Source organism: Desulfomonilia bacterium (assembly GCA_036567785.1).
GTDB lineage: Bacteria > Desulfobacterota > Desulfomonilia > UBA1062 > UBA1062 > DATCTV01.
The window spans coordinates 1-94161 of record DATCTV010000017.1; the positions used below are offsets into that span (position 1 = coordinate 1).

Here is a 94161-nt window from a genome sequence, read left to right on the forward strand (position 1 = left end):
AAGTGAAGGAATACCTGAACATATGCCCCGAATTCCTCTATATGTTCAACGGCCAGGACGCCAACAAGGACTTCCTCAGCAACGGTTACAGCAAGCTCGGTTATGAGGCCATAGGCGGTTTGACCATGATTCTGACGTTCTGATTATTGAATTGAATGGATTTTCTTTAAAATGTGGATGGGGCAAGTACACATATCCCATCCACATTTTTATGAAAGATTACCTCGAAAAGCTGAGCTGTCGGTGAGCGTCATAACGTGGAAAAAGTCTGCGCAATCTCGAGGCTCAATTTTCCAAGCGCGCTGCTCATGCCGGCCACGTAATCATTGTAATCAGACCCCTTCAGATCCTCGGAGATTATCGTTTTTTTAACGAGTAAGGTTTTTTTTGTGTCATTATCGATGATTATCCAGCCGGCCTTCAGCATTACGCTTTTGCCAAGTGTCCCATCAAACTGCTGGATATCGAGGATAAGCTGATATGAAGAATTGATCCTCCGGCCAAGCTCGTATGGGACAACAGTCATTGATGGGAGAAGAGTCGCCATGTTATCCGTCAGGGTTCTTACGAGGTTGTCATTCAGACTGCCCGCCCACCTGTCATATTCTGATATGATAACGGCGTTCTTACCTGATAATGTGGCAATCTGCGGCCTGTTAAGGACAACAGGGATGGTGATCGGGCCAACACTGATGGTTTTGTTCTGAAAAGATGGATTAAGAGTCTTGAGGTCTTCCGCCGAAGAGGGGCTGAGCCTGTAGAATCTTGACGGCTGTGAAAAACTGCAACCTTCAATGCTGTACAGAAAAATCATCAAAAGGATAAAAGAGAATTTCTTCATTTGCCTTCTCCTTTTATTTTCTCCTTACCTCTAAGGAGCGATTCAGGGTGACGCTCAAGATAATCAGCCAGGGATCTCATGGATGCGGCTATTTCACTGAATTCTCTTAAAGTGTCTTCGGCCTGATAGGACACCTCTGTATTTTCGGACATGAAACGGTTTATGGCGGCAAGGCTGTCGTCCACTTTTTTCAGTGTATCCTGGGCCTTTTCTATAGTCTGTCTTGCGTCCGATGCTATCTGACCGGGAGTTCCCTCCTCCATGGCAAGCGTCTTCTGGGCCTGGATCATTGTCTGCCTGGCTGCATCCGAAGTTTCTTTTACATTCTGAAGAAGCGGGATAATCTGCGAATCCATTTTCTGCAGAAGTTCATGCGCCGACTTGCCGGCAGCCATATATGAATGAAGTCCTTCTTTGGTTTCCGGAGAATTTATGAAATTTTCGATTCCTTCTATTGTTTTTATGAGCTTTTTCGCAGTCTCCTTCAGATTGAGGTCCTGGATCGCCTGGGTAAACAATTCAAGCTGTGTCGGTATTGTCGGGATCTCTTCGTAATCCTTGAGATACCTGTGATATACGGGTTTTATTTCAGGGAAGAAATCCAGAATGATTATTAGCTGAGATGTGACGATACTCTGGATTGTAAGCTGTGCCTTCAGGCCCTTTTTGATGAAAAATGAAATCTCATCAGGGGTTCCCATGATTGCCTTCATGGTGTCAAGACTCGTGATTGAATCCGGTTCCAGTTCGACAATAACGACACTGTGGAGCGCCTGATCATTTTTTGTATAAAAGAGTTTTATGTTTTTAACTGAACCCACCTGAACACCCTTGTAGTATACACCTGCTCCGGGGTTGAGCCCTCTGATTGACTCATCGAAATAGAGCGCATACGGATAAGTGCGTTTGAAAAATCTTCCCCCTGACAATATAATAACTGTTATAAGCATCAGGCTTATCGCACCCACAACAAAAAGTCCGATCAGTTTAAAGTTTGCCCGTTTGCTCATGATAATTCTCCTTTTATAAAGTGGCATTCATTGTATGTCTTCACACATCACCTCTGAAATGGACATGCTTTCGGCCCTGGTGAGGAAACTCCTCACGGTGAGATTTTTCGATTCCTTGAGCAGCTGTTTGGGGTCTCCCCTGGCAATCATGGTTTTCGTTGCCGCATCAAGAAATATCGAATTGGTTCCAATGGTGAAAATGCTCGATAGCTCATGCGTCACTACAACAATTGTCGTACCGAGGCTGTCTCTTATCTGCAGGATCAGTTCATCCAGCAGCCTTGAACTTATCGGGTCCAGTCCGGCGGAAGGTTCATCAAAGAACAGGATCTTCGGGTCGAGTGCCATTGCCCGGGCAAGTCCTGCGCGTTTTTTCATGCCGCCGCTGATTTCACTTGGATAATAATCTCCAAATCCCTTGAGCCCTACCATTGCAAGTTTGAGTGCGGCAATCTCGTATATTTCTCTTTTTGTAAGCCGCGTGAATTCCTCAAGCGGCAGTGCGATGTTTTCCGCAAGTGTCATTGAACTCCATAGCGCACTGCTCTGATAAAGAATTCCAAAGGATCTCATTATGCTTTCCTGTACATCAGGATCGCATTTATAAAAATCGATACCATCATAGTAGATATTTCCTATTTCAGGTTTCCTGAGGCCAATCATATATTTCAACAGAGTGCTTTTCCCGCATCCGCTGCCCCCCATTATGATAAATATATCGCCCCTGTTGATGGTAAAGTTCAGATTGCTTTGAAGTACATAATCTCCATATGCCATTGTGAGGTTTTCAACTCTTATATGTTCCGTTGAATTTTCAGTCTTCATTCTCATATCCCCAGAACCGCACATATATAAGTAATGAATGCGGTTGCAACGACTATACTCACAATACCGGTTACGACAGCCGAGGTTGTAGATTTGCCGACTGAGGCGGCACTCCTTTCGCAATGCAGACCCTTGTAGCACCCTGTTGTGGAAATAAGGAATCCGAACACGGTACTCATGATCAGTCCAATCCAGAGATCTTTGAACCGGATGGCGTTAACGGTCTGGTGGTAATATGATGCAAAACTGATATCAAACATCGTGGTTCCGACAATGAACCCGCCGAATATTCCGATGATATTAGCATAAAGTGATAAAAGCGGAATTGCTATCGTGAGCGCGATTACCCTCGGCAGAACAAGAAATTCAACAGGAGATATTCCCAGTGTTCTTAAGGCATCGATCTCCTCATTGGTCTCCATCGTACCCAGATGCGCTGCATATGACGCGCCTGTCCTGCCGGCCATTATTATGCCGGTCATTATTGCACCCATTGAACGGACAATCCCAATGCCTACCAGATTTGCAATGTATATCTGAGCCCCGAACAACTGCAGCTGAATTGATCCCACGAATGCAAGGATAAGGCCTATGAGCAGGCTTATGAGAGATACGATAGGCAGGGCATCTATGCTGCATTCCTGTATAATAACAAAAAAATCCCTTGCCCTGAAACGTGCCATGCCTGCAAAGAATCTGCCGAACGAAACGATCAGTTCCCCTGTGAAGATGAAGAAATCCCCGATAGAGCTCCAGAATCCATAGGACTTGTTTCCCAGCAATTCCAGAAAGGGAATCTTGATGCTGTCATGCCTTACGCCTGTTTTCTCGGGGACAGCCAATGCAAGCTTGATCAGACCTGCAATCTCAGGCGGCAGGTCGTTCTGATTGGATTTGATTCCCAGTTTGCGGGTATATTCAAGAATATCTATTATAAAGACTATCAGGGCGCTGTCCCAGTCTGTAATTCCTGACAATTCCAGTTTAATACCCGATACGGGTTTGTTCTCGTCGAAGAGTGTTTTGACAGCGGAGAAATCAGGGATCCCTGAAGCGCTCTTCCATTCACCAGATAGAGTCAGAATCAGAGTATTGTCAGCAAGCTTATTAATTTCATAATTGTTCTTCATATTCATTATAAACTAACATCGACCTTTTATTTCCGGAATATTAGTATCATTTCATGTCGATGACATAAGGTTTGGAAAACCGGCAGCAAACGAGCTTGAAGCATGTCAATCAGGAGTCGGCGAGAAGGGTTCATGGGACTTGTTTCAGGCTGTTTGAAATTATCTTCTGAAGTGTCACCTGCTTATAAACAGACGGCAATTTATTTTTAATTTTTCTTTGATAATGTCCGATTATAGCTACTATGAACTCAGTTTTTTGCTGACAGATGAACCAAGGACAAAGAGTCTCTCTGCCGGAGGTTTTTAGATGGAGCTGGTTTTACTTCTGATAGCTGTTCCATTGATATCGGCTATCCTTGCAGCTGTTGTCCGACTCCACTCAATAAGGAATATCATCATCAGGGCGTCCTTTGTTTTAATGAGTTTAATTTCCATATATTTACTAGTAACAATGCTTAAAAGTGATACGGTTTATTTTACTTTCAATTCGGATCTTATAAGCAAAACCATGTTTGTAATCGAGGCGGCAATCGCAGTTTTCATAATCTGTCTGGGGATTAAATACAGGAAATTTCTAGCCATTGTTTTTGTAACCATCCAGTTTTCTCTGTTGTCCTGGTATGAATATAAATTTTCTGGTCATTCGGATGACCTGCCGAGTTTTTTTATTGATAAGTTTTCAATCATAATGGCGCTTATAATAGGTATAATAGGCGGCCTGATATGTATCTATGCAATCGGATACATGAAAGATTATCATGCCCGTCATGCTGAAATCAAAGACAGACAGCCGGTATTCTTCTTCATCGTATACGTATTCCTTGCGGCAATGTTCGGAATAGTGTTTTTAAACAAACTGCCATGGCTCTTCTTCTGCTGGGAAATTACAACATTATGCTCATTCCTGCTTATCGGATACAGCAGGACCAGGGAGGCAACCGATAATGCATTCCTTGCGCTCACTATGAATCTTGCAGGAGGTGTTGCTTTTGCCCTTGCGATAATATGGCTGGCATCATCAGGAGTTGAGCCATGCCTCAGCGAGCTGATCAAATCTCCCAAAGGCACAGTAATGATACCGGTTGCGCTCATATGTTTTGCGGGCATGACGAAATCAGCCCAGCTGCCGTTTTCATCATGGCTTCTTGGAGCGATGGTTGCTCCAACCCCCACATCAGCGCTGCTCCATTCGAGTACAATGGTAAAGGCCGGTGTTTATATAATTATCAGACTGTGCCCTCAGTTAAACCATACCCTGACTGGCAGCATGCTGTCTTTGATAGGGGCTGTTACATTCCTTTTCGGGGCATTTATCGCCGTTTCGCAATCAAATGCCAAAAAGATACTGGCATGGTCAACGGTTTCAAACCTGGGGCTCATCGTGGCATGCGCCGGAATCGGCACATGGGAAACCGTATGGGCTGCTATTTTTCTAATAATATTCCATGCCGTTGCAAAGTCGCTCATGTTCCTTTGTGTCGGCACTGTTGAAAACCGGATCGGCAGCCGCGACCTTGAGGATATGGATAACATAATAGTCAGACTGCCGAAGCTCGCCGTGATGATGATAATCGGCATAAGCGGGATGTTCGTAGCCCCCTTCGGGATGCTTATCAGCAAGTGGGCGGCAATCAGAGCTTTTGTTGATGCTAACCGTATATTGAGTCCGATTCTTCTCATCATACTGGCATACGGAAGTGCCGTAACCGTTCTGTTCTGGTCAAAGTGGATCGGTAAAATGACATCTGCATATACTCACAGGACGGCAAGAGACCCGATGGAAGATGAGATTTCAGCAGATGAAAACTTCTCCCAGATGGTTCATGCCGTATTGACTGTATGCGTATGCATAATGTTTCCCCTCATCTCAACGGCTCTTGTCGAACCGTATATCATAAGCATATACGGACATTCATTTGACATAAACCGAAGCAATTTTGTCATAACCGGTATTATGGTCGCGCTAGTGATACTTCTGCCTGCCATCTCCGTTCCAAGACATAAGAGCCATTTCCGGTATGCAGCCCCTTATATGTCAGGACGGAATGAATATACGGGCAGAATATTTGACGGATCGATGGAGACGAAAAAACAGCTCGAACTCAGGAATTATTACCTCGGCAGGGTCTTCGGCGGGAAAAAAACAGAGAAGATAGGGACTGTTCTGGCGGCATGCCTGACAATCCTTCTGTTTGGAGTGAGCCTTATATGAAGCACTTCATTATAGCTGTTGCGTATGTCATTCTGGCTCCATTTATAGGAGGAATTCTGTTCGGGATTGACAGAAAGATAACGGCCAGGATGCAGAGACGGGTAGGGCCGCCGCTGCTACAGCCCTTTTATGATGTCCTCAAGCTCCTTATGAAAGACGTACAGGTTGTAAACAGGCTTCAGATCCCTGCCATCTTGTGCCACCTGGTATTTACGATTATAACCGGTTTCCTCTTTTTTGAAGGGAGCGATATCCTTCTGACAATGTTTGTTCTGACGCTCTCGGCAGTCTTTCTGATAATTGGCGCCTATTCTTCAAGCTCCCCTTTCAGCTTCCTGGGGGCAGAAAGGGAGCTGGTTTTAATGACTGCATATGAACCTATGGTACTGCTCACGCTTATCGGGATCTATAAGGTCGTGGGCAGTTTCAGCCTCTATGGCATCATCAGTACCGGCATTCCACTGATCATTTATCTTCCCGGAATTTTTATCGGTTTCGTATATATTTTCACGATGAAGCTGAGAAAATCGCCGTTTGACATATCAGCATCACACCATGCACATCAGGAAATTGTAAGGGGTCTTACCTCTGATTTCTCAGGACTGACTCTTGCCATGATTGAAATGGCCCACTGGTATGAAACGGTTTTCCTGCTTGGCCTCATATATGTATTTTTTGCATTCAATCCGTTAGCCGGGGTACTGATTGTAATCGCGTCTTATTTTCTGGAGATACTTGTTGACAACACATTTGCCCGGTTCAAATGGGACAAGATTCTTAATGAGGCGTGGTTGGTAGCCCTGATTCTGGGTGGCGGCAATATTGTCGCACTTTATGTAATTACAAGAGGTTAAGATGTCTTTTTTAACAAAATCACCATGGCTGCTTCATTATGACGGATCAAGCTGCAATGGATGCGATATAGAGGTTCTTGCCTGCCTTACGCCGTTATACGACATTGAAAGATTCGGCATCATCAACACCGGAAACCCTAAGCATGCAGATATTTTTCTTTTAACAGGATCGGTTAACTTTCAGAACATGGATATAATCAGAAACCTGTATTCTCAGATTCCCGACCCCAAGGTTGTTGTCGCTGTCGGCATATGTGCCTGTTCAGGCGGCATCTTTGCCGAGTGCTATAATGTTCTGGGAGGTGCCGACAAGGTGATACCGGTGGATGTGTATGTGCAGGGATGCGCGGCCAGACCTGAAGCGATAATAGATGGTGTGGTAAAGGCACTTGGCATCCTGGACAGGCGTTATAAGGATCTTAAAAAGATCAAGGTGGCTTCATGAGAGCTGATAAGAAAATCATCGAGATAGAAATCGGGAACTTGATTGGCAAGATCTGCAACATGAAAGAAGCAGATGCGCGTCTGGTGCAGATATGCTGCGTGAAGGAACCTTCAGGTCAGGGTCATTTCGAATTGCATTATACGTTTGACATCAGATATCAGCTGACGAGCTACAAGGTAACAATAGAAACGGAAACAGAAATCCCAAGCATAACAGGTATATATCCCTGCGCCTTTCTTTATGAAAATGAGATGCACGATCTTTACGGCATCAGAATAAAGGACATCAATATCGATTATAAAGGTACATTTTACAAACTGGCCAAGCCGAGACCTTTCAATCCGGAACCCGATAAACATAATGAAGCTACAGGTAAAACGGAGCGAGCAGATGGAAAACAAAGCTGATATAAAACGAACAACCATTCCATTCGGTCCGCAGCATCCTGTTCTGCCCGAGCCGATTCATTTCGATTTTGTTCTAGATGACGAGACGGTAATCGATATTGTTCCTTCTATCGGCTATATACATCGCGGTTTGGAGATGCTGGTTCAGAAAAGGGAATATACGGAATTTGTATATGTGGCGGAACGCATATGCGGGATTTGCAGCTTTATTCACGGGATGGGATATTGTGAGGCTATAGAAGAAATTATGAAAGTGGAAATTCCTCCCAGGGCAAAATATCTGAGGGTGATCTGGGGTGAACTTTCAAGGATTCACAGTCATCTGCTTTGGTTAGGGCTTGCAGCGGATGCATTCGGTTTTGAAAACCTTTTCATGCAGGCATGGCGCGCTCGTGAAACAATACTCGATATTGTTGAAGAGACGACAGGAGGACGCGTTATCTTCGGGGCATGCAAAATAGGCGGAGTGAGAAGGGATATTGATCCTGAAATGCTGAAAAGGATTGTCAACACTCTTGCCGGATTTGAAAAGGATATCAGGGGAATCTCGGATATCTTCCTTAATGACAGTTCCGTCAAACACAGGCTTTGCGGAATAGGTGTCCTCTCGAAGGAAGATGCCTGCTCAGCCGGAGCGGTCGGTCCCATGCTCCGTGCAAGCGGCGTTGAATTTGACTGCAGAAGGCTTGGTTATGATGCATACCCGGATATAGATTTTGAAATAATTACAGCCAGTGAAGGCGATTGCTATGCAAGATGCAAGGTTCGTATCGGTGAGATATTCCAGTCGTTAGGGATAATCAGGCAAGCAGCAGGAAAGATTCCTGCAGGGGAAATTTCGGTACAGGTAAAAGGCTCTCCTGATGGGGAGGCGTTTGTCAGATTCGAGCAGCCAAGGGGTGAAGTAGTCTATTTCGCAAAGGGAAACGGGACAAAATTTCTAAGCCGGTTCAGGGCGAGGACACCCACATTTGCAAATATACCTGCAATGATTAAGGTCATGAAAGGATGCAATTTTGCAGATGTTCCCAGCATCATACTAACGATAGACCCTTGCATCAGCTGTACAGAGAGGTAGAAGATGCCCTATTTCATAATGGCCGGCAGGACAATGAAGAACCTGTTCATGAAACCTTCGACAAGGCTCTATCCTTCCCGGAAGAGGCAGAGCTTTTCTGCAACGAGGGGCCATATTGATATTGACGGTGAAAAATGTATTTTCTGCGGGATATGCCAGAAGAAATGCCCTACAGGGGCCATATCTGTTGCACGCAAGGAAAAAACATGGGAAATCGAAAGGCTCAGGTGCATCGCCTGCGGCTGTTGTGTCGATGCTTGCCCGAAGAGCTGCCTTTCAATGAAGGGTTTATATTCATTACCTGTAACAGAGGCCGAGGTGGCCCAGACAAGATATGAAATAAATGGAGTTGAAACAGAAAAGACTGTTGAACCTGAAGCAGAAAAGAGTTGATGCTGTAAGGGAAGTATTCTTATGCGCATTAAATAAGAAAAAGGAAATTCCTTTTATAAAAGGAATTTCCTTTATTTCATTATCAATTCAAATTCGAATTTATTCAGCGGAGGTTGATTTCCTGCTTCTTTTTTTTGCAACAATGCCAGCGGCCAACATTCCAACTCCGATGAGTGTCATCGTGGCCGGCTCGGGAACCGGAGCCGGAGCTGGAGCCGGAGCAGCAGGATTGTATGTCAATTCGGCGTCTGCACCGTTAACGTAGAAGTCTGAAGCCAGAAGTCCGGTATTTTCAACCCTGACAACTATCTGGCCATTGATAAACCTTGCTGTAAATAATAAATCCATATCATCGATTTCCCTGCTCATAACTTCCTGGCCATTGATAAAGGCCCTTCCGTATTCAAGCCATATATCTCCATCATCTCTGAATTTGATTGTAAGTTTTCCGGTTAAAGGTGAGTCATCAGCAGGCGGATCAAATGTAAAAGTATGTGACCATTCGATAAAGTCGCCGCTGTTTTCAAGGTGATGAACATGGCCGCTGCCGTATGAAATCAGCTTGCCTGTTCCATTGCCCGTGGATATTGTATCGCCTGGATTATCTCCGAAACTGATACTGTTTTTGAGTGTGATTGGAGCTGCTAGAGCAGAACCGGCCATAATGAAAATCATTGCTGTCAATGCTGCAAACACTTTTTTCATTTAAAAAACCTCCGTTGTTTTTCGTATGATGAATTTAATCTAATAACTTACTAGCAACAGGCATGCCTGAATTTGAAAGATGATGGATTAAAAAAAATAATAGCATGTAACTATCGGTTATTGCTGAATTAGATGATTATGAAAAACAGCTTGAAGATCCGGATAGGAAGAATTTAATGAAAAAATATCAGATAAAATATGATGATTGCAGTGAAATATTTCACATTGATAGAAAAACATTCTCCACTTTATCTGTACTTTCTTTGTGTATGACACTGCTGATATTTAAAAATCACCTTACAATGAACATATATTCAATCTTGAAATCACCTTGCGGCAGACCTTCCATGCTGGATGTTATTGAGAGTACAATCTCTTTAGAATCAGTGGAATCCGGTGTCTTAAATTCAATCGGGTATGTCATGTTAAAGCCATGCCTGACTTTTAATGTGAACGTGTTTCCGGCAATCACATCACCTGTTGTTTTATCCGTGACAGACCATGTGATTGTCTGGGGTGTGTCAGCAATGAAAGAATCATTCGTGATCACAAGATTACGTTTAATTTTTTTTGAGGCAGGTAGAACAACCGGGCCGAATGTCCCGTCAGGGTTGGATTTTGTCCTGGTATAGTCATAATCGAAGACAGCAACAGGGTGGCATGATTCTTTAATGTTTTTTACCAGCATGTCTTTCTGTTCCTGAGTGTACAGCATATGGTAATAAAGTTCTGTCGGGTGCTCTTTTCCCTGCGGGTCAAAGAAGTGCCAGGCCCAGTTCATCTTATATGGCCGCATATCGGAAAAACCCAGTATTCTCATTGCGCGGATAGCCATGCCCTGCATTGCCTTTGCCTGGTCCGGCGTTTGTTTTGTCCAGTCACGGTGGCGTACAACCATTGTTTCGCCCACCCCGCATGGCACATCTTTAACCAGGAAAGGCCTGAAGTTGCATATCGCATCATCATACCACTCAATGTTGGGATCATCAGTAAACAGCAGCCCTGTGAGCGACGGGTAATGCCAGTTGACGGTCTCGGGTTTGAATCCGGAAAGCCTTAAAAGTCCGGAATCTCCATCCCAGTTGACCGGACGCGGTTCAGTGAATGTGCTGTCGGGTTTTTTTATGGTATCAGACTCTTTTGCCGGGTATTGCAGCTTGTATATCTGGCACAGTGTTAGATCGAGAATGTATAAAAACATCTCGTTTTCCAGAGACCACATAACAATCGAAGGATGATTTCTTTCAGCCCTGACCCATGCGTCAATCCAGGTGGCGCTGTTTTTCAAATATTCAAAATTAAACCAGGATAAAGGCGGTATGATATCAATGCGTGCATATACGGCAGTTTCTGATATGACGAGGATTCCAAGCTCGTCGCATAAATCATAGACAGATTCTTCAGGGGGCGCCTGATGAAAACGGATTGTATTGATATTCAGATCCTTTATTCTTCCAAGAGTATCCCGTGCGGTGTCGGCCGAGAAATATTTCAAAGCCCAGTACCTCGGACGTGATGCCTGATCATCGACATTATCGCCGATCAGATTCATGCGCATTCCATTGAGCATGAAATTGCCGTTTTCTATCCAGACCTCTCTGAAGCCGAAGCGGTCTTCCCTTAAATCGACAGGAATTCCTGTTTCGTCAATCAGAAGAGTGCGAAGCGTATAGAGATATGGATTAACCGGAGACCAGCATATCGGATCATTCCACTTTTCCACAACTGCAGTTTTTATGCTTGAGCGGGCAGGAACGATCACTTTTTGAGCTTTTGTCTCTATTGAGGTATCACCGTTGCGGTTTATCGCCCGGCTTATTACCCAGACGATCTTGTCAGTATCGAGTGTATTGGTTATCGTGTGTTCAAGGACAAGCTCTTTCTGCCTGGTGGAAGTGACTATAAACGTATCATCAATATAAACCGATGGCATGGTCTTAATAGCCACGGGTCTGTAAAGCCCTGTAATATCCGTATGGCTGTAGTATCCTGAAGGCCAGTTTGGGTGAGTCGTGCCGCCTTTCATCAATGCGGAACCGTCGGTCAGTTCAACCCTTAATCTGTTGATGCCCCTTTTTACAGCCCCGGAAACATCGAAAGAAACCTTCATATACGGACCAGTATGAGTTCCGCAATATATATCATTAAGATAAACATCGGCCTTGTGATGAATAGATTCGAATTCAATCTTTGTTACCGCTCCCGGCTCGGGAATATCGATATCTCTAAGATATGTACCTTTATGGATTTTTCTTTTTTCCCAGTTTACTCCTTCAATTATATCAAGCTGGTAATCAGGCGTACCGTCAAGATAACCCGGAAAGCTTTTGTATCCTTCCCATTTGGGATATGCCTCCCAGAATCCGGGCACGGTCACTTCACGCGGTTCATATCCTTCAGGGATGAATGTCCACGTGCCATTCAGACTGTTTTCCGATCTCAAAGCTTTACCGGGTTCCTGCCATTGGGGAGTGATGTAAGTTTTGGCATTGTTCAATCCGGAGTCAGTTTCATTCATTTCATCGGCAACCAAAGGGTCATAGCTGTTGCTGGAACAGGAGGCAAGGATAAGAACCGAAACTAGAAAACACAAAGATATTATATGGTATATTCTTGAAAAAATTACGTTCTTCATTTCTTCATTCTCCTCAAATTGTCATGGCATGTATGAATCTGATAAAATAAATAATAATATTTATTTAAAAATTGTCCACCTTGCAGTTGCAAATTTGATTGAATCCCTGCATACACCTTGCAGGGAGTTATATATGAAGGGTTTTCCTAAGTGGCTCGTAAAGACAAATTTTTTCCTGGCAGTGCCGATTGTAAATTTTGGCAAAAAAGCCGGAAGTATTCCTTTAATTGAAAAAATTGTTAACCTGTTTTTTATAAAACCTTTCAATCAGGTAACAGCCGTTCCTATAAAGCATGTAGATATAAATGAAAGTATAGCTGCGGGAAGCTCTGCGTTGCCGCTTGCCGTAATTGAAAGGCTTATTGAATATGCCTCGCATGTCATGGTTCTCGATGAATGCGTATGCAGATCATATTACAAGAGAGATCTTAATGATATCGGCTGTATGGTCCTTGGAAAGGCGGCCCTTGATATCCATCCTTCAAACGGTCGTATTGTAAGTGTGGCTGAGGCAAAGGCTCATATAAGAAAAGCAGCGGATGCAGGTCTTGTGGCAAATGTAGCACATGTGTGGATTGATCCTGTGGGTTTTGGCGTTACAAGCTTTAAAAATATGCTTTTCATATGTTTCTGCGGACATGATTCATGCCTTTATACGGATAATCTTGATAAAAGATGTTCGAACCTTGACAAGGCTTATAAAAGACTGGACGGTATTTTTGTTTCTATTGACGAATCGCTGTGCTCGGGTTGCGGAATATGCGCTGAAAAATGTTTTGTTTCCGCAATCCGGATGAAAAACTATAAAGCTGTCATAAGTGATGTATGCAAAGGATGCGGAAGGTGCATCGATGAATGCCCTGAAAAAGCGATACGTCTTGAAACGGGAGATTTCGACAATGTTTTCAATCAGCTATTAAAACGGGTATCGAGCCTTGCAAATATAAGATAGGGTTCATTAAAGCTATTTCTTCTCTGCGGTTTTTACCTTATTAAAGATGACTGACGATATCTCATTAAAATTTCGGGATACCATGTATCTACGAAGTTCAAAGGGGTCGGGGTTTGAACTCAACGGCAATTCCACAGGGCCCCAGACTATTGTGAACGCGTATTTATAGCCTGCTTCCTTGAGTATCTTTTTCGCAGAATCGTTTCTTACACCGTTCGGATATATGAAGACTTCAATATTACGGTCTAACTTTTCCTGGAGCATTTTCTTTGGCTTGTAGATTTCATTTGTGAATGCTTTCTTGTCGGTGTTGAAAAGCTTTTCATTTAATGGAAGATGGTAATAGCCGTGAGATGCAATATCATAACCTTGATCGGATAGCCTTTTCAGTTCTTCCCAGTTTAATGCATAATCCTTTTTGCCGATGAGGTTGGGATAGATGCCTAGCAGAGGTTTGATCCCCATCGGTTTGAAAACCTTTTCATCAGCCTCGATGATGCTGCGGTTCCCGTCATCGATAGTGATAAGGATATTTTTCTGTCCTTTTACAAGCCCTTTTTCGATCTGCGAGAATGTAACGAACCGGTAGCCGTTGTTTTTGAGGTGGACCAGCTGATTTCTGAGCTCGCTGGTGGATACATCCGTTGGGATTTTATCTTTTCCATGAAATGAATGGTAGCATAGAACAAAGACACTTCCGCTTTCTGCATTTTGAGCCCCATGGAGAATAGGGTTATTCAGTGATAAAAATAAGAATACAGTTAAAATAAACAGAGATATTTTGATTTTCATTACTGTGATAAATCATGGAATAGAAGTCCATGCAACAGGGATTATGTTAATATTTTCATTGTGTTTTATATTACCGGACATGTCAAAAAACATGCTTGCAATATGAATCATGATTCATTAGTATTACCGCTTATTATTGGGGAGTGGGCATTGATGGAAAATCCAAAGAAAGATAAATCGATTCTGCAGATGGCTGACCTTGTAACAATGGGTATGGCCATGGTGCTGTGTATTGTAATGGGGCTTGTTGTAGGAATATATCTTGACAAATGGATGCAGACCGAACCGATATTTACCTTGGTGTTCATATTCGGGGGAATTCTTGCAGGTTTCAGGATCATGTACAAGACTTATATGAAGTTTTTTGCCCAGGAAAAATCAAGGGAATCCCAAAATGATACAGACAATGACTAAGGAACCATCAATAAACAATGTTATATATCTTACCATTGCCGTTTGGCTTGGGATGTGTCTGTTGAGCCTTCCCATCGGCGGATGGGATTATGCTCTCGGTATATTTGTAGGCGGTGCAGTAGTATTTGTAAATTTCAACTGGATGCACTCCCAGGCCGTAGCCGCGGTTACCATGAGCAGGAAGAAAGCCAGTATATACATGGTAATCAAATATTTCTTAAGGCTCGGCGTGACGGCAGTAATCATATACGCATTGATGGTTTATACGAGAGTCAAGATTCCGGCTCTGCTTATTGGCATATCAACAGTCGTTATAAGCATATTTGCTTATATGGGCTTCTCGATAATATTCAACAGAGGGGAGTAGTATTATGGAACATGGTTTTCTATGGCTTAATTTTATCACCGGTCCTTTAACCGAGTTTTTCAACCATCTCTTCAATACCGCTGATCCGGCAACTTCCAGTTTCTTCAGGGACAGCAATAATTATAATCAGGTTGTTTATATGTGGCTCTACATGCTGTTTCTTACCCTGATGGGATTTCTTGCTACCAGAGCGATAAAAATGGTTCCCGGTGCGCTTCAGAATTTCATGGAAGTTGTTGTTGACGGCCTCAGAGGACTTCTAATTGATAATATGGGTCCTCATGGAATGATATTCTTCCCTCTTATTGCAACAATTGCAGTTTTCATATTCACTGCAAACATGGCGGGTATCATCCCCGGGTTCTTTTCTCCTACAGCTAATATGAATACGAATGCCGCAATGGCGCTTACGGTTTTTGTGCTGACGCATATTGTCGGGGTCCGTATACATGGCTTCAAGTACCTGAAACAGTTCATGGGGCCGGTATGGTGGATGGCGCCGATTATGATACCTATCGAACTTATCGGACACCTGGCGCGCCCTCTGTCCCTTACAATGCGTCTTTTCGGTAATATTGCAGGAGAGGACCTTGTCCTCGGCGTTCTTCTTCTGCTTGTACCATATGTCGTACCGTTGCCATTCCTTGCACTTATGATCTTTACTTCGGTGCTGCAGGCATTTGTATTTTCACTTCTTGCAATGATGTACATTAGCGGTGCAATGGAAGAAGCACATTAATTCTAAAATTGAAAAATATATCTGGGAGGAAAGGTTTATGAAAAAAGTTTTTCGTGTTGCAGGGTTGGTAGGGTTGTTTGTCTTGGCCGGAACATCAGTGGTTATGGCTGCTGGAACTGCAGCAAGCCCTGAAGCGATCAGCTTTTTCAGCTGGTGTGCAGTGGCCGCAAGTATCGGAATGGGAATAGCTTCTTTTGGAACCGGTATTGGCCAGGGGCTTGGCGTACGCGGTGCATGCGAAGGCGTGTCAAGAAATCCAGAAGCATCCGGCAGGATCATCACGGCGCTTGTTCTCGGTCTGGCCATGATGGAATCACTGGCTATTTATGCCCTTGTTATCGAGCTTATCCTTCTCTATGCTAACCCGTTCCTTAAGTATGTGATTGCTGCCTAAGATTAAGAAAAAGATTCAGAAACCATAAGGCATGCCGTCCTCTAGACGGCATGCCTTTTTTATTTCAATTATCCTTTGATTATCCCCATCGGTTTTAATTTTGCAATCTTTATGGCAACATCTGCACCGGTCATTGTATCCACAACCTTTGACACATCCTTGTAAGCATCAGGCATTTCCTCGACAACCGTGGCGCGAGATGCCGCGATAATGTGAACTCCTCTTAGTTTCAAGCCATCGACTACGGCCCTTTCATTTGCGTGTCTTTTTGCTTCGCTTCTTGACATCAGCCTGCCGGCTCCATGGCATGCGCTGAAGTAGGTATCTTCCGCTTTTTCAGATCCAACCAGTATATATGATTCTCTTCCCATATCGCCCGGTACAAGAACCGGTTGTCCTGTATTGATATATTTATACGGGAGCCTTCTGTCGCCGGGCAGCAAGGCCCTGGTTGCTCCTTTCCTGTGTATGCACACTTCGATCTCCCGCCCCCCGGATTTCACTTTTTCAATTTTAGCTATATTGTGGCAGCAGTCATAGAGCAGGTCCATGCCGAGTTTTTCAAAGCTTTTTGAGAAGATATTTTCGAAGCATTCTCTAATAAGAAATGTGATGATTTCTCTGTTTGCAAAGGCGAAGTTCGCCGCGGAGGCCATGGCGCCAAGATATTTTTTTGCCTCTGTTGAAAAAAGGGGAGCACATGCGAGCTGCCTGTCAGGAAGGGATATGCCTTCTCTTGCCGCAACGGCTATCATCTGATGTATGTAGTCGTCACATATCTGATGCCCGAGTCCCCTTGAGCCTGTATGAACCTGAACAACAACCTGTTTTTCAAAAAGTCCGAAAGCCCGGGCGACATCCTTGTCGAATATCTCATCAACGGTGTCGATTTCAATGAAATGATTGCCGGAACCCAGTGTCCCAAGTTCAGGAAGTCCTCTTTCAACTGCTTTTTTTGATACTGAATCCGGATCTGCACCTTTAATGCAGCCGTAATCTTCATGGCATTCGATGTCCTTTTCAGGAGCCATGCCCTGCCTGATCACCCAGGAAGAACCACTGACAAGGATTTGATTAAAATCCTGCAGGTTTATTTTTATTGCCTTGTTTTGTGATCCCACACCTGATGGCACGGTGATGAACAGTGAGGCAACAAGGCGTTCAATTACAGGGGAGACTTGTTCATGTGTCAGGTTTGTCTTTAAGCAGCGTATGCCGCAGTTAATGTCATATCCCACGCCTCCGGGAGATACGATTCCGTCATTCATTGAAAATGCCGCTACCCCTCCGATGGGGAAACCGTATCCCCAGTGAATGTCTGGCATTGCCATGGAAGGCCCCACAATACCCGGAAGGCATGCTACATTTGCGACCTGGTTTACGGCCTGATCGTTCAGCAGATAATTTTCAATATCACTGTTTGCATATATTATCCCATGGGTATGCATTTTCCCGTGCCTTTCAATTTTAAGCCGGAAAGGGTCGATGCGTGTGGTTCTTACGTCTTTCATGTCAGCTGTTATACATCAAAAATGATGGTTGTTTCGTAAACATCGGGGTTTTTGATTATGTTGAGGTTATGATACGTGGCCGCCTTGATGTTCTCTTTGAGCGGTTTGCCGCCGTGAGCGCCCCTCACGGATACCCTGATACCGGTCTTTGAAAGACTTGTTATTTCAAATCCTGAAACACGGAAATCCCTTGTCTGAATTTCAAAGATAAGTGCGTTGAGAAATAATACGAGCAGGTCTTCGTAATCATATCCATCAACATTTATCCTGACGGTCTTTTCTGATAAAGCCGTGTCTGCACCGATCTCGATTACAAGCGCCCTGGCTGCTTCAAGAAAAAGATCTGGCATATTCGTTCCGGTTATCTTCAAACCGATGTCAGCGGTATGGTCTATTACTGAATAGGGCATGAAACATTAATCGGTATTATATCAGATAAGTATTAAAGTTCTTTGATTATGATCCTCAATTCCTCAAGGGCTCTTCTCCTGTGGCTGATCCTGTTTTTTTCATCTTGAGGCATCTCGGCAAATGTCAGCCCGGATGAGGGTTCCAGAAAAACAGGGTCGTAACCGAAACCTCCTGTTCCTGAAGGAGAGTCTGTTATAATGCCATGGCACTCGCCGCTTGCGGTTATGATTCGCCCGTCTGTCAGGGCAAGTGCGAGGACACAGACAAATTTCGCCTTTCTGTCCTTTTTCCCTTCCATGAGACCAAGGAGCTTCATGATGTTTTTTGCATCTGTTGCACCGGCACCGGAAAACCTGGCCGAGATTACCCCCGGCATACCGCCTAGCGCGTCAACACACAGGCCTGAGTCGTCAGCAAGGACATTCATTCCGGATATGTCCCTTATGGCTGTGGCTTTTTTTATGGCGTTTTCTTCAAAGGTAAGGCCGTCTTCCAGGACATCTGATTTTATCCCTATCTCATCGGGGGAGACGATTGTCAGGTCATCATTCTCAAGGATTTCACGGATTTCTCTCAGCTTTCCTTTGTTGCCTGTTGCTGCAAGAATTTTCATTTGATAAGGATCAGTCCCTTACCTGAAGGCAGCGACCTGCTTTTCCATGAGTTCACGGATACCTTTTTCAGCGAGGTCGAGCATTTCGAGAAGGTCTTCTTTTGAAAAGGGCTGGCCTTCGGCTGTACCCTGTACCTCGATTAGCCTGCCTTTTCCTGTCATTATGACGTTCATATCAACTTCCGCCTTTGAGTCCTCATTATAATTGAGGTCCAGCATAGGTGTTCCTTCGAAAATTCCGACAGAAATGGCTGCCACCTGGTCGATCATGGGATTTCGCGATATCAGGCCCTGCTTCATCAAAGCCCTTACTGCATCATCAAGCGCAACCCATGCGCCGGTAATGGAGGCTGTCCTTGTCCCCCCGTCCGCCTGGAGGACGTCGCAGTCTATCCATATGGTCTTTTCACCGAGAAGTCTTGTATCTATGGCCGCCCTTAAGGACCTTCCGATTAGCCTCTGGATTTCATGAGTCCTTCCGCCTACTTTTCCCCGGGAAGATTCCCTTGTGCTTCTGGGGTTTGTTGAAGATGGAAGCATTCCATATTCGGCGGTAACCCATCCGGTTCCTGTATTTTTTATGTGAGGCGGGACCTTTTCTTCCATATTTGCGGCACAGATTACCTTCGTATCGCCCATCTCGATAAGGCATGAGCCCAGGGCATGCTTGCTGTAACCTCTTGTAATACTTACCTGTCTTATCTGATCGGGTTCCCTGCCATCATATCTTTTGGAGACCTTTGGAGTGGTTACGCCTTTGTTTTTAAGTATTTCTTCAATGGACGCCATATGCTTCCTGCCCCTTCGTTTGGTCTAAAGGTCATACTGTATAGATGCATGATGTGTCAACGGCAGATAGATTCTTGACACTTACAGGGTGCGCATGTAAACCCTTTATTCTGGAGGCTCGATTGAGATTTCTGAAATATTTATTATCCTTCATATTTGTTCTTGTCCTTTCGATACTGGCATTTTCTTCATTTCTTATATTTAATACCGCACTGCCCGATGAGGCCTGGCTGGTTAGCTCGGCAAGAGAAATGAGTCAGGGCTTCAGCCTTATTCCAAGGCTTGGCGGATACATACTCGGAAACCAGAACCCCCTTGTGATTATGATCTATTCTGTGGCAGGGGGAGATTTGTTTGTTTCCAGACTGGGGACGGCTGCGCTTGGAATTCTAATGGGCCTTACAGTCATGTTTTTTGCCGGATACATGTGGAACCTGAAAACCGGAGTAATCTCATCAATTTTGACCGTTACAAGCCTCGGCATTATCTCGATATTCGGAAAGGCAGACCCTTCAGCCCTGCCGGTTATGACATCCGTCATATCTTTCATGATTTTTTCGGTGGTTTATCTGAGAAATCTAAGCAGGATCATATACATACCCGCATATATACTGGCAGTTGTTTCAATAATAACAGGCGGGCCTGTTTATCTGTTTTTCTTTCTTGTATCGGGTGTCCTTCTCATCCTTCTCGACCTTTCACCCAAAGAGCTTCTGAAAACAAAACCCATCGCCGCAGGTATTCTCTTTGCCGGTGGTTTAATTGCCGTATGTGCAGTCTACTGGTTGGGAGGCGGATGGAATTATATGAAAGGTGCGCTCTCACAGGGAACAAACCTGGGTTTCTTCAATTCACTCTGGCTGGTTTTCAAGAACTGTCTTCCGTGGATATTTCTTCTTGTACCTGCCTGGATATATTCAGCAAGGCCGGCAGAATTCATTATGTGGAGAGACCTTCTGCCTGCAAAGATTGCATTTTCAGCATGCCTCGTCATTCTATGGCTGTCAGGCAGATGCCCGGAGAGCTTTTCCGTTCTTGCCGCACCTTTTGTATCAATTATGATTGGAAACTGGGTGTCCGGCGGTGGTAAGGCCTTCGAGAAGTCAGGTAAAACCGGTCTGGTTTCATTTGCTGCCACTGCAATCATGGTCTTATTAATCCCGGCCACTTACATCATGAAGTTTCCATTTGGATCGCTTCATCCCGGAATGTTCGATGCCGGAATCATGCTGGCTCTGGCGGTCTGCAGTTCGGTAATTTTTTATGCGGCTTTGAAAAAACGTTACAGTGTTGCCATTGTTCTTGTCGTTATCGCTGTTTCAGCCATGACATGGCTCAGCCCTTATTATGAAACAAGGCTGAACAACCCGTCGGTTATCCTGTCATATTGTGCGAATCATAAGCCACTTATGGTCTTTGATGACGACCTTGTAATGAGAGGAAATCTTTCGGCCGTCCGCCCCGGTGTGGTTGGAAGGTGCTTTGTCCCGGTAGGTGGTGAAGCCTACATAGCTGCATCGACAAAAGACGCGGAAAAACTCCTGAAGGATATCAGGAAAAGCATGTCGGCTGAACTCAAGGCGAGACTTGATCTTGACAGGGCATATCTTCTTATAAGGGTCTGGCCAAAAAGGCTCAGTTAGAATTCAGACTGTCAAGCCTTGATTTGATCCTGGCTCTGGCTTCTGGTTTTTTAAGCATGGGCAAAACGGAATTGTAGGCTCTGGCGGCAATATCTTTCCTTCCCAGGCTCGTTGCTATCTCGGCAATCGAAACCAGAAATTCCGGGCGGCCTCTGGAAACTGCATAACCCCTTTCAAGCAGCCTGTCTGATTCGGTTTTATTTCCCATCTTGTTTGCGGCAAAGGAAAGCCTGGCAAGAACAAGTCCTTCATGGCCGGAACTCTTGATATTATAGCCGGACTCGATAAGCGTCAGATAGATGTTGCATGAGGTCTTCCAGTCGCCTTTCTGCCAGAAGCAGTTGGCAAGACCCATTTTCGCCCTGTCCATATCAGGACTCAGCTTGAGTGCCTCTTTGTAGTTATGTATCGCGTTGTCGTACTGGCCCATAAGCATCTGTGCAAGCGCCAGATTGGAGATGGCAAGATAGTCGTAAGGCAGGTTCCTGATCGCATTGACGCAAAGCTGCTGGGCTGCCTCATATCTGCCCTGTCCTATATATATTACAGAAAGATTAACACTGGCCGAGTTGGAGTTGGGAAACCTGACAACCGTGTTTTCCCACAGCGTCTGTGAATTCCGCCATATGAAGGTCTGCCTGCAGGTCATATAAGAATATGCGGAAACTATCATGGCGAATATGACAAAGGCGGCAAGTGCGGGAAGGTTCGGTGATAGTTTTTTGAAGTTTAAACGCTTAAACCGAAGGGAGGCAAGAAGATATCCCAGCAGGACACACCAGCTGAGCGAGGACAGGAATGCGTACCTGTCGGCAAGGGTCTGTGAAATCGGGAATATATGTGATACCGGCAGGATGAAGATGTAGTACCAAGCGATGAATATGAAGGCGACAAATCCTTTTTTTATGAGAAAGAAGATGGCCGATGAAACAAGCACAAGGTTGAGAAAAACGAACATCCAGGCATGCCAGTCCCTGACAGACGTATGGAGCTTGATCGGATAATCCGCCACGAAATCAATGTTGAATGCGATGAGCCTTATATACTCGATGCATATCTGGGATACGGCCAGCATGTTTTTTGCGAACGTTCCGCCATGATATGGCTTTACACCGCCCGCAGAGTAAATCATCTTCATGAACCAGAAGGTGAACGGCAGTATGAACAGAAGGATGAGCGCAAAGAAAATGGCCCTTCTTTTCCAGAAGCCCCTTTCCGGGTTGTACATTTGAATGGCAATATCGACTGCGAGCATGGCTGCTGGCAGTGCGATGGCGGTCGGTTTTGAAAGGACTGCCAGTATTAGCGCAACGGCGCTTGCTGTAAAATATGCCGGATGGCCCCTTCTCGCCTTTACGAAAGCCCACATGCTTAGCATGGTAAATAATCCGAGCAGCGGCTCTTTCCTTGCATATAGCCATGCAACAGTTTCCACATGCACCGGATGAACAGCAAATAATATTGTTGAAAGGGCTGAGGCGAGGAAGGCCGTTTTATCATCCTTTCCCAACGCCGAAAGCAGTTCATATAAGAACATGAAAACAGCAAGACACATAAAAAAATAGAGCAGAATGCTGTGGATATGCATTGCCAGGACAGGGTCTGAAGGAAGGATCGAATAGTCGATTACATACGACAGGTCGCGTACGGGCTGCCATGTGCCTGTGTCTGTAATAGTGAAAATTCTTCTGATATTGTCCATGGAGGGCGCATAATTCTGCGGATTTTCGATCAGGACCGGGTCATCCCAGTTCGTAGGCTTATTGTAGATAATATTGAAATAGAGCCCGAAAACAAGAATGCCAAGCAGAATCATAAAAGAGGTTCTTCTATGCTTTATCCCCATTCTTTTTAACTTTAGCATGCTGTACAGCCGTAAACAACCCTGATATACTCGATAACCATTCGGAGGAATTATGTTCGTATCACTGCAGATGAAAGGCTATGCGGAAAAATCGTCATGGATCAGGAAGATGTTCGAAGAGGGCGTAAGGCTTAAGCAGGAATTCGGGACGAACAACGTCTTTGACTTCAGCCTCGGAAATCCTGACGTACCGCCCAGGGAAGAGGTGCTGGCCGTAATAGAGCGGCTTGCCAGAGAGATGAACCATGGCTACATGCACAACGCGGGATACCCTCAGGTGAGGCACTGTATTGCGGAATTCGTCCGCCGCGAATATGGGGTTAATGTTTCCGGCGACGATATTATCATGACCTGCGGCGCGGGCGGGGCGATGAATGTCGTGCTGCGTTCGATACTCAATCCCGGCGATGAGGTCATAACACTTGCCCCTTATTTCGTAGAATATGGTTTTTATGTGGAGAACTTCGGCGGCAGACTCGTCGTTGTAAAGTGCAGTGAAGATTTCATGCCGGATATAACAAATATAAGAAAGGCAATAACAGAAAAAACAAAGGCGATAATAATCAACTCCCCCAACAATCCTTCAGGAAGGGTGTATCCCCAGTCCGTACTCGACGGGTTCAAGGGCCTGCTTGATGGATTTCCCGGCATACTGCTCATATCGGACGAGCCCTACAGGCGCATTGTCTTTGATAACATAAAGCTTCCATCCGTGCTGGCTACCGTGCCTAATTCGGTGGTGGTGACCTCCGCTTCGAAAGACCTTTCCCTTCCCGGCCAGCGCATAGGTTATATAGCGGTCAATCCGGGAATTCCCGAAAGGAAGGAACTGATCGATACGTTCATCATGGCGAACAGGATCCTTGGTTTCGTGAATGCCCCGGCAATCATGCAGATGGTTATGGCGGAATGCATCGACATGAACATTCATGTGGAAAACTACCAGAAGAGAAGAGACCTTATTACCGGTGTAATGGATGATGCAGGCCTGACCTATGCAAGACCCGAAGGCGCATTCTACCTTTTCGTGAAGTCGCCCATAGAGGACGATGTGGAGTTCTGCAGGGCGCTTGCCGGTGAAAAGATACTGGCAGTCCCGGGCACGGGCTTCGGCTGGCCCGGGTATGTGCGCTTTGCTTACTGCACTTCCGAGAGCGCAATAACAGGCATGGCGCCTGGACTTTTGAATGTTGTCGACAGGCTGAGGGGTTAGGCTGAGAAATCGGTTCCAGACGCTTGTATCGTTATCCGGAACGGATTCATCCGTCTTCACAAATAATCATGGCTAAAGACATATCCAGTATTAAATTTCTGCTGAGGGCATTCAGTCACAGGAATTACCGTCTTTTCTTTGCCGGTCAGGGGCTTTCGCTCATAGGCACATGGATGCAGCAGATTGCCATGGGATGGCTTGTTTACCGCATAACGGATTCGACCTTTTATCTGGGGCTTATTGGTTTCACCGGACAGGTGCCGATATTTGTTTTTGCATCGCTGGCCGGGGTATATGCCGACAGGCATAACCGCCGCAATATCCTTATGATTACTCAGATCGTTTCCATGCTGCAATCTCTTGCACTTACAATACTGACTTTTACCGGTATGGTGGGTGTCTGGCATCTGATTGTGTTGAGTTCGGTACTGGGAATTGCAAACGCCTTCGACATGCCTGCAAGACAGTCGTTTGTAATCGACATAGTCGAGGAGAAGGAAGACCTTGGCAATGCCATTGCCTTTAATTCATTCATGTTCAACGGCGCCCGCCTGGTAGGACCTTCGATTGCCGGGATTGTCATTGCGTATGCAGGGGAGGGCATGTGCTTTCTTGTCAATACATTAAGCTTCATGACAATAATATTCGCACTTCTTGCCATGAAGCTGTCGTTCAAGGAGAAAACAGCCGGAGACAAAAGCATATTGAAAGGGCTTGTTGAAGGATATACCTACTCATTCAGGCATATACCGATCAGGAATATACTTCTTCATCTCTGTATTATGAGTTTCATCGGCATGCCCGCCACGGTTCTGATGCCTTATTTTGCACGTGACCAGCTTCACGGCGGGCCGGGCACGCTGGGTCTTCTCTCATCTTTTTCAGGCCTCGGCGCGCTTATCGGCGTTTTATACCTTGCATCAAGGAAGGACACCTCCGGATTGACCAGGCTTATAGCAATAACTTCGGCAATATTCGGGATAGGTCTGGTGGGGTTTTCCTTTTCTGCATCATATATTCTATCAATGACTCTGGTTTTTTTCATGGGCTTCGGGATGATAGTACAGATGGCCTCCTGCAACACCATCCTTCAGACGGTTGTTCAGGAGGAGATGAGGGGAAGGGTAATGAGTCTTTATGCAATGGCCATAGCAGGCATGGTGCCTTTCGGGAGTCTTATCGTGGGCATGCTCTCATCAAAGCTCGGTTCGCCGTATACGGTTCTTATCTGCGGTTTATCCTGTGTCGCTGCGTCTATCCTTTTTTCAATCAGGTCCGGGCGCAAAGAAATTCATCGATGAAGGACTCATTTCTTTTGCATCACCTTGACCGTAACCGTATCCCCTTTTGCATCATGGATAAGGAGAGTCTGATTTTCAGTGTTCCGTTCTACCCTTCCTGATGACGTATCAACCAGGTACCCGTATGGATACTGGAAGCGCGGGACATATATCTCGGTCGGAGCCTTTATTTTATCATCTGGCCTGAAAGTGAAGGTGAACATTTTTTTCTTCAGATTGAAATTCATTGATAAGGGCGTGCCGCCTGTCCTGACTGCATAAGGCCTGCAGAACCCGGCAATTGCCCTGCCTCCTGAATCTATGTCAGATGGGTTATCCTGCTGATCGCGAGAGAATATCGAATTGTCCTCCTCGTTCCAGTTGTCGCCGTGAAGGTTGTTGTTGTCAGCGGTATATGTCCAGATTGTAGCGCTTGTGAGGTTTTGATCCATGGCCTGATAATATGAATCAAGCGCCTGTATGTGTTTTTTGTAGTTGCCCGTCCTGTATGCCTTTCCGTCGTAGAGCTTGTACATCAACCCGAATTCGCCGATGAGCGTGGGAGCGCCTCTCAGATTCTTTCTGCTGAATCCCTTGATATGAGCTATCTGGTTGGCCATGGATCTGAGGGCTCTCTTTCTGCCGATTACCAGTTTCTCCGTGTAAACATCTCCGGTGTACCACGGACTGAACTTGTTGCGGTAGACCATGAGCACATCATACCAGTGGCTTGCATTCACAATATTTCCGGCGTCATCAGGTCCCATGTCAGGGAAATCCTTGCCGGGAACCGCCTCAATGAATATGAATGCTTCAGGGCTCACGCTCCTTATTTCACGGGCGAACCTGTTTACGAAAGGCTTGATGCAGTCGTTTACGAAGCTTACCTTCCTGCCTTTTATCGTGTTGAAATAATCAGGCTTCAGGATTTTAGGTTTGCCGTCAACAATATCCCAGACGCCGTGCTCTTTCCATACGCATTCAAAGCCGTCCTTCCAGAGCCGCTCACCATAAGGATTGACCATGACTCTGCCTATTTTCTTCGAGCCGGTTATGTGCATCCTGTACCTGTCAACCTCTTGAGGGATGCCGTAAGCAGCTGCCATGGACTGAAGCGGATTGGGTGCAGCCTCGCCGATAAAGCGCATGTCGCCAAGGCCTGAGAGGTCCTTGAACTCGATATATCCGCATTGCGGTTCGTTGAGGCTTCCGTATCCCACTATATTCGGCAGGTCTTTCAGCCTTTCAGCCAGATGTTTGATCGCATTTATATAATGGCTCTGGAGGAATTCCTGCACGTTGACGCCTTCCACCATACGTTTCGGCGCAAATGCTTTCCCGCCGAAAAAAAGCGTGAACATGGTGCATGTGCCGAACTTGTAGTTGTTTGTGTCCCATATCATGTGAGGGATAGGGTTGCCGTGGATGTTGTGAACGAAGGCGGCACCCGTCTCATGCATTTTCGTTATGTCCATGCCAAGCATTTCCATTGTCCATGCGGGCGCTCCGTCACCACCCGTCCAGCGGCTCCAAACATCCTGGTGGGGGTCGATGAAAACGTTTATCCCGTACCCCGCCGCCTTTTCGAGGACGGCCCTTACATAGTCGATGTATGCCTCGTCATATATTCCGGGCCCTGCATGCTCGATGGCCTCCCAGGTGACGATGAAACGCTCGAACGTGAGACCCCAGTGTTTCAATCGCGCGAAATGCTCATCCGCCTTGCTCAGAGGGAAAGGCCTTCCCACGAATGATACGTCCCTGTAGTCGTAAAAGCCTTCCTTCATCCACGTCCCGCCGGGCTTTACCGGGATCTTGCTGCTGCCGCCGAGATTCACTCCTCTAAGCAGGAGTGTGCGTCCTTCGTCGTCCTTGAACCATTCACCGTCAATCTTCAAAATGGATTCTCCGTAGGATATAAAACATCTTCCGGTAAATTATAGAAGATATCTTTGATGCCCAGCATCTTGAGCGCTTCAAATATGGCCTTGCCTGCTGGCGCCTGTACGACTGCGGTGTGGTGCGGGAAGCGTTTTTCGATGAGCACATGGCGGTAGAACCGGGCCATTTCCTTTATGGCTATAACTGCAATTGAACCGAAGGAAGGGGTGTCGTGATCTATTATCTTGCCCTGAGCGATATAGGCGTTCAACTTTGCGTCCGCGGTTCCCTGAAGTCTGAATATGGTGGCCTTGCCGGGCGTCATCCTGCCTTCCATCGTGCCGCGGGTGATGTCGGGTTCCTTGCCGTTTTCAATGAGGCGATGCATGATGAGCTGATATTTAAGCTCCGGGTTTACGAGGCAGACCGAGGGCGTATTGCCGCAATGGAATCCCATGAACAAGTCTGTCAATTTGTATTTTTTAAGCGCCGGGGATTTCTTGTGCATCTGTGCCGGGATGGTGTTGTTGATGTCAAGAAGAGTGGCCGGCATGAGGCCTGCACAGAGAGCGATATATTCGCTCAGGGCTCCATAGATGTCCACCTCGCAGCTGACCGGTATGCCCTGCGCCGCTAGACGAGAGTTTATGTAGCAGGGGACAAATCCGAAGAACCTCTCGAATGCGGGCCAGCACTTGTTTGCGAATACGCCGTATGAGCTTGCGCCCAGATTCCTGTCCATGAATTCGAGCAGTGCCGCCTCATATCTTGCCAGCTTCGGCAGCAGGTCAGGGTAGGGGAATGATGCAATTTCCTTTTTCATGGATGATTCTATTTTTTTTACCAGAGGGCTGTTCTTTGTGTCTTCGTATGCCTCAAGAAGGTCGAGTTCGCTGTTTTCCATGACCTCTATGCCGAGGTCGTAAAGCGGTTTGATCGGTGCGTTGCAGGCAAGGAAGTCCTGAGGCCTGGGACCGAATGTGAAAATTTTCAGATATTTAAGACCGAGCATTACTCTGGCGATGGGTATGAAATCTGCAATCATCCCGCTTACTTCAGAGGGGGTTCCGACAGGATATTCCGGGATATAAGGCCTCAGTCCTCTCAGTCCGAGATTATACGACGCGTTCAGCATTCCGCAGTATGCATCACCCCTGCCTCCCATAAGATCGCCGTCTTCGGCCGCCGCTACGAACATGACCGGGCCGTCGAAGCGCTGTGCGAGAAGGGTTTCAGGGCCTTCAGGGCCAAAGTTTCCGAGATAGACTATGAGGGCATTGACGCCAGATTCAATTAATTCGTCTTCGGCCTTGACTATGTCGTTTTCGGTCTCAACTATCGTGCCGATCTTCTTTATTTTAAGGCCTGACGCAGTGCAGTACTTATGAACCTCATCCCTGCGCCTCCTTGAGAGTTCAAGTGGAAAACAGTTTCTGCTCACAGCGACGATGCCAGGTACAACAATGGGTATGTTTTTCATTTGAAAAACCTCCTGCTGAAATTGTTTCAGACATTTATTTTCCCCATTGTCTTGGATGTCAAGAGAAAGGAACCATGAGAAAGGATAAAATATATTCATAAAGTAAGGGCGACAAGTTGCACATGGTTTCACTCTGGCATGGCGGAATTTGATGTACACATTTCGGAACTATGTGTCTAAGCAATAGAACCCTACATATCACACAACGATTTCTCGCCATTGACAAGACCATTAACCTGCTGATATTTTACCTTTTACCCTGCTGCGGATTCAAGGGAACCCGGTGAGATTCCGGGACGGGGCCCGCCGCTGTAAACGGGGACGGAAAGGCAAAATAAAACGCCACTGTTGATGTAAAACGAGTACATTTTGTTTTACAACAGGCCGTCAGAACAAAGCAGAACGCGGAGCGACGAAATCGAGGAATGAGGCGTACTTTTAGCGTACGCCGTAATGACGAGATGATGAGCGACAAAGTTATGCGCAGTTATCACGGCCTGTACTAATGGGAAGGCGATGCCTTAATGAACATTCCGGACGATCCGTAAGTCAGAAGACCTATCCGCAGGAATGAAAGGCTTTATCCGTCGTGCTCAGGATGATTGACCTTTTGGGGAAAGAAAAACCCCAATGAAGAAATTTGTTTTAACCATTTTTATATTGTTTGTCATTTTCGGAGCAGGTAAGCTCCGCGCCGATACGATTTATGTCATTTCAAATCCCGATAAGGAAGATACCGATGAAATTGCCGAAGAGCCTTCAGCCTTCGGCCAGTCCATAGATACTGAAAAACTTTCAGACAGGTATTCCACGACCGAAGATGTACTTGACCGGGCGGCAGGTGCGAATGTCCGCTCCATGGGAGGCCTCGGCAGCTATTCCAGCATTACCATGCGCGGGGCCGGGTCGAACCAGTGCCTCGTGCTGCTGGACGGACAGCGCCTCAACTCGCCTGCAGGAGGCGGGGTCGACCTTTCAAAGCTTCCCCTTTCTCAGGTCGAAAGGATAGACATAATACGGGGCAGCGATTCCGCGCTTTACGGCGAGAGCGCCATGGGCGGGATTGTTAACATCATCACAAAAGACTCTTCTGGAAAACCCCAGGCCGATGCTGCCCTGACCTACGGCTCTTATGAGACATGGGACGGCCGCGCCGGCGCCTCGGTCCCGGTTGGCGATCATCTGGGTATAAATGCAAATATCTCCGGCAGAAAATCCGACAGTGATTTCACCTACATCAACAACAACGGCACCGAATATGATGATTCCGACGATTTCGAGGATGTCAGGCGCAATAACGCCTTCAAGGAGTTTTCATGCATGGGAAAGGTAAATGCAAAAGGCGACATCTGGAAGGCGTCATTCTCAGGCGCAGGCAGCACATCGAGCAAACAGATTCCCGGCATTATAACCAACCCCACGCCGAATGCATGGCAGGATTTCCGGTTCAACAGCTTGAACCTCCTGGGAAGTATAAAGGCAGGAAAGCTGGACCTGGACCTTAATGCAGGAAGGGTATGGCAGCATGACAAATATAATGATCCTGACGCGCCTCTTTTTGCGGACACATTGAGCACGACATATCAGGGAAATCTCAGCGCTGCTTACCCGATAGGGCCTGTAAGGGTCAAGCCCGGGATTTCATATCTATATGAAAATATGGATGACAATATGGTCGGCGATAAGAACAGGACTACCGAATCGGGAATCCTGAGCGCCGAATACAGCCCCTGGCAGCTCGATTTGTATGCAAGTCTGCGCTATGACAACCCTTCTTCATTTTCAGGGGAATGGCTTTACCGCCTGGGCGCCGTTTGGAATGCCGCCGATTTTGTGAAACTGAAGGCCAATGCAGGGACCGGTTACAGGGTTCCCGGATTTTATGAGCTTTACTATAACCACGGTTTTATTGTGGGCAATCCCGAGCTTACGCCTGAAAAGTCATTCAGCTTCGATATCGGGCCTGTGGTCGAATTCTGGAAGCTGTCGGTTTCTCTCAACTATTTCGATCAGCGCTACACCGACCAGATCGTATACGTTCTACAGTCAGGCCTTTACTACAAACCTTACAACGACAGCCGTTCAAAGGCTCAAGGAATCGAACTTTCCGTTGTCTTCAAGGCGTTTGACTGGTGTACGCTGAGCGGAAATTATACATATAACAGGGCAATCGACACATCCGGAGAACCCAATAAGGACGGAAATCAGATACCCGGCCAGCCCAGGAACATCGCAAATATTCAGGTGGATTTCGATTATAAAATAAAGGGAATCGGTGTTGGTGCCTGGGCCTCCTACAACTATACCGAGGGGAATTTCGTTACATGGGCGAACACCAAGAAGCTTTCCGACCGCAACATATTCAACCTCGGGATAAAGGCGGGTCCGTACAAACATGTGAGCGTAAGCGCAGAGGTAAAGAATCTGACCGATGAACAGGCCGTGGACTTGAGGGGGTTCCCGCTTGAAGGCAGGACGTTCTATGCGACTGCAAGTATGGTGTTTTAAGAATCTGGAGGGATTATGAAAAGACTTTGTATCGGCATATTTCTTGTGGTTCTTCTCGCATTCTCATATGGGTGCGACAAGGCGGGAACGAACGCGGAGATCGTAAGCGATTCAATCGACAGTTCGGTGGATTTGTCCCGGAGCCTTATCATTGTGAACTCGCTTGCAGAAACACTTTCAATCCTTGATGACAACAGCCATATTCACAACAACATTCAGCTCACAGGGGCGGCGCCCAACTCGATTCTTTACGAAAAGCCTTATGTGTACATAGTGAATTCCTTGAGCAACTCGATTCTGGTTCTGAAAGACAGCGACTTGTCGGTGGCGGCCGAGGTTTCCGTCGGCAAGAACAAAAATCCCATGTATGCGGCGTCTATCGGAAATAACCAGCTGGCAGTCAGCTGTTTTATTTCTCACTCGCTGGAGATTCTCGACATCAGTCAGAAGAAGGTTACAGCAAGCATTGACCTCTCCGGCATACCGCTGCCAAGCGATGTTGCCGGGATTACAGGCAGAAGCTATCCGGAGGGCGTGGCCGTGTCGGGAGGAAGGATATTTGTAGCGCTGTCCAATCTGACAGATTATTACGGCGGACTGACAGCTGCGGGTTCGGGAGTTGTTGCGGTTTTTGATGCAAAGACACTTGAAAGCCTTGGGACAGTTGAACTCGAAGGTGCAGACCCGGTTGACGTCAAGAATCTTGGCGGCAAGATACTTATCGCATGCGCCGGGCACTATATGGGAGATATTACCAAACCTCAGAGCAGTGGATTCGAGGGAGACGGCACAATCGAAATAATCGATGCCCAAACCCTTAAACTGGAAAAGTCGTATCGTCTTTCGGCTGCACCTTTTTCCTTCAGCGTGTCGGAATCGGGAATACTATATGCGACAAACGCAATAGGAGGAAACATCCCGAGGATTGATTTGTCAAAAGGAGCCGTCGATTACCTTGCCGTTGAAAGCTCATACATATCGTCGGTACTGTGTGCAAAGGACGTGCTTTACGTCCTTGACTTCTCGAAAGACGCCCTTTTCGTGCTTGACACTTCGGGTTCAATGAAAGCCAGATACACGGCAGGTGATGGTCCCATAGCCATGCTCTCGATTGCCGGTGTGAGTGCTGAATATGTTATAATCCCTGAAATTGCCGTGTATCCCGAAATAGCCTCGCCGGGGATAGATATCTCTTTTAACGCATCGGGCAGTATTGTCCCGGAAGGGATATATACCTATACCTGGGATTTCGGTGACGGGCAGACGGCAGCCGGGCCATCGGTATCGCATGCCTATGAGACCGCCGGCGCCTATTCCGTGACACTAACGATTGAAGGGGATGCGGGCACCGCCATAGAAACATGTATCGTAACGATCGTTGCTTCTTCGCCGTTTGCGACCATGATGTGTGCGTATAATCCTGCTCCAGGACAGTTTGTGAACGATCCCCAATACAACGATCCCGCCAAGGCCCTGGGACAGCCAAAAGGCGGACGGACCCCGCTTCAGCCTGACAACTCCTCAATTGTAAGCCTGGGCGGTTTCGGCGGCTCTATTACACTGGCTTTTGATCACCGCGTTATGGACAATCCCGGCGGATACGACTTCATTGTGTTCGGAAACGCCCAGTACAGCGGAGCGCCCCTGCGCTTTGTAGAACCCGGCGTCGTTGAGATCAGCGAAGACGGTTTTACATGGTTTCTTATCCCCGGTTCACACCTGAGAGCACCCTTTGAGCGGATTACCAAGACCTATTCAAACGGACAGGTCTTTTCAGCCTATCAACTTCCCGCCGATACACAGGACGGCATTGTTAATGGCAAGTATACACTGTGGGGTTATGCCGATCTCAGTCCTGTACTTGCACTTCCTGACATGGCCGATCCCGCAAGGTATTTTACCATCCCGGACGATCCGATCCTGACTGGCATTGATACAGGAACGTGCGGCGGCGACGCCTTTGACATCGCATGGGCTGTTGATCCCCGTACCGGGACGGCAGCAAACCTGAGCGGTTTCCGGTATATCCGTATCACGACTGGTGTTGACCGCAATCTCGGCGGCTCCCTGGGCGAACTGTCAACCGAGATCGACGCGGTGGCGGACATTGCTCTGGAGTAAATATGATGAAGCAGATAACTAAATCAATAGAGGAGGTTTCAGTATGAAACGCATGGCAAGTATTTTTCTGGTTCTGATCATCGGGTTTGGATTAACCGCTTGCTTTCCGAAGGCAAAAGCAGGTGCGGACAAACAGATACTGAGCGATCTTTCCGTCACGCTTGACGGCTCTGGCTCCACTGTCCTGTTGGGGAAGATCAATACATACACCTGGGATTTCGGGGACGGTACACAGGCAACCGGGGCAGTGGTAACACATAAATATTCAGCAGCAGGTAATTACACGGTCACCCTTACCATTTTGGACAATACAAAGCAAAAATCAACTGACACCGCTACGGTGCAGGTTGTCACCTGGGACACCCTTGCCACGCCGTTAACCGCCGACGGGCACATAATTGAAGCCCCGCTTATAGATTTCCTCCCGGACGGTCGTATGATCGTAGCTGAAGGCAACAGTTCCACCGAAATCGAGATCGCGGTGGAGACTGCAGCCGGAAACAAGGAATTCAAATATCTGACGAGTTTGACAACTGAGAGCGTGCCGCCTCTGGTGGAGTACATGACCTATGGCAGCTTCATCAAGGTCGTGGATGCCGATACCGTTCTGGTAGGCGCGAGCGAGTATATCTACGAGATTAAATTAAACCCCGTGAACGTCATTCTTCTGGCCGAGATCGGCAACTGTGATGCGGTCTTGTTCGAAAACGCATTGTATGTAACGCGTTCGGAGTATAATCCGGACTGGTCGTCCACCAGCTATGTAAGCCGCATCGATCTGGATAATCCGTCTATCCATGTTGATCTCATTACCGGTATCACCGGTGCCTCGGCTGGTGTATGTACTGACGATGAAGGGAACATCTATACCGGTAACGGATATACCAATTACGGTCTGGATGAAACAGGCCTGATCAAACGGTTTGCAATTGCCGACCTGCCGCTGTCATGGTCAGCCGGAACCGGCGTCGGCGATGTCTTGAGCGCAGGCAGCCTGATATGGGCCGGTAGCGGGATAATTCTTGTCGGCGGTGGAGATACCTTTGGCAGCAGCGGTGACTTCAACTATTTCACTGCCCTTGATACGACAACGGGCACCAAGCTCTGGGAACTTGATCCCGATCCAGCCGGAAGTTCTTACTATAAGCTTAATGCAAATGCAGGCCGTTTCGCTGCAAGCATCTGGAATTATACACCTCACAACGGGACGATCTTCCTGCTGCCATACGCTGCGCTTGGCTTCTAATTTGAAATGATTATTGAAGGGGGGGGTATTACTTCCCCTCTCTTTTTCGAGATGCTGCCATCGACGATATTTTTCTTTATCGCATTCAGCCTGATACTGGCCACCAAACATCTTATGCTGAGCGAATACGGCATACCATGGACGGGATTCGGTAAGTCAGTAATCGGGGCTTTGCTGGTCGGCAAAGTGGTTCTTATCGTTGACAAGTTGCCTTTCGTGAACAGGTTCCCCGAAAAGCCTCTTATCTATAATACTATTTTAAAAAAAGATATTGACACAAACGAGCGTTTCTATGTATAGAAACATAATTATGAAGAATACTCTTATTATCAGCAATGGAAACTGGTGGCCCTGGTGTCATGGGGGGGACCGGGCTATGCCCTGAGGGGGTTGCTGATGCAGCCTTGAAAAAGGGTGGCAGGCCTCGGTGCCTGCCACCCTTTATTTTTATAAAAAAGGAAAAGACATGAAAAAGAACATCAGAATTGCAAGGGACATCAAGGACAGGGGAGTCGTCGTCATAAAGCGGCTTACATGCGACACGCTGACTCCGGTCGGCGCGTACACGGCTATGGTTGGTGAAGGAGACGGCTTCCTGCTGGAATCTCTGCCGGGCTCTTTCAGCTTTCTGGGCAGGTTCGCACGGGACAGCATAGTCCCGGTGCTAGAGCATGATGATCCTTGGTCATTGGCGCCGACGCACGGAATGCTCGAGTTTGATTCGAACTGCCTCCCGCCATTCATAGGCGGATACCTTGGATATATCGGTTACGATATGGTGCGCGGAATAGAGGTTCTGCCGAGGCCCGGGATACCTTCGGGATTTCCTGACGCCATACTCGGCAAGGTCGATACGGTTCTCATATTCGACCACCTGGCTCAGGAGATGTCGCTGCTGCATACGATCCCGGAAGGTGATGTGAAGGATGAAGATGCGATAAAACGTGCCGAGGCGGAATTTGAAAGCATAGAGGAAACGCTTTATTCGGTAAAATCCAAACCCTTTGACATACCCGGGCCCTGCCGGATAGTTGAGGCCTCGATCAGCGAAACCGGCTTCATCGATGCCGTGAAAGAGGCGAGACAGCATATACTTGACGGCGATATAATTCAGGTAGTCCTTTCAAGAAGGCTCAAGCTCGATGCGAAGTGCGAAACCTTCGATACCTATCGCAGGCTAAGGCGCATCAATCCATCAACATATATGTTCTATATGAAGATGGGAGATGTCACGCTGATCGGCTCATCTCCCGAGGTGATGGTAGAACTCAAGGGTGATTCCATAATGACCCTGCCTATTGCCGGCACGAGACCCAGGGGTATCAGCGAGGAAGATGATGAAAGGCTTGCGGCCGAGCTTCTGGCGGATGAAAAAGAACGCGCAGAACATCTGATGCTTCTGGACCTTGCAAGAAACGATGTGGGCAGGGTGGCTCGCCCCGGAACGGTCAAGGTTGATTACCAGTATAGAATCAAACACTATTCCCATGTCATGCATATCGTTTCCTGCGTCAAAGGAAAGAAACTCGGCGACATGAGCAATGTCGATGTGCTCAAGGCGTGTTTTCCGGCGGGTACGGTATCAGGTGCGCCGAAGGTAAGGGCCATGGAGATAATTGACGAACTCGAAGGCATGTGCCGGGGACCGTATGCAGGTGCGGTTGGCTATCTTTCCTATAACGGCAACATGGATACTGGAATCACGATTCGGACGATATTTGTCAAAAACGGCGAATATTATCTTCAGGCAGGTGCAGGTATAGTCTGGGATTCGGTGCCTGAAAAAGAGCTCAGAGAGATTGAAAACAAGCTGCGCGCATTGAGCACGGCGCTAGGAGGCATATCATGATATTGATGATTGACAACTTTGATTCGTTTACATTCAACATTGTACAGGCTGCGGCAACCTTTGGCGAAGAAATTGTCGTAAGGCGTAACAATGCGGTTAGCATTGCAGGTATAAGAGAGATGAATCCCCTGGGCATTATCATTTCTCCCGGCCCCGGTGCGCCGGAATCAGCCGGAATTTCACTCGATGTCATTCGCAGCTTTTACAGGGACATCCCGATTTTCGGGGTATGCCTGGGGCATCAGTGCATATATGAGGCATTCGGCGGACGAATCATTCATGCAAAAAGCGTTATGCACGGCAAGCTCTCGACGATCATGCATGACGGTACAGGGCTTTTTGAAGGTCTGCCGCAAACATTCAGGGCGGTGAGATACCATTCTCTTGCAGGGGATACCTCGACTCTTCCATCTGAACTTCGGGTGTGCGCCCTGTCGGATGACGGCGAGATCATGGGCATTGCACACAGAAATTATCCGGTTTACGGTGTGCAGTTTCATCCTGAATCGATTGCAACGGAAAAGGGCGTCGACATAATAAGGCGCTTTACGGAAACGACACACAGGAGGGATTCATGAAAGACTACATCGAGAAGCTGCTGTCAGGGAAAGACCTGAGTGAAGATGAGATCGAAACCGCATTCGAACAGATAATGACAGGAAAGGCCGATGATATGGAAATCGCCGCATTTCTTGTGGCCTTGCGTGCAAAGGCCGAGAGTCCCGAGGAGATAGCGGGTGCCGCCAGGGTGATGCGTTCAAAGGTCAACAGGGTCAATGTCGGAACAGATGTTATCGATACATGCGGAACCGGCGGCGACGGCGCAAGGACTTTCAACATATCTACAGCCGTGGCTTTTGTCCTTGCGGGTGCAGGGTATAAGGTGGCCAAACACGGCAACCGTTCGGTAAGTTCGTCGTCGGGCAGTGCTGACTGTCTTGAGGCGCTTGGCGTTCCTATCAACCTGGGACCGGAAGATGCTGCAAAGGCCATAAGCGAGAAAGGTTTTGCGTTCCTGTTTGCGCCCAACTACCACCCGAGCATGAAATACGCCATGCCTGCCAGAAAAAAACTGGGCATACGGACAATATTCAACGTGCTCGGGCCGCTTACAAACCCGGCATTTGCATCGCATCAGGTTATAGGGGTGTTTTCCAAAGGGCTTGTAACGCCTATTGCCGATGTCCTTAAGATGCTCGGTTTAAAAGCAGCGATGGTGGTTAACAGCGGCATGGATGAGGTATCGATTTCAGGGCCGACCGATTATGCGCTGCTGAAGGGAGGAGAAGTCATTACAGGGACAGTCACCCCTGAAGACGCCGGGGTTGCAAGATCATCTATAGATGCCCTTGTCGTAAAAAATGCAGCCGAGTCTGCTAAAATAATTGAAGATGTGTTTGCAGGAAAAGTTGACGGGCCATGCCTCGATGCGGTTCTGATAAATTCGGCGGCGGCCTTTATCGTGCTTGATGAGGCCCGTGATTTCAGAGAAGGAGTGGACAAGGCAGGTGTTGTTATAAAAGAGGGTCTGGCATTTAAGGCTCTTAACAGGGCAAGGGGCCATTAGTTGCGACCCATGCTTGAGAAGGGAATGGGGTTCGGATGGATTTTTTAAAAAAAATGTACGGGCTTTCCAGGAAGCGGGCTGAAGCGCTTGATGATATCCTTGATATCCGGGATGTCTTTCCCATACGTCCTTTCGGGGAAGCCTTGATAAAAAAGGGCATGTCGGTGATAGCAGAAGTCAAGTATGCAACCCCGGCAGAAGGCGACCTCGGGCTTATGGAAAAGCCGGAAGAACTTGCCTTGAAATATGAAAGGGCAGGAGCCTCGGCGATATCATGCCTTACCGAACCTGAATTCTTCAAAGGCAGCCTCGATTATTTAAGACGGATCAGAATGCGCTCGACTCTGCCTCTCATGATGAAAGATTTCATAACTGACAAGCGTCAGATAATAGCCGGTAGAATGATGGGGGCGGATGCTTATCTGCTGATATCTGAAATGCTCACGCTTGATGAACTGAAGACTCTCCATGCCTTTGGAAAAAACCTGGGGATGGAAGCTCTTGTCGAGGTGCATGGCGAAGAGGGTCTTGAAAAAGCGCTCTTTATCGATGCCGGAATCATGGGCGTCAACTGCAGGAACCTTTCCACACTGAAACTCGATTTGAATGTCCATGAAAAGATGTCCATGCTGCTTCCTGCAGGCTGCATAAAGGTGGCCGAAAGCGGCATAAGCACCTCTGCAAGAATTAAAGAACTCGGCGGCCTGGGTTATGATGCGGCGCTTATCGGCCGGGCCATGGCGAATGATTCGTCCATGAAGGAAGTGCTCCCATGTGGGTGAAGATATGCGGACTTACGAGAAGGGATGACGCAATGGCCGCCGTCGGAATGGGAGCGGATGCCGTTGGATTTGTCCTGACAAAGATGAGCAGGAAGTACGCCGACCCGGCAGAAGTTTCCGGGTGGGTGGCCGAAATCAGAGGTGTCGAGAAGGTCGGAGTCTTTTATGACGAACGTCCGCAGCAGATAATGGATATTGCCGCAAAACTCGGGCTTGACACCATACAGATCCATTCAACGGTCACGGAAGAATACATATCTCTATCGAAGAAATACAGGATCATCGCGGCGATAAAGGATGCAGGTTCGCTTCATTATAAAAACGAAAGACCTGATACAGGAGAGGTTCTTATGGGACTTTCCCGTAAGGAATATGGTGCGAAAACGTACATGCCGGTGCGGATTCTGATCGACCCCAGCATGGGCTCTGGTATCAGGGCCGAATGGCGGACATATCCTTTTCCCTTCCTGCTGGCGGGCGGCTTGTCGCCGGATAATGTCCGGGAGGCGATTTTGAAGGCCGGACCTGCCGGTGTGGATGTGAGTTCTGGAGTTGAAATTTCACCGGGGATAAAAGACGTATCTCTTATCGAAAAATTCATTCTGGAGGCAAGATCATGAAAGGCTATTATGGAGAATTCGGGGGCCAGTATGTACCGGAAACTTTGATACCGGCGCTGGTTGAGCTTGAGGATGCGGTTGAGAAGAATTTTTCGGACATGAGCTTCTGGGCCGAATTCGACGATCTCATGAGGAATTATGTCGGCAGGCCGTCGCCGCTTACTTTTGCAGGAAGACTTTCTGCACATTACGGCATCGATGTGTGGCTCAAGAGAGAAGACCTCAACCACACCGGTTCGCATAAGATAAATAATGCAATTGGTCAGATACTGCTGGCCGGGAGAATGGGAAAGAGGCGCGTAATAGCCGAGACCGGGGCAGGGCAGCATGGCGTTGCTACGGCCACGGTATGCGCGCTGTTCGGGCTCGAATGCGCTGTCTATATGGGCACAGAAGACATAAAGCGCCAGAAGATGAATGTAGAGCGCATGAGGCTTCTGGGTACCGAGGTTGTGCCAGTCAGCGCCGGAACCGCGACCCTCAAGGATGCGACAAGCGAGGCCATACGCGACTGGGTGACGAATGTTGACGATACCTATTATCTGATAGGTTCGGTCATAGGCCCGCATCCGTATCCGATGATGGTGAGAAGATTCCAGGCAATCATAGGCGACGAGGCGAGGGCGCAGATTCTTGAAAAAACGGGAAAACTGCCCGATGCAGTCATTGCATGCGTCGGAGGCGGCAGCAATGCAATAGGAATATTTGCAGGCTTTGTTGATGATCCGGTGGAGCTGATAGGCGTTGAAGCCTACGGCGATGGCGATAGGAAGCACGGGGCAAGCATAAACTTCGGCACGCCTGGGGTGCTTCACGGCGCCAGGTTTTTTCTCCTGCAGGATGATGACGGACAGGTTCTGGATACGCATTCGATTGCAGCGGGCCTTGATTATCCGGGCGCAGGGCCTGAGCATTGCTTTCTTTCGGAGAGCAAAAGGGCCAATTATATGCTTGTCACGGATAAGGAGGCGCTTGAAGGCTTCAGCATACTTGGGAGGCTCGAAGGCATCCTGCCCGCGCTGGAAAGTTCGCATGCAATAGCTTATCTTCAGAAATACGCGGCAGACAACAAGGGAAAGACGGTGATAGTCAACCTCTCGGGCAGGGGCGACAAGGACCTGCATACGGTTCTGGAGGCAGGTATATGAATATAACTGATGCGATAAGAAACACGAAAAGGGCGGTCATACCTTATGTAACGGCAGGGCTTCCGGATATGGAGACAACCGGAAAAATAGTAAGGGCGCTTTCGGATGCCGGAGCGGCCGCAATCGAAATAGGCATACCGTTTTCAGACCCGATGGCCGACGGGCCTGTTCTGCAGAAGGCGTCAAAGACCTCACTCGATGCAGGCTTTAAAATGGATGCGCTTTTTGAACACCTGCCTGCGTGGAGTGCGGAAGTGAAGTGTCCGCTTATAGTAATGAGCTATATTAATCCATTGATGCACAGGGGGCTTGAGCCTACACTTAAAAGACTCAAGACCTCAGGCATTTCAGGTGTGATAATCCCTGACGAGCCGTCCGACGCAGCAGATTTGTTCAACATGACCCGGTCAGCCGGGCTTGACCTCATACGCCTGGTTGCACCGACAACAGCCCTTGAACGCAAAAAGGAAGTTATATCCCAGTGCAGCGGGTTTATATACGCAGTCTCGGTCAAGGGTGTTACGGGCGCGCGCAAGGCTCTGCCGGATGAGGTGAAAAGTCAGGTCGGGGAAATCAGAAAAATTACAGACCTTCCGGTATGCGTAGGCTTCGGCGTGTCGTCGAAGGAGCAGGTGGATGAAATTCTCGGTTTTGCAGACGGGGTGATTATAGGAAGTTATCTGATGGAAAGGATCATGACCGCATCAAATCCGCCGGATGAGGCGGCAAGGTTGATAAGCAACCTGATTGGCTGATTGAGAATTGAATTGACAATCAGCCAATCAGGCTATAAACATTTGTCATGATAAAGCGTGAGGCGGAAGATTTTTTAAAGAGTGTTTCAAAATCTTTTCCTGTGGTTGCAATTACAGGGCCGAGACAATCAGGAAAAACGACACTGGCAAGATTCGTATTCGGCGACAAGCCGTATGTCAATCTTGAAAACCTTGATTTAAGGGATGCTGCCGAGAACGATCCCAGGGGTTTCCTTTCGCAATACAGTAAAGGAGCTGTCCTTGACGAAATTCAGCGCTGTCCAAAGCTTTTTTCTTATCTTCAGGAATTTATTGATACACTGAATATCCCTGGGCTTTTTGTTCTAACTGGTTCACAGCAATTTGGACTATTGTCCAGCATCACGCAGTCGCTTGCGGGAAGGGTAGCCCTGCTGCAGCTTTTGCCTTTCAATCTCAGTGAATGCAGTTTGATAAAATCCTTTACAGAAAAAACGAGTATTGATGAACTTCTTCTCAAAGGGTTTTATCCACCTGTTCATGATAAAAAACCAGAACCGGCGGTTTGGTATTCAAACTATGTGCAAACCTATATTGAGCGTGATGTAAGGCAAATGGTAAACATCAAGGATTTGAGCCTTTTCAGGCGGTTTGTAAGAATGTGTGCGTCCAGGACAGGACAGCTGCTCAACCTTTCTTCATTGTCTGCCGACTGCGGGATTACTCATAATACGGCAAGAGAGTGGATATCTATCCTTGAGGCAAGCTACATAATATTTCTTTTGAGACCGCATTATTCGAATTTCAGCAAAAGGCTTATAAAGACGCCTAAAATCTATTTCTATGATACAGGCCTTGCGTCATGGCTCCTTTCTATTCAGGACAAAGTTCAGATGAGCCATCATCCCATGCGGGGCGCATTGTTCGAAACTTTTGTAATAAGTGAATTCATGAAGTCAAGATATAACAGAGGGCTTGAATCAAACCTGTACTTCTGGAGAGACCGAACTGGGACGGAAGTTGACCTTGTTGTTGAGAAAGGTGACAAGCTTGAGCCTGTGGAGATTAAATCAGGCCAGACGCTTAATAAGGATTATTTTGCGGGAATTAATAAATGGAGTGAAATTGCCGGAGATGTTTCAATAAACCCGGTATTGATATATGGAGGCAGTGCAACTATTGAAAAACATGGAATAAAAGTGGTTTCATGGAAAAGTATATCTGAGGTTTCATATCAATAACAAGTGAAGTTATCACGCCCTGAAATATCTGGAATACCACATCATGAATACGAGCAGAAGCCAGATTCGATCAACAGCGATTGAGCCTTTTTTCTGCCTGAATTCCTGAACCGTCCTCAATGCAATTTCAGGGTCGATATATTGCTGAGTTTTTAATGCGTCAGGATTTAAATGCTCATCAATAAGACTTTGAAGGTCATCGTGAAGCCATGAATAAACCGGTACGGCAAATCCCTGCTTGGGCCTGTTGAAAAGTTCGTCAGGGATATATCTGGCGAGAAGCTTTTTAAGAATGTATTTGGTCTGGCCGTTTCTGAACTTATACTGCATGGGCAGCTTAAGGGCGAATTCGACTATTCTGTGGTCGAGCATGGGCTCGCGGCCTTCAAGACTTGTAAACATGGTCGCCCGGTCAACCTTTGTAAGGATGTCATCGGGCAGGTAATACTTCATGTCCCAAAGCATCATGGCGCTCAGCAAGTCCCTTTTGAAAGAATCAAGGCAGATCCTGCTGTCTGAATATGATCCGGTCATTTTTCTGATTTCATCAGGCAGCCAGTAGGCCAGCGCAAAAGAGTAGGCCGATGAAACGCCGTCCTGCCAGTTCGAGAGGACGGCCTGGAATTTTCTGAATCGGTCCTTTATTGCGGGAAGCCTCAATTGAGGAAACACCTGCGACAGATTCGATATGGTATCGATCCCAAGGATTTCGATGATCTTTCCGGCCAGCCTTGGGATTGATACAGGCAGACCCGAGAGTGTTTTGCCGAGCCTGTTCATGACCCAGTAGTGATGATAGCCGCAGAACAGTTCGTCACCGCCATCGGCAGAGAGGCTGACCTTGACGTTTCGCCGAGTAATCTGCGAGACGATTGTTGTGGGTATGCCTGAGATGTCCCCTGCAGGCTCGTCATAGATTTCAGGCCAAAGAGGCAGGATTTCCCTCGCATGATCAGGTGTTACGATTTCTTCGGTATGTGAAGTTCCGAGGTAATTGGCCACCATTTTTGCCCAAGAGGATTCGTCATAATTCTTTTCGTTGAATCCGATTGTGAATGTCTTTATGTCGGCCCCGCTGTGCCTTGCGAGAATTGCTGTAACGAGCGATGAATCAACGCCGCCTGAGAGAAATACACCGACCGGCACATCTGCGATAAGCCGCTTTTTAAAGGCATCAATCATTATTTCTTCAAGCTCTTCAATATAAAACTCTTCACTGAGAGGCGAACGTGATTCCTCGAATGAATTCATATCCCAGTATCTGTGATGCTCGATTTTCATATCCCTTGATATTTTAAGGAAACAGCCCGGCTCGATTTTGAACACGTTTTTATAGATTGAGCGCGGTGCCGAGATATAACCGTAATGGAAAAACTCGCCGAGTGAATAGGTATCTATATCAAGCCTGTCCGCGAGACCTGTGTGAAGTCCCTTTAGCTCCGAGGCGAATGCGAAGGCGACCCCATTTGAATAATAAAAAAGCGGCTTTACGCCTATCCTGTCCCTGAACAGATAGAGGGTCTTTTCCAATGAATCCCAGACTGCAAAAGCGAACATGCCATTAAAGCGTTTGACACATTCAGGCCCCCATTTGATGAAGGCGTTCAGAACCACTTCGGTGTCGGATGTTCCCCTGAAACTGAAATCGGAAAGCTCTTCTTTTAGTTCACGGAAATTATAAACCTCACCATTGTAGCAGATGATATATCTGCAATCATTTGACACCATGGGCTGATGGCCTGTCGGGCTTAAATCAATTATTGAAAGCCTTCTGTGACCGAGAGCGAGTCCGGCTTTTTTGTCAACATAGAGCCCAGCATCATCCGGTCCGCCGCGATGCATGACATCGCGCATCCTGACGCAGATGTCCCCGAGGTTATCTTTATCAGATTGTATCCAGATCCCAGCTATTCGGCACATAAAGATTTTAAGTAGGTCTTTAAAGTAAGAAAAATGTTCGCATTCCGATTGATAATCTTAAATAATGGAAGAGACAGGATACTTAATATAAGGCTGAAAGGCATCACATAAGAAGACATATGCCTTTGTGTCAATGTGATTATATTCTTTACCGCAAACTCGTCCCTGATATTTCCTTTTCTTATGAATCCAAAAATCGGAGGCAGGTATTTTAATATTTTTTCTTTTATGAACCTGTTCCGTAAAGACTGGTGGTCGGGATGATACACAATGGCTGTCTTAACCACATGAACCTTGAAGCCTTTTTTTGCCGCTCTCAGGCAATAATCCCAGTCCTCGAAACCGACAAAAAAAGATGGGTCGTATATTCCGATTTCTTCTATTACCTTTCTATGAATGAGAAGGCCTGCTGTGCCTGCCGCATTAACTATGTCGGCATCTGCCGGTGCGGGATACATATATCCGAGCATCCCTTTGTTTCTTTTGAAATAATTCAAGACCCTTCCGGTTTCAGGGTCTTTTATGACAGGAGCTCTAATAAACCCTTTGCCATCTTTCAGAAGCTTTTCTAGACAGTCCTTTTCCGGGTAATCATCTTCATCATGCAGCCATATCCACTCAGCACCCTCATCAAACGCCTTTTTCATTCCAAGCGAAAATCCTCCTGCCGAGCCAAGGTTGTCTTCTGATGTATATAAATGTATTTTAAAAGGTTTTTCTGAAACTGATTTCCAGGACAATATCACTGGATCAATGCATCTGCTGTTATCGATGATTATAACATCATTGATTGGATTGGTCTGATAATTTATGAACTTGAGACATTTTTGAAGACCGAAGATGTCTTTATAAGCAACAATTACAGGAAAGGTTCGATTGATCATTCAGATAGTTCCGCTAATGGATTGTTTTTTTTAAGATATATAAAAGAAGCTTTGCAGGAAGAATTCCAACTGAATAATTGTATTTAGAACGCATATAAGACTTATTTATTGCATCTTTCATACAAATAAGTTGTAGCTTTTGTGCTGTCCTTATTAATGGTTTGTTCTTTGTATATTGCTGCGTGTTATTAAAAATGATTTTCATCGAATCATAGAACTCTTTGCTTTGAGTAGTCGTTATTGTTTTCTCGCTGATATCTCTTCTAAATTCAGCAGTAACTTTTTTTATATGTTTGAAATCATAATTACGAGAGAGTCTTATCCATAAATCCCAGTCTTCATTAGCAAATAAGTTTTCATTAAAGAAGCCGGTATCCGAAAAGCAGGCTTTGTTATGCATAAAACATAGCGTTGGAGATATATTATGAACTAGTATTTTATCTTTAGAGAAATCAAATGAATATGGGAATGATTTACTGATCTTAACAGTATTTGCATTAGTATGAACTTGGCTTATCATGCATGCATCCGAGTAGGCAACTTTGTATTCTGAGTTTTCAAGGCAATTAACAAGAGTTTCCAGATGATTCGGATAGTATATGTCGTCATCATCTAAATAAGCTATGTATTTTCCTTTAGATAATTTTATCCCGGTATTTCTTGCGGTTGATATTCCAAGATTTTTAAAATGATTAATAATTGTAATTCTATTGCTAAAACCAATGCTGTTTAGGATTTCATTAATGGGTGTGCCACCATCGTTCACCACAATAATCTCATAGTCACAAAATGTTTGAGATAGAATACTTATCAAAGCTTTTTTAAGTAGTTGAGGTCGGTTATATGTTGGTACAATAACAGATATTAACGGATTCATTATTTAATCAGTATGTGAAATGCGTCTAGCAATTAAAAAGATATTTTTTAATACGAGCTTCTCAGCTTCTCCAAATATGTTGATTTTGAAACTAATCACTAAATATATAATATCAAACAAACCAATTGCTATTATTAAGCCAACCCATGAACATGATATAGGGCGAATAAAGAAGGAAACTATCGCAAGTATTATACCTAATACCAATGGAGGACAATATGCAGACAGAAATAATGCATAAGGTGATAATTTTAAAAAGCGTTTCAACACGATTATTAGGAAAACCAAATCAACCGCATTTGTAAGAATCAGTGCAAAACCGGCACCATTAAGGCCGAACGGTTTAATAAATACCAGGCATGACAATCCCAGCACAACGGCCCTGAACATACAGTAAACAGTAAACTGCCTTATCCTACCTGTTCCGACTGCAATATTATTGGGAAGAGCTACAAATAAAGTGCTTAGAAAAAATGAAGCTGTAAGCAGCATTAGAACTGTATTAGTCTGGCTGCTTACTGTTTTGCCCACCCATATCAGCATAAAACTGTTGCCGAAAACAAACATGGGTATAAATATCATGCAGGATAGCACGGTAATAAATCTTGTTGAACGAATGTATATGTCTTTTAATTTTTCATGCTGGTCTGTTGAATGAAGTTCACTTGCCATGGGAAAAGTAAATCCGAGCATATAGGCAATCATATAAGAAAGTGAATTAACTATCATGAATGGAATTGAATATATTCCTGCTGCCGCAACCCCAAGCCAGATCCCGATCAATGTCTGGTCCAATCTGCTAACAATTGCGCTTAAGCCTCTATTAATTGCGCCATAACCAATATAGGAACGCAAACGCCTTATGGTAGGAAAGTCAAAACCAGGCTTAAACCGGTAGGCAGGCAGCAGAATCCTTGCAATCATCCAATATGCTATTCCGGCGCATACTGTTGACAAAACCCTCATCAAAACAAACCCGACAACACCATACCCTAGATAAACCAGTAATAAGCCGAAACCGATGCCTGCAAGATTGGTAATAATAGCAACGCCATATGTTATTTCAAATCTCTGCAGCCCCATGGAAACAGCTCTGCCCCATGACATGCCCACACTGCCCAGAAAACCTATGCCTGCAAGCTGGAAAACAATAACTGCCTGAGATGACATATCCGCTGGAACTTTAAAAACATTCTCACTTAGAATTTTCGCAAACAGGATTATGACGGTCATGCCGATAAAGCCGATTATCAGGTATAACTGAAGGGTATTGTTCAACATTTTATTGGCAGAAGCAGTGTCGTTCCGGGCATGATCTTCTGCAAGATATTTGGTTATCGGCAAATCCAGGCCCATATCCATGACCGTCAGGTATCCGATTATTACAGCCACAAGACTTTGCAGTCCAAAGGCGGTTTCTCCAACTGCATCAAGCAGGAGGGGAGTTGATACAAGGTTTATCACCATAGGGATGGCATATCCCAGCAGGCTGGAAAACATATTGATGGATGTTCTGTTTAATCTGTCCATATTTTTGAAAATAAGAAATTGTCAGCTAGATAATTAGAAAAGAAAAATGAGATCAGATTTATAATTTTAAGGTGTTGTTTATTGTATTTGCAAAACTTTCCGGCAGGAAATTTTTAAAGCGTTCTCCTGCCAGATAGTCCTTAATAGCATCCTGATATTTTTTATATTCCTGCTCATCAATATTAATAATAAAATCTTCAAGATCTTTATTGGTCTTGAATATTCTGCGGTCTACAAACGCATTACTGTCTACATAGTCTGTAATATTTGGAGCGCCAAGGTAAATTGGCACACAACCGCAGCGCATACTGTCAAATATTTTTTCAGTTATATAGCCAGGCTCACCCTCAAGATTTTCATAACACAGGCTGAAACGATAGAAGGGCAGGACGTCCCATTTGTTTTTTACTGTTCCCCTGTAAGAAGAGTATACTTGTTTTTTAAACGGCAATATTTTTTCAACAAGATTTGCAGGATTATTCCAGCCGTAACCATACAGATCAAAGTTTTCAGGAAGAGCTGTTTCGAAGTGACGGATTGATTTTATGCGCTCTGAATATAACTCCCGTTTGTGATTTGAATATTTATTCATCGAAATGTTTACAAGCAGCTTCTTTTTACCAAAAGGAATCTTGGGAATTATCGAAAACTTACCTGTCTGAGGCCAGCATATCTTGAAATATTTTATGCTATCCACAATGGAATCATTCCATGTAAATATAATATTAAAAGCCTCGTGATTTTCTCTTTTCCAGTTGTCAGGGCTCACTGCGGGAGCCTCCCACAGGAATAAAACCATTTTGTCTTTGAGATGGCTGTTTAAGCATTCCGAATAAAGATCACGGACTATAGAGATTCCCCTGGCTTTATTTATTGTCCGCTTTAATCTAGCCTTAAAATTTGAATACGGGAACACGCTTGCAATATCAAAAAAGAAAACCCATTCACAATCATGCAATGAATTGTCATCTGCAGTGGTCAGAAGATAATTTTTTTCTAACAGGCGATCTCTGAGAAATATATATGGATCATTATAAGAATCCCGCTCGTTCGGATCGAACATCCTGTTATTGCCGCCTGAGAGCGTATGAATAAGTATCTTTTTCAAATTTAACGTTTCAACATTATACTATTGCGTAGAATCAAGTTTTATCGCATCGAATATTTCTATGAATCTTTGTTTCATGTCATGGTCTCTCAATGTACGTTGATATCCCCTGAAGGCAATTTCTTCGCGTTCATCCTCATGCTTCAAGTAATAATGTATTTTTTCAATCATCTTATCTGTTGAATCATAAATGGCAATTTCATTGCTGATGTCATAGAGTTTTTCCAAGCCTTCAACATAATAGGATAACTGGAACCCTCCGCACGAACTTATTTCAAAATGTCTGCCCTTGACCTGCTCATGAATTTTATGATCATTTTTTATAAATACATAAGCTGTATTGCGCCATGCCTTGAGCGTTTCTGTAACAGGCCTGTTTATGCCCATTAGGTAACGGATATCCCAGGACACTGAATTGGAAAGGTTCAGATTGATTTTGCTTTTGTTGAAAATATCAATCATCTCTATATATTCAACTGGGCCGTTGTTCCAGCCCGCACCCCGAATCATGACATTTATGCCGGATTTTTCAATTTGCCTCAGGCACCATGCCCTGAAAGGATGAAACTGTCCGACAAAACTGACATCAATTGTTTTTGGCAGGTCTTTCTTTGTAAAAAATCCGGTGTTGCAGGCAAAAGGAGAGAAGATTGCATTTTTGTGTCCTGCATCCCTGAACCTTTTAACCCCGTGAACATCTGAAGTTGTTACAAAATTAAAATGTTCAGCCCAGAAATTTGAGTATTTCCGTCTCCAGATATCGTCAAAAAAATAACCAAGCGTTTTTGAATACTTATTTATTTCATCAACAATTTCAGGAATGAACTGATTGGTGTGTGGAACAAAAATAACAATATCAGGGCGGTATTCTTTTACTTTGTCAAGCAGGGCATTGTTCATTTTAAACCTGCCTGATTCATTGAATATTTTTAAAAAATCAAATTTCTCTACACTCTCAGTTATGCTCTTGAGCGTCAGATAGAAGTTGTAATATTCATAGGACTCGGCTTCATTCCTGCCAAAAGCTGCTACCAGCAAAATTTTCATTTTATATAATCTTTCAGATAGCTATCGAAGATTTCAAACAGGCGGTCCATCTGCTCTGTTGAATCAAAAGGATACAGTCCCAGATAGAAACCGGATTTATGAATCATGTTCGCCCCGTGAAGATTATCGTCTTTCAGGCTTGGGAACATGTTTACTACCGGCTGCAATGCAATATTGCCAGTGACAATAGGCCTTGTTTCAACTCCCATCTTTTCAAGGTATTTTAAAAAGTTCTCTTTAGAAAAAGGGCACTCGGGAGTGAGCATGACAGGCAGGGCGAACCATGAGCACTCGGCATTATCTGACACCTGCATCAGCCTCATAATGTCTTTGTATTTTAAAAGATAACTGCCGAAGTATTCAGCATTTTTTTTACGCTGTTTATGAAATTCAGGCTGGCGTCCAAGCTGCACCAGACCAAACCCGGCCTGAAGTTCGGTGGGCCTGAGATTAAATCCCCAGTTTATGAAAGTATATCTTTCATCAATTCCGTTGGCAGGTTTTATATAGGTATGTTTCATGTTCCTGGCCCAGCCATGAGCACGCAGCAACCTGAACAGGTCGGATAAGCCCTTATCCCTGCAGCCGACCATCCCGCCTTCCATTGTCGTTATGTGGTGAGAAAAGAAAAATGAATAGCTGCCGGCAATTCCGAAAGTTCCGACTGACTGACCTTTGTATTTTGCCCCAAGGGATTCGCAGCAGTCTTCAACTAACACAAGATCATGCTTTTGGCAGATTTCTGTTATTTTATCCATTTCGCAGGGATTGCCCATCAGGTGTACCAGGGAGATGGCCCTTGTCCTCGGGCCTATCTTTATTTCAAGGTCTTTAATGTCCATGTTAAGGGTAAAGGGGTCAGTATCTACGAGCCTGACCTTAAGGCCAGCCATCATTGGTGACCATATCTGCGTAGGCCATGTAACGGATGGCGCCAGTATTTCATCACCTGGTTCAAGCAGGTTGGCAGCCGGGTTAACAAGAGCAAAGGCAATCAGAAGGTCAGCAGATGAACCGCTGTTTACAAAAATAGATTCAGAGTGATTGAATTTCTCGCTGAAGGTTTTTTCAAACCTGAGAGTTTTGTCACCCATTGTCGTTACGAACATACACAACGACTCCACAGCTTCCATAATCTCTTCAATCTCGTAAGTTGCACAACTCAGGGGATACCAGTATTTTTGAGGTCTGGATTTTTTAGCCAGCAATCCTTCATCAATAAATGCCTGCAGGTTCTTTTTCAGATCGTCCTTGGATTTGTATTTCATGATATTCAGCATTTATTTGAATCTTGCCATTTATAAAAATCTTCCAAGACCATTTTCAATCCTGTTTCAAGATCAATTGAATGTTTCCAGCCCAAAGCTGATAACCTTGTTACATCAAGCAGTTTTCGCGGCATTCCATCAGGTTTTGATGTATCCCAGATGATCCGGCCCTTATAATCCACAAGTATTGCAATCAGCTCGGCCAGTTCTTTTATTGTGAAATCAATTCCCGAACCAACATTTATAATTTCAGGAGAATCATAATTTTCCAGCAGAAAAACACAGGCTTCAGCGCAATCATCTACGTGAAGAAATTCCCTGCGGGCACTGCCTGTTCCCCACAATGTCACAGACTTGGCGCCGGCTTGTTTTGCCTCAGCAAAGCGCCTTACCAGCGCAGAAATAACATGAGAGCGTTCAAATTCAAAATGATCGCCGGGCCCATATAAATTGCACGGCATGGGAGAAATTATATTAAGCCCATACTGTCTGTTCATTGCCTGAGCCAGGCGAATGCCTGCTATTTTTGCAATTGCGTAGGATTCATTTGTTGGCTCGACTGGCCCGTGCATAAAGTATTCTTCTTTCATTGGCTGCAAAGATTCTCTTGGGTATATGCATGAACTTCCCAAAAAAAGTGTTTTTTGAACTTTATACACAAGGCAGGCTTCCATGAGATTATTCTGGATTTTGAGATTGTCCAGCAGAAATTCCGTGGGTTCAGCCATGTTTGCTGCAATGCCGCCAACCTTTGCTGCCGCTATGATTACAATCTCGGGTTTGGTCTCATTAAAATGTGAAAAGACGCTTTTAGCGTCTTTCAGATCAAGTTCGCTGCGTGTTCTGATAATTAAATTTAAAAAACCTTTCTTTTTTAAACTTCTTAAAATTGCTGAACCAGCCAGGCCTTCGTGTCCTGCTACATAGATTCTTGAATTCTTATTTAGCCTCACATCCAAAATCCATTTTAAATTTTTTACACTGATCAAACATGATATGCATTAAAATTATATTGGCTTTCTGAGCCATGATTTTCTCAAGGAAAGAATTCTATTTATCATTTTAACAGTTAAATGACCTGCTCCGAGAGACGCTGTTATAAATAATGAAAGTCCTATCAGCAATTTGATAAAATACATCGGTCGTTTTATTGCAGTGTTGAAATTTTGAACCGTCAGGGCTTTTTTCATTAACTTAAGTGCTTCATCTGTCTTATCCTGTTCAATCAGATTGAAGGCACATGTCAATAAATCAATCGATTTATACATTTCATAAAAAGAAATAGATTTAGGCTTGGCAATTTTTCTTTCTTCCTCATCATTCAAATGAGAGTCAATTACCCTGAAATAATCAGCTAACACAGTCCGGCCTTTTGCAATTATTTCAGTACCCTGAGTGCTGGAAATCCGGTATTGATGCAGGGGTTCGTCTATGATACCAATCGGCCCCCATTTTTTTGCCATTCGTAGATACAAATCAATGTCCGATGCTGAATGATATATGTGCCAGTTGAAATTACCAACTTCATTAAGAACATTTTTACGGGTCATCATAGTGGGAACAGGAGTAAATGTGCAATATTTTAAAACAGCATTAAAAAATTCATCAAAATTAAGGAAGGTTATCCCTTTCAATTCGCTAGGGAGCAATCTCTTGCCCATACGGATTGGCCGGTCAAGTTCATCAATTGTCTGCATCATAGTAAATACTGCACTGACATCAGGATGCGTCTTTAGAAATTCAACCTGTTTGCGAACCATTGTCTGCGTGTAAATATCATCTGCGTGATATAAGGCGACAAGGGGACCATCGCATAGAGTTAAGGCATAATTCCAGTTGCCTTCAGCTCCGCCAGATATGACAGGATTGAAGTAATACTTTACTCCCCTGCTTTCATATTTTTTTGCAATTTCAGCAGTGTTGTCTGTTGAAGCATTGTCACAAACAAAAACATCGATATCCGGATAATCCTGTACAAGGATTGACTCTAAGGTACGTTCAATTGACCATCCGGCATTATGGGCCGGAATGCATATAGTTACATGATCACTGCTATTACTCATAAATTATTTTCCATGAGCCAGTCTATGGATCTTTTTACAGCAGAAAGAGAATCATACTGCAGTTTAAAATCAAAGGTTTCTTTGAGTTTTGATATATCAGGCAGGTATCGGGCAGGCAACTTTTCAGGCAATGCAGGTTCTTTGATCATTACAGGAACTTTCTTATTGAAGCATGAGCTGACAAATTCAGCCAGCTCAGATATTGAAATACCATCATCAGAACCGACATTAAAAGTACTGATGTCAGTTTCACCAAGTAAAATCTCCCATAATGCCACAGCCACATCTGTGCTATAACAATACGACCGAACAAGTGTGCCATCGCTGTTTATTATTATGGGTTCCTGTTTTTGACATTTCTTGATGAAATCAGTCACTGCATACTGTGCATTAAGATCGATATAGGGACCCACAAAGGTAAAGAGCCGGGCGACCTTTACCTGCATGCAATATCTTTCACGGTATATGGAGCTAAGAACTTCCGCATATCTTTTACCTTCGGCATAACCGGAAGTCGAGGTGGTGATGTCAGGCCCCTGAAGAAAATCTTCAGGAATTTGTTTAAGTCGGACTGGCTGTGTTCCATACACGGCGCCTGAGCTCAGATAAAGAAAGGATTTAACCTTATTTGTTTCAGCAAGCTTTAAAACATTCAAAGTTCCACTAGTTATAGTTTCCATGGATCCTAATGGATCATTGTTTGTAACAAATGGATCGGCAGTGGTCGCAGCGTGAATGATATAATCACATTTTATTTGGTCAAAAGTAAACTCACTTACATTACCTTTAACAGTAATGAAGTCATCCCTAGAGGCTATATCTGGCATTTTAGCAAAAAAAGCATACGGATTCCTGGTCAGGATAAAAGTTCTGCAGGGTTTTATAAGAATTGTGTCATTTAAATAAGCGAGAGTTTTTAAAAGATAACTGCCGATAAAACCAGTACCTCCGGTAATAAATAAATTTTGCCCTGAAAGAGCATAAAATTTATCTCCAACCCGGCTGATTATTGATGAAATATCTTCAGAAACCAACATACAAAAACTCGATACTTATTTAAGTACCTCAAGTATTTTTTTGCAGATGAATTCTGCATCAATACCATGATATTTGTGGAGGTAAGACTGAGTTCCAGTTATGCTGATATACTCATCTGTCAAACAGATTTGTGTAAGCTTGCAGTTGAATCCAGACATTGCCATTGCTTTAGAGACTGATCCGGTAAATCCTCCATATGATGTGTGCTCATCAACAGTAAAAATATTCGTAACCTTTGATGCGATCTGTTTAACAGTTTCATCGTCAAAAGGCTTTAATGTCGGAAAATTTATTACATATGGATTGACATTATTTTTTTTTAGATAAACTAATGCCTTTAGCACTTCAGAGATAATTGGTCCTGTAGAAAAAATAGCAATCTCAGTACCTTCATTTAAGCATGTTGCTTTACCGATCTCAAAAGGGGACAGATTTCCGTATATGTTAGGTTCTCCACCACGACCCAACCTGAGATAGCAGGGGCCATTTTTAGAGATAATTGCATGCATTACCTGTTTTGTTTCAAAAGGATCAGTAGGAGTAATAACCGTCATATTAGGCATGGATTGCATCAATGCAATATCCTCTATCCCGTGATGTGAATATCCAGCTGTTCCATAGGTAACACCACCACCAACAGCAACAATCTTGACGTTCAGATTATGATAACAAACATCGTTTCTTATTTGTTCAAGGCACCTGATAACAGGGAAATTAGCAATTGAGTATGTGAAAACAGTCTTTCCGGTTAATGCCAGACCAGCTGCAACACCAGTCATGTTTTGCTCAGCAACACCCATATTCACAAAGCGCTCAGGAAAGTAGTTGCCGAACCTTTCCAATACTGAAAAGCCAAGGTCCCCGGTTAAAAGCCATATACGTTCATCTGTTTGGGCTAATTCACAAAGAGTTTCGATAAATGCTGTTCTCATATCAATCAGAAAGTTCCTCAAGTGCAAGTTTTAATTGTTCTGAATTTGGTGATTTATAATGCCAGGCAAGGGTATTTTCCATGTATGATACACCCTTGCCTTTTATTGTATGAGCAATAATGATACTGGGTTTATCCTTTTCAAAGGGGACAGCTTTAAGTGTTTTTTCAATTTCACAATGATCATGCCCATTGATTTCACGAACCGACCAGTTAAATGTCTTCCATTTATCAACTATCGGATCTAGGTCGATGACATCTTTTACTGCACCAAAACCCTGCAATTTGTTATAATCGACAATTGCCACGAGGTTATCCAGTTTATGCTGAGGTGCAAAGAGGATGGCTTCCCAGTTCGATCCTTCATTAAGCTCTCCGTCACTCATTAAAACAAAAGACCTGAAAGTTGAGTTTTGTCTTTTTCCTGCTAATGCAATTCCACAGGCAACAGGTAGTCCATGCCCTAGTGATCCAGTCGACAGTTCGACTCCAGGAACATGATGGCTTGCATGCCCGGCAAACATACTCCCATTACTGCAGTAATCGTTTAATTGTTGAATCGGGAAAAAACCTTTTTCGGCAAGGACAGCATAAAGAACCGCTGCAGCATGACCTTTACTGAGGATGAACCTGTCTCTGTCTAAATACTGGGGATTGTCAGCTTTGTATTGTAATGTGGTTTCGTATAATACAGCCAGCAGATCTGCAATGCTCAGGCATGAACCAATATGTGATGCATTGGCTCTGTGCACCATTTTAAGAGCATGAATCCTTATCTTTCTGGCAAGCTCTCTAGTATGGATATCAGCCATATTGTATCCAGTCTAATGTGAAAAAATATATCAGAATCTACCAGACCTTCCAGGGGGCTTTGTCATTGTCCCACATCTGATTGAGCATTTCATATTCGCGGTAAGTATCCATGCCAATCCAGAAACCTTTATGCTGGAAGGCCATCATCTGGCCGTCCTCGGCAAGTTTTTCCATGGGTTTTCGTTCCAGAATACAGTCAGGATCAAGGTAATCGAACGTTTTTTTATTAAAAACAAAGAAGCCACCGTTAATCCATTCCGTCTCGACTTTTTCCCTGAAACTGTTTACATGGCCGTCTGGCGACATGTCCAGTATTCCATATCGGGAAGGTGCCCGTGTAGCTGTAAGAGTAGCTGTTTTTCCATGCGATTTATGGAACTGAAGAAGTTTTGAAATATTTATATCAGCAAGCCCGTCACCGTATGTGACCATGAAAGTGTCAGATTTTATATAGGGTTCGATGCGTTTAATCCTTCCGCCTGTCATGGTGTGAAGCCCGGTATCAACAAGGGTGATTTTAAAATCCTGTTCCTGATGGTCATTCTGGAATATGATTTTATTTTTCTTGCCAAGTTGAACTGTGCAGTCATTGCTCATTATTTCATAGTTGATAAAATAATCTTTGATGACATTGCCTTTATATCCAAGGCAGAGAATAAAATCTGTAAATCCATAATGGGCATAAATTTTCATGATGTGCCATAAGACAGGCCTTCCGCCTATTTCGACCATGGGTTTGGGTTTATACTCTGTTTCTTCCCTCAATCTAGTGCCCAGGCCACCGCAAAGGATTACAACCGGTATATTCTGAGTCATCAGAACCCTTCCTTGCTGATTAAATTTTGAATCTGTCTTATTTGTTTCAGCGATATATCACGCATATTCATTTTATTTTCATGCCACGCCTTATACCATTCAACTGTCCATTCAATAGCAGCTCTGCTATCTAAAAGAGGTTTCCATCCAAGCTCATAAACAGCTTTATCAATGCACAGCTTTAACAAATGGGCCTCGTGAAGGTTTTTTGTCTGTACTTCAGGCGTAACAATACTTCCATTTCCCCATGCAGATACAAACTTTTCTGCAAGTTCCATAACGCGTATCTGAGAGTTCTGAGCAGGACCGAAGTTCCATGATCCGGAAAACCTCGCAGGATCATTATAAATTTTCATTGCCAGAAGCAGGTATCCGGATAATGAGTCAAGCACATGCTGCCAGGGCCTTATTGCATCAGGTTTACGCACAAGGATAGGTTTTCCCATGGAAAGCGCCCTTATGCAGTCAGGAATAATCCTGTCTTTTGCCCAGTCTCCTCCACCGATGACATTTCCGGCGCGGGCTGTTGCAAAACCTCTGAGATTATCCTCTTTATCAAAGAATGAGCGTTGATATGCGGAGCATACTATTTCAGCTGCTCCCTTACTGGCACTGTATGGGTCATGACCTCCCATGGGGTCATTTTCTCGATAGCCCCAGACGCATTCTCTGTTTTCATAGCACTTGTCCGAGGTAACAATGACAGCTGCCCTGACACAAGGACTGAGACGAACCGCTTCAAGAACATTTATGGTACCTCCAATATTCGTATCAAAAGTCCCTTTGGGATCCATATATGAATCTCTGACAAGCGCTTGGGCAGCCAGGTGAAAAATAATCTCGGGTTCGACTTCCTTAAAAGCTTTACTTACTACATTGCTGTCTCTGATATCACCTTCGATAGATGTAATATTATTATCAAGACCGATCAGGCTAAAATGTGACGGTTCTGTATTAGGATTCAAGGCCAGGCCTGTCACTCTGGCTCCCAGTTCATTAAGCCAAAGAGCAAGCCAGGAACCTTTAAATCCGGTATGACCGGTTATAAGAACGGATTTGTTATTAAAGAAATCATTGAACATTTGTTTGCCTGGATTGTATAAATTTATCGATTATGCTCATCGTATAATCGATCTGCTCTTTTCCAATACCCGGAAATGTCCCAAGGAAGAACGTATTATTCATGATACTGTCCGTATTTGGAAGTTCTCCGATCTTTCGGTGTTTAATATCCAGATAAGCGGGCTGCCTTAATAGATTGCCACCGAAAAGGTTTCTGGTTTCTATCAGATGTTCGCTTAGATAATTTGTCAGTTCTGTCCTGGAAAAACCTGCAGATTTTTTTACAGAAACAGGGTATGCAAACCATGCAGGATCACTTTTGGGAGTGGCTTCAGGAAGAATGAAATATTCTTTGAACATCTCAAAACCTGCAGTCCATAGATTAAAATTGTTTCGTCTGGCATCGCAAAATTTATCAAGCTTTTTCAGTTGCTCTATACCAATTGCCGCCTGAATGTCTGTTGCTTTTAGATTGTACCCTATATGTGAGTAAACATATTTGTGGTCATATCCTTCAGGAAGCTCGCCGAACTTTTTTATGTACCGGTTACCGCATCTGTTATTTTGTCCTGGACCACAATAGCAGTCACGTCCCCAGTCTTTAAGGGAGCGGACTATTCTTGCCAGTGTACTATCAGAAGTAATAACTGCCCCGCCTTCACCCAAGGTAATGTGATGCGCCGGATAAAAGCTGTATGTGGCGATATGACCGAATGTTCCTACATAAGCGGTCTTTGGAGACGGATTTTTCAGAGAGTAGCTTGAACACAGGGCATCACAGCAATCCTCAATCAGAAAGAGGTCATGTTTTTTCACTATTTTCATGATATTTTCTATGTCGAACGGGTTACCCAGTGTATGGGCAATAAATATGGCACGTGAACTTGAGCTTACTGCCTGTTCTATCTGTTCCGGTATTGCATTATAAGTGGGAATTTCAACATCAACAAATACTGGTATCAGCCCATTTTGAAGAATCGGATTCAGAGTTGTGGGAAAACCTGCAGAAACTGTAATAACCTCATCACCTGGTTTGAGCCGTCGGTCTTTTAAAAGGGGGGATGTCAATGCCGACAATGCCAGCAGATTGGCGGAAGAACCTGAATTGACAAGAATAGCGTGCTTTGTACCAATCTTTTCTGCAAGCTGATTCTGGAATATTTCAGTAAAGCGACCTTCTGTCAGCCAGAAATCAAGGGAAGCTTCAACAGCAGCCTGTATCTCCTTTTCATCATAAACACGGCCGGCATAGCGTACTGGTGTGACGCCTGGAATAAATGCTGTTTGCGTTTTCTTTATATTATGTAAGTTGGCTACTAATGCTGATATCTGTTTTCTAAGCGTTTCCGGGGTCATTGTAAACTATCCTGTATTAAATCTGTCTACCTTCAATCTTGCAGTCAAATCCTGCATCATTTAGAGTTTTTTCTTTTTTTGCTGTTTCCATGTCGGCATCCAGCATCATATCAATCAGTTGATCGAATGTTACTTTTGGCTCCCAGCCAAGGATATTCCTTGCTTTAGTTGCATCACCGAGTAAAACATCAACCTCAGACGGTCTGAAATACCTGGGATCGATGACAACATATTTTTCATATTCAAGATCGAGTTTTTCAAATGCTTTTTGAACAAATTCCTTTACCGAATGTGTTTCTCCAGTTGCTACAGCAAAATCATCAGGTTTGTCCTGCTGGAGCATCAACCACATAGCTTCGACAAAATCACCTGCAAATCCCCAGTCGCGTTTTGCATCGAGATTGCCTAAAAATAGTTTATCCTGAAGGCCCAACTTGATTCTTGCCGCCGCGCGCGTCACCTTGCGTGTGACAAACGTTTCACCGCGTCTTGGAGATTCATGATTAAAGAGGATGCCGTTACAAGCAAAAATATTATAAGCTTCACGATAATTTTTGCTTATATAATATGAATACACCTTGGCAGCTGCATAAGGGCTTCGCGGATGAAAAGGAGTTGTTTCGTTCTGTGGTGGCAATGCGGCCCCGAACATCTCACTTGAAGAAGCCTGATAAAATCTGGTGCTAATTCCGGTTTTTCTTATTGCTTCAAGTATTCTTAATGTTCCAAGTCCAGTTATATCTCCTGTGTATTCGGGCATGTCAAAACTCACCCGCACATGGCTCTGAGCTGCAAGGTTATATATTTCGTCAGGTTTAATGCTATGCAGCATATCCATTAACTGGCCTGATACTGAAAGATCACCGAAATGAAGAAACAATCTAGTATCTGGGTCATGCAGATCCCTAAAAAGATGATCGATTCTATCGGTGTTAAATGTACTTGCTCTTCTGATAAGGCCATGAACTTCATAACCTTTCTCAAGCAGTAATTCTGCAAGATAGGAACCATCCTGTCCTGTTATTCCTGTAATCAAAGCCTTTTTCATATATTCACCTGTCTTTTATTTTTACAGCTCCGCCAATCCCGGTGAGGGGGGTTATTTTAGAAATGTACTATAATTGTTTTTCATCATTTAATTTTGCTATTCAAATCTCGAGTAAGAATCGATTGAATAAGCGTCTAAAGAGTTTTATCGGCCAACTGATTATATAAATGAAGATATTTTTGCGCAATTGCAGGCCATGAAACATTTTTATTAATTTTCTCTTCCGAGTCAAGTGTGCTGGTATCATTCAATGCTGTTAATATGGCACAGGAAAGCTCGTTGAAATCGCCTTTTTTAAACAGGCCTTTTTCGTTGACGAACGGTCTGTTTGCTTCGATATCGGTAACAGCAGGAACAAGTCCGGCAGCAAGCGCTTCTAGCAGCGAAACCGATGTGCCGTCTGCAAGAGATGTCGAGACATAGACCTTTGCCTTTTCCATATATTTCGGGATTTCGCTGTTGTCGATTTGTCCGGTGAAAGTGATGCGCTCTGAAACGCCGAGTTCGGCAGCCAGATTCTGTAATTGATCGCTAAGAGACCCTTCGCCGATGATTATGAATTTTGCCTCGGATTCTCTGGCGAGAACAAGTGGGATGGCTCTGATAAGTGTTTCTACATCATAAATAGGCTCCAGGCTCCTTGTCGATATAATGGTTTTCGAATCGGATGAGGAAGTTACTTCAAAGAATCTGTCGTCAACGCCTGAAGAAACGATTTCTGCGCAAGCGAGCGCCCTGTTGGATTTCATGTTTTCGGAAACAACGGTTATTCTGTCTGACAGCAATGCTGCGAGCTTGAATAATGGCTTAATCAGGCGATTTTCCGCTATCCTGTAATCCATCCCTCTGACCGAATTGATAACCGGCTTTCCTGTCAGTTTCCCTGAAATGGCTGCAATCAAGCCTGTCGGGACTATCCAGTTTCCATGAATGATATCCGGTTTTTCCCTGATGATGAGCTTAAGCGCGGCAAAAAAACCCGAAATCATATAAGCAACCATTCTGAATTTCGGAACCCTGCCGCTCTGGCCGAGAGGCTTTTCTCCGCTCGGATACCAGAAGCGGTGCACCGGTATGCCTTCATCCAATTCAAAGAAAGGGCTTCTTTTGAAAACCCTGGGGCAGAGTACGACAATATCCAACCCTTCTTTCTTAAGCGCGAGGCATAGCTTTTTGATGAATATGCCTCGATATGAGCCCGGATAATCGGGATAACCATTGGTCACCATGAGGATTTTCACAGTAATGCTATGCCACATGAATGAACCGTGTGCAAGCGGCAGGGAAATATTGTAAATTGTAATTCTGTATGATTGTATTACAAAGTTATTGACAAGAGATTCATCATTTATTAGCATTTTTTTATCAGGGTCAAATCGTTACTTAATTCAGGATGGGGAGGATTAAATGTCTTTACTTGATGCTCTATATACCGATGAACACAGATTGTTTCGTGATGCAGTCAGGAAATATTATGAAAAAGAGGTTACGCCTCATGCAGATGAATGGGAAAAGAACGGGATCGTCCCGAAAAAGGCCTGGAAGGACTTAGGGGCCCAGGGATTTTTGTGCCCGTGGCTTCCTGAAGAATACGGCGGGACAGGTGCCGATTTCCTGTATTCATTCATTCTTATCGAGGAGATGGCCAGGACGCACTGCGGCGGGTTTTTCTTTCCTCTTCATTCAGACATAATCGTCCCTTACATTTATACCTTTGGAAACGATGAGCAGAAAGCGAAATGGCTTCCGGGATGTGCTTCGGGTGACATCATAACGGCAATAGCCATGACCGAGCCTAATGCCGGCTCGGACCTTGCAAACATAAAGACAACAGCAATCAAGGACGGCGACAGCTATATCATCAACGGCCAGAAGACGTTCATCTCAAACGGCATCAACTGCGACCTTGTCATTGTCGCCGCAAAGACCGATCCCAAGGCTAATCCGCCTTATGCCGGGGTTTCGCTTATCGTTGTTGAAGACGGCACCCCCGGGTTCGAACGCGGAAGAAAGCTTGATAAGATCGGGCTTCATTCGCAGGATACGGTGGAGATGTCATTTTCCGATTGCAAAGTTCCGGTTTCAAACCTGCTTGGACAGGAAGGCCAGGGGTTTTATTTTCTTATGCAGAAGCTCCAGCAGGAGCGTCTTGTATGCGCAATGGGCGCGCAGATAGGCGCAGAGGAATCCCTCAGGCTCACAATAGATTTCTGCAAATCCCGCGAGGCGTTCGGCCGTCCGATAAGCCGATTCCAGTATATTTCATTCGAGCTTGCAAAGCTTGCGACCGAGGTCGAAATCGGCAGGACATTTCTGGAAAGCCTTATTATCGATCACATGGCCAAGAAGGATGTCGTAATGAAGGCCTCCATGGCGAAATACTGGATATGCGAAATGCTTAACCGCGTCGTGGGCCAGTGCGTTCAGTTCCACGGGGGGTACGGCTACATGGAGGAATATCCCATCGCCCGCGCCTTCAGGGACGCGCGCGTCCAGACCATATATGCTGGAACATCCGAAATAATGCTGCTCATCATCAGCAGACAGATGGGTTTGTAAGACCATGCTCAAGGGTCTTAAAGTCCTTGATTTCAGCTATCTGCTGCCCGGTCCGCTGGCGACGGTTATGCTTGCCGATATGGGCGCAGACGTCCTGAAGGTCGAATCGCCCGTAAAGATAGATATTGTAAGACTGACGCCGCCGTTCGTGGATAAAAACAGCACTGTTTCATATCTGCATGCCTATCTGAACAGGAACAAGAGATCGCTATCACTCGATCTCAAAAAACCGACAGCATTGACGATCATTCATAAGCTGATTATCGAGCAGGGTTTCGATGTCATTGTCGAGCAGTTCAGACCGGGCGTAATGGCAAAGCTCGGACTCGGATATGAAGACCTTAAAAAAATAAGGCCTGACATTATTTACTGTTCCATTACAGGCTACGGACAGTCTGGACCATTCAAAAACAGGGCAGGGCACGATATTAATTATCTGAGCCTTTCTGGTGTGATGGGTTATTCGGGAAATAAGAAGACAGGTCCCGCGCTCATGGGTGTTCAGGTTGCCGATGTCACGGGTTCACATGCCGCTGTCATAGGCATTCTGTCCGCAATCATCGACAGGAGGAATTCAGGCAAGGGCCGCCATGTCGATATTTCCATGACAGACTGCATGTTCCCGTTTCATGCCGTCACCGGCCTTAAGGGCTTATATGAAGATAAGGAGCCGTGCTTCGGCACCGACATATTAAACGGCGGCTCTTTATACGGTTTTTATGAAACATCAGACGGGCGCTACCTTTCATTCGGCGGCATCGAACCGCAATTCTTGGCGGCTTTTTTAAAAGAACTCGGACTTGACGGTTTAATTACCGGCGGAATCATGACCGAAAGCGAAGTGGAAGAAATCCGCAAAAAGGTAGCCGATGAAATCAGAAAAGAACCATTAGCCTGCTGGAAAGAGCGCTTTGAAAAGATTGACGCATGCGTCGAACCTGTTTTGACGGTAAGTGAAGCGTTCAGCAATCCTCATGCGAAAGAAAGGGGTCTTATCGTTGATGTGCCTCAGAATTCTGGTGGAAAATGCCCGCAGCCGGCTCTGTCTGTAAAATTCAGCGGATTTGAGGCCCAATACAAATGGGCGGGTTGTGAACTCGGCAGGGACAACGAATCTGTACTTGAATCTCTGGGGTTTTCGAAAAAGGACATTAAAGAGTTAAGGGCCCTCGGGCTCTTCGGAATAGAAACATAAAACAAGGAGGATTGATATGGGAGGGATTGTTTCATTCGGCGGTTATGTTCCACGCTACCGTATCACGAGAATGAATATCGTGCAGAACATGGCCTGGTATTTTCCCGTGATAATGGCGGTTGCAGGTGGAGAAAAGGCTGTCGCCAACTGGGACGAGGATGCCGTCAGCATGGCTGTCGCGGCAGGCTGGAACTGCATGGCGGGCAGGGACAGGAAAAAGATCGACTCGGTTTACCTTGCTTCGACGACACTGCCTTTTGCGGACAGACTCAATGCGGGCATAGTCGCTGCGGCGCTCAATGTCCCGGAAAACGGCACAATGCATGCCGATTTCGGCGCATGCATAAAGGCGGGCACTACGGCCATGATCGCAGGCCTTGAAGCGATCGCATCAGGCAAACGCGGCAATGTCCTCGTTGCAGCCTCCGACCTTAGAAGAACGAAGATGGCGACCATGCTCGAAATGTTTTACGGCGACGGCGCGGCTGCGGTTCTGCTCGGGAATAAGGACGTTGCCGCGGAGTTCATTGACAGCTATTCAATAAGCTGTGACTTCATAGACCACTATAAAGGCTATGGAAAGGAATTTGACTACAACTGGGAAGAGAGATGGGTGCGCGACGAAGGTTATGGAAAAATAATTCCTGAAGCCATCAGGGCTTTTCTCAAGAAAACGAATCTTACGATAGGCGATTTCGCCAAAATAATTTATCCATGCTACTTCACCGGCACGCACAAGCAGATTGCAAAAGAGCTTGGCATCGAACCTGCCAGACTTCAGAGCAACCTGCATGACGGCATAGGCGATACCGGAACCGCCCATCCTCTTCTCATGCTTGTTGATGCTCTCGAAGATGCAAAGCCTGGTGATAAGATACTTCTTGCAAGCTTCGGCCAGGGCTGCGACGTGCTCGGCTTTGCCGTAACGGATAAGATCACTGCTCTGAAGGCCTCGCATGGAATCAGGGCCGCCGTCCGGCAGAAAGTCGATATAGGCAGCTACCAGAAATTCATCAAATTCCGGGATCTCATAGAGGCCGACCTCGGGATCAGGGGAGAGGCGAATCCGAACACTTCGCTTACGGTTCTCTGGCGGAAACACAAGATGATACTGGGAATGGAAGGGGCTAAATGCAAAAAATGCAGCACCGTGCAGTTTCCTGCACAGCCGATTTGTGCAAATCCCGATTGCGGCAGCATGGAGTTTGAGCCATACGAATTTGCCGACAAGGCAGGCGATATTGCAATGTTTACTGGCGACCTTCTATCGCCGTCGGTTGACCCGCCCGCCGTTTACGGCATGGTCGAATTCAAAGGGGGCGGCAGGACGATGCTTGATTTCACTGATTGCAACCTGAACCAGCTGAAGGTGGGTATGAAAGTCAGGATGTCGTTCAGGCGAAGATACACTGACAGTATGAGAGGTTTCACTGGCTATTTCTGGAAGGCCGTACCTCAGGTTCAGGACGGGGAGGTGTGAGATGGCAAGCGGGATAAGAGACAGGGTTGCCATTATCGGAATGGGCTGCACCAGATTCGGCGAGCGCTGGAACGAAAGCCCTGATGATCTCATGGTGGAGGCATTCACCGAGGCAATCGCGGATGCTGGCATCGAAAAGAAAGATATTCAGGCGGCATGGTTTGCCTCATGCTTTGACGAGGCCAATGTAGGCAAGAGCGCATTGCCTCTGTCAATGGCACTCAGACTGCCGAATATAGCCATAACGAGGGTTGAGAACTTCTGCGCAAGCGGAACCGAGGCCTTCCGCGGCGCAGTCTATGCGGTCGCCTCGGGAGCATATGACATTGTCCTGGCGCAGGGCGTTGAAAAGCTCAAAGACATCGGCTACGGCGGTCTTCCCGAGTTCAGTTCCGCAATGGGTCTGACAAACGCATTGTGGTTCCCCAATGTGACCGCACCGGGCAGCTTCGCCATGCTGGCAAGCAGTTATGCGGCGAAATACGGTCTGGACATGCAGGATATAAAGCGCGCCATGGCCCATATTTCGGTCAAGAGCCATGCAAACGGTGCACTCAATCCCAAGGCCCATCTGAGAAAGCCGGTCACCGAGGAGCAGGTGCTAGCATCACCCATGATAGCCTATCCGCTTGGTCTGTTTGACTGCTGCGGGGTCAGCGACGGCAGCGCTTGCGCAATAGTAACCACACCTGAAATAGCAAAATCTCTTGGCAAAAAAGATATCGTTTCGGTAAAGGCGCTTCAGCTCTCACTTTCAAATGGGTCGGAAATCGCCTACGGCTGGGATGGAGCACACTTTGTAACGACAACGAAGGCCAGCAAGGACGCCTATGCCGAAGCAGGCATAAAGAATCCCAGGGAAGAGATCAGCATGATAGAGGTGCACGACTGCTTCTCCATAACCGAACTTGTGACAATGGAAGACCTCCATATATCAGAACGCGGAAAAGGCCCCAAAGACGTTCTGGACGGGTTCTATGATGCAGCAGGAAAGGTGCCGTGCCAGATTGACGGTGGCCTCAAATGCTTCGGGCACCCGATCGGCGCATCAGGGCTTCGCATGATATATGAAATGTATCTGCAGCTTCTGGGCAGGGCAGGCCAGCGCCAGCTCAAAGACCCGAAATTCGGCCTGACTCATAACCTTGGCGGATTGCCGGTCATGAATGTCTGTTCTATTTCGATTCTGGGCAGGTATGAGGGCTAGAAGCCTTTCTATCTACTTTAGAGAAGCAGAATAAGGAGGTTGATATGGCTGACAAAACTAAAGTCGGGAAGGAATATCCGCCTGTTGTGTGGGAGGTGGAAAGGGGAAAGATCAGGGAGCTTGTAAGGGCGATTGGCGATCCCAACCCTGTTTATACTGACAGGGATGCGGCAGTTGCTGAAGGCTATAAGGATGTGCCGGCGAGCCCCACGTTTCTTACGATACCTGCCATGTGGTGTAATGTGCTGGCGACCGTCCTGCTGGATGCTTCTGTAAATGTCGCAATGGTGCTGCACGGCGAAGAAGAATATGAGTATCTGACTGAAATCTATCCCGGCGATATTCTTACCGGTGTGCCTAAACTTGTCTCGGTCGAGGAAAAAGAGAGCAAGTCCGGCAGGATGATGCACATGGTGACAATAGAGATCGATTATACGAACCAGCACGGCGAGAAGGCGGCCAGGGCCAGAACGCTTATAGTTGAGAGAATGTAGGAGGCATGCCATGGCGGTTTATTTTGAAGATGTCAATATAGGCCAGGAGATGCCGAAGCTTGTAAAAGGTCCAATACAGAAGCTGCAGCATGTAATCTATGCGGGCGCATCCGGAGATTTCAACCCCCTTCATACGGACGACGACTTTGCAAGAATGGTCGGGATGAAGGACGGTGTAATAACCCACGGCATGTTCATAATGGGAATCATCGGGCAGGCCATAACCGACTGGGTGCCGAAGAAGGACCTCAAAAAGTTCGGCGTCAGATTCATGGGTATGACAAAACCCGGCAACACGATAACGGTAACCGGAAATGTAGTTGACAAAATAGAGGATGGAAATATTATTGTCTGTGAAGTTCAGGCCGCTGACGAATCAGGCGACATCAAGGCAACTGGCCGTTTCACTGCGAAGTTTCCCAATAGGGATAAATAAATTTCAGGAGGAAAGGCATGTCAAAGATCGATTTAACCGGAAGGGTAGCAATAGTAACCGGCGCAGGGGCCGGACTAGGCAGATGCCATGCGCTGGAGCTTGCGAAACACGGTGCAAAGATCGTTGTAAATGACCTGGGCGGCTCACGCGACGGTCAGGGCGGCAGCCACACGGCGGCGGAGCAGGTTTGCGCGGAAATAAAAGCCATTGGCGGTGAGGCTGTTCCCAATTTCGACAGTGTTGCAACGTCCGCAGGCGGCGAAAACATAGTGAAAACTGCAGTGGATGCATTCGGCAAAGTCGATATAGTCGTGAACAACGCGGGCATACTTCGCGACAAGACATTCGGCAAGATGGATGAGGAAAGCTGGGATCTGGTCAATGCGGTGCATCTAAGGGGTGCTTACTGTGTAACCAAGCCCGCATTCAACATAATGAAGGAGCAGGGCTTCGGCAGGATTGTCATGACCACATCAGGCGCCGGCATATTCGGCAACTTCGGGCAGTCGAACTATGCTGCTGCCAAATGTGGCATTGTCGGGCTCGCAAACGTGTTGAAGCTGGAAGGCGCAAAATATAATATCAAGACTAATGTAATCGCGCCGATCGCAGCATCCCGCCTTACCGAGGACGTAATGCCTCCGCAGTTTTTTGAGAAGTTGAAGCCCGAATTCATTACCGCGCTGGTTGTTTACCTTTGCTCCGAGCAGTGCCAGGATTCCGGCGCGATAATCAACTGCGCAGTGGGTTATTACAGCCGTTCCGCAATAATGACTGGCAAGGGTGTGATACTTTCCGACGGCAAGAGAATCCCCGCGCCTGAAGAAATAATGGACAACTGGGACAAGATCATGAATCTCGACGGCGCAAAGACCTTCGGTCAGCTGAACGAGATCTTCGGCGAATTCGGCCAGCTTTTACAGTAGGTCTTATCGGTACACAGAATATCCCTCTGCCTGAAAGGCAGAGGGATATTTTTATTTTCTTTTATAATGAGAATATCTGTTCGTAGGTGTCTCTCTTTTTGATGTATTCTATCGAGCCGTTTTCCATGACAAGGACTCTGGCAGGCCTTGGAAAAGAATTTGTGTTGGCGGCGAAGAACTGGGAATTATAGGCCCCGGTACAATAAATAATAAGGATTTCACCTTTCTTCGGCTTATGCTGAAGTTCGACTTTGCATTTCGTCAGCATGTCGCTCGAAAAGCATAGCTGCCCGGCAATGAATGTCTCATATGGCAGTTCATCGAATGTCTTCAATTCAGTGGCGACGGACCAGCGGTTGAACGGCATGCCGTTCATGGCTGCTGCAAAGCTGGTTTCTCCGATGTTGACGGTCGTCATGTCATGCACGCCGCCTATTCTCCGGGTTCTGAGGACTTTCAATAGCGTAACCCCGCTGTCTTCGACTATGCTGCGTCCGGGTTCAATGACGAGGACGGGTTCGCCTATTTCCTTAAGTGCCGAAACCGTATTCACACTCCTGCCTTCAACATTGATGTTGCCTGTAAGGATTGTTCTCAGCATGTTTTCTTTGGCATGTTCGCAATAGTATTCCTTGCCGGAGAAATTCAGCACTTTTTCTTTTCCTTTTTTCGAGACCGTGAAACCGTTAAGCGATCCGGCCCATGTCCAGAGTGCTGAATTGTCTCCTTCGAGAGATTTTGAGTACCCGAATCTGATTCTGCCAAGTATATGCTCCCACTGCTCTTTCGTGAGGTAGCTTACAGGGTATCCGCCGCCTATGTTGATCATGCTGCATTTGTGCCCTTTTGCCTGAAGGGTTTTGCTTAATTCGACAAGTTTGCCGGCGGCAAACAGAAAAGGCTCGGGCCTTGTGACCTGCGAACCAATATGGACATGAAATCCCATAAACCTTACAGTAGCAGTCTTTTTAAGGAGTTCAAAAAACTCCGGCATGCTGTTCAGGCTGCACCCGAACTTTGTCCATGGCCCGGCTGTTGTAATCAGTGAATCAACAAGATTGTCCCCGTCGAGCCCGCTTATTCTGAGCATCACCCTGGGGGATTTCCCGATGGCGGAGGCCATTTCCGAGATAATCTGAAATTCATCGATGTCGTTTGCAATGATGAGCATGTCTTTGACGATAGCGGTTTTTATGAGGTCATCTGATTTGGCGTTGCCGTTAACATCGATAAGTTCGGGTTTGATGCCGCCGTCAAGGGCGCATCTGGCCTCGTTGTCGGAGGCTACATCCGCGCCGGCACCTTCCTGTCTGATGATCCTGAAAACCCCTGGGTGTGTGCAGGCCTTGGCTGCATAGCGAATTTCAGCATTTTTATACAGCTCGTTGAAGACCTGCATGTAAGCCCTGAGATTGCTTCTTATCTGTCCTGCATAATGGACATGAAGAGGCATGCCGTAATTCTGGTCCCACCATGACACAGGGTAGCCGGCAATATATGCCTGGCTTTCCGAAAGGTTAACAAAGCCTGAGCTGCTGGTGTAGTCCGGACGGAAAAACTCGCTGTCATGTTCTGCCGCTTCCACTGAGAAGATATCGGTTCCTATTGCGCCTGCGGCAAGTGCTGCCGAAGCGGTCAGTTTGATAAAATCCCGGCGTTTCATTTCCATCATCAATCGTCCTTTGGTATAAGAAAAAGGTTGTGTGCAGCCCTGCTCATAAGCCTTTCTTAGCATATCTATTTTCAAATTGGGAAGGGAACAATAAACTTGAAAACTTCATTTGATTATTATTCTTTGATTTTTGTTAAAAAATCACTGCAAAGAAATATCAGGAGGAAATATGAAATATTTCACCGCCGAAGAGGCTAGGACGTTTGCAGAAAAATGGCTTCCCGCATGGACGGGAAACAACCCGGGGATGCTTGCCGGTTTTTATTCCGATGACGCCTTCTATCTCGACCCTGCAGTCCCCCAGGGCGTCAAGGGTAAAGAAGCCCTGATTAAATATTTCACGAAACTCCTTTCCTTCAACCCGGACTGGGTCTGGACGCAGATAGAGGGTATTCCGCTGGAGGATGGTTTCCTTAATAAATGGCTCGCTAAAATTCCTGTGGGCGATAAGGTGCTGGAGATTGCAGGCGTTTGCTTTGTCCAGATAAACGATGAGGGGAAAATTTACCGCAACGAGGTCTATTTCGACAGGTCGCACCTTCTGGCCGAGCTCTCAAAGCAGAAGAACAAACAATAAAGACTTTTCAGCTTAAGCCTGTATTCAAGGCTGCTTTTATCAGGAAAGCCACCTCTCGACATCATTTAAAAACTTGTCCGGCTGGGCCAGCGTTACCATGTGGCCTGATACCCTGTAGCGCGGAAAATATATCGGGCGCATGTCAGGTGTTTCTATATCCGGCAGAGTCCTTGGCCTATAGTAGACGTATATGTATCCGTCTTCGGTCGAGTCATCCCACACGACGTCTTCAACGATGTCCGCATACTCTTTAATGGAGTCCGGAAGAACCGCTGCATATATGACGAGGTCCAGGTCGCAGTCGGTGATTAAAGTGTCGACGAGCGCCAGGTTTTCGAGGAACATTCCGCCGAAGATATCATTCATCGGATCTATCGGATATCCCGCGTTTATGGCCTCATTGTTATAGAATGTACTGTTGACGGCATCGTTGCAGCCGACAACGTAGGCGTCCCACGGATTAAGCGGACCAAGAACCATTTCGAGAGTATCCGTTGCCTCTTCCGGCCGGATTTCCTCGCTTTCAAGGGTCTTCAGCATTACCTTTTTCTTTATTCTCATCCTTTCCGCGGCAGGCAGCTTCCCGAACCCCGGGCCCTCAATGACTGCAAGCGCATCCCGGGACTCGCTTTCGATGTATCTGTACGCATTCTTCCTTGCCGAAGGATAGAGAAGTCTTATCGAGAACACATCGCGACCGAGCATCTGCGAGAGGATGGACTCCCTGTCGACCATGCTACGGTTGTAGTTCGATATGCCCATTGTATAGCCCTCATCCATGTCATACTGGTAGACATCCCTTTTTGCAGTTTTCACCACGAAATCGAGCGCATTGTCGAAGGCATGACAGTCCGGCCTTCCGCCGCATGGCGTGTAAGTCGTGCCTGTTGATTGTGCTATATCGAATATTACTGAACCCTCTTTCTCGTATGCCTCACCTGTAAGTTCGTCCTGATAATGCCCTGTGAGCAGCGGTTCGATCAGTATCTGGCCGCCGAACTGCGAGGCAACGGCTTCAGGCGTGACGATCCTGCCTTTACAGGAGGAATTGATCCTTTCGAAGTGTTTCTGTATCTCGGATGCGAGCGCAATATCCCTGTATATCCTGCTTCCGTCGCCATAACGGCTGTAGAAGAGCAGCATGTTAAGCATGGTGCTTGCCCTTGTCCCGCCGTAGCTCTCGCCGACGATTATCACCTGATTATCCTCGATGGCCGGATGATCGGCCATGAAGCGAAGGAGAACACGCGTCACCTGTGCGGCGTCAATGAACGGGTTGAAGTTCCGGGCCTCGAATTCCGTTTTCCTGACATCCTTCTTATCAGCATGTTTTACCAGATTGTATGAGAACCCGGTATTAGGCGCATCGATGTACAGCAGATTGCCGAGCCGGGTAAAGCTGTAGGGGTTTGCCTTGATGCTGTCAGGCCGGGTCCTGTCGAGAGTGAAGGGGGCGGTATTCAGGCTCAAAAGCCCTGTACATGTGGCGCATCCGGGCCCTCCGTTAAAGAATACGAACAGGGGTTTTGTGTCCGGGGATTCGTCAGCCGGGAAGAAGGAATATGAAACGCGTATTTTCGAAGATGTATAAGACAGTGTCGGACCATAGTTCTGAAAGCTGAAGTGTATGGGTTCGATTTCATAAAACCCTGAATTTTCCATGACCGGTTCATTATCCGAGCTGTCACTGCATGCAGCCGGAAGAAGCGAAACCAGAATCATCATGAAGAAGAGTTTGTTTCTTATCATTTAATTTCTCCTGATTTTTAAAAACAGCTTAATGCCTATACAGGCCTGAAAAACTTATGCCGTTTTTCCTGGCGCTTGTTTTTCCCAGAAGCTCGATATGGTCCCAGTATCTTCTGTCAGACGCCTGCATCTCCCAACCGGAAAGCATGTCTGGATAATGCTGTTTCATTACTTTTTTAACTCCCATCAGGCACGCCCCGCGCATGTTGAAAGCCTCTATTGCAGATTCATCGGCAATACCCGAGAGTTTCTTCAATATTGATTCCGCATCAGTCACGCCCGGCAGGAATGGGCTTATAAACGCCCATGTGCCGATGCCGCTGTCCTTAAGCTTGCCAAGGGCCGCAAACCTTTTCGATGGAACGGGCGCATAAGGTTCGAAATGCCTTCCGGCCCTGTCGTTGGTTGTCATGATGCTCATGCCGACACTTGCGTTCCTGAATCTTTTGAGCAGGTCGATATCCCGGGTGACCAGATCGGATTTGGTCAGGATTTCCACGTTCACGTCATGATCGAGTAGGATTTCAAGAAGTCTCCTCGTAATCCTGTATTTAGCCTCTGCATACTGATAGGCGTCGGTTACGCTTGAAAGCATGACCGAGCCTGTGATTGTCTTGCGACTGAGCTCTTTTTCCAGCAACTCGGGCGCGTTGACTTTGACATCCAGGAATTTGCCCCAGGGCTCGGAATGGCCCGTAAACCTTCTCATGAAGGTCGCATAGCAGTAGACGCACGCATGCAGGCATCCTGTATAAGGATTGATCACGCGGGCTATTCCCGGTATTCCCGACTTGTTCAGAATGGATGAGGCGGTCTTTTCGACAATTTTCATGAATGCATATTATTATAATAATTCCCGGGTTGAAACAGGAGTATCTTGAGGTTCGGTATTTTATAGAGTCCCGATCCTGATTATTCTATTCTGAAATACGCTTCCGGTCTATATAAGGCAGATTGACAGCAGCCCTGAAACCAGCATGCCATACAGCATGTATTTCGCACAGCTGATTAATCTTGAGACTTCCATCACATCCTCCTGTATGTGTTATAATAGTATTATCGTTAGAAATCGAAATTGCTTAATACCCTATTATATTAAGGGCTTAAAGAATTCAGGCTGATTTAAAGAAAGGAAAAAGCGATGAAGGCATTTTTCAGGACAGCGGTTCAAACTGATGCCGGACACATCCTTAAGCATATGAAAAAGTTTTATGCCGGAGACGGGTATAAATTCCATCCCGAACGCGCTGAAATCAATATGAAGGCGCTTATCAATAACCCGGAATGGGGCAGGGTCTTTGTGCTGGTATCAAGTAACGGCGAATTTGCGGGCTACATGATAATAGTCTTCGGGTTCAGCATGGAATATCAGGGCCGGGATGCATATATAGACGAACTTTATATAACAGAGCCTTTCAGAGGAAGGGGCTATGGCACCGCCGGGCTTGACCTTGCCGAGAAGGTTTGTGCAGAAGCGGGCATCAGGGCACTCCATCTCGAGGTGGAGAAGTACAAGGACAAGACGATTGCGCTGTATAAATCCCGCGGCTTCTTTGACAGGGGGAGGTCTCTGATGACGAAGTGGATAGATGGCGAAAATCATTAGTTAGGAGGTCGGGATCTTTTCGCGCCTGACTTTGTTGCCTTCGTCGTCGCGAGTCCTCACATACGGTAATGTATGCTCCGGCTCGCTCCTCCTGGTCTCCTCGTCATGCATCGAAAATCTCCCCGACCTGAAAAGATATGGCATTTACCTAGAAGTGAAGACTGCGCTCATCACCCCTTGCGTTTTACGCAATCTATCGAGAATCCCTTCGGCTAAAAATACTTGATAAGCTTTGCAAAAAACTTCCTTCCTTACTTGCTTTATGCTGCATAGAGATGAAGCAGTCTGAAAAATTTTCCGGCCGAAGGCTCTACCTGGCCTCGTTCATATCGAGATATGGTCTGCTGCTTTAAGCCCGATAATTCCGCCGCCTTTTTCTGCGTAAGTGAGGCCTTTTCCCTTGCCATGCGCAAGGTCACGGCAGCCTGCAAAAGCGGGTCGATGTTGATGCGCTCAATGATATCGGCCTTTTTCGGCTTATATTCGGCGGCGTTAAAATAGTTTTCAAGATTATCATCAAGAACAGAGCGAATGACTCCATTAAGAGCATCGGTTATCATGGCCCGGGCTTCTTCCAGGGTATCACCCTGAGAAAACACGCCTTCAACCTCACGGCAGAACACATAATATCCGCCGTCCTTTTCTTTTCTGAATACCGCTGTCGGCTCAAATATTTGCATATCCTCTCTCCTTATGGCAGCTTGAAGCCTGTCTGCTTTGATATGGCTTTCATAATATTAAATGCTTCAGGCCTTGTTATTTCCGCGCCTTGCTTTGTCGCGCTTCGGGTCGCGACGCTCCGACGTACGTCAATGTACGCCTGCGCGCCTCAACCCTAGCGCTTCGCGCAATCCATCGAAAATTCCCTCGGCCCCAATAATCCCCCAAAAAGTCCACTCAGAATTTTGTATGGGGGGGTAGTATTACTTTTAATCTTCTAACCATTTGATTATAGCTGACACTTGCTTATGAACCTGATTGCTATCACCCCTTAATTGGCATTCCCAAACAATTTTTACCCTCCATCCAAGCTTCCGTATTTCTAATGCATTTCTTCGGTCGCGCTTCTTGTTGGCTTCGAATTTATCTTGCCAGAAGTCTTTTCTTGTTTTTGGTTTAGTTGAATATTTGCAACCGTGCTGATGCCAAAAACACCCATGAATGAAAATAACTGCTTTATATTTCGGAAAAACTAAGTCAGGTGATCCAGGTAACCGTTTATCATTAATCACATATCGAAATCCGATATTATGAAGTGCTCTTCTTAAGGTCATCTCTGGTTTTGTGTTTTTCTGACCGACAGCAGACATGATCTTCGAACGAGTCTTTTTATCTACAGTGTCCATTAATTAATTGTTCTCACAATGTTTTTTGAGAAATCAGATACAGGTATCATTCTAATATTGTTCAAGATAATTTACCAGGAACAATAAATATTAATTACCTTGTTCAGCAATATGACATATAATACTTCTGCCAATAAGTTTGCCCAATTGGACTGGTACTGCATTGCCGATAAGTCTACCGACAATTTTTTTCGAGAGTGGTTTGTTTTTGGGTGCAAAGACATAATCACAAGGAAAACTCTGTAAAATTGCACCTTCTCGGAGAGATATAGCACGATCCTGTTCTGGATGGCCGAATCTCCCATTTCCAAATCCATAAAACTGAGTGGTTATTGTCGGTGAAAACTCATCCCAACACATTCGACCATATACGCTCGGGTATGTCTTACCAGTAGATTTTTGGTGACAGTGAGCTACAAGATCGTCATTCCAATCTCGCCATGTTCCCCCCGGTTTGGATGAACGTATTCTTTGTAGATTGATCAATGACAAAGCGCTGCTTTGATGCATCGGGTCATTGCTGTGAACTTCACCCGCTCTAATTGGGGGAAGACTAAAAATAGCATCTCGTACTGAACATGGTGATGCACCAAATTCTGCTGGTGTAATAATGTGTATTGGGCCTAATCGAGATGCAAGTAGAACCAATCGGTGTCGATTTTGCGGGATGCCATACTCAGCACAATTTAAGATTTTGTAATCAAAAAAATATTTACATTCCTGCAGATCCGCAAGAAACTCCCTGAAAATAAATTGATTTTGTAGACCCGGAACATTTTCCATCGTTACAAGCTCTGGTTGAATTTCTTTAACTAATCGAGAGAACTGATTTAACAACCACCATCTCTTGTCACCTGGACTTGCTTTCTGGTTATATCTCGAAAAAGTCTGGCAAGGTGCACAACCCGCAAGAAGACGGATTCCATCTTCAGGGAAAACGTTTTTCAATTCCCAGGATTCAATGTCCTCAATTGATCTCTCCAAGAAAACTGCACTGTTGTTTGTCGTATATGGATATTTGCAGGCTGGGTCTGCATCTACACCTAATTTGACTTCTATTCCAGCTTGAGAAAGTCCTTTTGTCAGTCCGCCAACTCCACAAAAAAGATCTATTGCATAAATTTTTTTATTACTGAAAATAGCCGCATTGTTTTCATTATCTACTAACATCATTTATTCTCTTCACCGACTTTTATTTTACCAGCTAGGAGGTTGCGTACCCTCTCTTTTATATTGGTATACACTGATGTCAATTTGTTTTTTGCATCATCAGTAAGTAAAGCCGTATGTGCCAATGCATCTCTAATAGGTTTGTATTCATATGCATCTCTTGCAAGGCAAGCTTCTTTGTTTTTGTCTCGTTTGTCCACCATGTTTGCAAGATGATTCATAGATAAGTAACTCAATTTTGATTTATTCTTTCTGATATCAATGCTTATATTCCCCATGTTCTTGTTTTCATCCTCTATCTTTTGCCTTTTTGCATATTCACCATTTGCTTCCGGTGATAGAGGAATATTCTTCTCCATAATGAATCTTCTTACAAGATTTTCGGAAATGAAACACTCTGCATATGAAGTGAAATTAAATCTTGCATCATCACCAAGGTCGGCAACCCAGGAATCGACTTTTTTCTTTGTAACAGTATCTTCAGTAATTGAATATTCTTCCGAAACTGCATTGTAAAGTTCTTCGGCTTTTCTTTCTTTTTTTGAAAGACTTAGATTCTCCGAATCGCCCTCTTTCCTGTGTTTTCTTCTCCAGGTGTCCCAATCGTTTAAAACATTGTTGATAATCTTATCCTTCAATGCGATCAGAAGTTGTTTAAATTTCGGATCATCAGCTACAATGCTTTCGCGACTACTAGTGAATCGATCAATTTCATCATCTAAACCGTTGCAATGGATTTGTCCATAAAGGTAGCTCTCAACCACTCTTGCCGTTGGAATGTGTTTAAGGATGTCCTTTTCTCTCAATCGGCCATTCACAAATAGGTCAACCCCCACTCTTTCTTCTGTTGTCGTTATCTTGAGGTCTCGTGGTTTTTCGACGGATGCAATAAAGCCTTTGATGTTTTCGGAAACATTCAACAACCTGTGCTCATTCCGTTCCGAAATGAAGATTTTCTTTAGGTTCGCTACATATGGATCATCAAGTTCGTTGATAGTCCACAAGAATTCTGTTTTCATTGCAAGATCGTCAAGAGAACTTATGGTAATCAACTCATTGTTAACATATATGTTGAACTCCTTATCCAAGAGAGAGAATCTGAAGTAGAGGGCTATAATCTTCTTTAAGAAACTCAAGCTGTGTTTGATGCCCTCTTTCATGTTTTCAAATAGAATGATAGTTCCTTGTTTATGATTTTCGATATATTGTCCAAAAGAGGATACATTCCAATCTTCTAAGGGATATTCTTTAGGCGTCAAATCTTCAGTTATTGCTTGATCAAGTCCTGAATTGTCAATAGTTCCACCAATGTACTGATCTCCTTCTTTTCTTGAAATAACCGTTATTTTATCTGCGCATGAGAGTAGGGCAAGTTTGCCGATTCCTTTTCTCCCGATGAAGGGACGTTCTCTTACGGCAGATATTTGTCCTTCCTTCCGTTTAGAGTATCCTATCTTTAAGAACTTATTCTGGAAGTCGGTCTCACTCATTCCAATCCCATCATCCTTGATGCATAATCTATTCTTGTCTCTGTCGATATAGATGTGAACATTAATTGCATCTGCGTCCCAGGCATTCGAAACAGCTTCACCTAGCACGGTTGCAAAGCTTCTATATAGGTTCCTGCCCAGATGATTAAGAACGCTCAAAGATATTTCGAAGATAAATTTACTTCTCTGGTCCTCCATATTCACGACCTCACTTCAAGTCTGTACTTCAATATTTCAATGCTACCCTGCCAATAATTGAAAGTCCTTAGATGAATTTGATATATCATTGCCCCTCCTCACAAATGAATTGCACATGATGTTTTAGGAAATCGAATCAAGGTTGAATGCTTTATTTTCCTACTATTGCCCAATGATTGCAAATGGTTTTTTTATAGCAAATCGTATCAACAACTATTGCCCGGACTGCTTTTTGATGAGTCTCAGGGTTTCCTGGTAGATGGTCTTTCTCGGGCCGATTATTATCAGGGCGATTCCCTGTTCAATAGGCAGCAGAGATTATCATCAGTAAGAGATTATATCTAAGCCGCTTTCAAAACCTCATAAGCGGATTTGGCAAGAAAAGATGACCGGCTCAACCCGTGGCTTTTTGCATAAGCATCGATGTCATGCAAAATATTCTCCGGTATGGTGATGTTTATTCTGACGGATTTTGATTCCGGCTTTGATACGGGGACTACTATAAAAGATAACGCGTCGGAATAGTCTTTCATAATATCTTCCAGCTTGGATGCATCTGGTATAACCTCGCCATCTTCAATCATGCCCTTTATATGCATATCAAGAGCTTCAATGGCCATATCCTTTGCTTCGTCAATGGTTGAACCGGCAGTTATGCAACCCGGAAAATCCGGGAAAGATACTCCGAAATCACTGTCTTTATCTCTATGAATAACGGCTATATATGTTTTCATGTTTACTCCTTTATCTAAGCTTTATCTTTGCCTGTATCTCGATGCTTTTCAAGGTCCCTTCCGGGATGTCTTTTTTAGGGAAAGGCACAGTAACCCTTCCAGTCTTAACAGCATGCTTAAACTGTTTGTGCGAACCGGCCTGGCTTACTTCAAACCACCCATCCGCTTTAAGCCTTTTAATTATCTCTCTGCTGTTCATGGTTTACTTATACACATATATACACACTTGTCAATTTTTGAAGAGGGTTTTTCTGTTGAGTCTGCAAGGGGGGAATAATTGACAAGTAGCTTCCATGGTACAAAGAGCAAAAGGGTTATTGATTGGTTCTTTATTACCAAGAACGACAAGCATAAATTAAACTATTAACATTTCAAATCTGTTTTGGATATAGACTGTATTGAAAGGAAGCGGACTTCGAGATTGTTCGGGTCGAACGTGGCGATTGAATTCTTTTCAACTGCGCCTACCGTGATTATGTAACGCTGGTCTCGGCCGAGGGCTACTATCCCTGATAAGGGAATTTTTATCTTGTGTGGTACGCCCTCTATTACTTCGACGATAGAGGGCGTGTGCGAATGTCCCCTGAAAATGAGCCTTTGTTTCTCGGGATGCAGGCTGTGTATGAAGTCGCTGATGGGCCTCCTCGTCGCTGCGGGCCATTCGAACGGGGAAGAGTGAGTGAATGTGATGCCTCCGGACTTTATGGTATATGGAAGCCCTTTCAGGAAATCGACGGTTTCTTCTTTGAGTCCTTCGGTCAAGCTGTCGGCTATCACTATATAGTCGTTGTTTCCGAGCACAGCCTTTACATTGTTGTCTTTTAATATCTGAACCGCTTCATCGAGCGCGCTGGGATTGAGCGAATCGCATATATCGCCGAGGTGGATGATATCGACTGCACCGATGGATCTGAGTTTTTCGATTGCCTTTTCGAGTAGGGAATTGTTGCTGTGGGAGTCTGCGAGCAATCCTATCAGGCCTTTGTTCATGATAGGCTTTCCTGCCTCATCTTAAGGAATTTGAAGACCTTTCTCCAGAACCAGAATGTCTGGCGGTGGAAATGCCGGCCGCAGCCGTTGCCGAATAGCTTCCAGCCGAATTCCCGGTGATATTTTATGAAAAGGCTGAAGCGGCCCATTCTGACGCTGCCTTTGCTGATATACCAGCACCGGGGCGCTTTCACCGGTTCCCATCTGCCGGAAGCAAGCTTTAAGGTTTCAAGCGCAGCCAGGCTTGCGGCCAGCCATGAAACCGGACAGATAAGTGCAAGCTGCCTGTTCCCAAGGAAATAATCCCAGTACCAGCCTACGCGCCAGTCGCCGGATGTTATGAAATTATATTGAGCGCAGCGGTAGGCCCTTGTGTGCATCACCGCTCTCAGTCCTTTATATCCAAGCCTGGGGATGCCGAAGACATCTTCGATGGAAGGGGTCGTCGCATCGATTACGCAAACCCAGCCCATCGAGCCTGACGGCATGCACAGCACGGCAGGTTTGGCATGCCTCCTGGCGGCACGGAAAATCAAAACGCTGTATGATAGGTCATCAACTGCAGGGATTATAATGTCAGCTTTTGAAACCAGGCTGTCAATCCCGGTTTCATCGGGCAGGCGGTCAACAGCCGTAATGTTCATACATGGATTTATGGCTTTAAGAGCTTTGCTTATAACGCCGATCTTGTTTTTGCCGGCAGAGTCGGTAAAGCACAAAGGCTGGCGGTTGACATCCTGCAACACATAGCTGTCAACGCCAGCAATCGTAAGGTGCTCGAACCCGCACCTTGCAAGTTCCAGAGCGATGGTTTCACCCGTGCCGCTGTCGCCAATGATTAGGATACGGATATTACGTATTCTTTCCTGTTCATTATCGGTGAGAACGCCGTAGTTGCGTTTGAAGAGTTCTTTATATGAGGCCATTCCGCTTTCTTTCGATATGGCCGTAGAGTTTTCTGAATGCAAGCCACCAGGCCTTCTGTCCGAGTTCGAGAAACGGGCCGAACTTAGTCTGGAATATTTTATACATGAGCTTTCTCTGCCAGATAAGGAGCGTTGTCAGGCTTATGCCGTTTATCCTCTGAACCTTTATGAGCTTATGAGTTATGGAATAATATCTGGGTGAAGTTACTGCCTTCCATTTGCCTGTTATGGTCTTGACGATTTCCATTGCGCCTATGGATGAGCATGTCCAGACAATCGGGCAAAGCTGCGTGGGAGGGGCCCCTTCAAAAACGAACCTCCTGTAATAGTCGATCTGCCAGCTTGCCACAGGCACATAGAAATATGTCCCGAACTTGTAGCGGGGAGTATTGAACATTTCTTTAAGTTCTTCATAGGTAACGAGCTTCGGTACCCCTTCGATGTCCTCAACTGGCGGGCTATCAGGCATTATCATGCTCACATGCCCCCAGGTACCGGAAGGAACGATAAGCAGTGCGGGTTTGCCAAGACGCTGGGCGTCACGGAACATTATAAGACTGAATGCGAAATCATCCGCCGCCGGAAAAACAATATCCACTTTTTTGATCAATTCCCTGATTTCTTCGTGACCGAGCTTTATGCCGTGTGTCTCAATATGTGCTTCAGGGTTGATCCTTTTTATTTGCTCTTCAACAGCCTCGGCCTTGTTTATGCCGATGGTATTTTCAAAGCAGCATATCTGACGGTTCATATTGGACGGTTCGTATCTGTCAGGCTCGATAAGGATGAAATTTTCAACGCCTGAACGCGCAAGGATTATTGCCACGGTTCCGCCTATGCCGCCGCACCCGGCGATCAGAATTTTAGCAGCCTTGAGCCTTGACTGTTCCTTCTCGGTGAATATCCCGTAGTTTCTTTCAAAAAGGGTCCGGTAGATGTCCAATGTTTCCTCCCTGGAAATCGAAGGCCATAATAACACAAAAAAATATCAACACAGAAGGTGGAATTGAACAAGGCTTTCATGTAATATTCAGGGAATGGAAAATTCAGGAAAAGACGATTTGAACATAAACAAGCAAATGAACAAAAAGAAAATACTGACTATGGCCGGGGCATTTTGTGTCCTTTGCGCATACTTTGCTTTAAGCTGGATGATCGATATCAGGTTCGCTGCAAAGGAAGAAGAGAGGTATTCAAAAGAGATGCTTTCAAAGGCCCAGGCGGCGGGCGATATAATTTCATCGAGGGTGAAAAATCTTTCCAATGCATTGGATATTTTCCGCAGGTTTTATCTGACGGAATTTGCCTCGGAAAAAAGGGGATTAGGTTCCGTGATCGACCTTTTCGAAGAGGAATTGAATTCATTTCCTGAGCTTCTCAGTCTTTCATACATGAGCGCAACAGCCGAACTTGTCTATGCAAGGGGTATCGAGGGTGATGAAGGCGAGGCCGCTGTAAATGCTTCCATTGACTGGACAAAGGAATACTGGTCAAGGATTGGCCCTGATGATGAAAAGCCTTTTTATACACCTTTAAAATCGATAGGCGGGAACTTTCTCCAGGGAATTTTATTTCCTGTCGCCGTTGATGACAAAATCGCAGGCGGCCTGATTGCAGTAATCGATGCAGAGACAGTCGCATCAAAGAGCTTTGAGCTTGTGGACATTCCGGAAGGTTCAACCATATTCCTTGCAGAAATGACTGGGAAGGTGATTTCTTACTCCACTAAAGGAGACAATAAAAGCGTGCCCGTTGCTTCATTTGTTACAAAGGCGTTTATGCAGAAGGCAATCGCGACACAAAACGGATGTCAGTCTTTTGAAGTCACTATGGAAGAAAAACCCGGAAATAAAAAAAGTACCTGCCGGATGAATATTGCATGGCAGCAGGTAAGGCTTGGTTCAAAGGATGCCGTAATAGCATTTGCCGCGCCTGCGGCTGATTCTGTAAGGATGTTCAGGAAAGCACGACCGGCTCACATGCTGCTTGAGTTTTTATTTGCGGTTGTTGTTGCGATCTCAATCGCTTTTTTCCTGAAAAGGAAGAAAAACGGACATGAGGAGACAGGGGAAGGTCCGGATTGATATCGGCTGACCGGTATGATAGCCGTTGATGAATGCCAGCAATGTATTAAGGAGGGCATTATGCAGAAAATCCCATCAAAAGGTTTGACAAGACGCGAGTTCGTTGCCGGAACATTGGCTGCAGCGGTTATGGCTTCCATGCCTCAGACGGGGTATGCAGAAGAAACAAAAGATAACAATCTGACAAGGATCGATAAAAAAAAGATTGTTCTTCTATATAACTGCAATTTAATAGATGTCCGCACCGGGAAACTGATTCCCAATGGGTACATAATATACAGTAATTCTAAAATAATTGCTGTCGGTGCGGGGGAAATCAATCCTGACTATGCACAGAAGATAAACCTTAAAGGCGCATATGTGATTCCCGGACTGATTGACGGTCATTGCCACACGACCGCATCGCCTGTTTACGGTTCCAGTATCTGGGGTATTTTCAAACTGATTGAACTTCAGAGAAGGCATTTTCCCAGCTGCATTAACGGCGGCGTGACCACGGTGAGGGACATGGGCTCATTCCCGCCCATACTGCATGGTTATATAAAAGACATCAATAAGGGAAAGCTGACCGGGCCTCGTGTCGTCTACTGTAATTCCATAATCAACATAAACGGCGGGCATCCCGATATAAAGCCTACAGACATCACGATGTTCGCTGATCTGGCAAAGCCTTTTATGGGATCGCTCCAGGCCAACTTCAAAAACAATGACGAACTTATGAAGGCCCTCGATGAAAACACGACCGATGCCTCTTTCATAAAACTTACCATTGACAATAAATCGATCTTCCCGAAAAAGGGTGACATACCTGTCTACACCGATGAGCAGCTTAAAATGATATTTGATTACGCCGAGAAAAAAAGCCTCCCGGTTTCATGCCACAATCATCGCAAATGGGGTTATGACCGCGCCATGAAATATCCCTTCAATTCAATCGAGCACACTATTGGAGATGCGTATCTGACAGATGATGAGACAAACCTGATGGCTAAGAGAAAAGTATCCATTGTTCCTACTCTTACTATCGCCCAATGCTTTCTGATTGAAGATGCGTATGATACAGTCCCGGCGCAGTTCAGGAATGATTTCATCGATAATGAAGTAAGGATCAGGAACGATTACGTCAATAACCAGGGATACAAGGATTTCGACCCGAAACTGAACCAGGCGAACATTGACAGCATGAAGCTTTATAAGACGATGGGCAAGGATAATCTGTATAAGAACAAAAAATTTCTTGTGGACCCCGACCTCTATTACAGCATCATGCTTCATGCTCCCCAGAATATGAAGAAGATGAAAGACTCGGGCGTCAACATCGGTGTCGGTATTGATGCAGGGATGCCCTTTGCCTATTTCGGGGGTTATTACAGGGAACTCGAACTGCTCACAAGGGTTGGTTTCACGAATGCCGAAGTCCTCAGATGTGCAACGCTCAACAATGCGAAGATCCTATGCATGGAGGACAGAATCGGGACACTCGAACCCGGAAAATATGCTGACCTGGTTGTATATGCTGAAAATCCGCTTGATAGAATCGAGGTATGCAGAACGCCGAAGATGGTATTCAGGGATGGTGATATCCTTTTTTCTGCGGAAACGGTAATGATTGAAAATCCAGTTAAGGATAAGGCATAGACTGATAAAGAAGCCTTGTACGGCTCACCTTTAAACCCGGCGCTTAGTATTTTTGAGGGCCTTAAATATTAATTGTCACGGACATCTTTAATCTTGAATAAAATAGAACCTCATGATATAGACTTCCTGTTAAAAAATTAACAGCTCAAACAAAAATTCTTTGGAGGCGAAAATGTCAGCAGTTCAGGCAGCAAATCTTAGCGGCCTCGAGGAGTTCACATCCGAGCAGATAGCAAAAATGGATGCTATCATAGCGAATTACAAGGGCAAGCCGGGTGCACTCATTCCGGTGCTCGAGCAGGTTCAGGAAGAACTCGGATTTCTCCCGATGGCGGTTCAGCAGAGGGTGGCGAACGGTCTTAACCTACCGGTTGCCAATGTCTATGGCGTCGTAACATTCTATTCATTCTTCACGATGGTCCCAAGGGGAAAACACAATATCCGGGTATGCCTCGGGACGGCATGTTATGTCAGAGGTTCACAGAGGCTTCTGGAAACCCTTACCGGTATTCTCGGTATAGAGCCGGGCGGCTGCACAGAGGACAGGCAGTTCTCTCTTGAAACGGTCCGGTGCCTGGGAGCATGCGGTCTGGCGCCCGTTGTCGTAGTTGATAACGATACGCACGGCCAGATGAAAGTGGCAAAGCTGGAAAGCTTGCTGGCGCAGTACAAATAGGAGGCTTACATTATGGCGAAGCTTACGATTGAAGATCTTAAAAAGATAAAGGAAAAAGTCGAGAAGGAAGATCAGTTCCGTTCAGGCGAAAAAAGGGTAAAGATCAATGTCCATATGGGAACCTGCGGAATTGCATCGGGCGCCAAGGAAGTGCTCGATACGGTCATGGAAGAGATTGAAGAGAATAAGTCAAATGACGTTCTTGTAACGACATCAGGCTGCATCGGAATCTGCAGCAGAGAGCCTCTTGTAACTATAGAAGAGCAGGGCAAGGATGCAACCGTTTATGAATATGTAAACAAAAACAAGATGAGACAGATTTTCAAACGTCATGTCATGGGCGGCGAAATACAGAGCGATTTCGTAATGGCCCGCGGCAAAGAGCAGGATGGGAGGTAGGTCATGGCAGCCAGAGTTTTCAGGGCACACATACTTGTCTGCGGCGGAACAGGCTGCAGGGCGACAGGCAGCGAAGCGATCCTGAGCGACGTCGTAAAGGAGCTCGCCAAGAAGGGGCTTACAAATGAGGTAAGTGTTGTCGAAACCGGATGTAACGGTTTCTGCGCAGCGGGCCCCATCATGGTAATATATCCTGAAGGTACTTTCTATCAGTACGTAAAAGCATCCGATGTTCCCGAGATTATAGAAGAACATATCGTCAAGGGGCGTCCGGTTCAGAGGCTCATGTACAAAGAACCCGTAACCGAAAAGCCGATTCCCCACATGCAGGAGATACCATTCTTCGGCAAGCAGATGCTTATTGCCCTTAAGAACAGGGGGCTTATCGATGCCGAGAAGATTGATGAATACATAGCCCGCGACGGTTACATGGCGGCGGCGAAAGCGCTTACCGAAATGAAACCGGACGAGGTTATCGAGCAGGTAAAGAAATCTGGACTTCGCGGCCGTGGGGGCGGAGGATTCCCAACAGGCATGAAGTGGTCTTTTGCACGCAAGAGTCCTGGAGATGAGAAATTCATCCTCTGCAATGCAGACGAAGGCGACCCGGGAGCATTCATGGACCGTTCTGTCCTAGAAGCCGATCCTCATGCCGTACTCGAAGGCATGATAATCGCAGGTTACTCAATCGGCGCAAGCCAGGGTTACATCTATTGTCGTGCTGAGTATCCTCTTGCAATCAAGAGGCTCAATCTGGCAATCGAACAGGCGCGCGAATACGGCCTGCTCGGAAAGAATATTCTTGGTTCAAACTACAGCCTTGATATCGAAGTCTATCAGGGCGCAGGCGCATTCGTATGCGGCGAAGAAACAGCTCTTATGGCATCGATCGAAGGCCGCCGCGGCATGCCGAGGCCTAGACCGCCGTTCCCTGCAACATCGGGTCTCTGGAACAAGCCTTCGGTTCTCAACAATGTCGAGACGTTTGCAAATATTCCTCAGATCATTCTGAAAGGCGGCGACTGGTATGCATCAATCGGCACCCAGGGTTCAAAGGGCACGAAGGTTTTCGCACTGACCGGTGCAGTCAACAACGTAGGTCTTGTCGAAGTCCCGATGGGAACGCCGATCGGCGACATTATTTTCGATATCGGCGGCGGAATCCCGAAGGGCAAGAATTTCAAGGCGGCTCAGCTGGGCGGACCTTCCGGCGGATGTATTCCTGCTCAGGCATTGAACACCCCTACAGACTATGAAGAGATAGTAAAGCTCGGCGCAATCATGGGTTCCGGCGGCCTCATCGTCATGGATGAAGATACCTGTATGGTCGATACTGCCAGATTCTTCATGGAATTCTGCCAGGAAGAGTCCTGCGGTAAATGTACGCCATGCCGCGAAGGCACCAAGCGCATGCTCGAAATACTTCAGAAAATATGCAATGGCAAAGGCGAACCGGGCGATATCGAACTACTGGAAGATCTTGCCGGAGTAATCAAAGATTCAGCCCTTTGCGGACTTGGCCAGACAGCACCGAATCCGGTTCTTTCAACACTCAAATATTTCAGGGATGAGTACGAAGCACATATCTATGACAAGAAGTGCCCGGCGGCCGTATGTTCGGCTCTGTTCAAATCACCCTGTCAGCATGCATGTCCGATAGACATGGATATACCGGGTTATATAGCGCTGATAAGGGCGGGCAGGCTCGATGATGGTTACAAGCTCATGAAGCAGACAAACCCGTTCCCCGGCGTATGCGGCCGCGTATGCCCGCAGTTCTGCGCTTCAAAATGCCGCAGAGGCCAGCTGGACGAGCCTATGGCTATCGCATGGCTCAAGAGGTATATTGCAGACAACGGCAAGCGACCGGAAGTAAAGGCCGTCGAAGTTACCAGAAAGCAGAAGATAGCCATAATCGGCGCAGGCCCTGCAGGTCTTACCGCTGCTCAGGACCTGGCAAAGAGAGGCTACAAGGTTACAGTATTCGAGAGTCTTCCGAAGGCGGGCGGCATGATGAGATATGCTATCCCCGAATACAGAATGCCGCGCAACATTATTGACCTTGAGGTGGCTGACATTGCAGCACTTGGTGTTGAGATCAAGACAAACTGCAAAATCGGAAAGGACATCAGCTTTGACAAGCTGAAAAAAGATTATGATATTGTCCTTCTAGCAATAGGCGCCCAGAAGAGCTGGACCCTGGATATCGAAGGCGAGGATTCAAAGGGTGTTTACGGTGCCGTTGAATTCCTGCGCGAAGTAAATCTTGGCAAAAAAGTCAAGGTCGGGTCCAAGGTCGCTGTCATAGGCGGTGGAAATTCCGCAATCGACGCTGCAAGGACAGCGCTCAGGCTTGGAGCGAAAGATGTTACAATCCTTTATCGCCGCGAAAGAAAAGATATGCCTGCCTGGGAAAACGAAATTGTTGCGGCAGAGCATGAAGGCGTCAGAATTGAATACCTGGTTGCTCCTACAAAGGTTGTCAGCAAGGCGGGAAAAGTTACAGGCATAGAGTGCGAACGTATGAAACTTGCCGAATTCGACAAATCGGGAAGGCGCCGTCCAAAAGCCATTGCCGACAGCAAGTATGTTATCGCAGTTGATACAATCATCCCTGCAATTTCTCAGGCCCTTGATGCTGACTGGCTTGATGAGAGTTCAGGTATAACAGTTACAAAAGGCGGCACCGTTGCCGTTGCCGGAAGGACAAAAACTGCGACTACGGCTGAAGGCATATTCGTAGCCGGCGACGCTGCAAAGGGACCTGCAACAGTTGTTGAGGCCATTGCAATGGGTCATCAGTCGGCTGCTGAAATAGACAGCTACATCAGGAAGCTTAACGGCGAACCTGAGTACAAGATGCCTGAGAGCGAAAAGATAGACATCCCGTTCGAGGTTGACGAAGAGGTTGTCGAGACCCCGAAAACGGAAATGCCCGAACTGAGCCTTAAGGCAAGGGCCGGCAATTTTGACGAAGTCGAGACCGGATACAACAAGAAACTTGCCTACAAGGAGGCATGCCGCTGCCTGAGGTGCGATGCCGAACTTTAGTATCTGAATCAAACAAATTTTTAAAGGTGTCAACGGCCGGGACTTTTAAAAGTTCCGGCCGTTTTCTTTGATCAAGTGAAGTTACTTCCCGGTTGAATATCAATAATAATCCACATTTGTCCCTCATTGACAGATAATTGGCATTGACCTATATAACATAAGGAAATCATAAGGCGTTATGCAATTGATGACATAATAATACGCGAAGATAACATGATGAAAATCAAGATGATATCTCTCGATAAAGCATTTTGATTCTGGGTCAATTAACAGGGAATGATTACATAAAAACTTGTTTGGTAACTTGTTCCGATAAAGCAATCAAGCACTAATGGGAGGGAGATCAATGAAAATCACCATCAATCGAAATGAATTGGAATTCCAGGCCGGTAAGACAGTTTATGAAGTGGCCAGGGAAAACGGTATTTATATACCCGTCCTCTGCCATCATGAACTTGTAAAACCGGTCGGCGCATGCAGGGTATGTGTGGTTGAGATTCAGGGTGCCAGAAACCTTGTCGCGTCATGTGCCATGCCTGCAGAAGACAACATGAAGGTATTTACCAATACCGACAGGGTGCTCAATGCAAGAAAGCTCGTTGTCGAACTTCTCATGACGCAGGGACAGCATAACTGTATTACATGCGAATCGAGCGGAGACTGCGTGTTGCAGGATCTTGCATATTCTCTAGGCGTCGAAAAGCCAAGGTTTCCTGAGCCTGAAAAGCTGCCTCAAATAGAGCAGGGCAACGAAATGATTGTACGCGACATGAAGAAATGCGTTCTTTGCGGGCTTTGCGTACGTGCCTGCAACGAGGTTCAGGTAAATCAGGTGCTTGATTTTACGGGACGTGGGCCAACTGCAAAGGTCGGGCCTCCTTTCGAAAGGCTTTACGAAGAATCCGACTGCGTCTTCTGCGGCGAATGTGTCCGTTTTTGCCCGGTAGGCGCGCTTTATGAAAAGCAAGGCAGGTTCAAAGGCAGGGGGAAGGGCCTTCAAAAGGTGAGGACAACCTGTTCATATTGCGGTGTCGGTTGTCAGATGGATGTATGCGTCAATGACGGCCAGATTGCGAAAGTGACGACCGCAAGAGAAGGAATGCCGTTGCCAAACAAGGGCAGCCTCTGCATAAAAGGCCGTTTCGGTTACGATTATGTGGGTCATCCGGACAGGCTCAAAGCTCCTCTTATAAAGGTTGATGGAGAGTTTAAGGAGGCATCCTGGGACGAGGCGATCGGTTTCATCGCGGATAAGCTTTTCAAAATCAGGGAAGCAAATGGAGCGGATGCCGTTGCCGGGTTTTCATCCGCGCGATGCACAAATGAAGAGAACTACCTGTTTCAGAAATTTTTCAGGGCGATACTTGGAACCAATAATGTCGACCATTGCGCCCGGCTTTGACACAGCTCAACCGTGGCCGGTCTGGCCACCGCATTCGGTTCCGGTGCAATGACTAATTCGATAGAAGACCTCGAAGAAAGCAGATGCTTCCTTGTAACAGGTTCAAATACGACAGAAAATCATCCCGTCATTTCAACATTCATCAAAAGAGCGGTAAAGCAAGGGGGAGCCAAGCTCATACTCGTTGATCCCAGAAATATCGAGCTCTCGAAATTTGCAGCCATTCACCTCAAACAGAAACCCGGCAGCGATATTGCCTGGATCAACGGTATGATCAACATAATTATCAAAGAAGGACTGCTCGATGAGAAGTTTATAGCGGAAAGGACCGAGAACTTTGATGCCCTGAAGGAAGCTGTTTTAAAATATACGCCCGAGTATGTTGAGGAAATTTCAGACATCCCGAAAGAAGATCTTATCAGGGCTGCAAGGATGTATGCCTCATCAGGTGCGTCCGCCATAGTTTATGCAATGGGTATTACTCAGCACATAACAGGCACCGATGCCGTGAAGTCGCTGGCTAACCTTTCAATGGTCACAGGCAATATCGGCAGACCCGGAACAGGTGTGAATCCGCTTCGCGGTCAGAACAATGTCCAGGGCGCCTGCGACATGGGCTGTCTGCCGGGAAATTTCCCGGCTTACATGCAGGTTGCAAACGATGAGCACAGGGCTAAATTTGAATCTGCCTGGGGATGCACTCTTAACGCGAAACCCGGGCTTACAATTCCAAAGATCATAGAAGGTGCTGATAGGGGGACAATTAAAGCACTCATCATAATGGGTGAAAACCCCATGATGTCAGATCCTGACATCGCTCATGTGGAACATGCCCTGGGCAAGCTCGATCTGATGGTTGCCATGGATATATTCATGAATGAAACGACTGCACTTGCTGATGTTGTACTTCCAAGCGCCTCATGGCCTGAAAAGGACGGTACTTTTACCAATACGGAAAGAAAGGTGCAGCGTGTCAGAAAGGCCGTTACAGCACCCGGTCTGGCGCTTCCCGACTGGAAGATTCTTGAAATGCTCGCCAATAAAATGGGCGCTTCATGGAACTATGCTGATGCAAATGCCATAATGGAAGAGATCAGGTCGGTTACCCCTTCATATAAAGGTATAAGCTATCAGAGGCTTGAAAATGAAGGTTTGCAGTGGCCATGCCCCAACGAAGAACATCCCGGCACCCGGATTCTCCATTCTGCCGCATTTACGCGTGGTAAAGGCCTTTTTACCGTTAATCACTATATGCCGCCCGCCGAGGTTACCGATAACCAATATCCTTTCATTCTGACAACAGGCCGTATTCTTCAGCAGTACCATACAGCGACAATGACGAGACGCTCAAAGGGTCTTGTTTCAATGACGCCCGATGCCTTTGTCGAGATAAATCCTGTTGATGCAAAGGAACTTGGAATAGCTGCAGGAGACAAGATTGAAATATCTTCACGCAGGGGAAAGATAACGGTCAATGCGGATGTAACGTCAAGCGTTGATAAGGGTGTTGTTTTTGTCCCGTTCCATTATCATGAAGCTGCAGTTAATAGACTGACAAATACGGCTATCGACCCAATCGCTAATATACCTGAGTACAAGGTATGCGCCGTGAGTTTAAAGAAAGCCCTGTAAACAGTATGATAATTGATCAATTTTGAACCAAGCATCTGCGGATGGCAGTTCAGCTGTCCGCAGATGTCCGAAGCAGCTTTTCAGTAAACCAGACTCGATGGCCTCGCAAAAACCCCTTTTTAATCAAGCAGATCTTTAATTTCTAATAAGAAGGCATAATACCCACTTGACATCACAGAAGATGCATAGTATGATAAGTAATACTTGAAATAATATAGTCATGTTTTTGAAGGAGGTCTGATGGTTTTATATAATGTATTGAGGAGGAATTCCCTGATTGCCGTGCTGACTGCACTGGTTTTCATGTCATCATGCAAGCCGCAGGCGGTTATTGTTGTGGATGCGGAATCAGGGGATGCTCCGTTTGTCGTTAACTTTGATGCCTCCGGGAGCAGGGATATGGGTAAAGACATCAGGGAATATTCCTGGGACTTTGATAATGATGGAACTCTCGATGCATCGGGTGTAAAGGTCGGGCATACATTCAATAATCCCGGAGAATATACCGTTAAGCTTGTTGTGAGAGATGCCGGGAACAGAACTTCGGAGGCTTTCAAGACAATAACGGCCAGGGAGGTCATTCTGAGAGCAAAGATAATGGCCGGAACTGCTGCCTGTGTTTCCACTCCTGTAACATTCGATGCCTCGGCCAGTTTCGATAAGGATAATGATATAATCGGTTATGAATGGGACTTCGATAATGACGGAGTTGTTGACGCTTACGGCATAAATGCCAGTCACAGCTTTTCTGAAGAAAGAGCATATAAGGTGAGACTGCTTGTTCGTGATGCAAAGGGAAATACATCACAGGCCTTTCATGACATAAGGATATACGGCAGCCCGTCCCTTGAGATTGGAGTTGATGAAGAGAGGATAGTATATCCCTTCATGACCACATTGAGATGGCATGCAGAGAATATTACAAACCTGAGCATAACAGACAACAACAGCGGATATAAGGTCTATGAAGGGCAGGCCTCTGATGATTTTGAAAATATCCATCCATACAGGACGACAACTTATACGGTAACTGGGACAGGCCCCTGCGGAGACATCTCGAAAAACATCACTGTATATGTATATCCTTCCCATAACCATGCAATAATAAATGCATCATCAAATTCGGGATGCCTTCCTCTTTCGGTAGACTTTGATGCATCGTTGAGTACTGACATAAATAATGACATATCGGGATATGAATGGGACTTTGACGGAGACGGGACATATGATGCCTCAGGCATAAACGCATCCCATACATTCTCATCGAGGGGGGAATACCGTGTAGGGCTGAGGATAACAGACCCGTCAAAGCACACATCGCAATCCTCATTGATAATAAGGGCCTATGGACAGCCCCGGGCAAACATGGAATCCGATTCTCTTATCGGTCCGGACGGCAAAGTCACCTTGACCTGGACGACAACCGACGCCACTTCTGTTACCCTGGATAATGACCCGGTATCGTTAAACGGGACGGTCACCATACCCCAGACAGGGACCAAGACCTATACCCTTACAGCGACAGGCCCGTGTGGAACGGCAGTTGATACGATAACGATAATGCCTGACATGCCCATATCAATCACGATAGAGACTCCTCATAATCAGGAGAGCATAAACAGTCCGGAGGTTCTGGTAAAGGGGACCATAAACAATCCTCTAGGCGGAGATACCATGGTTGTAGTAAACGGAACTCCAGCTTTTCTTTATGAGAATCAATATATTGCATCGGGAGTTTTTCTTTCTCCCGGCAGCAACACCATCATGGTAGAAGCGATCGGGGAATACGGGAACAAGGGTAAGGCAAGCCTTACAATCAATTCGACCTCATCCGAAAAGCTCATATCGTTATCATCGAATGATATAATCGGAGTTTCTCCGATGGAGACGGCCCTGATTATAAAAGTTCCTCAGGGTTTTATCCCCATACTTTCAGGCCTTCATCCTCAGAACGGCAATATACAAGTCCTTGAGCAGACTTCTGACTACCAATATCGTATAAAGCTCACAGGCGAAGGCATTTACACCTTCACTGCCAGGACTACCGATTCAAACAACAACGAATACTC

The 94161-nt window shown here is 45.8% G+C and carries 85 protein-coding genes and 1 riboswitch; of the genes, 42 read left to right on the forward strand and 43 right to left on the reverse strand.

Translation table 11 applies throughout. The features are described from left to right. Positions 1 to 250 precede the first annotated feature (250 nt). Genes VIS94_03555 through VIS94_03570 form a run of 4 tightly spaced genes read right to left on the reverse strand, consistent with a single transcriptional unit; the run spans position 251 to position 3806 of the window. Entirely contained in the window at positions 251 to 841 is a 591-nt protein-coding gene (locus VIS94_03555; protein HEY9160144.1) for a PqiC family protein, read from the reverse strand. Beyond that, on the reverse strand, positions 838 to 1851 hold the full coding sequence (locus tag VIS94_03560; GenBank protein HEY9160145.1) for an MlaD family protein: 1014 nt from the start codon (positions 1849 to 1851) through the stop codon (positions 838 to 840). The genes VIS94_03555 and VIS94_03560 overlap by 4 nt, the downstream gene beginning before the upstream one ends. 27 nt (positions 1852 to 1878) lie before the next feature. After that, a complete protein-coding gene (locus VIS94_03565) occupies positions 1879 to 2676 on the reverse strand; it encodes an ATP-binding cassette domain-containing protein (GenBank protein ID HEY9160146.1) in 798 nt (265 codons plus the stop codon). Positions 2677 to 2678: 2 nt separating this feature from the next. Continuing rightward, complete coding sequence (locus VIS94_03570; protein HEY9160147.1) at positions 2679 to 3806, reverse strand: ABC transporter permease; 1128 nt, start codon at positions 3804 to 3806, stop codon at positions 2679 to 2681. A 307-nt stretch (positions 3807 to 4113) separates the two neighbouring features. Between VIS94_03570 and VIS94_03575 the strand changes: the two genes are divergently transcribed. Genes VIS94_03575 through VIS94_03600 form a run of 6 tightly spaced genes read left to right on the forward strand, consistent with a single transcriptional unit; the run spans position 4114 to position 9195 of the window. Next, positions 4114 to 6018, forward strand: a complete 1905-nt coding sequence (locus VIS94_03575) for a proton-conducting transporter membrane subunit (protein ID HEY9160148.1) — start codon at positions 4114 to 4116, stop codon at positions 6016 to 6018. Continuing rightward, a complete protein-coding gene (locus tag VIS94_03580; protein ID HEY9160149.1) occupies positions 6015 to 6872 on the forward strand; it encodes a complex I subunit 1 family protein in 858 nt (285 codons plus the stop codon). Before VIS94_03575 ends, VIS94_03580 begins: the two co-directional genes overlap by 4 nt. A gap of 1 nt (position 6873) precedes the next feature. Then, the gene (nuoB, locus tag VIS94_03585; GenBank protein HEY9160150.1) at positions 6874 to 7317 is read left to right on the forward strand and encodes an NADH-quinone oxidoreductase subunit NuoB; all 444 of its coding nucleotides are present in this window, start codon (positions 6874 to 6876) and stop codon (positions 7315 to 7317) included. After that, positions 7314 to 7724 carry an NADH-quinone oxidoreductase subunit C gene (locus VIS94_03590; protein ID HEY9160151.1) on the forward strand — a complete coding sequence of 137 codons (411 nt, stop codon included), beginning with the start codon at positions 7314 to 7316 and terminating at the stop codon, positions 7722 to 7724. Before nuoB ends, VIS94_03590 begins: the two co-directional genes overlap by 4 nt. Further along, positions 7708 to 8802 (forward strand): nickel-dependent hydrogenase large subunit, encoded by a 1095-nt coding sequence (locus VIS94_03595; GenBank protein HEY9160152.1) that lies wholly within the window; start codon positions 7708 to 7710, stop codon positions 8800 to 8802. The genes VIS94_03590 and VIS94_03595 overlap by 17 nt, the downstream gene beginning before the upstream one ends. 3 nt (positions 8803 to 8805) lie before the next feature. Next, positions 8806 to 9195: a 4Fe-4S dicluster domain-containing protein gene (locus VIS94_03600; protein ID HEY9160153.1), complete on the forward strand. Its 390-nt coding sequence runs from the start codon at positions 8806 to 8808 to the stop codon at positions 9193 to 9195. A gap of 99 nt (positions 9196 to 9294) precedes the next feature. Here VIS94_03600 and VIS94_03605 read toward each other — a convergent pair whose 3' ends face one another. Both VIS94_03605 and VIS94_03610 read right to left on the reverse strand, forming a co-directional pair. Beyond that, positions 9295 to 9900: a PEP-CTERM sorting domain-containing protein gene (locus VIS94_03605; protein HEY9160154.1), complete on the reverse strand. Its 606-nt coding sequence runs from the start codon at positions 9898 to 9900 to the stop codon at positions 9295 to 9297. A gap of 292 nt (positions 9901 to 10192) precedes the next feature. Then, on the reverse strand, positions 10193 to 12535 hold the full coding sequence (locus VIS94_03610; GenBank protein HEY9160155.1) for a glycoside hydrolase family 2 TIM barrel-domain containing protein: 2343 nt from the start codon (positions 12533 to 12535) through the stop codon (positions 10193 to 10195). A gap of 133 nt (positions 12536 to 12668) precedes the next feature. Between VIS94_03610 and VIS94_03615 the strand changes: the two genes are divergently transcribed. Continuing rightward, positions 12669 to 13487 (forward strand): 4Fe-4S binding protein, encoded by an 819-nt coding sequence (locus VIS94_03615; protein HEY9160156.1) that lies wholly within the window; start codon positions 12669 to 12671, stop codon positions 13485 to 13487. 12 nt (positions 13488 to 13499) lie between these two features. Here VIS94_03615 and VIS94_03620 read toward each other — a convergent pair whose 3' ends face one another. After that, positions 13500 to 14279: a polysaccharide deacetylase family protein gene (locus VIS94_03620; protein HEY9160157.1), complete on the reverse strand. Its 780-nt coding sequence runs from the start codon at positions 14277 to 14279 to the stop codon at positions 13500 to 13502. 153 nt (positions 14280 to 14432) lie between these two features. On the opposite strand from VIS94_03620, the gene VIS94_03625 reads away from it, so the two are divergent. From VIS94_03625 to atpE, 4 genes are all read left to right on the forward strand, one after another. Beyond that, positions 14433 to 14693, forward strand: coding sequence for an AtpZ/AtpI family protein (locus VIS94_03625; protein ID HEY9160158.1), 261 nt, complete (start codon positions 14433 to 14435; stop codon positions 14691 to 14693). Then, on the forward strand, positions 14686 to 15060 hold the full coding sequence (locus VIS94_03630) for an ATP synthase subunit I (GenBank protein ID HEY9160159.1): 375 nt from the start codon (positions 14686 to 14688) through the stop codon (positions 15058 to 15060). Before VIS94_03625 ends, VIS94_03630 begins: the two co-directional genes overlap by 8 nt. Before the next feature lie 4 nt (positions 15061 to 15064). Further along, entirely contained in the window at positions 15065 to 15799 is a 735-nt protein-coding gene (gene atpB, locus VIS94_03635; protein ID HEY9160160.1) for a F0F1 ATP synthase subunit A, read from the forward strand. A 136-nt stretch (positions 15800 to 15935) separates the two neighbouring features. Then, positions 15936 to 16193: an ATP synthase F0 subunit C gene (atpE, locus tag VIS94_03640; GenBank protein HEY9160161.1), complete on the forward strand. Its 258-nt coding sequence runs from the start codon at positions 15936 to 15938 to the stop codon at positions 16191 to 16193. A 68-nt stretch (positions 16194 to 16261) separates the two neighbouring features. On the opposite strand, the gene VIS94_03645 is transcribed toward atpE, so the two are convergent. Genes VIS94_03645 through rph form a run of 4 tightly spaced genes read right to left on the reverse strand, consistent with a single transcriptional unit; the run spans position 16262 to position 19517 of the window. Further along, positions 16262 to 17704, reverse strand: coding sequence for an RtcB family protein (locus VIS94_03645; GenBank protein HEY9160162.1), 1443 nt, complete (start codon positions 17702 to 17704; stop codon positions 16262 to 16264). A gap of 8 nt (positions 17705 to 17712) precedes the next feature. Continuing rightward, positions 17713 to 18114 (reverse strand): archease, encoded by a 402-nt coding sequence (locus tag VIS94_03650; protein ID HEY9160163.1) that lies wholly within the window; start codon positions 18112 to 18114, stop codon positions 17713 to 17715. 32 nt (positions 18115 to 18146) lie between these two features. Further along, positions 18147 to 18728 (reverse strand): XTP/dITP diphosphatase, encoded by a 582-nt coding sequence (locus VIS94_03655; GenBank protein ID HEY9160164.1) that lies wholly within the window; start codon positions 18726 to 18728, stop codon positions 18147 to 18149. 18 nt (positions 18729 to 18746) lie between these two features. Further along, complete coding sequence (gene rph, locus VIS94_03660) at positions 18747 to 19517, reverse strand: ribonuclease PH (GenBank protein ID HEY9160165.1); 771 nt, start codon at positions 19515 to 19517, stop codon at positions 18747 to 18749. A 122-nt stretch (positions 19518 to 19639) separates the two neighbouring features. Here rph and VIS94_03665 point away from each other — a divergent pair, with 122 nt between their 5' ends. Next, complete coding sequence (locus tag VIS94_03665) at positions 19640 to 21160, forward strand: hypothetical protein (GenBank protein HEY9160166.1); 1521 nt, start codon at positions 19640 to 19642, stop codon at positions 21158 to 21160. Here VIS94_03665 and VIS94_03670 read toward each other — a convergent pair. After that, positions 21153 to 22976 carry a tetratricopeptide repeat protein gene (locus VIS94_03670; GenBank protein HEY9160167.1) on the reverse strand — a complete coding sequence of 608 codons (1824 nt, stop codon included), beginning with the start codon at positions 22974 to 22976 and terminating at the stop codon, positions 21153 to 21155. The two genes, VIS94_03665 and VIS94_03670, sit on opposite strands and share 8 nt — an antisense overlap. A gap of 100 nt (positions 22977 to 23076) precedes the next feature. On the opposite strand from VIS94_03670, the gene VIS94_03675 reads away from it, so the two are divergent. Together VIS94_03675 and VIS94_03680 are read left to right on the forward strand one after the other, a co-directional pair. Further along, positions 23077 to 24237 carry a pyridoxal phosphate-dependent aminotransferase gene (locus tag VIS94_03675; protein HEY9160168.1) on the forward strand — a complete coding sequence of 387 codons (1161 nt, stop codon included), beginning with the start codon at positions 23077 to 23079 and terminating at the stop codon, positions 24235 to 24237. Between the two features lie 68 nt (positions 24238 to 24305). After that, entirely contained in the window at positions 24306 to 25538 is a 1233-nt protein-coding gene (locus VIS94_03680) for an MFS transporter (GenBank protein ID HEY9160169.1), read from the forward strand. A gap of 5 nt (positions 25539 to 25543) precedes the next feature. On the opposite strand, the gene VIS94_03685 is transcribed toward VIS94_03680, so the two are convergent. Both VIS94_03685 and VIS94_03690 read right to left on the reverse strand, forming a co-directional pair. Then, the gene (locus VIS94_03685; protein HEY9160170.1) at positions 25544 to 27415 is read right to left on the reverse strand and encodes a cellulase family glycosylhydrolase; all 1872 of its coding nucleotides are present in this window, start codon (positions 27413 to 27415) and stop codon (positions 25544 to 25546) included. Continuing rightward, a complete protein-coding gene (locus VIS94_03690; protein HEY9160171.1) occupies positions 27412 to 28878 on the reverse strand; it encodes a fucose isomerase in 1467 nt (488 codons plus the stop codon). Before VIS94_03690 ends, VIS94_03685 begins: the two co-directional genes overlap by 4 nt. A gap of 223 nt (positions 28879 to 29101) precedes the next feature. Further along, a riboswitch (cobalamin riboswitch) is annotated at positions 29102 to 29459 on the forward strand. A 49-nt stretch (positions 29460 to 29508) separates the two neighbouring features. Between VIS94_03690 and VIS94_03695 the strand changes: the two genes are divergently transcribed. The 12 genes from VIS94_03695 to VIS94_03750 all read left to right on the forward strand — a co-directional run bounded on the left by VIS94_03695 (position 29509) and on the right by VIS94_03750 (position 42694). Continuing rightward, complete coding sequence (locus VIS94_03695; protein ID HEY9160172.1) at positions 29509 to 31386, forward strand: TonB-dependent receptor; 1878 nt, start codon at positions 29509 to 29511, stop codon at positions 31384 to 31386. A 15-nt stretch (positions 31387 to 31401) separates the two neighbouring features. Continuing rightward, positions 31402 to 33507 carry a PKD domain-containing protein gene (locus VIS94_03700; protein ID HEY9160173.1) on the forward strand — a complete coding sequence of 702 codons (2106 nt, stop codon included), beginning with the start codon at positions 31402 to 31404 and terminating at the stop codon, positions 33505 to 33507. 43 nt (positions 33508 to 33550) lie between these two features. Further along, complete coding sequence (locus tag VIS94_03705; GenBank protein ID HEY9160174.1) at positions 33551 to 34753, forward strand: PKD domain-containing protein; 1203 nt, start codon at positions 33551 to 33553, stop codon at positions 34751 to 34753. A 6-nt stretch (positions 34754 to 34759) separates the two neighbouring features. Then, on the forward strand, positions 34760 to 35053 hold the full coding sequence (locus VIS94_03710) for a hypothetical protein (protein ID HEY9160175.1): 294 nt from the start codon (positions 34760 to 34762) through the stop codon (positions 35051 to 35053). A 166-nt stretch (positions 35054 to 35219) separates the two neighbouring features. Beyond that, positions 35220 to 36602: an anthranilate synthase component I family protein gene (locus VIS94_03715; protein ID HEY9160176.1), complete on the forward strand. Its 1383-nt coding sequence runs from the start codon at positions 35220 to 35222 to the stop codon at positions 36600 to 36602. Continuing rightward, complete coding sequence (locus VIS94_03720; GenBank protein HEY9160177.1) at positions 36599 to 37180, forward strand: aminodeoxychorismate/anthranilate synthase component II; 582 nt, start codon at positions 36599 to 36601, stop codon at positions 37178 to 37180. Before VIS94_03715 ends, VIS94_03720 begins: the two co-directional genes overlap by 4 nt. After that, positions 37177 to 38169, forward strand: coding sequence for an anthranilate phosphoribosyltransferase (gene trpD / locus VIS94_03725; protein ID HEY9160178.1), 993 nt, complete (start codon positions 37177 to 37179; stop codon positions 38167 to 38169). The genes VIS94_03720 and trpD overlap by 4 nt, the downstream gene beginning before the upstream one ends. A gap of 35 nt (positions 38170 to 38204) precedes the next feature. Next, a complete protein-coding gene (locus tag VIS94_03730) occupies positions 38205 to 38951 on the forward strand; it encodes an indole-3-glycerol-phosphate synthase (GenBank protein ID HEY9160179.1) in 747 nt (248 codons plus the stop codon). After that, positions 38942 to 39571 (forward strand): phosphoribosylanthranilate isomerase, encoded by a 630-nt coding sequence (locus VIS94_03735; GenBank protein HEY9160180.1) that lies wholly within the window; start codon positions 38942 to 38944, stop codon positions 39569 to 39571. Before VIS94_03730 ends, VIS94_03735 begins: the two co-directional genes overlap by 10 nt. Continuing rightward, complete coding sequence (gene trpB, locus VIS94_03740) at positions 39568 to 40719, forward strand: tryptophan synthase subunit beta (protein HEY9160181.1); 1152 nt, start codon at positions 39568 to 39570, stop codon at positions 40717 to 40719. The genes VIS94_03735 and trpB overlap by 4 nt, the downstream gene beginning before the upstream one ends. Continuing rightward, the gene (gene trpA / locus VIS94_03745; GenBank protein HEY9160182.1) at positions 40716 to 41474 is read left to right on the forward strand and encodes a tryptophan synthase subunit alpha; all 759 of its coding nucleotides are present in this window, start codon (positions 40716 to 40718) and stop codon (positions 41472 to 41474) included. The genes trpB and trpA overlap by 4 nt, the downstream gene beginning before the upstream one ends. 47 nt (positions 41475 to 41521) lie before the next feature. After that, positions 41522 to 42694 carry an ATP-binding protein gene (locus tag VIS94_03750; protein HEY9160183.1) on the forward strand — a complete coding sequence of 391 codons (1173 nt, stop codon included), beginning with the start codon at positions 41522 to 41524 and terminating at the stop codon, positions 42692 to 42694. Positions 42695 to 42706: 12 nt separating this feature from the next. Here the strand turns inward: VIS94_03750 and asnB are convergent, their stop codons facing one another. The 17 genes from asnB to VIS94_03835 form a co-directional block, all read right to left on the reverse strand. Continuing rightward, positions 42707 to 44614 carry an asparagine synthase (glutamine-hydrolyzing) gene (asnB, locus tag VIS94_03755; protein HEY9160184.1) on the reverse strand — a complete coding sequence of 636 codons (1908 nt, stop codon included), beginning with the start codon at positions 44612 to 44614 and terminating at the stop codon, positions 42707 to 42709. After that, positions 44602 to 45498, reverse strand: a complete 897-nt coding sequence (locus tag VIS94_03760; GenBank protein HEY9160185.1) for a glycosyltransferase — start codon at positions 45496 to 45498, stop codon at positions 44602 to 44604. Before VIS94_03760 ends, asnB begins: the two co-directional genes overlap by 13 nt. A 13-nt stretch (positions 45499 to 45511) precedes the next feature. Next, positions 45512 to 46375 (reverse strand): glycosyltransferase family A protein, encoded by an 864-nt coding sequence (locus tag VIS94_03765; GenBank protein ID HEY9160186.1) that lies wholly within the window; start codon positions 46373 to 46375, stop codon positions 45512 to 45514. Positions 46376 to 46378: 3 nt separating this feature from the next. Then, positions 46379 to 47905, reverse strand: a complete 1527-nt coding sequence (locus VIS94_03770) for an oligosaccharide flippase family protein (GenBank protein HEY9160187.1) — start codon at positions 47903 to 47905, stop codon at positions 46379 to 46381. A 58-nt stretch (positions 47906 to 47963) separates the two neighbouring features. Continuing rightward, a complete protein-coding gene (locus tag VIS94_03775; GenBank protein ID HEY9160188.1) occupies positions 47964 to 49013 on the reverse strand; it encodes a glycosyltransferase family 10 in 1050 nt (349 codons plus the stop codon). Between the two features lie 21 nt (positions 49014 to 49034). Continuing rightward, positions 49035 to 50060, reverse strand: a complete 1026-nt coding sequence (locus tag VIS94_03780) for a glycosyltransferase (protein ID HEY9160189.1) — start codon at positions 50058 to 50060, stop codon at positions 49035 to 49037. Beyond that, positions 50057 to 51328 carry a DegT/DnrJ/EryC1/StrS family aminotransferase gene (locus tag VIS94_03785; protein ID HEY9160190.1) on the reverse strand — a complete coding sequence of 424 codons (1272 nt, stop codon included), beginning with the start codon at positions 51326 to 51328 and terminating at the stop codon, positions 50057 to 50059. Before VIS94_03785 ends, VIS94_03780 begins: the two co-directional genes overlap by 4 nt. A gap of 5 nt (positions 51329 to 51333) precedes the next feature. After that, a complete protein-coding gene (locus tag VIS94_03790) occupies positions 51334 to 52317 on the reverse strand; it encodes a GDP-L-fucose synthase (GenBank protein HEY9160191.1) in 984 nt (327 codons plus the stop codon). Between the two features lie 18 nt (positions 52318 to 52335). Next, on the reverse strand, positions 52336 to 53391 hold the full coding sequence (locus VIS94_03795; protein ID HEY9160192.1) for a glycosyltransferase: 1056 nt from the start codon (positions 53389 to 53391) through the stop codon (positions 52336 to 52338). After that, positions 53388 to 54428, reverse strand: coding sequence for an NAD-dependent epimerase/dehydratase family protein (locus VIS94_03800; GenBank protein HEY9160193.1), 1041 nt, complete (start codon positions 54426 to 54428; stop codon positions 53388 to 53390). Before VIS94_03800 ends, VIS94_03795 begins: the two co-directional genes overlap by 4 nt. A gap of 15 nt (positions 54429 to 54443) precedes the next feature. Further along, complete coding sequence (locus VIS94_03805) at positions 54444 to 55361, reverse strand: transketolase C-terminal domain-containing protein (GenBank protein ID HEY9160194.1); 918 nt, start codon at positions 55359 to 55361, stop codon at positions 54444 to 54446. Position 55362: 1 nt separating this feature from the next. Beyond that, entirely contained in the window at positions 55363 to 56172 is an 810-nt protein-coding gene (locus VIS94_03810; GenBank protein HEY9160195.1) for a transketolase, read from the reverse strand. A gap of 37 nt (positions 56173 to 56209) precedes the next feature. After that, positions 56210 to 56977, reverse strand: a complete 768-nt coding sequence (gene rfbF, locus VIS94_03815) for a glucose-1-phosphate cytidylyltransferase (GenBank protein HEY9160196.1) — start codon at positions 56975 to 56977, stop codon at positions 56210 to 56212. Between the two features lie 11 nt (positions 56978 to 56988). Next, on the reverse strand, positions 56989 to 58071 hold the full coding sequence (gene rfbG, locus VIS94_03820; protein HEY9160197.1) for a CDP-glucose 4,6-dehydratase: 1083 nt from the start codon (positions 58069 to 58071) through the stop codon (positions 56989 to 56991). Next, on the reverse strand, positions 58061 to 59407 hold the full coding sequence (gene rfbH, locus VIS94_03825; GenBank protein ID HEY9160198.1) for a lipopolysaccharide biosynthesis protein RfbH: 1347 nt from the start codon (positions 59405 to 59407) through the stop codon (positions 58061 to 58063). The genes rfbG and rfbH overlap by 11 nt, the downstream gene beginning before the upstream one ends. Before the next feature lie 16 nt (positions 59408 to 59423). After that, positions 59424 to 60455 (reverse strand): GDP-mannose 4,6-dehydratase, encoded by a 1032-nt coding sequence (gene gmd / locus VIS94_03830; GenBank protein ID HEY9160199.1) that lies wholly within the window; start codon positions 60453 to 60455, stop codon positions 59424 to 59426. Positions 60456 to 60589: 134 nt separating this feature from the next. Then, positions 60590 to 61813 carry a glycosyltransferase gene (locus VIS94_03835; protein HEY9160200.1) on the reverse strand — a complete coding sequence of 408 codons (1224 nt, stop codon included), beginning with the start codon at positions 61811 to 61813 and terminating at the stop codon, positions 60590 to 60592. A gap of 49 nt (positions 61814 to 61862) precedes the next feature. Here VIS94_03835 and VIS94_03840 point away from each other — a divergent pair, with 49 nt between their 5' ends. The 7 genes from VIS94_03840 to VIS94_03870 are packed head-to-tail and all read left to right on the forward strand — an operon-like array spanning position 61863 to position 68752. Then, positions 61863 to 63014: an acyl-CoA dehydrogenase family protein gene (locus VIS94_03840; GenBank protein HEY9160201.1), complete on the forward strand. Its 1152-nt coding sequence runs from the start codon at positions 61863 to 61865 to the stop codon at positions 63012 to 63014. 4 nt (positions 63015 to 63018) lie between these two features. After that, entirely contained in the window at positions 63019 to 64209 is a 1191-nt protein-coding gene (locus VIS94_03845) for a CaiB/BaiF CoA-transferase family protein (GenBank protein ID HEY9160202.1), read from the forward strand. Positions 64210 to 64225: 16 nt separating this feature from the next. After that, positions 64226 to 65689 (forward strand): OB-fold domain-containing protein, encoded by a 1464-nt coding sequence (locus VIS94_03850; GenBank protein ID HEY9160203.1) that lies wholly within the window; start codon positions 64226 to 64228, stop codon positions 65687 to 65689. A gap of 1 nt (position 65690) precedes the next feature. Continuing rightward, the gene (locus VIS94_03855) at positions 65691 to 66896 is read left to right on the forward strand and encodes an acetyl-CoA acetyltransferase (protein ID HEY9160204.1); all 1206 of its coding nucleotides are present in this window, start codon (positions 65691 to 65693) and stop codon (positions 66894 to 66896) included. 44 nt (positions 66897 to 66940) lie between these two features. Then, positions 66941 to 67390, forward strand: coding sequence for a MaoC family dehydratase N-terminal domain-containing protein (locus VIS94_03860; GenBank protein HEY9160205.1), 450 nt, complete (start codon positions 66941 to 66943; stop codon positions 67388 to 67390). Positions 67391 to 67400: 10 nt separating this feature from the next. Beyond that, complete coding sequence (locus VIS94_03865; GenBank protein ID HEY9160206.1) at positions 67401 to 67826, forward strand: MaoC/PaaZ C-terminal domain-containing protein; 426 nt, start codon at positions 67401 to 67403, stop codon at positions 67824 to 67826. Positions 67827 to 67843: 17 nt separating this feature from the next. Beyond that, entirely contained in the window at positions 67844 to 68752 is a 909-nt protein-coding gene (locus VIS94_03870; GenBank protein HEY9160207.1) for an SDR family oxidoreductase, read from the forward strand. 61 nt (positions 68753 to 68813) lie between these two features. Here VIS94_03870 and VIS94_03875 read toward each other — a convergent pair whose 3' ends face one another. Continuing rightward, positions 68814 to 70424 (reverse strand): hypothetical protein, encoded by a 1611-nt coding sequence (locus VIS94_03875; protein HEY9160208.1) that lies wholly within the window; start codon positions 70422 to 70424, stop codon positions 68814 to 68816. A gap of 169 nt (positions 70425 to 70593) precedes the next feature. Between VIS94_03875 and VIS94_03880 the strand changes: the two genes are divergently transcribed. Next, positions 70594 to 71001 (forward strand): nuclear transport factor 2 family protein, encoded by a 408-nt coding sequence (locus VIS94_03880; protein HEY9160209.1) that lies wholly within the window; start codon positions 70594 to 70596, stop codon positions 70999 to 71001. Positions 71002 to 71040: 39 nt separating this feature from the next. Here the strand turns inward: VIS94_03880 and VIS94_03885 are convergent, their stop codons facing one another. Together VIS94_03885 and VIS94_03890 are read right to left on the reverse strand one after the other, a co-directional pair. Beyond that, entirely contained in the window at positions 71041 to 72750 is a 1710-nt protein-coding gene (locus VIS94_03885) for a hypothetical protein (protein ID HEY9160210.1), read from the reverse strand. Between the two features lie 28 nt (positions 72751 to 72778). After that, positions 72779 to 73582 (reverse strand): radical SAM protein, encoded by an 804-nt coding sequence (locus VIS94_03890; GenBank protein ID HEY9160211.1) that lies wholly within the window; start codon positions 73580 to 73582, stop codon positions 72779 to 72781. 309 nt (positions 73583 to 73891) lie between these two features. Here VIS94_03890 and VIS94_03895 point away from each other — a divergent pair, with 309 nt between their 5' ends. Beyond that, the gene (locus tag VIS94_03895; GenBank protein HEY9160212.1) at positions 73892 to 74356 is read left to right on the forward strand and encodes a GNAT family N-acetyltransferase; all 465 of its coding nucleotides are present in this window, start codon (positions 73892 to 73894) and stop codon (positions 74354 to 74356) included. A 260-nt stretch (positions 74357 to 74616) separates the two neighbouring features. Here the strand turns inward: VIS94_03895 and VIS94_03900 are convergent, their stop codons facing one another. From VIS94_03900 to VIS94_03940, 9 genes are all read right to left on the reverse strand, one after another. Then, positions 74617 to 75036, reverse strand: coding sequence for a type II toxin-antitoxin system HicB family antitoxin (locus tag VIS94_03900; GenBank protein HEY9160213.1), 420 nt, complete (start codon positions 75034 to 75036; stop codon positions 74617 to 74619). 249 nt (positions 75037 to 75285) lie between these two features. Continuing rightward, positions 75286 to 75702, reverse strand: coding sequence for a very short patch repair endonuclease (locus VIS94_03905; protein ID HEY9160214.1), 417 nt, complete (start codon positions 75700 to 75702; stop codon positions 75286 to 75288). A gap of 90 nt (positions 75703 to 75792) precedes the next feature. Then, positions 75793 to 76872 carry a DNA cytosine methyltransferase gene (locus VIS94_03910; GenBank protein HEY9160215.1) on the reverse strand — a complete coding sequence of 360 codons (1080 nt, stop codon included), beginning with the start codon at positions 76870 to 76872 and terminating at the stop codon, positions 75793 to 75795. Beyond that, positions 76872 to 78560 carry an ATP-binding protein gene (locus VIS94_03915; protein ID HEY9160216.1) on the reverse strand — a complete coding sequence of 563 codons (1689 nt, stop codon included), beginning with the start codon at positions 78558 to 78560 and terminating at the stop codon, positions 76872 to 76874. The genes VIS94_03910 and VIS94_03915 overlap by 1 nt, the downstream gene beginning before the upstream one ends. A 341-nt stretch (positions 78561 to 78901) precedes the next feature. After that, positions 78902 to 79294, reverse strand: coding sequence for a type II toxin-antitoxin system HicB family antitoxin (locus VIS94_03920; protein HEY9160217.1), 393 nt, complete (start codon positions 79292 to 79294; stop codon positions 78902 to 78904). 10 nt (positions 79295 to 79304) lie between these two features. After that, the gene (locus tag VIS94_03925) at positions 79305 to 79493 is read right to left on the reverse strand and encodes a type II toxin-antitoxin system HicA family toxin (GenBank protein ID HEY9160218.1); all 189 of its coding nucleotides are present in this window, start codon (positions 79491 to 79493) and stop codon (positions 79305 to 79307) included. Between the two features lie 164 nt (positions 79494 to 79657). Beyond that, positions 79658 to 80284 (reverse strand): metallophosphoesterase family protein, encoded by a 627-nt coding sequence (locus VIS94_03930; protein ID HEY9160219.1) that lies wholly within the window; start codon positions 80282 to 80284, stop codon positions 79658 to 79660. Beyond that, positions 80281 to 81252, reverse strand: coding sequence for a ThiF family adenylyltransferase (locus VIS94_03935; protein HEY9160220.1), 972 nt, complete (start codon positions 81250 to 81252; stop codon positions 80281 to 80283). The genes VIS94_03930 and VIS94_03935 overlap by 4 nt, the downstream gene beginning before the upstream one ends. Next, positions 81197 to 82153, reverse strand: a complete 957-nt coding sequence (locus VIS94_03940; protein ID HEY9160221.1) for a ThiF family adenylyltransferase — start codon at positions 82151 to 82153, stop codon at positions 81197 to 81199. Before VIS94_03940 ends, VIS94_03935 begins: the two co-directional genes overlap by 56 nt. Positions 82154 to 82271: 118 nt before the next feature. On the opposite strand from VIS94_03940, the gene VIS94_03945 reads away from it, so the two are divergent. From VIS94_03945 to VIS94_03975, 7 genes are all read left to right on the forward strand, one after another. Next, positions 82272 to 83294, forward strand: a complete 1023-nt coding sequence (locus VIS94_03945) for a hypothetical protein (protein HEY9160222.1) — start codon at positions 82272 to 82274, stop codon at positions 83292 to 83294. 60 nt (positions 83295 to 83354) lie between these two features. Beyond that, the gene (locus VIS94_03950) at positions 83355 to 84932 is read left to right on the forward strand and encodes an amidohydrolase family protein (GenBank protein HEY9160223.1); all 1578 of its coding nucleotides are present in this window, start codon (positions 83355 to 83357) and stop codon (positions 84930 to 84932) included. 172 nt (positions 84933 to 85104) lie between these two features. Beyond that, on the forward strand, positions 85105 to 85608 hold the full coding sequence (locus tag VIS94_03955) for an NAD(P)H-dependent oxidoreductase subunit E (protein ID HEY9160224.1): 504 nt from the start codon (positions 85105 to 85107) through the stop codon (positions 85606 to 85608). Positions 85609 to 85620: 12 nt separating this feature from the next. Continuing rightward, positions 85621 to 86007 (forward strand): (2Fe-2S) ferredoxin domain-containing protein, encoded by a 387-nt coding sequence (locus VIS94_03960; protein ID HEY9160225.1) that lies wholly within the window; start codon positions 85621 to 85623, stop codon positions 86005 to 86007. Positions 86008 to 86010: 3 nt separating this feature from the next. Beyond that, entirely contained in the window at positions 86011 to 89058 is a 3048-nt protein-coding gene (gene nuoF / locus VIS94_03965; protein ID HEY9160226.1) for an NADH-quinone oxidoreductase subunit NuoF, read from the forward strand. Positions 89059 to 89404: 346 nt separating this feature from the next. Beyond that, entirely contained in the window at positions 89405 to 92092 is a 2688-nt protein-coding gene (fdhF, locus tag VIS94_03970; protein ID HEY9160227.1) for a formate dehydrogenase subunit alpha, read from the forward strand. Between the two features lie 240 nt (positions 92093 to 92332). Next, on the forward strand, positions 92333 to 94161 hold a 1829-nt coding region (locus VIS94_03975; protein ID HEY9160228.1), incomplete at its 3' end, for a PKD domain-containing protein.

Coding starts and splice junctions, on each gene's coding strand:
- VIS94_03555 (HEY9160144.1), bottom strand. CDS start 841: ATGAAGAAATTCTCTTTTATCCTTTTGATGATTTTTCTGTACAGCATT.
- VIS94_03560 (HEY9160145.1), bottom strand. CDS start 1,851: ATGAGCAAACGGGCAAACTTTAAACTGATCGGACTTTTTGTTGTGGGT.
- VIS94_03565 (HEY9160146.1), bottom strand. CDS start 2,676: ATGAAGACTGAAAATTCAACGGAACATATAAGAGTTGAAAACCTCACA.
- VIS94_03570 (HEY9160147.1), bottom strand. CDS start 3,806: ATGAAGAACAATTATGAAATTAATAAGCTTGCTGACAATACTCTGATT.
- VIS94_03575 (HEY9160148.1), top strand. CDS start 4,114: ATGGAGCTGGTTTTACTTCTGATAGCTGTTCCATTGATATCGGCTATC.
- VIS94_03580 (HEY9160149.1), top strand. CDS start 6,015: ATGAAGCACTTCATTATAGCTGTTGCGTATGTCATTCTGGCTCCATTT.
- nuoB (HEY9160150.1), top strand. CDS start 6,874: ATGTCTTTTTTAACAAAATCACCATGGCTGCTTCATTATGACGGATCA.
- VIS94_03590 (HEY9160151.1), top strand. CDS start 7,314: ATGAGAGCTGATAAGAAAATCATCGAGATAGAAATCGGGAACTTGATT.
- VIS94_03595 (HEY9160152.1), top strand. CDS start 7,708: ATGGAAAACAAAGCTGATATAAAACGAACAACCATTCCATTCGGTCCG.
- VIS94_03600 (HEY9160153.1), top strand. CDS start 8,806: ATGCCCTATTTCATAATGGCCGGCAGGACAATGAAGAACCTGTTCATG.
- VIS94_03605 (HEY9160154.1), bottom strand. CDS start 9,900: ATGAAAAAAGTGTTTGCAGCATTGACAGCAATGATTTTCATTATGGCC.
- VIS94_03610 (HEY9160155.1), bottom strand. CDS start 12,535: ATGAAGAACGTAATTTTTTCAAGAATATACCATATAATATCTTTGTGT.
- VIS94_03615 (HEY9160156.1), top strand. CDS start 12,669: ATGAAGGGTTTTCCTAAGTGGCTCGTAAAGACAAATTTTTTCCTGGCA.
- VIS94_03620 (HEY9160157.1), bottom strand. CDS start 14,279: ATGAAAATCAAAATATCTCTGTTTATTTTAACTGTATTCTTATTTTTA.
- VIS94_03625 (HEY9160158.1), top strand. CDS start 14,433: ATGGAAAATCCAAAGAAAGATAAATCGATTCTGCAGATGGCTGACCTT.
- VIS94_03630 (HEY9160159.1), top strand. CDS start 14,686: ATGACTAAGGAACCATCAATAAACAATGTTATATATCTTACCATTGCC.
- atpB (HEY9160160.1), top strand. CDS start 15,065: ATGGAACATGGTTTTCTATGGCTTAATTTTATCACCGGTCCTTTAACC.
- VIS94_03645 (HEY9160162.1), bottom strand. CDS start 17,704: ATGAAAGACGTAAGAACCACACGCATCGACCCTTTCCGGCTTAAAATT.
- VIS94_03650 (HEY9160163.1), bottom strand. CDS start 18,114: ATGCCCTATTCAGTAATAGACCATACCGCTGACATCGGTTTGAAGATA.
- VIS94_03655 (HEY9160164.1), bottom strand. CDS start 18,728: ATGAAAATTCTTGCAGCAACAGGCAACAAAGGAAAGCTGAGAGAAATC.
- rph (HEY9160165.1), bottom strand. CDS start 19,517: ATGGCGTCCATTGAAGAAATACTTAAAAACAAAGGCGTAACCACTCCA.
- VIS94_03670 (HEY9160167.1), bottom strand. CDS start 22,976: ATGATTCTGCTTGGCATTCTTGTTTTCGGGCTCTATTTCAATATTATC.
- VIS94_03675 (HEY9160168.1), top strand. CDS start 23,077: ATGTTCGTATCACTGCAGATGAAAGGCTATGCGGAAAAATCGTCATGG.
- VIS94_03680 (HEY9160169.1), top strand. CDS start 24,306: ATGGCTAAAGACATATCCAGTATTAAATTTCTGCTGAGGGCATTCAGT.
- VIS94_03690 (HEY9160171.1), bottom strand. CDS start 28,878: ATGAAAAACATACCCATTGTTGTACCTGGCATCGTCGCTGTGAGCAGA.
- VIS94_03695 (HEY9160172.1), top strand. CDS start 29,509: ATGAAGAAATTTGTTTTAACCATTTTTATATTGTTTGTCATTTTCGGA.
- VIS94_03700 (HEY9160173.1), top strand. CDS start 31,402: ATGAAAAGACTTTGTATCGGCATATTTCTTGTGGTTCTTCTCGCATTC.
- VIS94_03705 (HEY9160174.1), top strand. CDS start 33,551: ATGAAACGCATGGCAAGTATTTTTCTGGTTCTGATCATCGGGTTTGGA.
- VIS94_03710 (HEY9160175.1), top strand. CDS start 34,760: ATGATTATTGAAGGGGGGGGTATTACTTCCCCTCTCTTTTTCGAGATG.
- VIS94_03715 (HEY9160176.1), top strand. CDS start 35,220: ATGAAAAAGAACATCAGAATTGCAAGGGACATCAAGGACAGGGGAGTC.
- VIS94_03720 (HEY9160177.1), top strand. CDS start 36,599: ATGATATTGATGATTGACAACTTTGATTCGTTTACATTCAACATTGTA.
- trpD (HEY9160178.1), top strand. CDS start 37,177: ATGAAAGACTACATCGAGAAGCTGCTGTCAGGGAAAGACCTGAGTGAA.
- VIS94_03730 (HEY9160179.1), top strand. CDS start 38,205: ATGGATTTTTTAAAAAAAATGTACGGGCTTTCCAGGAAGCGGGCTGAA.
- VIS94_03735 (HEY9160180.1), top strand. CDS start 38,942: ATGTGGGTGAAGATATGCGGACTTACGAGAAGGGATGACGCAATGGCC.
- trpB (HEY9160181.1), top strand. CDS start 39,568: ATGAAAGGCTATTATGGAGAATTCGGGGGCCAGTATGTACCGGAAACT.
- trpA (HEY9160182.1), top strand. CDS start 40,716: ATGAATATAACTGATGCGATAAGAAACACGAAAAGGGCGGTCATACCT.
- VIS94_03750 (HEY9160183.1), top strand. CDS start 41,522: ATGATAAAGCGTGAGGCGGAAGATTTTTTAAAGAGTGTTTCAAAATCT.
- asnB (HEY9160184.1), bottom strand. CDS start 44,614: ATGTGCCGAATAGCTGGGATCTGGATACAATCTGATAAAGATAACCTC.
- VIS94_03760 (HEY9160185.1), bottom strand. CDS start 45,498: ATGATCAATCGAACCTTTCCTGTAATTGTTGCTTATAAAGACATCTTC.
- VIS94_03765 (HEY9160186.1), bottom strand. CDS start 46,375: ATGAATCCGTTAATATCTGTTATTGTACCAACATATAACCGACCTCAA.
- VIS94_03770 (HEY9160187.1), bottom strand. CDS start 47,905: ATGGACAGATTAAACAGAACATCCATCAATATGTTTTCCAGCCTGCTG.
- VIS94_03780 (HEY9160189.1), bottom strand. CDS start 50,060: ATGAAAATTTTGCTGGTAGCAGCTTTTGGCAGGAATGAAGCCGAGTCC.
- VIS94_03785 (HEY9160190.1), bottom strand. CDS start 51,328: ATGAAATACAAATCCAAGGACGATCTGAAAAAGAACCTGCAGGCATTT.
- VIS94_03795 (HEY9160192.1), bottom strand. CDS start 53,391: ATGAGTAATAGCAGTGATCATGTAACTATATGCATTCCGGCCCATAAT.
- VIS94_03800 (HEY9160193.1), bottom strand. CDS start 54,428: ATGTTGGTTTCTGAAGATATTTCATCAATAATCAGCCGGGTTGGAGAT.
- VIS94_03805 (HEY9160194.1), bottom strand. CDS start 55,361: ATGAGAACAGCATTTATCGAAACTCTTTGTGAATTAGCCCAAACAGAT.
- VIS94_03810 (HEY9160195.1), bottom strand. CDS start 56,172: ATGGCTGATATCCATACTAGAGAGCTTGCCAGAAAGATAAGGATTCAT.
- rfbG (HEY9160197.1), bottom strand. CDS start 58,071: ATGTTCAATGATTTCTTTAATAACAAATCCGTTCTTATAACCGGTCAT.
- rfbH (HEY9160198.1), bottom strand. CDS start 59,407: ATGACCCCGGAAACGCTTAGAAAACAGATATCAGCATTAGTAGCCAAC.
- gmd (HEY9160199.1), bottom strand. CDS start 60,455: ATGAAAAAGGCTTTGATTACAGGAATAACAGGACAGGATGGTTCCTAT.
- VIS94_03835 (HEY9160200.1), bottom strand. CDS start 61,813: ATGCTAATAAATGATGAATCTCTTGTCAATAACTTTGTAATACAATCA.
- VIS94_03840 (HEY9160201.1), top strand. CDS start 61,863: ATGTCTTTACTTGATGCTCTATATACCGATGAACACAGATTGTTTCGT.
- VIS94_03845 (HEY9160202.1), top strand. CDS start 63,019: ATGCTCAAGGGTCTTAAAGTCCTTGATTTCAGCTATCTGCTGCCCGGT.
- VIS94_03850 (HEY9160203.1), top strand. CDS start 64,226: ATGGGAGGGATTGTTTCATTCGGCGGTTATGTTCCACGCTACCGTATC.
- VIS94_03855 (HEY9160204.1), top strand. CDS start 65,691: ATGGCAAGCGGGATAAGAGACAGGGTTGCCATTATCGGAATGGGCTGC.
- VIS94_03860 (HEY9160205.1), top strand. CDS start 66,941: ATGGCTGACAAAACTAAAGTCGGGAAGGAATATCCGCCTGTTGTGTGG.
- VIS94_03865 (HEY9160206.1), top strand. CDS start 67,401: ATGGCGGTTTATTTTGAAGATGTCAATATAGGCCAGGAGATGCCGAAG.
- VIS94_03870 (HEY9160207.1), top strand. CDS start 67,844: ATGTCAAAGATCGATTTAACCGGAAGGGTAGCAATAGTAACCGGCGCA.
- VIS94_03875 (HEY9160208.1), bottom strand. CDS start 70,424: ATGATGGAAATGAAACGCCGGGATTTTATCAAACTGACCGCTTCGGCA.
- VIS94_03880 (HEY9160209.1), top strand. CDS start 70,594: ATGAAATATTTCACCGCCGAAGAGGCTAGGACGTTTGCAGAAAAATGG.
- VIS94_03885 (HEY9160210.1), bottom strand. CDS start 72,750: ATGATAAGAAACAAACTCTTCTTCATGATGATTCTGGTTTCGCTTCTT.
- VIS94_03890 (HEY9160211.1), bottom strand. CDS start 73,582: ATGAAAATTGTCGAAAAGACCGCCTCATCCATTCTGAACAAGTCGGGA.
- VIS94_03895 (HEY9160212.1), top strand. CDS start 73,892: ATGAAGGCATTTTTCAGGACAGCGGTTCAAACTGATGCCGGACACATC.
- VIS94_03900 (HEY9160213.1), bottom strand. CDS start 75,036: ATGCAAATATTTGAGCCGACAGCGGTATTCAGAAAAGAAAAGGACGGC.
- VIS94_03905 (HEY9160214.1), bottom strand. CDS start 75,702: ATGGACACTGTAGATAAAAAGACTCGTTCGAAGATCATGTCTGCTGTC.
- VIS94_03910 (HEY9160215.1), bottom strand. CDS start 76,872: ATGTTAGTAGATAATGAAAACAATGCGGCTATTTTCAGTAATAAAAAA.
- VIS94_03915 (HEY9160216.1), bottom strand. CDS start 78,560: ATGGAGGACCAGAGAAGTAAATTTATCTTCGAAATATCTTTGAGCGTT.
- VIS94_03920 (HEY9160217.1), bottom strand. CDS start 79,294: ATGAAAACATATATAGCCGTTATTCATAGAGATAAAGACAGTGATTTC.
- VIS94_03925 (HEY9160218.1), bottom strand. CDS start 79,493: ATGAACAGCAGAGAGATAATTAAAAGGCTTAAAGCGGATGGGTGGTTT.
- VIS94_03930 (HEY9160219.1), bottom strand. CDS start 80,284: ATGAACAAAGGCCTGATAGGATTGCTCGCAGACTCCCACAGCAACAAT.
- VIS94_03950 (HEY9160223.1), top strand. CDS start 83,355: ATGCAGAAAATCCCATCAAAAGGTTTGACAAGACGCGAGTTCGTTGCC.
- VIS94_03955 (HEY9160224.1), top strand. CDS start 85,105: ATGTCAGCAGTTCAGGCAGCAAATCTTAGCGGCCTCGAGGAGTTCACA.
- VIS94_03960 (HEY9160225.1), top strand. CDS start 85,621: ATGGCGAAGCTTACGATTGAAGATCTTAAAAAGATAAAGGAAAAAGTC.
- nuoF (HEY9160226.1), top strand. CDS start 86,011: ATGGCAGCCAGAGTTTTCAGGGCACACATACTTGTCTGCGGCGGAACA.